The organism is Aliikangiella marina (assembly GCF_007004765.1).
Lineage (GTDB): Bacteria > Pseudomonadota > Gammaproteobacteria > Enterobacterales > Kangiellaceae > Aliikangiella > Aliikangiella marina.
Map to the genome: position 1 here is coordinate 574,571 of NZ_VIKR01000001.1, position 115,343 is coordinate 689,913.

At 42.2% G+C, this 115,343-nt stretch carries 99 protein-coding genes and 3 tRNA genes (2 of these 102 running past the window's edge); 66 read left to right on the plus strand and 36 right to left on the minus strand.

All coding sequences use genetic code 11. The annotated features are described in order from the left end of the window. From purM to FLL45_RS02620, 4 genes are all read right to left on the minus strand, one after another. Positions 1–512, minus strand: partial view of a phosphoribosylformylglycinamidine cyclo-ligase gene (purM, locus tag FLL45_RS02605; protein WP_142888225.1) — the start only. It extends 529 nt beyond the left edge of the window; the window shows 512 of its 1,041 coding nt (coding positions 1–512); its start codon is at positions 510–512; its stop codon lies beyond the left edge, outside the window. A 145-nt stretch (positions 513–657) separates the two neighbouring features. Beyond that, complete coding sequence (locus FLL45_RS02610) at positions 658–948, minus strand: DUF6763 family protein (RefSeq protein WP_142888226.1); 291 nt, start codon at positions 946–948, stop codon at positions 658–660. Positions 949–1,208: 260 nt separating this feature from the next. Continuing rightward, positions 1,209–3,140: a transglycosylase SLT domain-containing protein gene (locus FLL45_RS02615; protein ID WP_185964294.1), complete on the minus strand. Its 1,932-nt coding sequence runs from the start codon at positions 3,138–3,140 to the stop codon at positions 1,209–1,211. Between the two features lie 527 nt (positions 3,141–3,667). Beyond that, positions 3,668–4,363, minus strand: coding sequence for an OmpA family protein (locus FLL45_RS02620; RefSeq protein ID WP_142888228.1), 696 nt, complete (start codon positions 4,361–4,363; stop codon positions 3,668–3,670). Positions 4,364–4,825: 462 nt separating this feature from the next. On the opposite strand from FLL45_RS02620, the gene pdsR reads away from it, so the two are divergent. The 3 genes from pdsR to FLL45_RS02635 all read left to right on the plus strand — a co-directional run bounded on the left by pdsR (position 4,826) and on the right by FLL45_RS02635 (position 8,429). Continuing rightward, on the plus strand, positions 4,826–5,518 hold the full coding sequence (pdsR, locus tag FLL45_RS02625) for a proteobacterial dedicated sortase system response regulator (protein ID WP_142941135.1): 693 nt from the start codon (positions 4,826–4,828) through the stop codon (positions 5,516–5,518). A gap of 127 nt (positions 5,519–5,645) precedes the next feature. Continuing rightward, positions 5,646–7,751, plus strand: coding sequence for an ATP-binding protein (locus FLL45_RS02630; protein WP_142888229.1), 2,106 nt, complete (start codon positions 5,646–5,648; stop codon positions 7,749–7,751). 27 nt (positions 7,752–7,778) lie between these two features. Continuing rightward, positions 7,779–8,429 (plus strand): DUF4386 family protein, encoded by a 651-nt coding sequence (locus FLL45_RS02635; protein ID WP_210247095.1) that lies wholly within the window; start codon positions 7,779–7,781, stop codon positions 8,427–8,429. 59 nt (positions 8,430–8,488) lie between these two features. On the opposite strand, the gene FLL45_RS02640 is transcribed toward FLL45_RS02635, so the two are convergent. Both FLL45_RS02640 and FLL45_RS02645 read right to left on the minus strand, forming a co-directional pair. Further along, positions 8,489–9,028, minus strand: a complete 540-nt coding sequence (locus FLL45_RS02640) for a phage tail protein (RefSeq protein ID WP_142888230.1) — start codon at positions 9,026–9,028, stop codon at positions 8,489–8,491. 209 nt (positions 9,029–9,237) lie between these two features. After that, a complete protein-coding gene (locus FLL45_RS02645; protein ID WP_210247096.1) occupies positions 9,238–10,389 on the minus strand; it encodes an MBL fold metallo-hydrolase in 1,152 nt (383 codons plus the stop codon). Between the two features lie 142 nt (positions 10,390–10,531). Between FLL45_RS02645 and FLL45_RS02650 the strand changes: the two genes are divergently transcribed. Beyond that, positions 10,532–11,128, plus strand: coding sequence for a TetR/AcrR family transcriptional regulator (locus tag FLL45_RS02650; RefSeq protein ID WP_142888231.1), 597 nt, complete (start codon positions 10,532–10,534; stop codon positions 11,126–11,128). Positions 11,129–11,151: 23 nt separating this feature from the next. On the opposite strand, the gene FLL45_RS02655 is transcribed toward FLL45_RS02650, so the two are convergent. From FLL45_RS02655 to FLL45_RS02665, 3 genes are all read right to left on the minus strand, one after another. Next, positions 11,152–11,811 carry an HAD family hydrolase gene (locus tag FLL45_RS02655; protein ID WP_142888232.1) on the minus strand — a complete coding sequence of 220 codons (660 nt, stop codon included), beginning with the start codon at positions 11,809–11,811 and terminating at the stop codon, positions 11,152–11,154. A 42-nt stretch (positions 11,812–11,853) separates the two neighbouring features. Further along, on the minus strand, positions 11,854–12,567 hold the full coding sequence (gene ubiG / locus FLL45_RS02660; protein WP_142888233.1) for a bifunctional 2-polyprenyl-6-hydroxyphenol methylase/3-demethylubiquinol 3-O-methyltransferase UbiG: 714 nt from the start codon (positions 12,565–12,567) through the stop codon (positions 11,854–11,856). A 69-nt stretch (positions 12,568–12,636) separates the two neighbouring features. Continuing rightward, a complete protein-coding gene (locus FLL45_RS02665; RefSeq protein ID WP_142888234.1) occupies positions 12,637–13,977 on the minus strand; it encodes a TRZ/ATZ family hydrolase in 1,341 nt (446 codons plus the stop codon). 199 nt (positions 13,978–14,176) lie between these two features. Here FLL45_RS02665 and FLL45_RS02670 point away from each other — a divergent pair, with 199 nt between their 5' ends. Then, positions 14,177–14,725, plus strand: a complete 549-nt coding sequence (locus FLL45_RS02670) for a GNAT family N-acetyltransferase (protein WP_142888235.1) — start codon at positions 14,177–14,179, stop codon at positions 14,723–14,725. A gap of 43 nt (positions 14,726–14,768) precedes the next feature. On the opposite strand, the gene FLL45_RS02675 is transcribed toward FLL45_RS02670, so the two are convergent. Next, complete coding sequence (locus FLL45_RS02675) at positions 14,769–15,137, minus strand: hypothetical protein (protein ID WP_185964295.1); 369 nt, start codon at positions 15,135–15,137, stop codon at positions 14,769–14,771. Positions 15,138–15,168: 31 nt separating this feature from the next. Next, a complete protein-coding gene (locus tag FLL45_RS02680) occupies positions 15,169–15,966 on the minus strand; it encodes an SAM-dependent methyltransferase (protein ID WP_142888237.1) in 798 nt (265 codons plus the stop codon). A 163-nt stretch (positions 15,967–16,129) separates the two neighbouring features. On the opposite strand from FLL45_RS02680, the gene FLL45_RS02685 reads away from it, so the two are divergent. From FLL45_RS02685 to FLL45_RS02745, 13 genes are all read left to right on the plus strand, one after another. After that, the gene (locus FLL45_RS02685; RefSeq protein WP_142888238.1) at positions 16,130–17,416 is read left to right on the plus strand and encodes a pepsin-like aspartic protease; all 1,287 of its coding nucleotides are present in this window, start codon (positions 16,130–16,132) and stop codon (positions 17,414–17,416) included. 534 nt (positions 17,417–17,950) lie between these two features. Further along, positions 17,951–18,736 carry an SAM-dependent methyltransferase gene (locus FLL45_RS02690; protein WP_210247097.1) on the plus strand — a complete coding sequence of 262 codons (786 nt, stop codon included), beginning with the start codon at positions 17,951–17,953 and terminating at the stop codon, positions 18,734–18,736. 63 nt (positions 18,737–18,799) lie between these two features. Then, on the plus strand, positions 18,800–19,084 hold the full coding sequence (locus FLL45_RS02695) for a hypothetical protein (protein WP_142888239.1): 285 nt from the start codon (positions 18,800–18,802) through the stop codon (positions 19,082–19,084). A gap of 19 nt (positions 19,085–19,103) precedes the next feature. Beyond that, a complete protein-coding gene (locus FLL45_RS02700) occupies positions 19,104–20,858 on the plus strand; it encodes a GGDEF domain-containing protein (RefSeq protein ID WP_142888240.1) in 1,755 nt (584 codons plus the stop codon). Positions 20,859–21,105: 247 nt separating this feature from the next. Continuing rightward, positions 21,106–23,778: a DNA gyrase subunit A gene (gyrA, locus tag FLL45_RS02705; RefSeq protein ID WP_142888241.1), complete on the plus strand. Its 2,673-nt coding sequence runs from the start codon at positions 21,106–21,108 to the stop codon at positions 23,776–23,778. After that, a complete protein-coding gene (gene serC, locus FLL45_RS02710; protein WP_142888242.1) occupies positions 23,771–24,862 on the plus strand; it encodes a 3-phosphoserine/phosphohydroxythreonine transaminase in 1,092 nt (363 codons plus the stop codon). Before gyrA ends, serC begins: the two co-directional genes overlap by 8 nt. 45 nt (positions 24,863–24,907) lie before the next feature. Further along, positions 24,908–25,594, plus strand: coding sequence for a (d)CMP kinase (gene cmk, locus FLL45_RS02715; RefSeq protein WP_281282182.1), 687 nt, complete (start codon positions 24,908–24,910; stop codon positions 25,592–25,594). A gap of 201 nt (positions 25,595–25,795) precedes the next feature. After that, positions 25,796–27,469, plus strand: a complete 1,674-nt coding sequence (rpsA, locus tag FLL45_RS02720; protein WP_142888244.1) for a 30S ribosomal protein S1 — start codon at positions 25,796–25,798, stop codon at positions 27,467–27,469. 132 nt (positions 27,470–27,601) lie between these two features. Beyond that, a complete protein-coding gene (gene ihfB / locus FLL45_RS02725; protein ID WP_142888245.1) occupies positions 27,602–27,895 on the plus strand; it encodes an integration host factor subunit beta in 294 nt (97 codons plus the stop codon). Positions 27,896–28,069: 174 nt separating this feature from the next. Beyond that, complete coding sequence (locus FLL45_RS23200; RefSeq protein ID WP_425456671.1) at positions 28,070–28,324, plus strand: lipopolysaccharide assembly protein LapA domain-containing protein; 255 nt, start codon at positions 28,070–28,072, stop codon at positions 28,322–28,324. Positions 28,325–28,345: 21 nt separating this feature from the next. Further along, entirely contained in the window at positions 28,346–29,521 is a 1,176-nt protein-coding gene (gene lapB / locus FLL45_RS02735) for a lipopolysaccharide assembly protein LapB (RefSeq protein WP_142888247.1), read from the plus strand. Between the two features lie 4 nt (positions 29,522–29,525). Further along, positions 29,526–30,242 carry an orotidine-5'-phosphate decarboxylase gene (pyrF, locus tag FLL45_RS02740; RefSeq protein WP_281282183.1) on the plus strand — a complete coding sequence of 239 codons (717 nt, stop codon included), beginning with the start codon at positions 29,526–29,528 and terminating at the stop codon, positions 30,240–30,242. Between the two features lie 71 nt (positions 30,243–30,313). Next, complete coding sequence (locus tag FLL45_RS02745) at positions 30,314–30,628, plus strand: ComEA family DNA-binding protein (protein ID WP_142888248.1); 315 nt, start codon at positions 30,314–30,316, stop codon at positions 30,626–30,628. A gap of 120 nt (positions 30,629–30,748) precedes the next feature. On the opposite strand, the gene rrtA is transcribed toward FLL45_RS02745, so the two are convergent. After that, the gene (rrtA, locus tag FLL45_RS02750; protein WP_185964296.1) at positions 30,749–31,429 is read right to left on the minus strand and encodes a rhombosortase; all 681 of its coding nucleotides are present in this window, start codon (positions 31,427–31,429) and stop codon (positions 30,749–30,751) included. Positions 31,430–31,579: 150 nt separating this feature from the next. Here rrtA and FLL45_RS02755 point away from each other — a divergent pair, with 150 nt between their 5' ends. Beyond that, positions 31,580–32,383, plus strand: a complete 804-nt coding sequence (locus FLL45_RS02755; protein ID WP_142888250.1) for a hypothetical protein — start codon at positions 31,580–31,582, stop codon at positions 32,381–32,383. Between the two features lie 157 nt (positions 32,384–32,540). Here FLL45_RS02755 and FLL45_RS02760 read toward each other — a convergent pair. Next, positions 32,541–32,617, minus strand: a tRNA-Asn gene (locus tag FLL45_RS02760). A gap of 383 nt (positions 32,618–33,000) precedes the next feature. Here FLL45_RS02760 and uvrB point away from each other — a divergent pair. Beyond that, positions 33,001–35,004 carry an excinuclease ABC subunit UvrB gene (gene uvrB, locus FLL45_RS02765; protein ID WP_142888251.1) on the plus strand — a complete coding sequence of 668 codons (2,004 nt, stop codon included), beginning with the start codon at positions 33,001–33,003 and terminating at the stop codon, positions 35,002–35,004. A gap of 30 nt (positions 35,005–35,034) precedes the next feature. Here uvrB and FLL45_RS02770 read toward each other — a convergent pair whose 3' ends face one another. After that, the gene (locus FLL45_RS02770) at positions 35,035–35,394 is read right to left on the minus strand and encodes a carboxymuconolactone decarboxylase family protein (protein WP_142888252.1); all 360 of its coding nucleotides are present in this window, start codon (positions 35,392–35,394) and stop codon (positions 35,035–35,037) included. 409 nt (positions 35,395–35,803) lie between these two features. On the opposite strand from FLL45_RS02770, the gene FLL45_RS02775 reads away from it, so the two are divergent. From FLL45_RS02775 to FLL45_RS02795, 5 genes are all read left to right on the plus strand, one after another. Next, positions 35,804–37,522 carry a pentapeptide repeat-containing protein gene (locus tag FLL45_RS02775; RefSeq protein WP_185964297.1) on the plus strand — a complete coding sequence of 573 codons (1,719 nt, stop codon included), beginning with the start codon at positions 35,804–35,806 and terminating at the stop codon, positions 37,520–37,522. Then, complete coding sequence (locus FLL45_RS02780) at positions 37,519–38,418, plus strand: TolB-like translocation protein (RefSeq protein WP_142888254.1); 900 nt, start codon at positions 37,519–37,521, stop codon at positions 38,416–38,418. The genes FLL45_RS02775 and FLL45_RS02780 overlap by 4 nt, the downstream gene beginning before the upstream one ends. A gap of 113 nt (positions 38,419–38,531) precedes the next feature. Continuing rightward, the gene (locus tag FLL45_RS02785) at positions 38,532–39,797 is read left to right on the plus strand and encodes a cyclic di-GMP phosphodiesterase (protein ID WP_142888255.1); all 1,266 of its coding nucleotides are present in this window, start codon (positions 38,532–38,534) and stop codon (positions 39,795–39,797) included. A 250-nt stretch (positions 39,798–40,047) separates the two neighbouring features. Continuing rightward, positions 40,048–42,354, plus strand: a complete 2,307-nt coding sequence (locus FLL45_RS02790; protein WP_142888256.1) for a carbohydrate binding family 9 domain-containing protein — start codon at positions 40,048–40,050, stop codon at positions 42,352–42,354. A gap of 131 nt (positions 42,355–42,485) precedes the next feature. Next, the gene (locus FLL45_RS02795) at positions 42,486–43,307 is read left to right on the plus strand and encodes a DUF481 domain-containing protein (protein ID WP_142888257.1); all 822 of its coding nucleotides are present in this window, start codon (positions 42,486–42,488) and stop codon (positions 43,305–43,307) included. A 128-nt stretch (positions 43,308–43,435) separates the two neighbouring features. Here FLL45_RS02795 and FLL45_RS02800 read toward each other — a convergent pair whose 3' ends face one another. From FLL45_RS02800 to FLL45_RS02815, 4 genes are all read right to left on the minus strand, one after another. Continuing rightward, positions 43,436–44,095, minus strand: coding sequence for an MBL fold metallo-hydrolase (locus tag FLL45_RS02800; protein ID WP_142888258.1), 660 nt, complete (start codon positions 44,093–44,095; stop codon positions 43,436–43,438). 11 nt (positions 44,096–44,106) lie between these two features. Continuing rightward, positions 44,107–46,317 carry a tRNA(Met) cytidine acetyltransferase TmcA domain-containing protein gene (locus FLL45_RS02805; protein ID WP_483923582.1) on the minus strand — a complete coding sequence of 737 codons (2,211 nt, stop codon included), beginning with the start codon at positions 46,315–46,317 and terminating at the stop codon, positions 44,107–44,109. Positions 46,318–46,384: 67 nt separating this feature from the next. After that, on the minus strand, positions 46,385–46,798 hold the full coding sequence (locus tag FLL45_RS02810; protein ID WP_142888260.1) for a hypothetical protein: 414 nt from the start codon (positions 46,796–46,798) through the stop codon (positions 46,385–46,387). A 183-nt stretch (positions 46,799–46,981) separates the two neighbouring features. Beyond that, positions 46,982–47,560, minus strand: coding sequence for a superoxide dismutase (locus FLL45_RS02815; protein ID WP_142888261.1), 579 nt, complete (start codon positions 47,558–47,560; stop codon positions 46,982–46,984). 230 nt (positions 47,561–47,790) lie between these two features. On the opposite strand from FLL45_RS02815, the gene grxD reads away from it, so the two are divergent. Then, positions 47,791–48,099, plus strand: coding sequence for a Grx4 family monothiol glutaredoxin (gene grxD / locus FLL45_RS02820; RefSeq protein ID WP_142888262.1), 309 nt, complete (start codon positions 47,791–47,793; stop codon positions 48,097–48,099). A gap of 111 nt (positions 48,100–48,210) precedes the next feature. Here the strand turns inward: grxD and FLL45_RS22705 are convergent, their stop codons facing one another. Together FLL45_RS22705 and FLL45_RS02825 are read right to left on the minus strand one after the other, a co-directional pair. Next, positions 48,211–48,384: a hypothetical protein gene (locus FLL45_RS22705; protein WP_185964298.1), complete on the minus strand. Its 174-nt coding sequence runs from the start codon at positions 48,382–48,384 to the stop codon at positions 48,211–48,213. A 77-nt stretch (positions 48,385–48,461) separates the two neighbouring features. Next, on the minus strand, positions 48,462–48,704 hold the full coding sequence (locus FLL45_RS02825) for a hypothetical protein (protein WP_142888263.1): 243 nt from the start codon (positions 48,702–48,704) through the stop codon (positions 48,462–48,464). A 356-nt stretch (positions 48,705–49,060) separates the two neighbouring features. On the opposite strand from FLL45_RS02825, the gene FLL45_RS02830 reads away from it, so the two are divergent. The 5 genes from FLL45_RS02830 to FLL45_RS02850 all read left to right on the plus strand — a co-directional run bounded on the left by FLL45_RS02830 (position 49,061) and on the right by FLL45_RS02850 (position 53,148). After that, entirely contained in the window at positions 49,061–49,861 is an 801-nt protein-coding gene (locus FLL45_RS02830) for an SDR family oxidoreductase (RefSeq protein ID WP_142888264.1), read from the plus strand. Between the two features lie 60 nt (positions 49,862–49,921). After that, the gene (locus FLL45_RS02835; protein WP_142888265.1) at positions 49,922–51,745 is read left to right on the plus strand and encodes a DUF885 domain-containing protein; all 1,824 of its coding nucleotides are present in this window, start codon (positions 49,922–49,924) and stop codon (positions 51,743–51,745) included. A gap of 165 nt (positions 51,746–51,910) precedes the next feature. Next, positions 51,911–52,270, plus strand: a complete 360-nt coding sequence (locus tag FLL45_RS02840; RefSeq protein ID WP_142888266.1) for a PilZ domain-containing protein — start codon at positions 51,911–51,913, stop codon at positions 52,268–52,270. A gap of 13 nt (positions 52,271–52,283) precedes the next feature. Continuing rightward, positions 52,284–52,649, plus strand: a complete 366-nt coding sequence (locus tag FLL45_RS02845; protein ID WP_142888267.1) for a PilZ domain-containing protein — start codon at positions 52,284–52,286, stop codon at positions 52,647–52,649. A gap of 121 nt (positions 52,650–52,770) precedes the next feature. After that, positions 52,771–53,148, plus strand: coding sequence for a DUF4124 domain-containing protein (locus tag FLL45_RS02850; RefSeq protein ID WP_142888268.1), 378 nt, complete (start codon positions 52,771–52,773; stop codon positions 53,146–53,148). Between the two features lie 96 nt (positions 53,149–53,244). Here the strand turns inward: FLL45_RS02850 and smrA are convergent, their stop codons facing one another. Beyond that, the gene (smrA, locus tag FLL45_RS02855) at positions 53,245–53,814 is read right to left on the minus strand and encodes a DNA endonuclease SmrA (protein WP_142888269.1); all 570 of its coding nucleotides are present in this window, start codon (positions 53,812–53,814) and stop codon (positions 53,245–53,247) included. Positions 53,815–53,952: 138 nt separating this feature from the next. Between smrA and FLL45_RS02860 the strand changes: the two genes are divergently transcribed. Further along, positions 53,953–54,591: a hypothetical protein gene (locus tag FLL45_RS02860; RefSeq protein ID WP_142888270.1), complete on the plus strand. Its 639-nt coding sequence runs from the start codon at positions 53,953–53,955 to the stop codon at positions 54,589–54,591. A gap of 39 nt (positions 54,592–54,630) precedes the next feature. On the opposite strand, the gene cysZ is transcribed toward FLL45_RS02860, so the two are convergent. Further along, positions 54,631–55,371, minus strand: a complete 741-nt coding sequence (gene cysZ, locus FLL45_RS02865; RefSeq protein WP_142888271.1) for a sulfate transporter CysZ — start codon at positions 55,369–55,371, stop codon at positions 54,631–54,633. Between the two features lie 184 nt (positions 55,372–55,555). Here cysZ and smc point away from each other — a divergent pair, with 184 nt between their 5' ends. From smc to FLL45_RS02885, 4 genes are all read left to right on the plus strand, one after another. Continuing rightward, the gene (smc, locus tag FLL45_RS02870) at positions 55,556–59,062 is read left to right on the plus strand and encodes a chromosome segregation protein SMC (RefSeq protein WP_142888272.1); all 3,507 of its coding nucleotides are present in this window, start codon (positions 55,556–55,558) and stop codon (positions 59,060–59,062) included. Between the two features lie 59 nt (positions 59,063–59,121). Beyond that, positions 59,122–59,994, plus strand: a complete 873-nt coding sequence (zipA, locus tag FLL45_RS02875; RefSeq protein ID WP_142888273.1) for a cell division protein ZipA — start codon at positions 59,122–59,124, stop codon at positions 59,992–59,994. A gap of 75 nt (positions 59,995–60,069) precedes the next feature. Further along, on the plus strand, positions 60,070–62,085 hold the full coding sequence (gene ligA / locus FLL45_RS02880; protein WP_142888274.1) for an NAD-dependent DNA ligase LigA: 2,016 nt from the start codon (positions 60,070–60,072) through the stop codon (positions 62,083–62,085). Between the two features lie 198 nt (positions 62,086–62,283). Further along, entirely contained in the window at positions 62,284–62,493 is a 210-nt protein-coding gene (locus FLL45_RS02885; protein ID WP_142888275.1) for a zinc ribbon domain-containing protein, read from the plus strand. 85 nt (positions 62,494–62,578) lie between these two features. Here the strand turns inward: FLL45_RS02885 and FLL45_RS02890 are convergent, their stop codons facing one another. Then, positions 62,579–63,364: a substrate-binding periplasmic protein gene (locus tag FLL45_RS02890; protein WP_142888276.1), complete on the minus strand. Its 786-nt coding sequence runs from the start codon at positions 63,362–63,364 to the stop codon at positions 62,579–62,581. Positions 63,365–63,675: 311 nt separating this feature from the next. Here FLL45_RS02890 and FLL45_RS02895 point away from each other — a divergent pair, with 311 nt between their 5' ends. After that, positions 63,676–63,864 (plus strand): hypothetical protein, encoded by a 189-nt coding sequence (locus tag FLL45_RS02895; protein ID WP_142888277.1) that lies wholly within the window; start codon positions 63,676–63,678, stop codon positions 63,862–63,864. A gap of 284 nt (positions 63,865–64,148) precedes the next feature. On the opposite strand, the gene FLL45_RS02900 is transcribed toward FLL45_RS02895, so the two are convergent. Further along, positions 64,149–66,218, minus strand: coding sequence for a S9 family peptidase (locus tag FLL45_RS02900; RefSeq protein WP_142888278.1), 2,070 nt, complete (start codon positions 66,216–66,218; stop codon positions 64,149–64,151). Between the two features lie 192 nt (positions 66,219–66,410). Between FLL45_RS02900 and FLL45_RS02905 the strand changes: the two genes are divergently transcribed. From FLL45_RS02905 to prpC, 5 genes are all read left to right on the plus strand, one after another. After that, positions 66,411–66,486: transfer RNA gene (locus FLL45_RS02905), tRNA-Ala, on the plus strand. 32 nt (positions 66,487–66,518) lie between these two features. Continuing rightward, positions 66,519–66,594 (plus strand) — tRNA-Glu (locus FLL45_RS02910). Positions 66,595–67,050: 456 nt separating this feature from the next. Beyond that, positions 67,051–68,577 carry a fumarate hydratase gene (locus tag FLL45_RS02915; RefSeq protein WP_142888279.1) on the plus strand — a complete coding sequence of 509 codons (1,527 nt, stop codon included), beginning with the start codon at positions 67,051–67,053 and terminating at the stop codon, positions 68,575–68,577. A gap of 197 nt (positions 68,578–68,774) precedes the next feature. Beyond that, positions 68,775–69,665 (plus strand): methylisocitrate lyase, encoded by an 891-nt coding sequence (gene prpB / locus FLL45_RS02920; protein ID WP_142888280.1) that lies wholly within the window; start codon positions 68,775–68,777, stop codon positions 69,663–69,665. A 3-nt stretch (positions 69,666–69,668) separates the two neighbouring features. Then, entirely contained in the window at positions 69,669–70,829 is a 1,161-nt protein-coding gene (gene prpC / locus FLL45_RS02925; RefSeq protein WP_142888281.1) for a bifunctional 2-methylcitrate synthase/citrate synthase, read from the plus strand. A 75-nt stretch (positions 70,830–70,904) separates the two neighbouring features. Here the strand turns inward: prpC and FLL45_RS02930 are convergent, their stop codons facing one another. The 4 genes from FLL45_RS02930 to FLL45_RS02945 all read right to left on the minus strand — a co-directional run bounded on the left by FLL45_RS02930 (position 70,905) and on the right by FLL45_RS02945 (position 74,336). Then, complete coding sequence (locus FLL45_RS02930; RefSeq protein WP_142888282.1) at positions 70,905–71,819, minus strand: GGDEF domain-containing protein; 915 nt, start codon at positions 71,817–71,819, stop codon at positions 70,905–70,907. 154 nt (positions 71,820–71,973) lie between these two features. Further along, a complete protein-coding gene (gene hflD / locus FLL45_RS02935) occupies positions 71,974–72,627 on the minus strand; it encodes a high frequency lysogenization protein HflD (RefSeq protein ID WP_142888283.1) in 654 nt (217 codons plus the stop codon). A gap of 27 nt (positions 72,628–72,654) precedes the next feature. Further along, positions 72,655–73,770 (minus strand): tRNA 2-thiouridine(34) synthase MnmA, encoded by a 1,116-nt coding sequence (mnmA, locus tag FLL45_RS02940; protein ID WP_142888284.1) that lies wholly within the window; start codon positions 73,768–73,770, stop codon positions 72,655–72,657. 71 nt (positions 73,771–73,841) lie between these two features. Next, on the minus strand, positions 73,842–74,336 hold the full coding sequence (locus tag FLL45_RS02945; protein WP_142888285.1) for an NUDIX hydrolase: 495 nt from the start codon (positions 74,334–74,336) through the stop codon (positions 73,842–73,844). A gap of 33 nt (positions 74,337–74,369) precedes the next feature. On the opposite strand from FLL45_RS02945, the gene moaC reads away from it, so the two are divergent. From moaC to FLL45_RS02985, 8 genes are all read left to right on the plus strand, one after another. Beyond that, positions 74,370–74,843, plus strand: coding sequence for a cyclic pyranopterin monophosphate synthase MoaC (gene moaC / locus FLL45_RS02950; protein WP_142888286.1), 474 nt, complete (start codon positions 74,370–74,372; stop codon positions 74,841–74,843). Positions 74,844–74,920: 77 nt separating this feature from the next. Beyond that, a complete protein-coding gene (locus FLL45_RS02955) occupies positions 74,921–75,178 on the plus strand; it encodes a MoaD/ThiS family protein (protein ID WP_142888287.1) in 258 nt (85 codons plus the stop codon). Between the two features lie 2 nt (positions 75,179–75,180). Then, the gene (locus FLL45_RS02960) at positions 75,181–75,642 is read left to right on the plus strand and encodes a molybdenum cofactor biosynthesis protein MoaE (protein ID WP_142888288.1); all 462 of its coding nucleotides are present in this window, start codon (positions 75,181–75,183) and stop codon (positions 75,640–75,642) included. A 26-nt stretch (positions 75,643–75,668) separates the two neighbouring features. Further along, positions 75,669–76,370 carry a pseudouridine synthase gene (locus FLL45_RS02965; RefSeq protein ID WP_142888289.1) on the plus strand — a complete coding sequence of 234 codons (702 nt, stop codon included), beginning with the start codon at positions 75,669–75,671 and terminating at the stop codon, positions 76,368–76,370. Positions 76,371–76,517: 147 nt separating this feature from the next. Continuing rightward, positions 76,518–77,186 carry a GntR family transcriptional regulator gene (locus FLL45_RS02970; RefSeq protein ID WP_142888290.1) on the plus strand — a complete coding sequence of 223 codons (669 nt, stop codon included), beginning with the start codon at positions 76,518–76,520 and terminating at the stop codon, positions 77,184–77,186. 51 nt (positions 77,187–77,237) lie between these two features. After that, positions 77,238–79,847 carry a Fe/S-dependent 2-methylisocitrate dehydratase AcnD gene (acnD, locus tag FLL45_RS02975; RefSeq protein ID WP_142888291.1) on the plus strand — a complete coding sequence of 870 codons (2,610 nt, stop codon included), beginning with the start codon at positions 77,238–77,240 and terminating at the stop codon, positions 79,845–79,847. Between the two features lie 68 nt (positions 79,848–79,915). After that, positions 79,916–81,094: a 2-methylaconitate cis-trans isomerase PrpF gene (gene prpF / locus FLL45_RS02980; protein ID WP_142888292.1), complete on the plus strand. Its 1,179-nt coding sequence runs from the start codon at positions 79,916–79,918 to the stop codon at positions 81,092–81,094. A 22-nt stretch (positions 81,095–81,116) separates the two neighbouring features. Continuing rightward, positions 81,117–81,509, plus strand: a complete 393-nt coding sequence (locus FLL45_RS02985) for a hypothetical protein (protein ID WP_142888293.1) — start codon at positions 81,117–81,119, stop codon at positions 81,507–81,509. 36 nt (positions 81,510–81,545) lie between these two features. Here FLL45_RS02985 and FLL45_RS02990 read toward each other — a convergent pair whose 3' ends face one another. The 3 genes from FLL45_RS02990 to FLL45_RS03000 form a co-directional block, all read right to left on the minus strand. Next, positions 81,546–82,145, minus strand: coding sequence for an outer membrane beta-barrel domain-containing protein (locus tag FLL45_RS02990; protein ID WP_142888294.1), 600 nt, complete (start codon positions 82,143–82,145; stop codon positions 81,546–81,548). Next, positions 82,115–82,789, minus strand: coding sequence for an SH3 domain-containing protein (locus FLL45_RS02995; protein ID WP_185964299.1), 675 nt, complete (start codon positions 82,787–82,789; stop codon positions 82,115–82,117). The genes FLL45_RS02990 and FLL45_RS02995 overlap by 31 nt, the downstream gene beginning before the upstream one ends. 180 nt (positions 82,790–82,969) lie before the next feature. Further along, positions 82,970–83,626, minus strand: a complete 657-nt coding sequence (locus FLL45_RS03000) for an outer membrane beta-barrel domain-containing protein (RefSeq protein ID WP_142888296.1) — start codon at positions 83,624–83,626, stop codon at positions 82,970–82,972. A gap of 402 nt (positions 83,627–84,028) precedes the next feature. Between FLL45_RS03000 and FLL45_RS03005 the strand changes: the two genes are divergently transcribed. The 11 genes from FLL45_RS03005 (at position 84,029) to FLL45_RS03055 (ending at position 100,030) form a co-directional block, all read left to right on the plus strand. Then, positions 84,029–84,592 (plus strand): AraC family transcriptional regulator, encoded by a 564-nt coding sequence (locus FLL45_RS03005; protein ID WP_142888297.1) that lies wholly within the window; start codon positions 84,029–84,031, stop codon positions 84,590–84,592. A 6-nt stretch (positions 84,593–84,598) separates the two neighbouring features. Next, positions 84,599–86,356 carry a tetratricopeptide repeat protein gene (locus FLL45_RS03010; RefSeq protein ID WP_210247098.1) on the plus strand — a complete coding sequence of 586 codons (1,758 nt, stop codon included), beginning with the start codon at positions 84,599–84,601 and terminating at the stop codon, positions 86,354–86,356. Continuing rightward, positions 86,356–89,196, plus strand: a complete 2,841-nt coding sequence (locus tag FLL45_RS03015; RefSeq protein ID WP_142888298.1) for a tetratricopeptide repeat protein — start codon at positions 86,356–86,358, stop codon at positions 89,194–89,196. Before FLL45_RS03010 ends, FLL45_RS03015 begins: the two co-directional genes overlap by 1 nt. Further along, complete coding sequence (locus FLL45_RS03020) at positions 89,177–89,950, plus strand: tetratricopeptide repeat protein (protein ID WP_142888299.1); 774 nt, start codon at positions 89,177–89,179, stop codon at positions 89,948–89,950. Before FLL45_RS03015 ends, FLL45_RS03020 begins: the two co-directional genes overlap by 20 nt. A gap of 62 nt (positions 89,951–90,012) precedes the next feature. After that, positions 90,013–90,309, plus strand: a complete 297-nt coding sequence (locus FLL45_RS03025; RefSeq protein ID WP_142888300.1) for a hypothetical protein — start codon at positions 90,013–90,015, stop codon at positions 90,307–90,309. Next, entirely contained in the window at positions 90,306–91,040 is a 735-nt protein-coding gene (locus FLL45_RS03030; protein WP_246075738.1) for a MotA/TolQ/ExbB proton channel family protein, read from the plus strand. Before FLL45_RS03025 ends, FLL45_RS03030 begins: the two co-directional genes overlap by 4 nt. Before the next feature lie 22 nt (positions 91,041–91,062). Beyond that, complete coding sequence (locus FLL45_RS03035; protein ID WP_142888301.1) at positions 91,063–91,566, plus strand: ExbD/TolR family protein; 504 nt, start codon at positions 91,063–91,065, stop codon at positions 91,564–91,566. 1 nt (position 91,567) lies between these two features. After that, positions 91,568–92,158, plus strand: coding sequence for an ExbD/TolR family protein (locus FLL45_RS03040; protein WP_142888302.1), 591 nt, complete (start codon positions 91,568–91,570; stop codon positions 92,156–92,158). Then, positions 92,155–93,123 carry an AgmX/PglI C-terminal domain-containing protein gene (locus FLL45_RS23070; RefSeq protein ID WP_142888303.1) on the plus strand — a complete coding sequence of 323 codons (969 nt, stop codon included), beginning with the start codon at positions 92,155–92,157 and terminating at the stop codon, positions 93,121–93,123. The genes FLL45_RS03040 and FLL45_RS23070 overlap by 4 nt, the downstream gene beginning before the upstream one ends. A gap of 322 nt (positions 93,124–93,445) precedes the next feature. Next, positions 93,446–98,503 (plus strand): PKD domain-containing protein, encoded by a 5,058-nt coding sequence (locus tag FLL45_RS03050; RefSeq protein WP_142888304.1) that lies wholly within the window; start codon positions 93,446–93,448, stop codon positions 98,501–98,503. Positions 98,504–98,707: 204 nt separating this feature from the next. Further along, positions 98,708–100,030, plus strand: a complete 1,323-nt coding sequence (locus FLL45_RS03055) for a response regulator (RefSeq protein ID WP_142888305.1) — start codon at positions 98,708–98,710, stop codon at positions 100,028–100,030. Positions 100,031–100,408: 378 nt separating this feature from the next. On the opposite strand, the gene FLL45_RS03060 is transcribed toward FLL45_RS03055, so the two are convergent. Then, positions 100,409–102,496 (minus strand): M13 family metallopeptidase, encoded by a 2,088-nt coding sequence (locus tag FLL45_RS03060; RefSeq protein ID WP_142888306.1) that lies wholly within the window; start codon positions 102,494–102,496, stop codon positions 100,409–100,411. A gap of 375 nt (positions 102,497–102,871) precedes the next feature. On the opposite strand from FLL45_RS03060, the gene FLL45_RS03065 reads away from it, so the two are divergent. Beyond that, a complete protein-coding gene (locus FLL45_RS03065) occupies positions 102,872–103,306 on the plus strand; it encodes a preQ(1) synthase (RefSeq protein ID WP_142888307.1) in 435 nt (144 codons plus the stop codon). Between the two features lie 195 nt (positions 103,307–103,501). Here the strand turns inward: FLL45_RS03065 and FLL45_RS03070 are convergent, their stop codons facing one another. Both FLL45_RS03070 and FLL45_RS03075 read right to left on the minus strand, forming a co-directional pair. Beyond that, complete coding sequence (locus tag FLL45_RS03070; protein WP_246075739.1) at positions 103,502–105,289, minus strand: DUF885 domain-containing protein; 1,788 nt, start codon at positions 105,287–105,289, stop codon at positions 103,502–103,504. Between the two features lie 137 nt (positions 105,290–105,426). Beyond that, positions 105,427–105,924, minus strand: a complete 498-nt coding sequence (locus FLL45_RS03075) for a hypothetical protein (RefSeq protein WP_142888309.1) — start codon at positions 105,922–105,924, stop codon at positions 105,427–105,429. Positions 105,925–106,250: 326 nt separating this feature from the next. Between FLL45_RS03075 and gltB the strand changes: the two genes are divergently transcribed. Both gltB and FLL45_RS03085 read left to right on the plus strand, forming a co-directional pair. Further along, positions 106,251–110,696, plus strand: coding sequence for a glutamate synthase large subunit (gene gltB, locus FLL45_RS03080; RefSeq protein WP_142888310.1), 4,446 nt, complete (start codon positions 106,251–106,253; stop codon positions 110,694–110,696). Continuing rightward, positions 110,693–112,138: an FAD-dependent oxidoreductase gene (locus FLL45_RS03085; protein ID WP_142888311.1), complete on the plus strand. Its 1,446-nt coding sequence runs from the start codon at positions 110,693–110,695 to the stop codon at positions 112,136–112,138. The genes gltB and FLL45_RS03085 overlap by 4 nt, the downstream gene beginning before the upstream one ends. 45 nt (positions 112,139–112,183) lie before the next feature. On the opposite strand, the gene FLL45_RS03090 is transcribed toward FLL45_RS03085, so the two are convergent. Continuing rightward, positions 112,184–112,849, minus strand: coding sequence for a MaoC family dehydratase (locus tag FLL45_RS03090; protein WP_210247099.1), 666 nt, complete (start codon positions 112,847–112,849; stop codon positions 112,184–112,186). A 665-nt stretch (positions 112,850–113,514) separates the two neighbouring features. Between FLL45_RS03090 and FLL45_RS03095 the strand changes: the two genes are divergently transcribed. Further along, positions 113,515–114,207, plus strand: a complete 693-nt coding sequence (locus FLL45_RS03095; protein WP_142888312.1) for a zinc metallopeptidase — start codon at positions 113,515–113,517, stop codon at positions 114,205–114,207. Between the two features lie 75 nt (positions 114,208–114,282). Continuing rightward, positions 114,283–114,846, plus strand: coding sequence for a hypothetical protein (locus FLL45_RS03100; protein ID WP_142888313.1), 564 nt, complete (start codon positions 114,283–114,285; stop codon positions 114,844–114,846). A 44-nt stretch (positions 114,847–114,890) separates the two neighbouring features. On the opposite strand, the gene FLL45_RS03105 is transcribed toward FLL45_RS03100, so the two are convergent. After that, positions 114,891–115,343, minus strand: the end of a protein-coding gene (locus FLL45_RS03105; protein ID WP_142888314.1) for a DUF1631 family protein. Its footprint extends 1,587 nt past the window's final position; 453 of the gene's 2,040 nt are visible here — the last part of the coding sequence; its start codon lies beyond the right edge, outside the window; it ends in the stop codon at positions 114,891–114,893.

Below are 115,343 nucleotides of genomic sequence, written 5' to 3' on the forward strand. Positions count from 1 at the left end.
ACTTGAGACTTCTCAACAATACCTACACAAAAACCAGCAAGGTCATAATCTTCGCCTTCATACATCCCTGGCATTTCGGCAGTTTCACCACCTATCAGTGCACAGTTTGATTGAATACATCCTTCACCAATTCCTTTTACAACATCTGCTGCAGTGTCGATGTCAAGTTTACCTGTTGCATAGTAGTCTAGGAAGAAGAGGGGTTCTGCCCCTTGAACGATGAGATCATTTACGCACATCGCGACAAGATCAATACCCACTTTATCGTGGATACCAGCATCAATTGCTAAACGAAGTTTGGTACCAACACCGTCTGTTCCTGAAACGAGAACTGGTTCTTTGTAGCCAGTGGGCAGTTCAAACATCGCGCCAAAGCCGCCCAGGTTAGATACAACTTCGGGTCGCTTCGTCGCTTTGGCGACACTCTTGATGCGCTCAACCAATTGATTTCCGGCTTCAATATCCACACCGGCATCTTTGTAACTTAGGCCTTTAGAGCTGTTATCTGACATCTTAATAAATCTCTGGCTAGGGTCATAGAATTTGGGCGGTATTCTACCATGCATTGATTTGAGATCGAGTTATTTGCCAGTAAAAAGAACAAAAAATACGGATTTATCGCCGATTAAAAACGATTCTTATTGATGTGGTTGAGTGTCAGCGTGATTTACGTTCGATCGACATTAGTGCTTCGTTTATGGCATAGTCATTAAAGGCCGGATCTTGTCGGTCAATTTCAAACGGGCCCGTCCAATCTTCAGGCGGCGCCGATTCCAGTGGAATTAAGGCTTTCCAGCCGCTGAACTCTAACTCTTCTATTTCGCCGTCGTAATATTGGATTTCGATACTTTGTTCTTCGTAATCAATCGCGACGACTTCGAACAATGCATCATTGTTTACTGGACGGTACCAGTGACCAATTTCTGCGGATATTTGTCCTGACATCATTGCGAGTTACCTCGTGTGGTTAGATGTATTATTGAGTTTATTCGGTGCCAACCATACGACCGTAACAAAGTTTCAAAAGCAACGGGCGCGAATGGTAGATTCGGCAAACCCCTATATTCACAGGGTTTTCACAGTAATAATCGACTATTAACAAGCTTTTTAGAAGGACTGATTTGTTCATACCAGAACCGCTATTAGAAGAATTTCTTATTATTATCGAGACTTGCTTGACAGCAGAGGCCGAACGACTGCCGTTAGCACTACTTGGTGAGAATGGTCGGTGTTGTTATCGGGAAGTTATCTATTTGTGCGATAAAATCTTCGGGTTGGTTGGTCAAGCGTGCATAGATAAGCTGATAAGTCAGAACATTCTTAACGTATTCGCGAGTTTCTTTATAGGGAATTTGTTCAATCCATTGGAGTGGATCTCGTGTATTGTTGTTTTCCAACCATTTTTGTACTTTTGCTTTGCCTGCATTGTAGGCGGCTGTTGCTAAAATTGGGTGGTCATTAAAGGACTCATACATTTTACTCAGGTGTGCAGTACCCAGTTTAATATTCATGTCAGCATTGAGTAATTGTGATGCGCGTTTAAACGATTTACGGTGCTTAACAACCATACGTGCCGTTGACGGTTTTAGTTGCATTAAACCTCTCGCACCAGCGCTTGAGACCGCATCAGTCTTAAATGCCGATTCCTGTCGTGTAATGGCGTAAGCCCAACTGAGTGGTATTTGATTTTCTTTCGCTTGCGCTTCAAATAAAGACAATTGATGCAACGGGAAGCGTTTCTCCACATCATCTATTTGTTTACTGCGTGCGAATGCCAGTATCGCTTGATGTTGCCACTGCCATTGGTGAGCTATCAAAGCTAATTTAGTCTGGTCTTCAAGTGGAGTCTGTTGCACCACATAATTCCATTCACGCCGGGCATCGTTTAGACGACCTAAAGCGAGAAACTCTCGGGCTCTCCGAGCAGAGGGTTTTTGCGTATATTGCGCCAGTTCATGCTGATCGTAGCTGATAGTACGTTGTTTTAGTTCTGCTTGTTTACCGAGCTGTCTCGCCGATAAAAAACCATAGTAGCTGCGCTCTTGTGAGAGGGATTCAAATATGGATTGTGCTTTATTAAGATTTCCGAGTTGGGTTTCTGCAACCGCTTGCCAGTAAAACCATTTATTCGACTCTTGGCTTTGCTGCGACAGGTCTGCTGCTAGCTCCGTGATTAATTGCCAGTTTTGGTCTGCGATTGCGGTGGATAAAAGCCATTGGTTGACTGACTCATCGCCACGCCATTCTATCGATGCAAGCCAATTAGCCGCCTTGGGGTCCTTGTCGATTGCCAAGCTAAGGCTGATTGCTCGTTTCAGTTTTCCAGTGCGATCAGTAAATTGGTGCTTCTTGCCGAGTTTTTTCCACACATCAATCGCTAAGTTAGGATCATCCCAAGCCAGCCGATATAAGGCGAAATCAATGATATCTACCGCTTTGTCGGTTAACGGGTTTCGAAAGTCGACCTTATTGAGTTTTTCAGGACTTTTCGCAACCTTCTGTAACAACTGCGCGGCCTCTTGCTCGGAGGGAGGCAATTTTCTAGCGAGGTATTGCGCTAGCGAGCGCTGTCTCGCTTTTACCGCGAGCACGAACCTTTGCCAGACCATCTCGTCAGTAATTTGCCCAGATTGCTTTAATGTCGATATGAGTTTGTCGCAGGCTTTTGGCAGCGAACGGCCAGTTAACCAAATAGATTTCGCGAGCGGGTAGATATCTTGCGGATTTTCTGAGGTTTTTAATCGAAATTCCAGCTGTTTACAGGAAAGTTGAGTACTGCCAAAGTTCCTGTAATGTCGCAAAAAGAGTGAAGAATGGTTATTTTTAGCGAGCCAGTGTAGCCATTTATAACGGAGCTTTCGTGACACCGGAAGGTCACCGTGCTGATTGAGAAAAGATTCGATTAAACTGCTATTGGCTAAGCTTAGATTGGCTAAAAGTCGATCTCGTTCGAGATAAATTGCCAGTGGATAATCGCCTAAATGGTCGAGCTTTTTATCAAAATCATTCCACTTTGCTTGGCGTAAGAGTTTTTCTGCCGCCAAAAAATCTGTTTGTTGCGCTGTTAGGACCGAAGCAGTGTCGTTCATTTTTGCAAAAGTAAGCGGCGTCGTAAAGGCTACTACAACCAAAATAAACATTAAAATCAAACACTTACTTCTTAACAAAGGTCGCTCTCAATCTGATGAAAAACACTTTCTTGCCCAGCCGCATGTTCTGCCCAGGATGATTGGCTTCGTATTAGCCATTTCTTCTTAACGACTTAGTTTTCTCGCCTAGCATCAACTAATTCCACCGGCGCTGTAAAACTACTATCAATTGTTATCGCTGGATCTCTCAATAAGTTTAGAACTTTATTTAGGACAATATCCAGTGATTTTTGGTTCCCCGTAAGAAAAAATATTATTGAGATCAATTATTAGCCGCATTTCTCTCGAAAATACTTTAACCCTTTATAATGAATATTGGGAATCAAATCAGTTTAACATTGGATAAAAACCTTAAAAATAAGCGAGAGATGTCGCGCTTACGAAAAAAGAGCACACCATCACAGTGTGCCCAAGGCGGAGGTAGAGCAAATCGAAGTCTTTGGCTCTTGAGAGGGGAATTGGGGCCAGTGTCGCGAGAGGTTTGAAAGAAGTGATTCAAGAAGCTCTCGCACAGTGTATTAATTCTGAGCGACTTGCTGACTGCCGCGAGTGACAAAATTTACGCTGACCTTTCTCGCCATAGCGAATACGTCGGGAGACTCATTATTGGTAAAGCCGAGGACTTCGCCGTGAGCGATACCGATCAATCTGTGAGAAGGAACACCTTGTTTTTCAAAAGCGGCAATCACTGAGTCAACACGTTTTTGCGAAAGCGTCATATTGTCTTTTTTGGTACCTCGTGGATCAGTGTATCCATCGAGTCTCAAGCTTAATTCCGGAAACTGTGTCATTACGGTAGAGATTCTTTCAATACTCGCTAAATCTGCGTCAGAGAGTGCTGCAGAATTTGTGGTGAACATAAGATTTAAAGTTAATCCTTCGGTAACCCATTGAGCGCTTGAAGCTTGCGCAGTTTCTACCGCTAAATCTTCCTGAATCATTGTTAACTCCCTTTTAAGTTGTCGCTCTCGCAATTCTGAACTTGCTAGCTCTGCCGAAACTTCATCAAGTTGGTTGGCTTTTTCTACCTGATTTCCAAACAGCGCTCCAATGGCACCACCGATGATGAAGCCTGCCGGTCCACCGATGGCTGCCCCTGCAGCTGCTCCACTGGCAAAACCAATGTTTTCTTCTTTGCTGGCTTCAGCTTTCGCCTGGTTGATGCTGAAAATTGACGTTGCTACTAGTGCTGAAATTACGATTGCCTTTTTCATGTTATTTCCTCTTTTAAAATTGAATTACTGAATAAAATTTTTTGTCTCGTCCTAGCCTTTTAATTGACCGTTGGTTTAAGTTGCCTTCCTTGGACGAGTCCGCGAAGCGGTGTGTCCTTAACTTTGCCTGGTCAGTTTGTCCTCACGGTAGGCTCGCGTTGTTGGCCTCATCTCGTTTGGACGATTCCATTAAAGCGCGATAAAGAGGCACGCAAATAGGCCAAAAAAGGAAGGTCGCAGGCCAAATATGGCGAAAAAGTGGCAATCCGACAGAAACGCTTTTTAACTGACTAAAATCCGGTAATATAAAAACATCAGCAGCAAACAACTATTAAGCGAGTCGACAAAACGTTTTGGTCAGCTCAAAAATTAAACAAAGGTAGTAGTCGGTTGTCGTTTGTTTTTTGACCGGTTAAGGAATAAACGATTCTCACTAAATTAAAATGAATAAGAAGGTAAATGATGGCTAGAAGAATAGCACTGGTGGAAGATGAAAAAGCGATTCGGGAGAATTATGCGGCATCCTTACGGAAACAAGGTTACGATGTGCTGTGCTATGAGTCGAAAGATCAAGCACTCAAGGCGTTTGAAACTCGCTTACCTGATTTAGCTATTTTAGATATCGGATTAGGTGCTGAACCCGAGGGTGGATTTGAACTTTGTCGCTTTTTAAGAGCCCAATCAAGTACCCTGCCGATTATTTTTCTGACAGCGTTAGATAGTGAGTTCGATACCATTTCAGGCTTAAGGTTGGGAGCGGATGATTATTTAACTAAAGACATAAGCTTAGCGCAGGTTTTAGTGAGGGTATCGGCACTGTTCAGGCGAATCGACGCGCTTAAGTCTAATCTCGATCAGGAGCAAGACCTGATTGAGGTGGGAAAGCTACAACTTGATGCGAGTCGGTTTGTAGCAAGTTGGGACGAACACCCCATCGAGATAACTTTAACGGAGTTTTGGATTTTGCATGCGCTTGTTAAAAGGCCGGGGCATGTAAAAAATCGTGATCAACTTATGGAGGCCGCTAAAGCGGTTGTAGATGACAGTACGGTGACTTCACACATAAAACGATTACGAAAAAAGTTTGTTGCTCTAGAACCTGAATTTGATCGCATCGAAACCGTTTATGGCATGGGTTACCGTTGGAAGGCCTAAAAAATACTTTAAAATTGATAAAATTTATTAAGAGTAGAATAATTAAAAACGAGTAAAAGTGGCGGGTAATATTTGTTAGTTAAGATAGCACGATTACATTGTTGGACAAAAAACGGGGGAATTGTTGTTGAACATTAACCCGCTTCGCTGGCAACTTAAGACTAAGTTTATCTCGATACTTTTGGTTGTCCTTTTGATTCCTATTGCTTCGGTGGTTTTACTCAAAGAAGTCGAAAAAACATTAGTCGACAATCTTAAGCAAAACCTGTTGCTAACGAGTAAGCTCTATAGTTTACAACTAGAATCTAATAGTAATTGGTTTTACGACAGCAGATTGCCTGATACCGAATCTGCGATTGCTGACGAGCTTTTTGTTTTTCCGCTTCAACAAGAAATCGTATTGGATGGATTTTTTGATGAGTGGGAGTTTCTCGAGCATTTTCGCGCGAATTTAAAAGTGTTAGATAGAAGTGCCGACCCCGACACCATGGGGTTTCTGATGGGGGCAGTCAAAGAAAATCTATACTTATCTTTTCAAATAACAGATGAACATATTATTTATTGGCAGCCTGTTCAAACGTCGAGCCAAGAAAGTTCTCGAGGCGGAGGGAATGCCACAAATTACCGCTCAGAGTTAATTGTTGTTAGTTTTATTGACAACAATAATATTCCACAAAGAATTTTTATCAAACCGATAGCGCCTGGCAAGATTCCTGTCGAAAAAATCAGCCAAGGTGAACTGAAGGTCGATTGGCGCTATAGTGCTTATTGGGTTGAGACCGCAGATGGTTTTAATGTAGAGGTAAAGTTTCCTAACGGATTGATGCCGACTTATTTGCAAGTTCGTTATTTTGACGTCGACAAACCACAACAAACTATTCATGAGAAAGTCATTGCGTCGAGTCTTTTAGATCTCAACCCAGTTGTTTGGCCTTCGGCGAGTTTGGATAAGTATGTAAAAACGTTAACCGTCAACCCAGGGCAAAGAGTGTGGGTTTTAGATACTAAAGGAAGAGTCATGGCGCGGCATGGCGATTTACGACCACCAATACAAGAGCGAACTTTTTTGAGCGCAATTGCAGATTGGATTTTTGCGCCGCAAATTAGTCCACTCGTGGACCACCGTAGTTCTAAACTAAGGTTGTCTTCACCAGTTATCCAAGACGCGCTAACGCTTGGACCTTCATCGGCTATTGAGAGTGAATTAAAATCCGATTTTTCAGTCGCACTGGCGGCTAGTCCGATCATCGCAGATGGGCAAGTTTTAGGTGCTGTAATGATCGAGGAAAACGTAGCTCGGGTTCAATTTGTACAAAGAAAAACGTTATCGCAAATGCTTTATGTTATGGGGGCAATTATTTTTGGGGTTATTGGCTTACTTGGTTGGTACGTTTCAAAATTAGTAGGAAGAATTTCTAAACTACGAAAACAAGTGACGACGCTAGTTGATGAGCAAGGAAGAATGAGAATTCCTGCTGAGTTGGATGTTTATGAAGGGGATGAAATTGACGAGCTTAATAAAGCATTTGTCAGGATGGGAAATAAGCTCTACGACTATCATGATTATTTAGAGAAATTAGCATCAAGACTCTCACATGAATTGAGAACGCCCATTGCGGTAGTGCGGTCTTCATTAGATAATCTATTGCTAACCCATCGTGAAGAAGCGGATACAGAAACCATAAAACGGGCACTTGTTGGAACTGAGCGACTTGGTGAAATTATCACCCGTATGCGACAGGCGAGTGGTGTAAAAGAAGCGATGCAATCAGCGAATTTCGAGGAAATTGATCTCACTGATTTTCTTACTCATATGGTGGCTGGATTTCAACAAACCTTTAAGTCGACTGAGTTTAAGTTAAAGCATCCTGACAAACCTGTTGTAAGAAGTGTTTCGCCTGATTTACTTGCCGAAATGATGGATAAGTTATTATCAAACGCTATAGATTTTTCGCAGAGTCAACACCCTGTGATTGTTGAATTAGTTCACGATAGAGACTCAACCTTTCTCAACATATCGAATACTGGACCATTAATCGAGAAAAAGAATTTAAGAAAAATTTTTCAATCATTGGTATCCATTCGGGACAAGCGAAATGAGAGTACGCCTAATTTAGGTTTAGGGTTATATGTTGTTCGGTTGATCGCGGAATTTCATGGGGCGAAAGTAAAAGCAGCTAATCGCGAAGATGCTACGGGGGTCGTGTTTTCTGTGATTTGGCGAAATAAATAAACTCAAAAACAGAGGAGATGGAATTTAGTGAGTAGTTCAAAAAGCTTGCAGAAAGCTGGTGGCATTGCGGCAATCGGTGAAGCGTTAATTTATATATCAATGTTTGTTTTTTATGGTGCGATATTCAGCTTTCCACAAGATGCCTCTTCACTAGATAAAGTCGCTTATATGGCAGAAAACCAAGTGACACTGTTTATTATGAACATTATCGGTTATGTGTTGTTTGGTTTTCTTCTAGCGATTCTTGTTTTAGCGATTCATCGAAAGCTAATTGCGACAAACGAAACACTGGTTCAGTTAGCATCCATCTTCGGGTTAATTTGGGTTGGTATAATAATTACTGGTGGAATGATGGCCAATATTGGTCTGCAAACCTTAATTGATTTAGCGAATACTGAGCCAGAGCATGTCCGGGCGGTCTGGCTCGCCAACAACGTAGTAGAAGAGTCGTTAGGTGGCGGAATCGAAATCTTTGGCGGCCTTTGGGTATTACTGATCACCATTGTTTCATTGAAAGGTAAGTTAATGCCTTTCGGGCTAAATATCTTAGGTCTAATTGTTGGAGTCGCTGGGATATTGACGCTTTATCCGCTGGATTTATTTACTGAAATCTTTGGGCTAACCCAAATCGTCTGGTTTATTTGGTTAGGGATTGTATTAATTAGAGATAACAAATAAGTGAAAAAGGCGCGGAGGTTTGTCCGCGCTTTGTCTTGAGGTTTTTTTTTGGTAATTGACTAGCTTCTTGAAGGGTAGACGCCTACAAGTGCAACGCAGGCATTGATGACCTGATAGGGAGGCATATTGCTGTGTGGTTGAGCACCGCCTGAATTTGATGTTTTTATTTTTTTACCTTGCTGACCTTTCTTATTTACTTCGACGCCTCGTTTATTGCCATTTCCAGATACGCGAACTTCATGCGAGTGATTCGGGAGTTGCGCTTGAGTGAGAGTAATAGTCTCGACACCTCCTTTTTGACCGATTCTGTTAGGTGACAGTCCTGGACCAGTGCCCGGGCCTAAAACAAATCTACCGCGCAAGTCAGGCAAACCAAAAGTTGTTCTACCATCACCGCCATACATCGTTCCATACAAGCTAAATAACGCCTGATTTTGGGCGATAGGAAGCAATTGGCCTCCCGCCGAAGTCCAACCTCTCGGGCAAAAATTGAAACCAAAATATCGAATTTCACCGATGAATGGCTCGACAGCATTCACAGATGTGGAACCACCAAATAAAGCGATAAAGCCGATAGCGGCAGGAATAAGTCTTTTCATTATTGTCCCCTTAATTGATTAGAATTAGCTCCTATACTGATTACACTATAGCCCAAAATCTTTAGTACTGAATGGAGAATAATCAGAGGAAAAAATTCATAGCAAGTTGCGAGGACTTTTCGACCGTTGTTGAATATTAGGTTTTCTCCTCTCTTCAGTGAGAGAGGAGTCGATCGGAGAAGATGATAGCTATTTTTTACTTGAGATATTTATCGCCACCAATGCAAGTCACGAGCCTTATCAACTGAGTCATCATCTTCAAGTGTTATCACTTGCCCCATTTTCGGCGTCATCAAATCAATCCATTCTCTGTTTGAAAGGTCGACCATTTGTTCGAAAGGGTCAGTCCATTCATGAAAAGCTAAATCAAAAGTGCCATTGTGGATGGGCAACATTTTTCTGCCGCGCAGATCTTTATGGGCTTGTATTGTTTCTTCAGGTGCCATATGCACATCAGGCCATTGTTCGTCATAAGCCCCAGTCTCCATCATCGTGAGATCAAACGGGCCATATTTTTCACCAATCGTTTTGAATCCATCAAAGTAGCCGGTATCACCGCTAAAAAATAAGTTGGTATTTTCATCACGTATGACCCAAGAACTCCACAAAGCTTTGTCTCTGTCGCCTAAACCACGACCAGAAAAATGTTGTGAAGGTGTTGCGACAATTTGCACGCCGTTAACATTTACTGACTGCCACCAATCAAGTTCAAAAATTTTATCTTGGTTTACCCCCCAACTATTTAGTTGCGCGCCATTGCCGACTGGAACTACAAATTTTGAAACCTTTTCTTTAAGTTTCTTAATCGAAAACTCGTCCATATGATCATAGTGGTTGTGGGATAAAATAACGCCGGTAATTGATGGTAGTTCACTAATCTCTATGGGGGTAGGATGAAAACGTTTAGGTCCCATAAACCGAAATGGTGAGGCTCTTTCTGAAAAGACGGGATCAAGCAGCCAAAGTTGATTATTTATTTTGATTAAAATGGTCGAATGTCCTAATCGTATCACCGAGGTTTTATCTTCAGGAAGTTGATTCACTTGGTGCTGGCTTAACTTTTCAATCGGAATCGTTTTACTCGGGACAGTATTAACTTTTTTCTCAAATAGCGCACGGTTCATAAAACCAAGTATTCGTGACCAACTCAATTCCGCGACAGGTTTTGCATTGGTAAATTTTCCATCAGCGTTTAATTGCGATGTGGGTAAAAAGAACCGGTCTTTTTCAATAGTTACAGCATCAAGTGAAGAAATTGTCATGGCTAACGTGCCTCCAAGCAAGATAGTTATGGTTAATAACTTACGTTTGAGAATAAATAGGGCAGAGCCCCTTAGTTTTCCTATGAGTTGTAAATTCATTAATAACCCTTATAAAGTAAACTATACGGTGTAGTTTACATGGGTTTGCTAAAAAGTAAACTGATTAGTGTAAAAAAATATGTTAGAGTATCAGCGGTTAATCCCAGGTTTTTCAGAAAAACCCGTGAATTCAGTGAGTTAAATGAAGTTAACAGATATTAAAAAACAACAGATCATTCAAGGTGCAGTAGCCGAGTTCCATAAGAATGGCTTCTCAGGAACCAGTATGGATGCAATTGCGCAAACGGCTAACGTATCGAAAAGAACAGTTTACAATCATTTTCCAAGTAAAGATGAGCTGTTTATTGGGATAGTGCAGCATATGTTTGGTCTGGTAGAGGAGACTCACCCGGCACCTTATGATCCCGGTATCGATTTTTATCAGCAGCTTGAGAGGATTGCCCGCCAAAAGATCGAACTATTTTCATCTGAAGAATTTATTTCGTTGTCTCGAGTTGTTATGCCTGAAGCTTTGCACAGCCCTGAGAAAATGGAGGAGGCCTTAGCCCAAATTTCGACGATTGAGTCAAATATGATTAATTGGTTTCAGCAGGCAATTGATGACGAGAAAATCAATTCTCAGGATGCCAATGACGTGTGTTTTACGTTCATGGGTTTAATCAAAATGGACGCCTATTATTCAAGGCTGTATAAGGGGAAAGAAGCACCGGACCAAGTGGCTATCGAGCAAATGGTTAAAAAAGCAGTGGATTTATTTGTAGGCTATTATTGCAACTAATAGTAAATCGCGAATGCCTAATCTCACTCGACTATGCTTTTAAGTTTATCCAGCAGTCTATCGCTTTCCTCAACGTAATAATCAGCCGCCCAGTCCAAAGGGTTTTGGCCTGCAAGATAACCCCATTCAGCACAAATAGAAATCATTTGAGCGCCTTTTGCGGCTTGGATATCTCTTAAGTCATCACCGACGTAAATACACTGTTCAGCATCTACGCCAGCTATTCTTGCCGCTTCGGTTAGTGGAAAGGGATCTGGCTTTTTGACGCTATAGGTATCGCCACAAATAACCGATGAAGCTCGAGTATCTAATTGCATTGCATTTAGTATTGGGGTGGTCAAAAACTCAGGTTTGTTGGTGACGATCCCCCAAGGAATATTATTGTTTTCCAAAAAGGTTAAGCAAGCATCAATACCAGGGAAAAGTTTGGTGTGAACAAGCGAGATTTCTGCATAGATGTTTAAGAACAACTGTTTTAATCGTTCAAATTCATCGCCAAAAGGTTCGAGTCCAAAACCTATCTTAATCAGCGCTGGCGAGCCGCCAGATACAAAAGGTCGTAAAGACTCAAATGGCAAAGGCGCTCTCCCTTCATTGATTAGAAGTTGGTTTGTTGCCGCGGCAAGGTCGGGAGCGGTATCTGCTAGCGTACCGTCAAAATCAAAAAATACACCCTGGATCATGACTAGACTCTTTTATCGTGATTAAAGATTTATTATTAGTTGTTATTCGTCGATAGCTTGGGTGTGCATGACATAGTTAACATCAACACCGGGAGCTAATTTGTAAACTTTAGTCAGCGGGTTGTAGTGCATACCGATTAAATCTTTCAAGTCTAACTTGGCCTCGCGTGCCCAAGTCGCAAGCTCGGATGGTTTTACAAATTTTTCGTACTGATGAGTACCTTTAGGAAGCATTCGTAAAATGTATTCTGCACCGACAATCGCAAATACAAAAGCTTTAGGGGTGCGGTTAATCGTCGAGAAAAAGACATGACCACCTGGCTTAACGAGTTGTGCACAGGCTCGGATGATTGATGACGGGTCGGGGACATGTTCTATCATTTCCATACAAGTGACAACATCAAAAGTAGCAGGATGTTTTTCAGCCATTTCTTCTGCCGTTGAATGAACGTATTCAACACTTTGCCCAGACTCAAGTTGATGTAATTTAGCCACTGAAAGCGGCGCTTCTCCCATATCAATACCGGTAACTTCAGCACCTTTTTCGGCCATCGAGTCTGATAAAATTCCGCCGCCACAGCCAATGTCGATAACCTTCTTACCTTGTAATCCACCGCAGTGTTTATTGATGTAGTCTAGCCGTAAAGGGTTGATGTCATGCAGCGGTTTGAATTCGCTGTTTTTATCCCACCAGCGTGAAGCTAGGTCGGAAAACTTTTTTATCTCTGCGGCATCTACGTTTTGTGTGGTTGTCATATACTTCTCAAAATTAATTTAAAAGTTATTCGGTATTAGTGTTTCACCTGAGCGATATACTACTGATATTTACGCTTCACGGTTGATAATCTTTGTTTGCCAATGTTTAGCGTTTTGAATGACTAGGGCTTCATTCATCGTGGTTAACGCTTTATCTTTGAGTAAACGTTTACCATTCACCCAGACATTGCTCACCTGATTTCTAGCCGCAGCATAAACAATCTGTGAGATAGGATTGTATACGGGTTGAGTCTCGATCTGGTTTAGGTCGATAGCAATGATGTCTGCAGCTTTGCTTAGCTCTATTGAGCCAATTTGGTCTTGTAATCCTAATGCTTTAGCACCGCCCATCGTCGCTGCATGAAGCGACTGATAAGCCGTTAAAGCCGTCGGGTTAAGATAGTCTAATTTGGCGAGTAACGATGCACTTCGCAGCTCATCAATCATATCGAGATCGTTATTACTTGCCGCCCCATCTGTGCCAATAGCTAAGTTAACGTTAGCGTCAAGTAGCTGCATCGTTGGGCAAATGCCGCTTGCTAACTTCATGTTGGATTGTGGACAATGGATGACATGGCATCCTGCTTCCGCCAACCATTCGATTTCGCCTTCATTTAGCTGAGTCATATGAACCGCATTAAGCAAAGGCGATAACAAACCGATCTCCTTAAGGCGTGCTAATGGTCGAATCCCGTTTTCTTCGACAAAGGATTCAACTTCTCCCGCGGTCTCGTGAACATGGATCTGTACAGTCATGTTCAGCTCGTTGGACAACATCCCAATTTTTTCTAAGGTTTCTTTGGCCACGGTGTAAGGCGCGTGCGGAGCAAAGTTAAAGCTGCAAGTCGTGCTATGCTTAAACTGATCAAAAACATCCAAACCTTTATCAATGGCTTCTTGTGCATTAGCAGACCAACTTGTTTCAAACTCGACAACCACTAAACCGATACTGGCACGAATTCCAGATTCTTGAACGGCTTTTGCGGCTTGATTGGGCATGAAATACATGTCTTGAAAACAGGTTGTCCCTGAGCGAATCATTTCCGCTATCGCATGCTGGGTACCTTGATAGACGAATTCATCATCGACAAACTGCGCTTCAACAGGCCAAATGGCATTCTCTAGCCATTCTTTGAGGGGAAGATCATCGGATAAACCTCGCAACAAGTTCATGGCTGCATGACAGTGACTGTTGACCAAGCCAGGCATGAGTGCTTGCCCATCCAAACGAGTAACTGGCGCATCTGGGTATTTTTCAATGAGCTGGTCTTGCGGCAATATATCGATAATTTGGTGGCCCGAAATAACCACAGCGTGATTATTGAGCCAATGATCAGTTTTGGTCATTGGAATAACCCAGTCAGCGGCGATTATTTGAGCAGCATTGGTCGATTGAGTATTCTGATTCATGAGCTTTTTATTATCTCTTGGTTTAAAGATTGCACTTGAATTAAGTGCCTGATATTTTCAAATATTTTAACGTATGGTAAAAACAAAGGTAAGACAGTATAGTAGAGCACGTAACCCGCTTCATATTATAAACGACTATAGGACTTTGTTAAATTAGTCAAATTCAAATACGCGTTCGATTGGAAAAGAGAATAGTACAATGCAACTAGAGATTGAAACTAAAAATTTACTCATTAAGAAAATTCAATCGGATGATTTTGAATTGTATCGAAAACTGTATTCGAGTCCTCAAGTCATGAAGTATATTTCGCCGGTACCACCTGATGAAGTGATAAAAAAAACATTTACGAAATGCCTTGAGCCATGGAGCGTCAACACCAAAAGCAGCCTTGTTTTGACCATTTTTGTTAAAACGTGCAATAGTAAAGTTGGAATCTTAGGAGTTACTACTACGGATCTCAAAAAGATGGTTGCTGAGCCCGGGATTATGTTATTACCCGAACATCAATCCATGGGGGTTGCCTTTGAGGCATTTAAGGAGTGTTTAAAGTACTGCTTTGATTCAATTGGTTATAAGAAGGTCCAGGGTTCTCCGCACAGAGAAAATGTTGCTTCAATTAAAATGATAAGAAAACTAGGGTATCAATTCTACAAAACTGAGACATTACAAATATTCGATAACTGCCCACCTTTGACGGTCGATCGTCACTATCTTACCAAAGAAAATTTTGCATCTTTCACGAAATGAGTCGCCTGCCAGCAATCTAAGCAAGCGACTTTTATACAGGGCTCTATTTAGGCGCGATTATCAAAGCTTTATGTGACGCTTGAGTTTTAGGCGTAATAATCAAAGCTTTGTGTGATGCTTGAGCTTTAGGGGTAATAATTAAAGCTTTGTGCGATGCTTGAGCTTTAGGGGTAATAATTAAAGCTTTGTGTGATGCTTGAGCTTTAGGGGTAATAATTAAAGCTTTGTGTGATGCTTGAGCTTTAGGGGTAATAATTAAAGCTTTGTGAGACGCTAGGGGTTTTGGACCTATGATTAGTGCTTTGTTGGCAGACAATCGAATCTGTTCGCTTTGAGCTGTTTCCTGAATTAGTTCCTCTTTAAGTTTCGAATTAGAAGCAAGTTCTATCAGTTGTTCAACATTATAATTCATGTTTTCCTCGTATTGTTGTTTGATGATGGTTTTAGTTAAATGCCAGTTGCTGTTCACTAACGCCAAATAGTTTGAGCGCTTCTGTATCTATTTCTAAGTCTTTGGCGGGTGGGATCACTAATGTAGAAATCATACTCAATGAAACATTGGAAAGGTCACGTAGAGCTATTTCTTCCTTTCTCGCTGATTCAGTTGGTAAGAATGGAGCTTCGTAGACGACAACTTTGTGGTCTAAAGGGTACCATTGACTCAAGTATTTAATGGTAAGCTCGATATTCGACTTGTTTGGTTCGAAAGTTTTAAGAGTGTGATCGCCCGCAAGTGCAATTTGCCACAAAATTAACAGACACGAAGTATCTACAGCGTGTTTGTAAAATAAGAATTGTGTAGCTTCATACGCTAAACACCCTGTATTACCCGGGTCTACACCTAAATCAGCGTACAGACAATCTTCTGCGGATATTCCTGGTTCCATGTGAGCCGAGTAACCCTCAGATAATGCCTGTCTTACCGCTTCATGAGGTACCCAAGCAAAAACTCCCGGATGACCATAAAAAGCACCAACCACTTTCTTCCCTGCTCGTACTTCATCCATGATTGCTGAAACCATGTCTTGGTAGCATTCAATTCGGATTTTTTCTTCAGAGTAGAAAGGTTGTAAGCTCACATAATTCTTGTTCAAAATGGACATCCACTCATCACATTCACTGTTCGGCATAATCCCAAACACAATATCAGCATTTTCAATATAACTTTTTGATATTACAGAGATTTGTCCGCCTAGTGCTATCCCAGTTCCAACACTAATGTATGACCCGCTTTTTTTCATTATAACTACTTGAGAATCCGAATTTTACAAACGCGTTCGGATTCTAAATCAATTTCTTGATTTACACAATTAATGTTTATGGATTGTGTTTCTTTCGTTAGAATAGCGAGGCATTTTTAGGTAAGTAGATTTAGTGTGAACTTTGCTCAGAGGTCATTTCGCTATGAATACAAAAAAGCGGTCACTTCGTATGCCGACTACCAATGTTCTGGCCAGAGGCGGCCACTCAATTACGATAAGTTTTGGTAGTGAGCTGGATACAGCAGAGTTGATTCTTGATACCGGTAGTTCGACGCTCGTTGTGACTCAAGAGGCTTATGAGTCTAAAGTTGATAAGGAACTCCAAGCGACAACATTTGCGCAGTGTATTCGATATGGTATGGGGGGATGGTATGGACCGGTAGTAAAGACCGGCGTGGACATGATTTGTCATGATGGAAAAATGATTCTTGATGATGCCCACGTAGCAATTGCGACGGAATTTTCAGAAGGTTCGTTTGCGAAAGCGGACGGAATCTTAGGACTTGCGTTTCACTCTTTAAATGATGGCCACTGCTTGCAAGAATATCTGCTGGAGCAAAAAATTGAACCGAGCGTAACTTACCCATGGTCTGCCACACAAATTGAGTCACAACCGATCAAAGAGTTTAAAAGCTTTTTAAAAGGAAAGCCTAAGGAAGATATAAAGCCTTATTTTACCCGACTTGAAGAGATGGGTATTTCACCAAACAAGTTTGCGTTTATGGCGCATCGTTCGAGTATCCACCATGCCGAACCTAACTTACCTGATGAGGTGCTCAAGCAGGACCCACTCAACCAAGGCATGTTCATTTTAGGGGGCGGTGAAGAAGATTATGATTTGTACGAGGGCGAGTTCATCAAGCTTAAAGTCATTGATGATGTCTACTACAACGTTAGGTTAATGAAAGTTAAAGTTGACGGGTTTGAGGCGTTCGACGTGCCCAAACTAAAAGGTAAAGAACTTGAACGTCATCACTCGAACGCGTTTATTGATACCGGGGCGTCTTACATAGTGTTGGATAACGTTGTATTCGAGTACATTATGCAATGTTTGGAAAGTATCAAACCAGCGTTTAAAGCTATTCTAGAGCCCTTTCATACCTTTGAATATAAAGAAGAGGGCGTTCCAATGGAAAAGGTTAACTTGGATGAGTGGCCTGACATTGAGTTTATCTTCCAGGCTTCTGACAGTGTTGATGCAGAAGAGGTTTCACTGATGTGTCATGCGCATGATTATTGGCAAGTTAATTCTCCAACTCACGGTGAAGTGTGCTTTAAATTTGCATCTCAGTTACCCGGGTGGCCCGATCAGTCGATATTGGGATTACCTCTGATGAGTGGTTACTACACCATCTTCGCAAGATTTGTCGGAGAGCTTGGAGAAATAAAAATCGCGAAAGCCAAATCAGCGAATACAAATAAAAGTTAGAAAAACTCTCCACAGAGTAGTTCAAGCTTGTTTCTTTTGAGGAGAGTGTACGGCAGCTGTATGTGAATTTACATTCCTATCCATGTGTCATTAAAGTAATTACCGAACCTTCGAGTCAACCGCAATCAAGTAAATCATTTCATGTTTGTATTGTTGAGAGCAATCCAAGTTACTTCGCCAAGTACTCGTAGATTATATAATGTACAATGAAAAACTAAAGTGGCAGGCATTAGCGTACTAGTGATAGAAGATAAACTTTTAGGCAGTACTTCGTTTGGCTTTTTAATATCCAAGGAGTTTGGAAAATAGCCATAACCTCCTAATCCTGGATGAAATAATACTACATGGAGTATGGCAAGAAATGGCAAAATTTTGTTTTGCTTTTCGAAACTTCAATTACAATCTCATATTGACTTACTATTAGTCGTGTCTTCGATTTTACAAAATAAGAGTCTGATAATACTAGGATTGGCGAGTTCTACTGGTTTAAATAGCTCGTCAACATAAAACATGTTAACTGGAAATAATATTACGATGAACCAAATTGGTAGCTATGCAAGTGTCGGTATTGGGATGATGTTGGGCGCCCACATAACACCTGCAGCGAAAGATCATATCTTAAACGCAGACGTCTGCTTCCTCGCTGCGTCTGATTCTCTCGTAGAGTTGTGGATAAAAGAGTTGCATCCTAATGTCAGAAGTCTACAAAGCTATTATGCTAGTAATAAATCTCGTAAGGACACTTACCGGGAAATGATAGAAGTTGTTTTGAGTGAAGTATTTGCGGGTAAAAGAGTTTGTGGAATCTTCTATGGGCACCCTGGAGTTTTTGCTTATGCCCCCCATGAAATCGTCAAGCGAATTCGAGCGAAAGGGGGCAAAGCAATTATGGAGCCAGGCATATCGGCAGAAGACTGTTTAATAGCTGATCTCGGTCTTGATCCAGGAAAATACGGGTGTCAGCAATTCGAAGCTAGTCAATTCTTATTTTATGATCGAATGATAGATCCTTCAGCTACCTTAATTTTATGGCAAATTGCATTGGTGGGCGATTTGAGTTTTGGTTGCGAAGCCACGAGTTCGCAATGTAGGCAAGTTTTATTGGAAGAACTTTATAAAATATATCCTGAAAATCATAAAGTAACCTTGTATGAAGCCATGACTTTACCAATAGGAGAACCACGAATCGATGTGATACCACTTTCCTCGTTAGTCGATGTCAAGCTAAATGATTATACGACATTGGTCGTTCCTCCATTATCCAAAATGAAAAGGAACATCAAAATAATCGAAAAACTTAAAAGAATTCACTCTAAATGATTGTTTTTACGTAATTATCTAGTATTATTACCGTTCGAGAGAAACTATTTTAGGACGATAAAAATGAATAAAGTAATAAGGTTCCTTGAAGAGCTGGGTGAAAGTTCAGCACTACGACTGGATAAAGTAGACTTTGAATCAATTCTCAACAATGAAGAGTTTGATGAGGAAACCAAAAAAGCAATCCTAAATGAGGATCCTGCGGCGCTAAAAATGTTAATGGATGCTCGACATAAAATTGTATGTATATTGATACCTGCTGAGCCGGACGAAGAAGAAGATGATGATGATTCGGAAGAGGATGACTCTCAAAATGATGAAAAAACCTCTCGTATTGCAATGCTATAGATAGCAAAGAAATTCAGAAGTGAAGGCGAATAAAGGGTACAAAAAACTCATACTTTGTATGAGTTTTTTCTATATTCCTTTTCTAGTGAGTTCTAAACAGCTTGAACTGGAGGCTGTGGACGCTCAGCTCCAACTAGCCGAGAATGTTAAGTCATCGGACAGTGTTCGGTTTGACGAGCTTCTGTACTCAATAAACTCCAAATTTGATCAACTTACGATAGATCAGAAGTACAGATACTTGTTTCTTAGCGCTTACCAATCCTCGTATAAAGGTGATGTAGCGAAAGCGATCGGCTTGTACAAGCACGTTGAACGAAACTCTCAAAATGTTAATTTACGATATAAAGCAAGCGTCTCCTTGGTAAATTTATTTTCGCTCAGAAAAGACTGGCAGAGTGGTTTTGATTATTTGGACACCATAAATAATAATTTCGAATCAATAGAGGATGTATCAACAAGACATCTCGGTCTAATCGGAGCTTCATTTTTCTATAACGAATTAGAACAATATGAGATGACTCAAATCTTTGTAGGAAGGCTAATTGACGAAGAGGTCAGCGGAAGAAATTTATGTATGACATTGGGCCTCAAGCTTCGTGCGGACTTGGTCACTCGGAAGTCAGAGCTCAAAGAATCTGATTTTACTTCGGGCATTCAATCATGTCTTGACGTTAATGAGCCAATCATAGCAAATGTAATGAGAAGTTATTTTGGCGCGTTTTATAATTACAAGAAAGAGTCGGAGACAACTATTAAGCTTCTAGAGAGGCATTACGAAGAGTCGATGGGGTTTAATTACCCCTTTTTAACTTTTGAGATAAACATCGCGTTAGCGAAAGCCTACCAGAATATAGGCGACCTCAAGAAAGCCAAGCAATTTGCACGCGTCGTTGCCGATAGCCCGGTGGCAAATGACTATATTGAACGTTTGGTTGAAGCGTTCGAGATAATTGCACTACATGCAATGGAAAAAAATGAGTTCGAGAAAGCAGTGTATTATCAGGACAAGTACATCAGGGCAAAAGAAAAATTGTTTGAGCAGGCCAAAGCAAAACAAATCGCGATAGAGTTTTCGAAACACCGTGCAGTTGAAAAAGATAATCAAATAAAAATACTTAACAATCAAAACCGAATTCTTCAGTTAGAAAAAGAATTGTCTGAGGAGTCGGCTTTATACAATAGATGGATTATTATTCTGCTCGTTGTCAGTGTATCTATTTTATTTATGTGGGTGTTTTATGTGAAGCGCTCCCAACAGAAATTACGCTATCTGGCTGAATTTGACAGTTTGACTGGAGTTAGTAACCGAGCATATTTTAATCAAAATTCTGAGGCTATTCTTAATTATTATTCGAAAACGAACCGAACAGCGAGTTTGGTCTTATTTGATTTAGATAATTTTAAAAAGATTAACGATACCTATGGTCACCCCATCGGTGATGAGGTGCTTAAACTGGCTGCAGAGGCTTGTAAGGCGTGCGTTAGAAAAGTTGATATCTTTGGTAGGGTAGGCGGAGAAGAGTTCGCTATGTTGCTCCCTGGCTGTGAATTGGAGCAAGCTTTGAAGATAGCGGAAGACTGTCGCGCTAAAATTGAGAGTATCGATACCTCGACACTCGGTATGCAAGGAAAGATTACCGCAAGTTTTGGTGTCGCCGACAGTGCTTCAACAGGTTACTTACTCAAAGACTTAACGGCCAACGCTGACGAAGCCATGTATCTTGCAAAACGGCGGGGCAGAAACCGCGTTGTAAATTATCAATCTAGCGAGTAAATTAACGAGCGAGCGGTCGAAAAATAACCAGTTTTTTGAGTGCGGATTTCCCGGTTTTCGTTTTCTGTCATTTCTTGCATTTATAGCAAATAAACTCACCCCAAATGCGGCTGTTTGTGATAAACTTAGCCGCTAAATTTAACGCCCTGAGTAAAATCGATTTGGGCGTTTTTTGAACAACAATAAAGTCCAAGAACTTTTATAAAAATCCTTTAAATTTCAACAAGATAAAGAATGATGGTCGTTTATGGGTGAGTTTGCAAAAGAAGTCCTTCCAATTAACATCGAAGATGAATTAAAAGTCTCTTATCTCGATTACGCCATGAGTGTTATCGTGGGTCGAGCTTTACCGGACGTAAGGGACGGTTTAAAGCCTGTTCATCGTCGCGTTTTGTATGCGATGAATGAGCTGGGTAATGACTACAACAAACCCTACAAAAAGTCTGCCCGTGTTGTTGGTGATGTTATCGGTAAATATCACCCCCACGGCGACACGGCCGTTTACGACACAATCGTTCGAATGGCGCAACCATTCTCTCTCCGTTATATGCTGGTCGATGGCCAAGGAAACTTTGGTTCGGTTGATGGTGATTCTCCGGCGGCGATGCGATATACCGAAGTCCGCATGGACAAAATGGCTCACCAGTTATTGTCTGATTTAGACAAAGAAACCGTTGATTGGGCTGAGAACTATGACGGCAGCGAGACGGAACCGACAGTTTTGCCGACGCGTATTCCGGCACTTCTAGTCAACGGCTCTGCAGGTATTGCTGTTGGAATGGCAACCAATATTGCGCCACATAACCTCAATGAAGTTATCGATGGCTGTTTGGCAGTTATGGATGAGCCAGATATCGATGTTGCTGGTTTAATGGAGCACATTCCAGGACCTGACTTCCCAACACAAGGGGTAATCAACGGCAGGGCCGGTATCATTCAAGCCTATCAAACAGGCCGAGGCAGAATCTACATTCGTGCACGCCACCACATTGAAACTGATGAAAAGAATGGCAAGGAAAGTATTGTCGTTACCGAACTTCCGTACCAGGTCAATAAAGCCCGCTTAATCGAAAAAATAGCTGAGTTAGTGAAAGAAAAGAAAGTTGAGGGCATTACGGGACTTCGTGACGAATCGGACAAAGACGGCATGCGCATGGTGATAGAACTTCGCCGTGGTGAAAATTCCGATGTGATTATGAATAACCTTTATTCACAATCTCAAATGCAAACGGTGTTCGGCATCAATATGGTTGCGTTGGAGAATGGCCAGCCGAAGCTATTTAATCTGAAGGAAATGCTTGAGGCATTTATTCGCCACCGTCGTGAGGTCGTCACTCGTCGCACCGTTTTCGATTTGAGAAAAGCGCGCGAGAAGGCCCATGTATTGGAAGGTCTATCAATCGCTCTCGCGAATATCGATGAAATCATTGAATTAATCAAAAAGGCGCCAACACCGGCAGAGGCAAAAGTTGCGTTGATGGCCAAAGGCTGGGTTGCTGAGTCGGTACTTGCGATGTTAGAGCGTTCAGGTGCTGATGCATGCCGCCCTGAAGATTTGGAAGCTAAATATGGCCTTGTTGATGGCATATACCATCTGTCACCGGCGCAAGCGCAAGCCATTTTAGATTTGAGACTGCACAAGTTAACGGGTCTAGAGCACGAGAAAATCATTAACGATTACAAAGACCTAATCGCGTTGATTAGTGAATTGTTGGCGATTTTAGGTAGCACTGAACGTTTAATGGAAGTGATTCGTGATGAGTTAATTCAGGTCAAAGAAGAGTTCGGTGATGAGCGTCGCACGGAAATTACCAATAGCTCTGCCGATCTGTTAGTTGAAGATTTAATTCCAGAAGAAGACGTGGTCGTAACACTTTCTCACGAGGGTTATGTGAAGTACCAGCCGCTTTCGCTTTACGAAGCGCAGCGAAGAGGCGGTAAGGGTAAGTCGGCAACCAAGATGAAAGAAGAAGATTTTATCGCCAAGCTATTAGTCGTCTCGACCCACGCGACCATTTTATGTTTCTCTAGCCATGGCAAGGTCTATTGGTTACGGACTTTCGAGTTACCGCTCGCTAGCCGCGGATCACGCGGTAAGCCCATCGTTAATATCTTACCATTAGAAGAAGGCGAGAAAATAACCAGTATTTTACAGGTTAAAGAGTACGCAGAGGACCAATATGTCTTCATGGCGACCGCTAATGGTACGGTTAAAAAGACCTCGCTTGAGCAGTTCTCGCGGCCTCGTTCGTCTGGCATCATTGCCTTGAGATTAGATGAAGGTGATGAATTGATCGGAACGGTTGTCACTAAAGGTGAAGATCATTTAATGCTGTTTAGTGACGGCGGTAAGGTCATTCGATTCCATGAAGAAAATGTGCGTCAAATGGGACGTACCGCTCGTGGCGTACGCGGAATGAGAATTCCTGATGACCAAAAAGTCATTGCACTCGTTAGAGCTGACAATGATAGCCAGATATTGACTGTGACCGAAAATGGTTATGGTAAACGTACCTGTATGACAGAGCATCCAGTGCGAGGACGTGGTGGTCAGGGGGTTATCTCGATTACCCTAAGTGAAAGAAATGGTAAAGCGATAAGCGCGGTTCGAGTCGCTGACGGCGATGAGATCATGCTAATCAGTAAAGGTGGCACCCTCGTTAGAACTCGCGTTGATGAAATTAGAACCATGGGTCGAAACACTCAAGGCGTCCGTTTAATCCGTTTACAGGATGGTGATTGTTTGGTCGGATTGCAACGTATTGACGAGTTGACTAAGGAAGATGACGAGCTTGAAGACGCTGAAAAATCCCGTGTCATTGAAGGGGAGGCTCATGAGGAAAATGCGCAAGCTTCTGCTGAAGTGAGTCCACAAAACACTGACGAATCTGAAGAGAAAGACGACTCTCAAGATGACTAATCCAACTTATAATTTTTGTGCAGGGCCTGCGGCTCTGCCCAAAGCTGTTATGGAAAAAGCTCAGCAGGAGTTGCTAAATTGGCGCAACCTTGGGATTTCTGTGATGGAAATCAGCCATCGTTCAGCCGAGTATCAAGCGTTAGCGACAACTGCTGAAGCCAATTTGAGAAAGCTACTTAACATTAGCGACGATTATGCGATTTTGTTCCTCCATGGCGGAGCAACTCTGCAGTTTTCGAATATTCCGATGAGTTTACTCAACGCAACGAATGAAGCAGAGTACTTATCAAACGGAATGTGGTCCGGCAAGGCCGCTAAAGAAGCACGCAGATACGGTAATGTTAATGAGATCGAGATTGTAGCGACTGACTCTGAAGGCCGCCGGTTTGTGACCGATAGTGGCAGCTGGAGTCGCTCTGATAACCCTGCTTATACACATTATACTCCCAATGAAACGATTGAAGGCATTCGTATTGGTGGTAAATTACCAGCGAACAGTCCGGTTATTGCAGATATGTCTTCTTGTATATTGTCTGAGAATATCGATGTAAATGATTACGCGATGATCTATGCGGGGGCGCAAAAGAATATCGGTCCTGCAGGCATGACAATTGTGATCGTCAAAAAAGCCTTTTTCGAGCAAATGAATTTCAGCCAAGTCCCACGCGTGTTTAATTATCAAGAGCAAGCCAAACAAGGCTCGATGATCAATACGCCTCCAACCTATACTTGGTATTTAGCCAGTTTAGTTTTTGAATGGTTGTTAGAGCAGGGCGGAGTTGCCGAAATGGAGCAGCGGGCAATTGCCAGAGCTGAGAAGCTCTACAGTTATATCGATGCAGATGACTTTTATTCTAATCCCATAGCGATTAAAAACCGCTCGAGAATGAACATACCTTTTATATTAGCTGACAACGGATTGGATGGGCTGTTTTTGGAAAAAGCCCAAGCGGCTAATCTTGTTGGGCTCAAAGGGCATAGAAGTGTCGGCGGCATGAGAGCGAGCTTATACAACTCGATGCCACTCGAGGGTGTGGATGCGTTAATTGAATTTATGGCTGACTTTAAGCGCAAATACGCTTAACCAGTCTGTCAGGTACGATAAGTTCTCAATCATAAGGAAATTCTTTTGACCAAAAACTTGATTACTATCGATGGCCCTTCCGGATCGGGGAAAGGCACTATTACGTTGATGGTTGCTGAAAAACTCGGCTGGCATATTCTCGATAGCGGCGCTTTGTATCGAGTGCTGGGAATTGCCGCTCAGAGACACGGCATACCGCTAGACCAGCAAGAACAAATCACTCAGCTCGCAAGAAATATGGATATTCAATTTGTGTTGAATGAAAAGAGCGGCGAAATTGAGCCAGTGTTTGAGGGAGAGAATGTCGGATTAGATATTCGAACCGATGAAGCCGGTCAAGCTGCTTCGCAAGTCGCGATAATTCCCTCGGTCCGAGATGCGCTGTTAGCGCGCCAAAGAGATTTTTATCGTGAACCTGGACTGGTCGCCGATGGACGGGATATGGGGACAATTGTTTTTCCTGAAGCGCCGGCAAAAATCTTCCTTACTGCGAGCGCCGAATGTCGTGCCGAAAGACGCTATAATCAGTTGAAAAGTAAGGGGGTTAGTGCTAATATGCGCGCGCTTTTAGACAGCATCAAAGCACGCGATGAGCGTGACCGAACGCGTTCCGTGGCACCGTTGGTTCCTGCGGAGGGCGCTTTTGTCGTTGATAGCTCAAATTTGACTATTGACCAGGTCATGGCCCAAGTGATTGATTTTGTTGTAGAAAAGCTGCCGCAATTGCGCTAGGTCCGACACTGTAAACTGTCCTTCCTCGCCAATCTCGGTGAGGGAATCCAAATCATATTTTGCTTCCCATTGATGACTTTAAATCTGGATTGCTAACGGATTGGCGACCCATTGACTAATAATCCCGTGTTAACTGGAGTGTTAAGCGGAGTTTTAAACCCAGGCGTAATCTTTTCGATTACGTAATTTTAGGTAAACAAGATGAGCGAAAATTTCGCAGAATTATTTGAACAAAGTTTAAATGAACTAGAAATGCGCCCTGGTGCCATTGTTAAAGGTACTGTGGTTGCAATTGATAGCGAGACTGTCACTGTAAATGCCGGTCTTAAGTCTGAAGGCGTTATTCCTGTGTCTCAATTTTTGAATGAGCACGGTGAAGTAGAAGTTAATATCGGTGATGAAATCGATGTCGCCCTAGACGCAATTGAAGATGGTTACGGTGCAACTCAGTTGTCTCGTGAAAAAGCCAAGCGTTTTGAGACTTGGTTGGAGCTTGAGAAAGCTTGTGAAGCGAATGAAACAGTTATCGGAATTATTACCGGTAAAGTTAAAGGTGGTTTCACTGTTGAAGTTAAAAATGTTCGTGCGTTCTTACCAGGTTCTTTGGTTGACGTGCGTCCTGTCCGCGATACGACTCATCTTGAAGGTAAAGACCTTGAGTTTAAAGTTATCAAATTAGACCAGAAGCGCAACAATGTCGTTGTTTCTCGTCGCAGCGTAATCGAAGCTGAAAGTTCAGCGGAAAGAGATGAGTTGCTAGCTCGTCTTGAAGAAGGTGCTCAAGTTAAAGGTATCGTTAAGAACCTTACAGACTACGGTGCATTCGTTGATTTGGGCGGTGTAGACGGTCTTCTTCACATCACTGATATGGCTTGGAAGCGTGTTAAGCATCCTTCAGAAGTCGTTCAAGTTGGTGACGAAATCGATGTTAAAGTACTTAAGTATGACCGTGAGCGCTCACGTGTTTCATTAGGTATGAAGCAATTAGGTGAAGATCCATGGGCAGAATTAAACCGTCGCTACCCAGAAGGTGCGCGTTTATTCGGTCGTGTAACGAACTTAACCGACTACGGTTGTTTCGTTGAAATTGAAGAAGGCGTTGAAGGTCTTGTTCACGTTTCTGAAATGGATTGGACAAACAAAAACATCCACCCAAGTAAAGTCGTTAATTTGGGTGACGAAGTTGAAGTTATGGTACTTGATATTGACGAAGAACGCCGACGTATTTCTCTTGGTCTTAAGCAATGTGTGCCAAACCCATGGACTGAGTTCGCGAGCAAGTTCAACAAGAATGATCGTGTTACTGGTAAGATCAAGTCAATCACTGACTTTGGTATCTTCATCGGTCTTGACGGTGGTATCGACGGTCTTGTTCACTTGTCTGATATTTCATGGACTGCAACTGGTGAAGAAGCAGTACGCGAATTCAACAAAGGTGATGAAGTTGAAGCGGTTGTTCTTTCTGTTGATGCGGAAAGAGAGCGTATCTCTCTTGGTATCAAGCAGATCGACTCAGATCCGTTTGCGCAGTACTTAGCTGATCATGCAAAAGGGACTATTGTTAATGGTACCGTTATCGAAGTTGATGCTCGTGGCGTTAAAGTTAACCTAGCTGAAAATGTTGAAGGTTACTTGCGTGCTTCTGAAATCAGCGATGAGCGAGTTGATGATGCTGCCAAGCACTTTAAAGAAGGCGATGCTGTTGAAGCTAAGTTTACTGCGGTTGACAAGAAGAATCGTGTGATTACATTGTCTATCAAAGCTAAGCATAAGCAAGAAGAAGCTGAAGCAATTGCTGAATTCAGTAAAGATGGCGATGAGTCAGCGCCGGCTACATTAGGTGATCTATTGAAAGAGCAAATGGATCGCGACTAATTAGTCACAAAACTTCTTTAAAAAATGCCCTTAATCCATTGATTTTGGGCATTTTTTTTTGCTTTTTACATAATAATTGTCTATTGTATTAGTTATAGAACAACGGTCTTAAATAACTAAAGGAAAGGATTGATGACAAAATCCGAACTTATCGAACGATTAGCTGCTCGTCAAACTCAACTCTCACTAAAAGACGTGGAACTTGTTGTTAAAAGTATTATCGAGCACATGGCTCAATCACTAGCAAAAGGCGAAAGGATAGAAATTCGTGGTTTTGGTAGTTTCTCCTTGCACTACCGAGCGCCTCGAGTTGGTCGCAATCCTAAGACTGGTCAATCAGTACAACTTGAAGGGAAATATGTACCCCATTTCAAGCCAGGTAAAGAGTTGCGAGAGCGAGTCAATGAGAGCGTTAATCCTGAATAACTGACCCTTTCAAAAGCAATTGTAAAAAGCATATCAACGATATGCTTTTTTTGTATCTGCAGAAAACCCAATTGAGTATCGACCATCAACATTGTACTGGGATACAATAGAGCCCCTTAAAAAAGAGGAACGGATTTGAGAAATTTTCTAATAATAATAGTCTCTCTGTCGGTCGTGATTGGCTCGGCGTGGTTTTTTTCACAAAACGACGGTCCAGTGGAAATTAATTACTTTAGTGGACAGGTTGAGTGGAGACTGCACTGGGTAATGATATTTTGTTTCGTGTGTGGCTTTGGAATAGGTATAGCCTCAGTGATTGGAAGTTTGCTCAAAGCAAAACTTCAACTTCGCAATATAAGAAGTAAATTAGACCGGCAAGAGAAAGAGTTGAATAGCTTAAGATCTTTGCCGATTAAGGACGACTATTAATCTCAGGGCCAGAGTCTTTCTATGTATGAATTACTCACAATTTTCGCTTTTTTACTCCCATTAGCTTGGTACTTCGGCTATCGAAAAGGAAGTCAGCGCTCAAACAGTAATGCGGCATCAAGTCATGTCGGATTGTCTAAAAAGTATTTCACCGGAATTAACTATTTATTAAACGAAGAAGACGATAAGGCAATAGACACATTTGTTGGCCTTTTAGAAGACGATCCAGAGGCTGTTGAGTTGTTTATGGCTGTAAGTAAACTCTATCGCCGGCGAGGCGAAGTTGATAGAGCAATTGGCTGCCATCAAAATATTATAGCGAGAACGTCGCTTTCGACCGTTTATCGAAAAATGGCATTGCTCGAACTTGGCTACGACTATATGGCCGCTGGTTTGCTCGATAGAGCTGAAAACATTTTTAAAGAGCTAGTCAACGATCAAAACCACAAGCAAGCGAGCCTTAAGCAGCTGTTGCTCATTTACCAACAGACTAAAGATTGGGAAAAAGCCATCAAGGTTTCCGAAAAGCTCCAAGTCAATGCATCTTCCAGCCTTAAAACTGAGATTGCGCATTTTTATTGTGAGCTTGCAGAAAATAAGCTTTACATGCAGCTTCCAAAAGACGCTTTAGGATTTGTTAAAAAAGCGCTTCAAGTCGACCCAAACTGTTCCAGAGCCACACTCATTAACGGAGACATTGAGTATGCTCTCGGTCGTTACAAACAAGCGATTAAGGCCTATCGCGGATTAATCAAACAAGATGTTGAAATTTTACCCGAGGCGATTAACAAAATTACCAGTAGCTTTCTGCAGCTCAATGACAGGAAAGGCCTAATCCAGTTTTTGGAACAAGCGATTTCTCAAGGCGGTGGCGTTTCAATCATTTTGACTTATGCCGAAGAGATAAAGAAGCAGCATGGTGACCGAGCTGCAGGTGAATATATCGCAGAACAACTAGCCGTCCACCCATCAATAAAAGGCTTGTTAAAGCTTATTGAATTGCATATAAAGCATGCTAATGAGACGGCACGTCCTAGCCTATTAATGTTGCAAGAAGTCGTTTCAAAATTACTCAAAAACAAGCCGGTCTATCACTGCAACTTATGTGGTTTCGACTCGAAAACATTATTTTGGCAATGTCCTAGCTGTAAGAACTGGGGAAGTGTTAAACCGATTCAAGGTATAGAAGGAGAGTAAACTCTTGGCCAGTTTGCAACCAAAAAGTGACAGTAAAATCATCGTCGCGTTAGATTTTAATGATCTTCAAGATGCAAAAGCGCTCGTCGAGCAACTTGATCCTGAGCTGTGCAAATTAAAAGTAGGCAAGGAAATGTTCACATTGTTTGGCCCTGAGTGGGTCAAATATCTCGTCGAGAAAGGTTTTAAAGTCTTTTTAGACCTAAAGTTTCATGATATCCCGACAACCGTCGCAAAAGCCGTTGCCGCCGCCGCAGAGCTTGGCGTATGGATGGTTAATGTCCATGCGTCGGGTGGCGATAAAATGATGCAAGCTGCGCGAGAGGCTTTGCAACCATATGGTGAAAACCGGCCTTTACTCATTGGGGTAACGGTACTAACCAGTATGGACGAAGCACAATTCTCCAAGCTAGGCTTTCAACGTGACATTGACTCGCAAGTTTATGCGTTAGCGAAGCTCGCTCATTCAGCCGGTTTAGATGGTGTCGTTTGTTCGGCACAAGAAGCGACAAAGTTATCAGGCATAGATGACAAGTTTCTGCTGGTCACACCGGGAATCAGACCCATTGGCGCTGATGTGGGCGATCAATCAAGGGTTATGACGCCAAAAAGAGCACTAGAAGCTGGGGCTTCTTACTTAGTTATCGGTCGTCCGATTACTCAAGCCGCCAATCCGCTCAAAACTTTGTGCGATATTTCTGAAAGTATTGCAATCGACTAGTTTCTATCATGCGTTTGGGTTAAAGTGCACCCACTCGAATCACTCAGGGAAATTTACTCAAGGAGAGACAAATGAAGAACATGATTCTGGTGGTGACTTTAATACTTGGATTGGTCGGCTTTAGCCAATCAACTATAGCAAAATCTGCGAGTTCCAAGCCGATCCAAAAGTCATCGATGATCGCTAAGCATTTGAAAGTAAATTTGAACACAGCGGGTGCAAAAGAACTGGCTGAAGCCCTTACCGGTGTGGGAATCAAAAAAGCGAATGCGATTGTTGAATATCGAAAAGCTAACGGCAAATTTAAATCAATTGAAGAGCTAGCCAATGTCAAAGGCATTGGTGTTAATACGATTGCGAAAAACCATGGTCGCATGGCAATTTAAGTCATTTTCTTAATCGCTAAATGAAAGGGCTCGTCAGGCCCTTTTTTTTGGTTGGGTTAGTTTCAATTTGCTTTAACGGTTGCAGCACTCTTGTTGATTAGTCTTCGACGCTGAATGAGCTTACGAATGCGGCCCTGGTTTTTCTTCGATATCTGAGTGATAGGCGTTTGGATTTGCAGGGGGGGAATCTGGCGAATACGAGATTGGATGTCCAGAAAAATACTGATAACCCCGAAATAAACCATAAAAGAACACGGCACTTAACGCGCCAAACAAGTGTGACTCTTCGACCACATTCGCTTCAATCAACTCACTTGCAGTAAAGTTAATATCCCAAACCATTTCCAAAAACAACTTCCCGGTAACTATCACGATAATTAACGAATTGATGATTTTGTATTGAAAATAGGTAATTAGTGCGCCACCTATCAAGTAACCGTGTAATGCGCCAGACATACCAACATACCAGCTGAGATCAACTAACCAGTGAAGCAGGATTACGTTGAGGAGTAAGCAAAACCACATGAGCCAAAAACGCCACCGGTGGTTAATCACTGGCTGATAAAAGTAATCAATCATTACTAATCCGAGCATATTTAAGCCAAAGTGATACCAGTTGCTATGACAAAAATTTGCCGTTATCAGTCTCCACCACTGGCCTTGAGTAACCTCTAGCTGCTGGTATCTGAGCCACTCATGCCAGTCACCTGCAAATATTTGGATGACTAAGCTTGGTAAAAGTAACCATATAGTAAGCCGAAATTCGCGATAAAAATTAGCGACTTTCTTCGTGTTAAACATAGGCATAAGCGCGTATTCGCTGCGGTTAATGTCATATCAAATACCCGTTCTGAGAGCTAGGTAACGATTCTGCGCACAAAATTGATATGACAAACAAGTCATTTGGCAATAGAATAGAATAAATTTACTAACAAAAGCAAAAGGATAAGCGTGAAAATTAAATTAATTTCTACATTAGTATTGGCCAGCTTGCTTTTATCTCCCGTCGCTTCATCTCAAGAAGAAGAGAAGCAAGATGCCGCTGAGCGTTTTAAATTAGGGTTCAAGCAGAAATTGCGCTTCTTTTTCGAGGTTGGTGCCCAGGGTGGTGGCGATTCCACGGCACCGCTACCACTATTTGTGCGCCAAACTAACGGATATGTCCAAGGCATTGATTTATCGGTTGTGGGAGCCTGGCAAGGCCTTCCATCAAATCTTGATCCTGTGTTTAGCGATTCGGTCGAAGCCGGTGGGCTATATAAACTAGCGTTTGGTGCTGAAATACCATTGTCCGGAGACTTTACACTAATGACCTCATTGGGAACTCAGTTCGATGAGGTTTATGGTGATCTACTTGACGGTAGCGGGGGAGAGGGTAGTTTTTCCTACTCGAGAACGACGGTTGAGTTGATACCTTTCTACAACATGGGTCGACACAGAGTAGGACTGGGCGCTGAATTACACCTTTCCCCGAAAGGTCGGTTTAAGGAGTCTGCGGTTAATCAATTTCGCCACGTTTCCACTTATACCTTTGATGACGCAGAAGGAATCGTTCTTCGATATGATTACTTAATCAATAAAAACTTGTCGATGGGGGTTAAGTTGACTCAAATGACTTATGATTTTGAGAGCGTCTCTACCTACTATGCCGTTGGCGGTAACGCAGTTGTTGATCAAACCTTACCGTGTATATCAAATTGTGAAGAAATCGTTACTGCTGATAGTTTCGGGATCCATCTAAGCTATCGATTTTAATCGTGGTAATCAAGCCCTGTTTACTTGAAATAAAGCTCGTTTGCAGGGTGAGGCGGTTTAAGTAGGAATAGGAATTACTGATAGAGTCGTCATTTTGCTCCGTCAACGCGAAAACAGTAAAAACAAAAAAGGCCGCTATCAGCGGCCTTTCTTAATTTGGCTCCCCCTCCCCGACTCGAACGGGGGACCTGCGGATTAACAGTCCGTCGCTCTAACCAACTGAGCTAAGGGGGAACAGTGCTCTCCTTGAGAGCGAGCGCAATAATAAAGAAGAATTCATAGCCGGTCAACTGTGAATTTTAAAAAAATTGAAATCTTTTAATTTGGAGTCAAAATTCGTTTAAATAATGCGCGAATCATGACAAATATGGTGCTTTTTTAGCCGTTAAACCGATTATCTATCGTATTGAATCGATCTGCGCCCGTTGCAAAATCAAACCTCAAAAAGTAGCAATGTCATCTTATCAAGGTTTAGCGAGGGTCGTAGGTGCCGGTAAGTGTAATAATTTGACTAACTTAACGAGACGATCGCTTCATTCATTTGCGGTAAACTCTGGCGTTCATCCTCAGCATAAAATAAGATATTGTCCCTCCACTGGTTAACGGGTTAGCTTTTTATGAGCGACATGTTTGATATTCAATCAAAATTTAAACCTGCGGGTGATCAACCTAACGCGATTGCTAAATTGATTGAAGGTCTTGAAGATGGTTTAAGTCATCAAACTCTTTTAGGGGTTACTGGCTCAGGTAAAACTTTTACTGTTGCTAATGTTATTCAACAAATTCAAAGGCCAACGATTATTTTGGCGCCTAATAAGACCCTGGCTGCGCAGTTATATGGTGAAATGAAAGCTTTTTTCCCCAATAACGCTGTTGAGTATTTCGTTTCCTATTACGACTATTATCAACCAGAAGCTTATGTACCGAGTAGTGATACATTTATTGAAAAAGATGCTTCAATTAATGATCACATCGAGCAAATGCGTCTTTCTGCAACGAGGGCCCTACTAGAAAGGCGCGACAGTATAATTGTTGCATCAGTGTCAGCAATATATGGTCTCGGCGATCCCAAACAATTCCATAGTATGGTGATGCACCTAAAACCAGGTGATGAGACAAATCAAAGGCAAATTTTAAGCAAACTCGCGGAACTGCAATTCACCCGAAATGATACTGAATTGCAACGAGCGACTTACCGAGTCCGCGGCGATGTCATCGATATATTTCCTGCAGAATCTGAGCGTCATGCAATACGAATCGAACTCTTTGACGATGAAGTGGATAGTTTAGCGAGCTTCGACCCTTTAACCGGAGAGGTTCTAAAAAAACTTTCGCGAGTAACCATTTATCCAAAAAGTCATTATGTAACTGCTCGTCAAACGCTTTTGGATGCCATTGAGGAAATCAAAATAGAGTTTGCTGAACGTCTCGAACAACTGCAAAAAGCGAATAAACTCGTTGAATACCAGCGACTTGATCAACGAGTTAAGTTTGATTTAGAGATGATGCGAGAGCTTGGGTATTGTTCAGGAATTGAAAACTATTCGCGATTTTTATCTGGTCGTAAACCGGGTGAGCATCCACCGACGTTATTCGATTATTTACCAAGCGATGCGCTGCTGGTCATTGATGAGTCGCACGTTATGGTTTCTCAAATTGGCGCGATGTACAAAGGCGATCGCTCACGGAAAGAAACGTTAGTGGAGTATGGTTTTCGTTTGCCTTCTGCTTTAGATAACCGGCCACTAAAATTTGATGAATTCGAGCGCTTAGCGCCGCAAACGATTTTCGTGTCAGCGACGCCTGCAGACTATGAAAAAGAGCACTCTGGTGAAATTGTCGAGCAAGTGGTTAGACCGACTGGGTTACTTGATCCTGAAGTCGAAGTTCGGCCAGTCGCTACTCAAGTTGACGATCTGTTATCGGAAGTCACTCAACGAGCGAAAATTGATGAACGAGTTTTGGTTACAACCCTGACAAAGCGAATGGCTGAAGATCTTACTGAATATTTAAATGAACACGGAGCCAGGGTGCGGTATTTGCATTCTGATATCGACACCGTGGAACGTATGGAAATTATTCAAGATCTCCGCAAAGGGGCATTTGACGTTTTAGTCGGAATTAATTTGTTGAGAGAGGGGCTCGATATGCCTGAAGTCTCACTCGTTGCGATACTAGATGCGGACAAGGAGGGCTTTTTAAGGTCGGAAAGGTCACTCATTCAAACTATCGGTCGAGCAGCTAGGAACTTGCGGGGGAAAGCGATTTTATATGCCGACAGGATGACGGGTTCAATGGAGCGTGCGATTGGCGAGACTAACAGGCGACGTGAGATTCAACATGCTTTTAATGTCGAGCATGGTATTAAACCGAAAGGTGTAGTGAAAGAAATCGCTGATGTCATGCAAACTGGCACCACCGATAGCAAGCAAACTAAAGCTAAGCGTAAAAGAGTTGCCGAAGAAACCAAAGAATATCTCGTCGATACGGCTTCTCATGCGGGCGAGTCAATTGCAAAATTAGAAAAGCTCATGCTAGAAGCCGCTAAGAATCTAGAGTTTGAAAAAGCCGCTCAGTATCGAGATCAAATTGCTGAGTTGAGGGAGACCATTTTTAAATAAATAGTCTCGATCAATGCCAACCCAGCGGATTTAAAGCGATGATTTTGCCTCTTCAAATAGGAATTCTAAACTTTCTGCCGCATGTCTCGCATGAGGGATAACAATCGATCCGCCAACTAACATCGCAATACCAATTGCTTCGTCGATCTGTTCTTTATTGAAACCCATCTTGACGCTGGTCTCTAAGTGATAGTCAATACAGTCATTGCAGCGTAGTACCATCGAAGCGACTAATCCAAGAAGCTCTTTGGTATCTGCAGGAAGCGCACCGTCTTTATAGGCTTGTTTATCGAGAGAGACGAAACGCTTGGTCAGTAAGTTGTCGGTCTCAAGCAGCTTGGCGTTGCCTTTGAGGCGCTTTTCTCTGAATTTCTCAAATTCATGGGACATAGTTGTAATCTCCTATTCAATATTGGTGCGAATAATAGCTAGGATATTATTTAAAAGGAAGACCGCCAGGTGTTTAATTCCTGTCATCGAATTGTGTTGAATATTCACCTCTATTTTGACTGGCTTGGCCTTGCGGGATAGAATAGGGGGTTGCTTCAGCGGCCGAAATCACTATAGCAAGGTCGACACAAGTGCTGTAGCAAGCTAGCCAAACTGAGAATAACGCTGAATCAAACCCTAATTTGTTTGGTTTAAATGATAAATATTAAACAAGTGTTAAACCGTGTCAGCGGCATCAATTAGGCTGCCAACGGTTAGACCAGTTAACAACTAAGATTATAAAAAACAAAGTAGCTAGAGTAATAATGGGTCAACCCAGTAAGGGCGACCTATTCTCATGGAAATACTTATGAATGAAGTGTTAAGCGATCCTAATTTTTTTATCAAACCAGAAAATTGGCAACGCTGGAAAGATTCCCACGGAAACAATGAAATCATCATCGAATCGATGGAGTTTCGTGATCTTGATTTCTCGCAATTAGACTTTTCTAATGTTCACTTTATTGGTTGTTACTTTGATTGTTGCTATTTTAAATCAGCCAATCTTATATCGACCAATTTTGGTCACTCGAGTTTTCATGCATGTGATTTTGCTGATGCAAAAATGATAGCGGCTAACCTGTCTCACGCCGAGTTTAAAAAGTGTAACTTCGATCGAGTCAACCTTTTGACTGCAGTGCTCAATGATACCTCTGTCATTAACTGCGACTTGAAAGATTTAGATTTACAGAGTTTTAATTTGATTGGCATAACGCTCGATTTGTGCGATCTTAGGAAACAAAATTTATCTGGAAAAAATTTATCTCGAGCCAGCTTGAAAAGGGTCGACTTGCGCGGGGCAAACTTAGAAGACACCATTTTTAACGGTGCGAATTTATCAGAATCTTTGATTCAAGGTGCAACTCTCACAGGCGCTCAATTTAAATCGGCTAATTTAAGTGGTGTCGATTTATCGGGCATGAATTTGTCTCGTCTCAATTTAGAACAGGCTATCTTACGAGGTTGTGATTTAAGAGACACTGATTTAACGGGCACCTATCTCGCCAAATCAGATATCAGTAATGCGAGTTTATTCAATGCTGAAACAATAGGTTGGGATATTCGAGGTATCAAATGTGATCTCGCCTTTTGGGACCGAGACTCGACTGTTAAGACCGAATATAAACCGCATGAATTTGAGCGAATTTATGCGGAGTCACTGGTTATTGAGCTAAAGTACGACTTCCGTTTGACAGCCAATGAAATTACAACTTTACCGATTCTAATTGACCATCTGCAAGCCTGTCACTGGGGAGTTGCTTTAAGATTAAAGAGTGTTAAAGATATTGCGGGCGGAGCGCTGGTGCAGCTCGTTGTTGATGAAGCCGGTAGCTATGCGTTAGATGATCTTGAAAACTCATTAAAAGAAGAAGCGAATCGTATCCAAAATGCGCAACTTGCGCTGCGTTCGGATCGTCACTTACAAAAAAGGTTTAAGGAAGCCATTGCTGGTATTAAGGATCAGTTTTGGCCTCGACTTCTCGAGCTTGCTGCCGAACATGAAATGGATCAGGTCAGGAATTTTTGTGTCTTGTTTATCGACTTGAAAGGTTTTACCCAGTGGAATGAGGGGGTAGTTTCAGAGAAACTTTCTTTGTTCCGTGGTCTCTTAAAGCCAGTGTTAGAACGATGGAAAGCAAGCTACCCCAATATGGAAGGTGATTCTTTACGAGCAACTTTCAGGAGCGCAAGAACCGCCGTCGAATGCGCTTGCATGATAAGAGAAGTGCTAATGGCTGCTGAATTTGAGTTGAGAATTGGTATTGATTTAGGTCAGGTATCGGTCGTTCACAATGAGGTTACTGATCAATCTGATTTAGAGGGTAGTGCAGTTAGTATGGCAGCAAGATTGGAATCGATGGCTGATGGTGGCGAAATAATTGTTTCCGAAAAAGTAAAGCATTATGCCGAGCAAGAGTCGAGCGAGTTTGTATTCTATCCTCGCAAGAGTCGCTTAACCAAAGGTATCGGCAGTAAAAAGGCCGGTGACTGGATTAATATCTATCATGTACAAAGGAAATTAGTTTGAATCTTAAAAAACGCCCTTATTGCCAATCCGCACGAGACCTATCTACTTTCATTTACGCTTTGTTTTTCTCCTTATCGCTGACTGCTGCCGAGCAACCGAACCATGACATCGTCCTTTTTGAGCTGAGCAAAAATGAGCAAGGTTTTTCGGTTGATAGTTTTCAGCAAGTTGCTTCCAGTCCGCACTATGATAACCAGCCGTTTTTTGCAGCCAATGGAAAAGATCTTTTTTTTACCCATATTCAAGGAACTAACGCTGACATTTGGAAGTGGGATGCAAAATCCGGAAAGACTTCAGTTTATGCTAAAACCGAATTAAGTGAATATTCTCCGACAGTTATCCCTTTTGAACAAACAAGCTTGTCCACCGTAAGAGTTGAAGCAGATGGAACCCAACGATTATGGAAGTTGGATAAAACTGGCGAGTTTTCAATGGTATTCGGAGCCATCAAGCCCGTAGGCTATCACGCCTGGAGTGAACAAAATATAGCGATGTTTGTTCTGGGTGAGCCTCACGAGTTACATATCAGTCATTTTGGTTCGCAATCTTCAACTATCATCGATAAAGACATTGGTCGAAGCATGCATAAAGTACCGGGTAAAAATGCCATTAGTTATACGGTAGCTAAAAACAATAGGCAGATGCTCAAAGTCTATGATTTCGATGATAAAAGCATGACTGAGTACTTGTTATTGCCGGAAGACACTCAAGATTATGTTTGGTACGATGAAAGTACCATCATTTCGAGCAAAGATGGACAACTGTTTTATTCATCTATCCACCAACCCAGTTGGAAAAATATAGAAAACTTGTCTAAATTAGGATTAAGCCAAATCTCCAGATTGGCTATTTCACCTGATTTGAAAAAACTAGCAGTCGTTTATGTAAAGCCTTAGCAGTTGTGCGCTGTACCCATTTTGCAGCGCATTCGAGTATTTAAGTTGGTCTTACAGTGAAGATAGCTCAAATTCAGGTATCCGAAAAATTTTAGGGTTTCTGAATTGAAACAATGATAGTTGAAAAAGATATCTCCCAGTTAGTCGTCGGTTCGTTTGTTGTTAAAATCATCAAACAAAAGGGAAATTACAAACTCAAAAGTGCGGGTTTTGTGCGCGACTTTCATGCAATTGAAGAGCTGATTCATCAAGGCGTTAAGCGGGTCGCCATTGACACTTCTCGTCAGTTTTCCGAAGAAAAAAATAACCGTGAGAAACAAGCGAAAGAAGAATCTCTCGCAGACAATCAACCGGAAACTCATCCAGAATCTAACGTTTCGCAACAACAGAATAAATCGGCTAAATCTAATCAGACGGCGTTCCAACGTGAGGTACTCGTAGAGAATTTTTTTCAGGCCAAAGAACTATTCAGTGAAGCCAAATCCGTACAAGCGAAAGTGCTTGATGATATAAAGCAGGGAAGGCCAATCGATGCGGCTAGTGTCGTTGAGATGACCGACAAAACAATAGAAAGTATCTTTGAGAACTCCGATGCGTTAAGTTGCGTGATCAATATTCGTCACAAGGATGAGTACCTATTAGAACATTCGATTTCTGTTTCGGTCATCATGACGATTTTTGCAAAGTATCTCGGGTTTGACGTGCAGACGATAAGTGATTTAGCGGTGGGGGCCTTTCTGCATGATGTGGGTAAGATTAATGTCCCCATGCCGATCTTGAATAAACCTGGAAAATTAACGGAAGCCGAGTTTGAAATTATTAAATCCCATGTGGTTCATTCCGCAAACATTGTCAATGAGACACAGGGACTGAGCGAACTGAGCCGAGAGGTGGTGGCAAATCATCATGAGAAACTCAATGGTAATGGCTATCCAAAGGGAAAACGAGCTGAGCAGTTATCAAAGTACTCGAGAATGATTGCAATTTGTGACATTTACGATGCGCTAAGCGCCGAACGGGTCTATAAAAAAGGAATCCCACAGATAAGAGCATTCAAAGTGTTAAGGGAAATCGCGACTCGCGGTGAGCTGGATGCTGAGTTAGTCGACCAGTTTATAAAATGCATGGGTGTTTACCCGGTTGGTTCTTTGGTCAGGTTGACGTCAAATAAATTAGCAATAGTTGAAAAGGTCAATCAAGAAAATCCCGTCAAGCCGCTTGTAAGAGCATTTTTTAGTTTACAGCAAAATACATTCATTGAAGCGAAAGATATTGATTTGGCTGAAGATAAAAACCAACAAATCGCTCAGGGGGTTAGAGCGGATGAGTTTGATTTAGATATGAATAAAATAACTGAGTTTTTAATGATGCAAGGATGATTTTGATTGAGTCTCTCAGTTTTGCTGGTTTAATTAATCAAACAATCGGTGTTGAAATCATAAAATTAACTTCCCGTTTCAAATGGGCGATTTTGAACTTTAAATCTCCATATGAGGTTAACGCGTAACTAGTTAGCAATTAATAATTATTCGCTCAATAATGGGTTGATTATTTTTAGGGATTTGCTAACTTGAGCTAACTTTCCTGCGTCTGTCTTGATGAGACTCTTCAGAGAACAATAACTAAAAGATGACACTAGCTACTGGTAATCGAACTGGCGAAAGCGAGCCATCTAATATTATTTGCGGAAAACGATTTGTCCGGTTTTTTAGCTGTTTTATGGTTTGTCTATTGCTATGTCGACCACACGTTATTGAGGCTGCCGAAGACAAGTCTGAGATCACCGAAGTAAAAATTCCGAAGTTAACTGCCGAACTGTCCCTAGATGGCGAATTAACCGATAGTGTCTGGAAAAGCGCAAGGCAGTTTGATTTGAAGTTTGAAGTTGAACCAGCAGAAAATATTGTTGCGCCGCAAAAAACTGTTGCTTATTTGTTCGAAGATGGCCAAAACCTCTATATTGGAATCGAAGCTTACGATACCCGAGCCGATCAAATCAGAGCCTATTTGTCAGATAGAGACTCAATTCAAGCGTCAGATCACATTATCATTAAATTGGATACATTTAATGATTCGAGAAGGGCCTTCGAGTTTGCGATTAATCCTCTCGGTATCCAAGCCGATAGTATTATCGATGAAAAATCAGGCAATTCCGATGATAGTTGGGATGCAATTTGGTATAGCGCGGGCCGAGTAACTGATTCAGGTTACGTCATTGAAATCCAAATTCCGTTTAAGGCGTTGCGGTTTGAGGAATCAGACACTCTCAAGCGTTGGGGGATTTCTTTTTCAAGAATTTGGCCGAGAAATGTCATTCATGAGTTTTCTAACGCGCCAAGAGATCGAAATATTTCGTGTGAAATTTGTCAATACGACAAAATTGTTGGCTTCGAGAATGCGCAAGCGCCTACTAATATCACATTAATACCTTCGCTCACATTAGTAGAAAGTGAAGCTCGCGACGTTCAAGCCGCGGTGCCAGTTTGGACCGAGGTAGCCACAGAGGATAAGGCAAGCTTAGACTTCCGGTGGGGCATTAGTCAGGAAGCTTATCTTAATGCGACAATTAACCCCGACTTCTCCCAGGTTGAAGCCGATGCGCTGCAATTGGATGTTAATAATTTGTCGGCGTTGTTTTTAACTGAAAAGCGGCCATTTTTCCAGGATGGTGCCGATTTTTTTAGGAGTTGGAGTCGATTAGTATACACTCGAATTTTTGAAGAACCTGAATATGGTGTGAAGCTGACTGGAAAATCCGATCGTCACAGTTATGCCTTTATGGCACTTGAAGACAAACATACCAATCTTCTCATCCCTTACGAGTATGGTGCTGATTTAGTCAGGTTAGAAAACTATCAAAGTTCGAGTCAGATATTTCGATATTCCTATGATATTGGCGATAGAGGAAATTTAGGAACAACCTTTACCAACAGAGAGGCGGATGGTTTTCATAGTTGGATGTTAGGCATTGATGGAAAATACTGGTTTTCTGACAGCGATTTTATTCGTTTTCAAGTAATGAATTCTGAAACCGATTATCCGCAAGAGGTTCTCGCTTTAATGCCTTCACAAGCAGCAAGTATCTCTGGAAACGCCTATTCAGTTAACTACACTCATCAGCAAAGAGACTGGTCTTGGGATATTACTCATCATTACTTTGACGAAGATTTTCGAGCGGATGCTGGTTTTATCAGCTTCGGTAACTGGACGAGAAACGGCCTGAAAGTTAATCGCTTTTTTTATCCTGAGGACGAAAGTAGCTGGTGGAAAAAGTTTAGAATTACCGGTGGAGTTATTCAATCAGAAGAAATTGATGGGACACCAATCGAAGATTTTAATGAGCTAATTATTGAAACGAGTGCAATTTATCAATCACTGTTTGGTTTTCAAATAGTGCAAAATGATCTGACATACATTGATGAAAGTCTTTTGAATCAGGCTCAGACCTCGTTTGATTTGCGGCGCTATGACGCATGGCTTGAGTTCCAACCGGTCGCAGGCTTAGATCTGCTTTTTGAGCGTATTTGGGGAGACACGGTAGATTATTCGAATGCTAATCCTGCTGAAGAAGATACCGTTATTGTCAGTGCCGATTATCAAATATCGGCTGCGGTTAACTCAGAGTTAGAGTTCATTACGCAAACTTTAGAGAGTCTCGGGACTGAGCTGTATACCGTAGATATTACGAATTTAAAGGTGGCCTACCAAATTAACGAAAATAGTTTTGTGCGTCTAACGCTGCAACACCAGGATTTAAAGTCTTCTGCCAATCGTGAGCGTCTTGCTTCTCAATTGATATATTCTTATAAAGTTAATCCTTTTACCTTGTTTTACCTTGGTTATTCGGATCGTTATCGAACTCAGATAGCCAGTAACGATCTTCTGAGAGACAGTAAAACGCTTTTTATGAAGTTTTCATATGCCTGGCAGCTATAAGAAAGCCATAGCAATTGGGTAAAGAGATGTTTTGCTCAGTCAAGATTACTGGTATCATGCGCGCTGTAGAGCTGTAGTATGAAGTTTATCTACTACAAAGAACTGTTTTAAGACAAAAAAGGAACTGTCATATGCCAATATCTTTACGTCCTTTAGTACCAATTTCATTAGCATTATTTGCGAGTCATCCTGTACTGGCTGATGACTATTTTATGTATTCTCCTGCAGAATCTGACAGTACTCAAGTCGATTGTGAAAAAACTGAAGAAGGTTGCAAAGGTAAGTGGGAAGCATCAGTTGAATTTGGTTATGTCGCGATCACTGGTAACCAAGACAGTAACTCATTAAATGCACGATTCGCTGTGTCTTACGAGGTCGAAAAGTGGCGCCATGAGGGAAATATCGCGATTGTTGAGAGTTCAACTGAAGAAAATATCTCAGGAACGGTGGTCGAAACTAAGGCAGAGCGGTTAACCGCACAAGCAAAATCTGATTATAAATTTAGTAAAAAAGGGTATGCATTTGGTATCTTAGACTATGATGACACCAAAGATTCAGGTTTTGAGTACCAAGCGTCTTTCGCTGCTGGTATGGGTTATAGTTTTATCAAAGATGATGAACATTCTTTGGATGGAGAGCTGGGTTTCGGTTCTCGTACAAGTAAAACCGAAGCAACAGATCTTTTACCATCGGATTCAAATAGTGAAACGATTACTCGTATTGCCGGTAAATACGTTTGGAAAATCAGTGAGCATTCACAATTTGAACAGAAACTATCAACAGAAATCGGTGAAGATAACACCATTACTAAGTCTTATTCAGGCTTATCTGCGAACGTGATGGAAAATTTAGCACTCAAGCTTTCTTACTCAATAAAAGATCAAACCGATGTGCCTGTAGGCAACGAAGAAACGGAGACTACAACTGCTTTTACAGTGGTTTATACCTTTTAAGGTTAATACCGCTTAATGGTGTTTAACAATAAGACTAGGATTTATATATCAGAAAGGGATTTTATTGTAAAACTGGTCTCGATTGACTGAAGTTTGTCGAATAAAAAATGGCGCGTTAGCGCCATTTTTTATGAGCTAATACCAAGCTTAGCGTCACTAACGTAGGGATTAGACAAGCGCTCGCTTGCAAAGTCTGAAATTCCACCATGACCAGAAACAAACCGAGTTTCTTTACCGAGTGGCCAAAGTTGAGTGGTGATCGAGTTGATAAGGGTATCAAAATCTCCTCTAGGAAAATCGGTCCTTCCGATTGATCCCTTAAAAAGCACGTCGCCGACAAATGCAAGTTTTGAGGCCGCGTGATAAAAAACAACGTGTCCAGGTGTATGACCGGGGCAAAATAGAACAGTTAGTTTTTCATCGCCGACACTGACTTCTTCACCACCCTCCAACCATTCGTCCGGATAGCAAACTTTAGCGCCACTAAATCCATAACTCTGTCCTTGTTTCTCGATACCCTCTAGCCAAAATAAATCCTCTTTATGAGGTCCGATTATTTTTACCTTCAGAGCCTCTGCTAAATCATGTGCACCACCTGCATGATCGAGATGACCATGAGTGAGCAAAATTTTACTAACTTGCACTTTAAAGTGGTCGATTGCTTGGATAATCTTATCGATATCGCCGCCCGGATCAACGACTGCGCCAATCTGTGTTTTGTCACACCAGATAAGTGAACAGTTTTGTTGGAAAGGGGTCACGGTAATGATCTCAACTCTTAGTGCCATTGATATAAAACCTATTCATTTAATTTTGTGAGCATTATTTTTAGTTCGTCTCTGATTGTAGAGATGATTTGTTTTTTACCGGTCAAAGATTGACTTAATCGAATATCATGCCAATCAAGTCCCTTGAATATGAGTTCGATAATTAAGCCATCTCTATCCTTTTTAAAGGTTAACTGATGATTTTCTATAAGCCAAGACAAATACCATCGAGCAATCTGAAAGTCGACATTAGATAGGTGTGACTGTTTATTAATGAATCGTTTAATCTCTGATAAATCAAATGATTCACTTATGGCTTTATTCTTTCCGAGGGATAACGCAATGGTTTTTAGTGTTAAGTAAACCACTTTTGTTTCAAGTGATTTTAATTGACGCGAAACCTTAAACAAGAAAGAATCTACAAATTTTGACTGTAGCGACTCAAAATCAGTTACCAATTTTGTTTCTCGGCCTGTTTGCAAAGGCTTCAATACTTCACTGGTAAAACTTCCCGATGACGACTCTTTAGCATTTCCAAACCTAAATAGCGCATAGTGATTTTTTATCCAAAAACCGAGGACCTTATCATCGACAGCAAAACTAGCGCCGATAAGTTCAAATTGATCAGCCGATAAACAAGTTTCCAATTTTTCTAAAAAGAGGCTACCGAACCCTTGGTTTTGCATTTCAGGGATAATCGCTATCCGCATAACCCGAGCAATTTTTCGCCTTGCCAAGGAAGTAACACCATAGTTCAAAACGATAGATTGCGGTAGGAGCTCTCCCTTACTCTCGCGTTTACCTTGGTAGAGTTTATCGATCGACTCATCACTAAGTTCACCTTCCGTTCTGACGAGACAAACGCCAATAATATGACTGCTGTTAGAATCGTTATTCGCTGTTTTCTGGTCTGCGCCATTATCAGAGGAGCAAAGACCATAAACCGCTAACCGAGGATCGGATAATAATCGCTCAAGATCATTGGGTCTAGTTTGGTAATGTGCGTTGACCAACAATGAAAATACTTGAGCTAAAGTGTAGTCATCTTCATTTAAAAGTTTTTTAGTAAGTTCTTTGATGTGAGTTTGCGAATAGCTTGCATTAAAACGACAAGCCTTAACAGGATAAGCCAGTAAAAATGTTGAATAGATTATTTTTTCGAGTTGATCTTCGCTGGACCAACGGATGGGAAGGTTTAACGCGGCAAATCGAGTTTGGGGCATGATTTTGAGTAGCTTTTCTTTAAATCTGACTTCAAAGCCTTTTCCATTGCCCTCATAACCCTCAGAAGTGGTCGAAAAAATAATTCGATTATACTGTCTGGCGAGTAAATCCAATTGTTGAACGGGTATCGCTGCCGCTTCATCAACAATTAACAAGTTCGCTTGAGGGGGTTGTTGAATAATTTGGTCAACGGGCATAAAAACGACGGAGCTACCATTGGAACAGACGACGTTATTTTTGGTCGTGTGGCTTACATGGGTATTAGCCGGCATTTTTAAATGTTGGTAGAAGCTATTTAAATTCGACAAACTTGGCGCTGTAATGAGAATCGTTTTATTTGGCTCTGCAATCAGTCTAGTGGCGGCTAATCCAAGCGCCGATGATTTTCCTCGACCTCTTGGCGCAGTCAACACGAGAGGGCGCTTAGCATGACCCATCGCAACACGACACATTTGTCCAACTATTGCTTGCTGCTCTTTGATGGCAAGATCAACAGAAGGAGTTTGTTGGCTTAACGGTGGAAAAAAATAGGTCTTGTCATCAACTATTATTGCGGCTGATTTGCGCGTAGTCGCAAATTTTAAGAATCGTTTTAAAAGCGCTTCAATTGGCAGAGATTGAATAAGAGCCGCTGAATTTTTTTCCAAATTCATTTCGGTGGAAGAGTGTAATTGAGCGGGTAGAAGGCTTTTTAAAAAGTGCATTGTTATTGGTGGTAGGTCGATGATCATTATTCCACCGCCGACTAATGAACCATTTAATCCAGTAAACAAATTACTATCGAACGAATCACGCGCATCAAATATTATCCCTTGCGTTTCTTGGCCCAGTAACTTTTGGAATTGTGTTTTTGAAAACTGTTGTGGAAGCTCCCTGGTATCGATTAGAGACTGTTCATTGGATAAAAGGGTGTGACGAATAGATTCGATCTTGCTCGGTGACACACAGGCTAATATTAACCCGCGCACTTGATTCCGACTTAATTGCGAATGCCATTTTTTTAATGATTCAGAAAACAACTACAAGTCACACTGCGATAATTAAAAAATCGAGTATAGCGGAATAATGGATAAGGCAAAATCCAAGTTAGGCACATTTTTTTCGATATCGCCACCTCAAATCGGCGAGTTTGGTTTTTAATAGATCGAACTCTTCTGGTTTTTGTCTTTTTGATAAGGCATTTTCAGTTTTTTGCAGGTCTTGTTTGATTTTTGTACAGATTGACTTTGCGCTTTTAGGAGCGGGTTTAGTCGCTTTCTTTCGTTGTTTTTGGGTAATTTGATTAATCGTAATATCAGAACGAATCCAGGTAACGGTTTTAAGCGGTTGTATCATTTGCTCGACATAGTCATCTTTTTGAGGTTGTCTATCAGAGAACACAGTGAGGCCTTCGGAGTCGGTATAGATATAAATCCTTTCAATTTTAGCGAACACTGACTCAGACGTTAAACTCACAATTAACGCAACGAGTAAAAAGTTAAATTTGATGATGGTTTTCATTGAGACTTCCTGTCTTAATTGTTTTGTTGATTAACAGCTTAGTGACTAATGCGAACAATTAATACGGGGAATGTCTTGTCTATCTGTAAGCGAATGCTGGATGAAGAAAGCGGAACGTCACTATGGTTTACCTCAGCGATTGACTGGTAATGGTAAACCACAGTGGCTCAATTGGGCAAAACTTTAAGCGGCAAAGTTATTTGAAACGAAATCCCAATTGATGATGTTCCAGATAGCGTCTAAGTAGCTTGGTCGAGCATTACGATAGTCAACGTAGTAAGCGTGTTCCCAAACGTCAATGGTGAGTAATGGTGTGTAGTCTTCAGTCAGCGGACAGCCGGCATTGCTCGTATTGACGATTTCAAGCTCGCCTGCTGAGTTTTTGACTAGCCACGTCCAACCAGAGCCAAAATTAGTGGTCGCTGAGTTGATGAATTTAGCTTTAAATTCGTCCATTGAGCCAAATGCAGCGTTGATAGCACCAACTAAGTCGTCACTCGCAGTTGTCGCTTGCGGGCTTAGGCAATTCCAGTAAAAAGTGTGGTTCCACACTTGAGCAGCATTATTGAAGATGCCGCCGTCAGATTTCTTGATGATTTCTTCAAGGCTTAAACCGGCGAAGTCAGTGCCCTCGACAAGCTTGTTTAAGTTAACCACGTAGGTATTGTGGTGTTTACCGTAGTGAAAATCGATTGTCTCTTCAGAAATAGTCGGTGCCAATGCATCCTTGGCGTAGGGCAGAGGGGGTAGTTCAAAAGACATTGAATGACTCCTTATCAGTCAGGATTATTAGAATTTCGCCGTTATTGTAGTCTGATTTTGTGACAGGTAACAGACAGTAGTGTGTAACAATATGAGATGTATAGAGAAATGCTATCAAATCTTTTTTTAATTCAATAATTAATCTCAAAGAGCGGCTTTTGATAGCGTGCGGATTTTAAAACATTTAAAATGCCCCAATAAACCTTATTTTCCAGTTTCAGAGGCTAGCCATGGATACGATTGATAAAATTAAGCAGCAAATTGAAGAAAACAAAATTATCTTGTACATGAAGGGGTCACCCGAAGCGCCGATGTGCGGATTTTCTGCACAGGCTTCGCAGGCAGTTATGGCGTGTGGTAAAGAGTTTGCTTATGTTGATATTTTGCAAAATCCAGACATTCGTGCAGAGTTACCTAAATATGCTAACTGGCCGACCTTTCCGCAATTGTGGGTCAACGGTGAGTTGATAGGTGGCTGCGACATCATGTTAGAAATGCATCAAAATGGTGAATTATCAGAAGTGATTGCTTCTGCTTAACGCAATCACGTTTAGGTTCTATTGACTGAGCAGTAAAAAAAGGCTTCCTATGGAAGCCTTTTTTGATGGAGATTCATATCAAAGACGAAGCGTTACCGTTTTCAGTAATCCTCAATCTAACCAGTGAGATACCTGGGTCAAGCCTGCCTTGTGGTAGTGGGTTGCTTGCTCTTCTATCGCTTTTATCGCCGATTCAATATCGTTGAAGTGGGTCGTTTCTGACTTTTTGCCATCTGCAATCTTTGATTCTTTTTTATTATTAGTTAATTGCTCGTTAGTGAACATGTAAGTCTCCTAAACCTTAATGGTTGTCCCCAAATGACTGCAGGTCGTGGTAGTTAAACGTTATTAGTGCAATAAAATTATGCGAAAGCTGTTTGAGAAAGCCCGAAAAAGTGTTTCGCTGTGTTGTTGATCTTGTTTTCGATTGTGTCGTCGCTATACCAGTCTTCTGGATAGGAGCCAATCAATTCAACATGTTCTTCGAGTAGCGGTAGAGATAAGTTCGCTTCGAGTGTTACGTCGGTTGCGATATGAAAGTTTGCGAGCCGGTTCTTGTCAGTGCCGAGACAAAGTCGGCCATTCTCAAGTGTGTACCATTTCATTGTTTTATACTCCAAATTGCATAGCGCCCTCGTTCGCTACTCAGCAAAGATACGGGGTACCGCCGAAGATTTCAATCACGATCGTTCAATTTGTGAACAAAGTCACACATCGTTAAGATTGCTATTTATCTAATGAAAACAGTGGGTTAGCTGTTGTTGTGACAATATTGATGTGAATAGTACCGAGGATAATCGACTCGCTAAATCGAAGAAAAACCTTGTACTGTGTCTTGCTCCGACTTGGTATCGTCATTTCTTGTTACAAGTAGAGGTGTTTTTCGGTATTCTCTTCCGATAGAGCGTTTTATACTTGAGCAAAAGAATAAAAAACAAACAACCGATAATGGGGCAGCAAATTGGATTTACGCAATCAAGTGGTTTGGATCACTGGTGCATCGTCAGGCATTGGTGCTGAATTGGCAAACCAGCTCGATAAAATCGGAGCAAAGTTGATTCTTTCGGCCAGAAACGAAGCAGCCTTGATTGAGTGGGTGAAATCATCACATCACCCGGACAATCATAAAGTGATTTCGTTTGATTTAATGAATATCGAGAGCTTTCCTTCGGTAGTGGCCTCGGCACAACAAGCGTTTGGACAAATCGATGTTCTCATTAACAACGGTGGTATTAGCCAACGTTCGCTGGCCTTAGATACAGAATTAGCGGTTGATCGGCAGGTAATGGAAGTCGATTATTTTGCGCCAGTTGCATTAACCAAGGCGGTGGTTCCGCTCATGATAACCCGCGGATCGGGGTTAGTCGTTAATATTGCTAGCGTAGCCGGGAAAATCGGTTCTCCGCTGCGAAGTGCATATGCCGGAGCAAAACATGCACTTATCGGGTTTATGGACTGTTTGCGGGCTGAGATTGCGAGTGCGGGCGTTCGTGTAGTGAATATCTGTCCAGGGTTCGTGCGGACTAACATCAGTTTTAACGCCTTAACCGCAAATAACAGCCAATACGGCCTGTTAGATGAAGAAATTGCAAGCGGTATGCCGGTCGATGAATTTGTCACCCTAATGCTGCGCAAACTGTCTTCGAATCAATCGGAGATTATTATTGCTTCAGGGAAGCCAAAACTTGGTTATCAGCTGCGGCGTTTTTTACCCAATCTCTACCATCGTCTGCTACCTAAGTTATATCAAAGACGAGGTTGATTTAACTAACATTCAAGCTAAACAATAAGAAAAATATCGACAACGAGGAGTTACCCAACCGTGAAAAAAATCTTTAAATGGATACTGATTATCTTACTGAGTGTATTGCTTTTAGGTGGCTCATTTGCAGCCCACGAATGGTACAGCAAGCCAGTATTTATTAATAATTTCTTTAACCGCTTTGCACTGAAAATGGTGTTGGACAATCCTGAAACGCTGACCTCATTGCGTTTTCTAGATGCTATGGGTATACGCGGTCACAATGATGACTTAGCCGATTCGAGTCCTGAATCAACGGAAAAGATGTTTGATTATATCGCCGAGGAATATGAAGTTCTCAAGCGCTACAACAATGAAGATTTAACTGAATCGGAAAGAATGTCGAAACGGATAGCGGAGTATCTTTTTTCTTTTGCTGAAGAAGCACGACCGTTTGTTAATCACAATTATCCGGTCAATCAATTATTCGGGATCCAGAACGGTTTTCCGACCTTTATGGAAGCCCAGCATCAAGTGAATGATTTGCGGGATGCAGAGGATTATGTCGCTCGGTTAACCAAGCTGCCGTTGAAGTTCTCACAGTCGCTTGAAGGCATTAAAAACAGAACAGAGCAAGGGATTATTCCACCGAAATTTGTCATCGCCAGGGTTGTTGAAGAAATGACTAATTTCGTCAATACCCCGATAGAAGACAATATCTTGTATGAGTCGTTAAAAGAGAAAATGGATAAGCTTGAAGATTTAACTGCCGAAGAAAAGTCCCAAGTACTCAGTCAGGCTAAGCTTGCCATCCAAAACGATGTGTATCCAGCCTACGAAGAAATGACGCGTTATTTTAGTGGCTTGTCCGATAAAGCGGATGATCGTGATGGGTTTTGGAAGTTACCCAAAGGAGATGAGGCATATCGGTTAGCCTTAAAGCTTTTTACAAGCACCGACTACACACCGGACTACATTCACAACGTTGGTTTACAAGAAGTAGAGCGTATTCAACAAGAAATATTAGCTATTCTCGCACAAGAAGGGTTTGAAGTTGCTGATGGCTTTCAACCAAGTATCAAAAGACTCTCAGAGCAGGAGCGGTTCTACTATCCTGATACCGAGGAAGGGCGCGAGCAAATTCTTGCCGACTATCAAAAAATTATCGACGAAATCGATGCCAACCTTGGAGATACATTCAACATTAGACCGACTGCGAAAGTTAAAGTTGAGCGGATACCACTATTCAAGGAAAAAACCAGTCCTGGGGCTTACTATAACGGTCCTGCCCTTGATGGTTCGCGGCCAGGGATTTTTTACGCGAACCTCTACGACATTAAAGCGACACCCAAATATAGCATGCGTACACTTGCCTATCATGAGGCCATTCCAGGACATCATTTCCAAATCGCGATTGCACAAGAACTGAAAGATATGCCGCTGTTCAGACGGTTTGCGCCCTTTACGGCTTACATTGAAGGATGGGCACTATATGCCGAAAGAGTTGCGTTTGAAAGTGGCTTCTTGGAAGACCCGTATGACAATATTGGACGTCTTCAAGCTGAGCTTTTCAGAGCCGTGAGACTCGTCGTAGATACTGGAATCCATGCTAAACGCTGGTCACGGGAAGAAGCTATCGAGTATATGATTGCCAACACTGGTATGGCCGAGTCGGATGTTATTGCGGAAATTGAAAGGTACATCGTAATGCCAGGGCAGGCTTGTGCTTACAAAGTCGGTATGATGAAAATTTTGGAGCTGAGAGCGAAGGCAAAGGAATCACTGGGTGACAAATTTGATATTGCTGAGTTTCATGATGTCATGCTCAAAAACGGCGCTGTTCCTTTAGATATATTAGAAGAGCTCGTGGAAACATACATCCAAGAGAAGCAAGCGGCCAGTTAAGGGTTTTAGCTTTCGAGATTTAAAAGGAAATATAGAACCGGATTTCTTAGTCGTAATCGTTCAAGTTAGGCGCGTTAATCTCATTAAGCAAATTTTGGCGCGCTCAACTATACTGTGTTTACAGTGAAATGACAGCGGTGTACATATCGTGAGGTATGCTGAATAATGGAAATCGGAGTCGATGACCTAAGAAGTCAGAAAAGATTAAAAGGCAGTCATGGGATTTTGATCAGCTATCCCAGCCAAGATGGCAGTGAAAAATTGGTGCAACATACCTGTAGCACCCAGGATATATCCGAAAGCGGTCTCAAGATTGTGGTGCGAAGACCTTTACCACTCGGAAAAGAGCTTCCAATTGAAGTCACAATTGGCGACGAGGAGGCCGTGTTTAAGTTTTATGGAGAAGTAAAATGGTGTTTGGAAGTTGATCCGACACCAACGTATTATGCAGGGATAAAGCTAACCCGAATAGTTGAAAATCAATATGAAAACTGGTTAGCTATTGTTGCTCGTGCAGAGAGCTAAAAGGGACACGAAGATGGCGGTAGAGTATCGTAGAGACGAAAGGATGAGCCGAGAAGAGAAGATCTTTATTGAGATTCTCTCTGCATCCAGTGGTGGTGAAAGCGACAGTGTGTTGCTCGAGTGCACGACCAAAGATATTTCCAAGAGTGGCCTTAAGGTCGAGTCTGAGTATCCATTTATACTCGGTGCGATCCTCGAACTGCTGATCTCATTTGAATCTGGCGGTTACAAATTCCTCCTTACGGGCGAAGTGAAATGGTTTGAAGAAGTCGCTAAAGGCCGTTATCTAGCTGGCTTTGAGCTACTTGAGGCTGAACACTCAGACATTATGCTATGGCAAAATATGTTTGAAGACTCAGTTGAAGTGGTGACCAAATAAGCGAGCTATTCAACTAGCTTTTCTAAATTTTGTGGGTTGTTTCCAAGTTGATGAATCGGAGTTTGCTATTCAAGTCGCGATTTAATAAGCTAACGCTTTCGCACAACAAATTGGTTTACTCATGTTTCGTAAGTTCCTCTTAGCATTAGTGTTATTCGCGTTGATAGTCGCAGGATTGCAAATTTTTGGCGGTCGCGACTTTGGGCAAATGAGTCTCGCCATGGATAAATACCAAAGTGGCGGCTCTTTTGGTGATTTTTTCGCAGATGTCGTCACGATATTTAAAGGGGACAAAGTCAAAGAGTCTATTTTTCCTCATTCAAGATACCGAGAAATGGTCATGTATCGCTGGAAAGACGAGTTCGGCGAAGTTCATGTCAGCGAACGACAACCCAATGTTGAAAACTACGAAGTTATTCGACTGGGCGATATGGATATTCAGATCCAAGAAAGTATGAGTGAAGAGGAAATCAAACAAATCCTCAAGAAAAACGATTAGGTTCCGTAAAAAGCAATTAACCCCGTTTAAATTAGTTGAAAAACTCACTCGCAACCGATTAGTCATCATTCCGTAGATGACTGATTTTTATGGTTTCTAGTCGTATTTCGCTTGGTTTATTCGGCGTGGTGCACTCGGTTTCTTAAGTAATACATAAACCGAACCAGCACCGCCATGTTGGGGTTGTGCTGAGTGGAATGCGGTGACCACATCGACTTGTTTTAACCAGTGATTCACATAACTCTTTAAGCGAGCTGGAGGGTTGCTCATGGCGCCCTTACCATGGGTGATCAGCAAAGTTCGATAACTATTATGATCGGCATTTTTGAGCAACTGGTAAACTTCGTTTCGCGATTCAGCAACGGTCTTTCTGTGTAAATCCAAATGGTAATCAACGGCATACTTCCCTTGACGTAACTTCTTAAAAACGCCCGGCTGAACGCCATCAAGTTTGAATGACAGGATCGCTTCTGGTTCGACGGGTTCAACCTCGCCATCGGTAAGGAAGTTCCGGTCTCTTTTACCGAACGATTGAGCGACTTTTTGTCGATAGTCAGTATTGAGCCCGTTAGATTGGGATTTATTGACAACTATTTTGTCTTGATTGAGTGGCTTAACGTCGGACATTTCATTCAGAAAGTCGTCGGTCTCGAAATCATTGTTCATTAAAATTCACTTACTGCTCAGTACGATTTGTGATTCGATATACAGTGTAAAAAATTAATCCACTTTGAGGAAGGTGCAAATTGTTAGGAATTTTTCTATAATCAACGCAAGCAAACCAGAAATTGCCGGAATTTCAATATGATAGATGGTAAATTTGATGTTGTATTTCGTGGTCAAATAGTCAAAAGTTTCGATATTGATACAGTTAAAGCGAATCTCGTCAAACTGTTTAAATCGTCACCCGAAGCGATTGAGCGCCTTTTTAGTGGTGCTGAAACCCCGATTAGGAAGGGGTTAGACTATTCGGCCGCAATGAAATACCAGTCAGCCTTAAAAAACGCGGGTGCGTTGGCCCTCATTAAGGAAGTCGAAGCAGAGCAGCCCAAATTACAGTCGGCAAACACTGGAAAAGCCTCTTTCGGCGCGCGAGATGAAGCGTCCGTACCTCAAGCTGAAAGTCAACAAGCACCGCAACAGCCGGCTGTTGCGGCTCAGACCGAAAGGTCTGCTCCAGCGACCGAACCAGCGGCAAAACCGCCTCAACAACCAAGCGCAGACTCTATTGATGGTGAACTATCAATGGCCGAAGTCGGTGCTCAAATTCTGCCGGACAAAGTTTATGAAAAGCGTGATGTCGACACCAGCAGTCTCTCGTTAGCGGCAGCGGGTGAGCGAATATTGCCTGAGAAGGCGCCTGAACATCACGATGCACCAAACATTGACCATTTGAAGATAACCGATGACACTACGCCAATTAGTGGAGAGCGTGAGCGTTAACCAATAATTGCTTAACGCTTCACCCGTCGAATCCAAAGCCTAGTCTCGATATTGCTCAAACCACATTGCAGTTGCCCCTGCTACCGCAACCGGCATGATAAGGATATTGACCACTGGGATCATCGTGATAAACATAATTATCGCGCCAAAACCAAAAGACCCCGCTTTTTTGCAGCGGACAATATCGAGTGCTCTCGCAAACGGAATTCGGTGATTATCCAAAGGGTAATCGATGTACTGAATAGCGGTCATCCAAGCATTGAAGATAAACCAAATGATGGGCGCAATTGGTCCAATGATAAAAAATAGCAGTAAACAGCCGATTGCGCGCGGTAAGTAGTAAGCGAGTTTCTTCCATTCTCGCCCCATCAGCCGGGGAATGTCTTTGAAGAAGCCCCCCCAAGAAAACGCTTCTTCACGATAAGTCTCTCCTGACAAATGGCGTTCTACCGCTTCCGACAAAAGCCCATTAAATGGTGCAGCTATCCAGTTGGCTAAAAATGCAAAAAGAAAGAAAACCATCACGAAAACACCGATAACAATGAGTGGCCAAAACAACCATCCAAGGTTTTCGACAAACCATTGCACGACGGCATACTCGCTTTGTTGAAGACTATCGTACCAACTTGCGAGATAGTCCATCGCAAAAAATGTCGCGACTGATAACAGTATCAGGTTGATTATTAAGGGAATAAAGACAAATCGGCGGATCCCTTTTTGCCAAATTAGTGAAAAGCCTCTGCTCAAATATTGAGCGCCACTAAAGCTAGATGTCTGCATAATTAAAAATTACTCGGAATTATGATTTTTTTTGATGTGTTTTAATTGAGAAATAATTTAAACTACTGCGTTCGATAAAACTAGCCGAAATTTGTAAGAGATTCGTTCGTCGGGGAATTCGTTAACGATGCGGTCACTTAATACGGCATAAGAAAGCAACAATTTAAATAGAATTACATAAAGAATGCGTTTAAAACAAATAAAACTAGCTGGTTTTAAGTCTTTTGTTGACCCAACCAGCGTGCCATTTCCAGAGAATTTGACCGCGATTGTTGGTCCAAACGGATGTGGTAAATCAAATCTTATTGATGCTGTAAGATGGGTAATGGGAGAGTCCTCGGCTAAAAACCTCCGCGGCGATTCCATGACCGACGTTATTTTTAATGGTTCAACAGCAAGAAAGCCGGTTGGTCAGGCGAGTATCGAACTTGTCTTTGACAATTCAGACGGAACCGTTCAAGGCGAATACGCCAATTATGCAGAAATTTCTATCCGGCGTACGGTCACCAGAGATTCGCAAAACAGCTATTTTTTGAATGGCAGTAAGTGCCGCAGAAAGGATATCACCGATATCTTTCTGGGAACGGGTTTGGGCCCGCGTAGTTATGCGATTATCGAACAAGGAATGATTTCTCGCTTAATCGAGTCAAAACCACAAGAGCTTAGAATTTTCCTAGAAGAAGCCGCCGGTATTTCGAAATATAAAGAGCGTCGCAGAGAGACTGAAAACCGCATTCGACACACGCGCGAAAATATGGAGCGTTTGTCTGATATACGTGAAGAGCTGGGTAAACAATTAGCCCATTTACAACGTCAAGCAAATGCTGCTAACAAATATAAAGAATTTAAGCAGCAAGAGCGAACATTGAAAAGCGAATTAGCGGCACTTCGCTGGCAAAAATTCCATGGTCAGGTTGAAAGCTTACAGTCAGAAATCGCAAAGTTAGAGACGGAACTTGAGGCGAGGGTCGCAGAACAAAGACATGCGGACTTGCAGATAGAGCAAACTCGAGAGAGGCACATCGAACTGACTGATGGCTTTAATGCTGCGCAGGGCCGATTTTATGGGGTCGGGGCCGATATTGCTCGGTTAGAACAAGGTATTGCTCACCGAAAAGAACGTCGGGTGCAACTTAACGATGATTTGAACCAGGTCACTTCCTCTTTGAAGCATTTGAATGAGCAAATGGAGCAGGATGAGGTTCAAATCGAAGAGCTTAAAGGTAAATTGTTGGAAGTTGAGCCAGAACAAGAAATCCAGGCTCAAGCGCTCGAACAGGCCCAAGAAGCGCTTGCAGACATTGAAGGCTCCTTGTTGGATTGGGAGCAGGAATGGGATGAGTTCAATCGACAAAGCTCCGAAAACAGCCAGAAAATGGAAGTTGAACGTACGCGGATCCAGCATTTTGAGAAAGTCATTGAACGTTTAGCCAAGCGAATTGAAGCAAACCAAGAAGAGCTCGATAAGCTGCAAGCGGAACCGGTTGAAGAGAGTATGTTAGAAGCTTCGGTCGAGCTCAATAAGGCCGAAGAAGAAACGCATACGCTATCAGAAACTGTTGAAGATATGATGGAACAGATTTCCGAGATGCGCGAAGTTCGCAGAACCCGTCAATCTGAAATTGATAAAACCCGTAGTGAATTACAAAAAGTCCAAAGCAGGCATATTTCACTGTCAGCCCTCCAAAAAGCGGCGCTAGGCTCAGACAACAAGCATGTCGAAAATTGGCTTGAGCAAAATAATATCAATAACAATAAAAGACTCGCTCAAGAAATTAAAGTTGATTCTGGCTGGGAAAAAGCTGTTGAAATCGTTCTTGGCGATTATCTAGACGCCGTTTCGCTTGATCGCCTGGATGATATGCTCGACGGTCTAGACCAATTGGAGAGTGGCTCGATCGCCATTATTGATGCTTCGATTGCCAATTCAGGCCATTTGGCCGAGGGTTCTACGTTACTCAATAAGGTTGCCAACGCGGATAGTGTTGCCCATTTACTCGGCAACGTGTTTACCTGTGATTCACTTCAAGAGGCGCTAGCGAAAAGAGCGCAAATGAATGCTGAGCAATCCGCTGTTACACCCGAGGGATTATGGATCGGCCCTAATTGGGCAAGAGTGTCTCGCAGTGATGCCGATGAATCCAGCGTACTAGAGAGAGAGAAAGAACTCGAGACATTAGCCATCGAATTAGAATCGCTCGAAGCTAAAATGGAAGCACTCACCGAAAAGGCCGACGAAGAGCGAGAGAGCCTCAGTGACCTAGAGAAAAGCTGGGAAGATAAACAACGTCAACTTGGGGTTGCCAACAAGCGTTACAGCGAATTGCGTGCCCAAGTTGGCTCGCAACAAGCTAAGTTAGAACAAGTCTCGCGCCGTAAAGAGAGCTTAAGCAAAGAATTAGTCGACCTTCAACAGCAGGTACAAGCGGATGAGCAAGTTTTATCGCAGAGCCGTTCCAGTCTCGAAAAGCTGGTGGATGCGATGGCTGAAGACATGGAGAAGAAAGAGTCGCTGGCTAGACTGAGAGAAGAAAAGCGACATGGCGTTGAACAAGCGAGAGGGCAGGTTCAATCCGCAAAAGATCATAGCCATCGAATTGAGCTTCAAGTAGCTAACATCAAGTCTGAAATTAATTCAGTCCAGTCGACTAACCAGCGCATGCATACCCAAATTAATGAGTTGCAAACGCGCAAGATTAGTCTTGAAGAGTCGCTCAATACGGTTAACTCTCCGGATGATGAACTGCAGCTAGAGCTTGAAGCCGCTTTGGAAAAGCGCCTTGAGTCAGAGCAAGAGCTATCAGTCGCCAGAGATGCGTTGGAAGAAGTCGATAAACAAATACGCGGCTACGAAAAACAACGTCACGATGCTGAGCAATCCTCACAGGCGGTCAGAAGTCGCTTAGAGCGACTTAAAATGCAGTGGTCTGAAAATACGACTATGCAGAAAAATCAGGCGGAGAGTTTGTCCGGAGAGGAACATGACATCGAGCAGATTCTCGCGCAAATTGAGGAAGGGGCGAACGAAGAAGAATGGCAATCACGTCTCGAAAAAGTCGCAGCCAAAATTCAAAGGCTGGGCGCCATTAATCTTGCCGCAATCGAAGAGCACGAGCAGCAATCTGAGCGCAAAGTGTATTTAGATGCCCAATTTGAAGATCTTGAAGAGTCCCTCGAGACGCTAGAAGGTGTCATTCGTAAGATTGACAAGGAAACTCGAACTCGTTTTAAAGAAACCTTTGATAAAGTTAATGCCGGAATGAAAGAGCTATTTCCAAAGGTGTTTGGTGGCGGTCATGCTTATCTTGAATTAACGGGAGAGGACTTACTCGATACAGGCGTAACCGTGATGGCGCGTCCACCGGGTAAACGCAACAGTACAATCCACTTGTTATCGGGTGGTGAAAAAGCATTGACAGCACTCTCTCTGGTATTTTCGATATTCCGACTGAACCCCGCGCCTTTCTGTATGCTAGACGAGGTTGATGCACCCCTTGACGACGCAAATGTGGGTCGCTACTGTAAGCTAGTAAAAGAAATGTCAGAATCAGTACAGTTTATTTACATCACACATAATAAGGTATCGATGGAAATGGCCAGTGCGTTAGCAGGGGTAACCATGCAAGAACCTGGCGCATCACGATTAGTTGCGGTTGATGTTGATGAAGCTGCTCAGTTGATTGCACAATAATAGAGTCAGTGTGTTCATCAACAGCATATTTTAGGGTAAGGTAAGACCGAGCAAATAATATGGATTGGCAAATACGGATAGCACTTCTGGTCACCGGTATTTTCGTTATCGGGTTTATTGTTTATGATTTTAACCGCCGGAAAAAAGCTCAGGCGGAAAAAGAAAGATTGATCGATCAAATGCGTCGTTCCGCTGAGCATGTCGATGCTGCTGGTTTCGACTTTACGGGAGTTGGCAGTGCTCGGCCAGTTTCAGCCGATGATGTCGATACAGAATCTCTCGAGACTGCGGTCGTTCAGGCCGATGAATCTAGCGAACCTGCGATGAGTGAGACCAGCAAATCGTCAGTCGTAGTGAGCCAGAGTGTTCCAAAAAAAATAAGTCAAAACGATTCAAACAGTCGGGCAGAGGATTCGGATGCAAAGATCGTAAAGCCTCAGCAGAAAGCGTCGCCCACAGAGCAGCTCACTCTCGACGATAACCCGCCTCAACAAGCGCCTGAAATGGTGATTTCATTAATACTCCAAGCTGAGGAAGGTAAGACCTACCACGGAAAAGATTTTATGCCACTGGTTTTATCTCAAGGGCTACGTCATGGCGAAATGGGAATATTCCATCGTCATATGGGCAGTGGCGGAAAACCCGGCGCAGTCATGTATAGCGTTGCAAATGCGATAAAACCAGGAACATTTGAGCTGGCAAATATTGAAAGATTTGAAACACCTGCTTTTGCCTTCTTTATGACCTTGCCCGGGCCGACAGAGCCCGTTGCTGCTCTCGAGGGAATGGTGAAAACAATCAAACTTTTTCAGGCAGAGCTAGGCGGTCAAATTCTTGATGACAGTAAGAGTGTTTATACTGAACAACGCTACCAACATCAGCTCGATACTGTTAAAGAATATGTCACCAAAGCTGGTATCTACAATCGCTAAATCGGCTATCCGGGGTGCTGCAACTTCTTTACCCAAAAAGCACGCAAGTTATCGTCAATCTAAAGCGGACCTTTTATGACTTCTGAAGTACAACATAAAATCGATCAATTGAGACAAACAATTGAGGATTACAACTATCAATATTATGTACTTGATCAGCCAACGGTACCGGATGCGGAGTATGATCGGCTCATGCGCGAGCTCTCGGCCCTGGAAACTCAGAACCCGGAGCTGATAACGGCCAGTTCACCGACACAAAAAGTTTCGGGCAAAATGGATTCAGCTTTCCAAGCAGTCACCCATCTGACCCCCATGTTATCGCTGGATAATGTTTTTAGTGAAGAAGAGTTTTCCGCCTTTGAACAGCGGCTGTATAACCGGCTAGACGATAATACCCCTTTAGCATTTACATGCGAGCCGAAATTAGATGGACTCGCGATTAGTATTGTTTATCGCAATGGCGAACTTGAGGTAGCAGCGACTCGAGGTGATGGTAAAACGGGAGAGGATGTTACCCAAAACATCAGAACCATTGCCAGCATACCGTTAAAATTACGGGGTGATTTTCCACCGCTATTGGATGTCCGTGGAGAGGTATTTATGCCCAAGCAGGCATTTGAAAAGCTCAATCAAACCGCGATAGCCGAAGGAACCAAAACATTCGCCAATCCGCGTAATGCGGCGGCGGGTAGTCTAAGACAATTAGATCCAACCATTACCGCAAAACGAGCGTTAGCGGTGTACTTTTACTCAATCGGATCGGCGGAAACCGATTTAGCGGATTCCCATTATGAGCGATTGTTGCAGCTTAAATCGTGGGGGTTACCCATTTGTCCTGAGGTCGAAAAAGTTTCCAATGCGGCTGAATGCTTAAGTTTTTACAGTAAAATTCTAAAAAGTCGGGATTCGTTGCCTTACGAGATTGATGGCGTTGTTTACAAAGTTAATCAAATCGAAAAACAGGAAGACCTAGGATTTGTTGCCAAAGCGCCGCGCTGGGCTATTGCCCACAAATTTCCGGCACAAGAGGAGATGACTCAATTACTGGACGTCGATTTTCAGGTGGGAAGGACAGGCGCGATTACTCCAGTGGCGAGATTAGCCCCCGTTTTTGTTGGCGGTGTGACTGTTTCAAATGCAACCTTACACAATATGGACGAAATCAATCGTCTTGGTGTTCAAGTCGGTGACACCGTCGTTATTCGAAGAGCTGGCGATGTTATTCCGCAAGTGGTGTCTGTCGTAATCGAAAAGCGACCGGAAAACTCGCAACCCATTGCTATCCCTGAGCAATGTCCGGTATGTGATTCGTTGGTGGAAAAAGAAGCTGAGCAAGCCATCTATCGTTGCACTGGCGGCTTGATTTGTGATGCACAAAAGAAGCAATCAATAAAGCATTTTGCTTCTCGTAAAGCGATGGATATTGATGGGTTAGGAGATAAACTGGTTGATCTGTTGTGTGATCAAGGATTACTTCATTCGGTTGCTGATATATTTCAGTTGCCTCGAGATGCGTTAATTAACCTAGAGAGAATGGCAGAAAAATCAGCAGATAACTTGTTGCAGGCGATAGAAAAAAGTAAATCAACGACCTTGGCGAAATTTATTTATTCACTCGGTATTCGTGAGGTCGGTGAAGTCACGGCAATGAATCTGGCTAATGAACTGCGGACACTCGAGGCGATAGGAAAAGCGACTCAAGAAGAATTAGAATCAATTAAAGATATTGGTGAAATCGTTGCACAACATATCGTGACATTTTTTAGCAATCAAGAAAATCGTGATGTCATCGCGCGTTTAGTTCAATTAGGCGTTCACTGGCCCGCGATAGAAGTTAAAAGTGAAGTTGAGCTTCCTCTACTTGGGGAGACGTGGGTGTTGACGGGGACCTTGACAGAAATGAAGCGAAATGATGCCAAACAACGCTTAATCGAGTTGGGCGCGAAGGTTAGTGGCAGTGTCTCCAAGAATACGACCACCGTGGTTGCCGGTGAGTCTGCTGGGTCAAAGTTGACTAAAGCAAACGACTTGGGTATCCCGGTTATGGATGAGGCTGCCTTTATCGAGCGGTTAGCTGAGTTGGAAAGCTAAACAAGCGAAATTAAGTCCGTCTCCATAACACGTGAGGAGAGAGGGTAAGAAAAAAGCCCGAGTTCTATGTATAGAATCGCCGCAGTCGGCATTGTGAGTTGAACGGAACCCCGCGAAAGCCAATTCAAAACTGGAATAAAAAAACCAGGCATTCGTTTTAACCATTATCTGTTTCACATCGATTCGAGGAGAATAACGATGCGTCATCATAAATGGTCTTGCCCTAAATGCGCCCATAAAGATTTTTCAACTGGTGAAATGCGGGTTTCTGGCGGCTTTTGGTCGCGAATATTCGATGTACAAAACAAACGTTATTTTGCGGTAACCTGCGATAACTGCAGTTACACGGAGTTTTATAAAGGTAAGGCATCGACGCTGGGCAACGTTTTTGATTTCTTTACCGGCTAGTGATTAGGCGAAAGACGATGGCTACCCAACACGGGTTGACCTGAGGCTGTATACTGCCAAAACTATAGAAAACTAATCGCAGGAATTACCATGCCCAGTTTTTAATATATTCTGGAGTTTGTTTTACTCTTGCGATTGCACTATTAAACCTTTCCACTGTCGCTTGCGTTACCGTCTTTTTGCTAAACATCAAAGAAACGGGGGATGAACTAACGGCAATTTTACAAACTTTTAGTGGCCCCGTTTTAGGGTTATTGCGGATCATAAATGCCATTACTGCAGGATCGTCCACAAAGGCATCGAGCTGATTTTCTGCAAACAATTTGTAATGCTCGGTATTGTCGTCTCTGTAAATAAGTTTTGAATTAAGTTCCGGCGTCGACTGAATACTTCTGATTGTCTCTCCATAGATATTACCGCGTGTGATCCCCAGTCTCATTCCTGATTCTATTAGTGCAGCAACTGGCTGTGATTTACAAGCTTCCATATACTTAGGCCGTACGTAAAGTGCGAGTACTTCATTGCGATAGGGAGATGAAAATAGTGCAAATTTCTCTCGCTCTTCGGTAACTGAGGTATCAAAGGTCATATCGATAGTACCATCTCTAATACCTTGCTGGTTGTCTGGAAAGTTTTGCGATATGAAACTGAGCTTGCAATTTGCCGCTTCGCCAATTTGTTTGATTAGATCGATTTGAATGCCTTTGGGCTCGCCGTTCTCAGTAAATTGGTAGGGTGGCCAATCACCCCAGCCAATTTTGATATGGCAATCTTCTTGTGGTTGAGACTGAGCATTTGCGTCTTTTTCACCAATAGATAGCCAAGCAATCATTGTTATTGTTAACAGTAAGCACTGCTTAGAGGTTGTCACTTAAAGCACATTCCAATTTATTGATGTCATTTGAGTTTAGTGGATTGGTATCTCAAAGGCCAACTTTTCGACCGTAACCTATGTAAGTAAAAATTGTTATTGTGTTTTATATCAAAAAACATGATAGCAATTAGTTTTTAGAACATATTAGAATTTCGAGATGTTTTTGGGTGGATTTTGAGACATTTCTCACAAGACGATCATCAAATCGGCCACAGTAATATCAGTTTTAGCTTCTGTGTATATATTTAAAGCTCAGTCATAATTAAGTCCGTTGGATACCGACGGAGCATTAACAAGAGGATTGATTTATGTTGAAGACGAAGCATCAATGGGTAACATTCACTAAGGGTCGAGTTAAAGTTAAAGCATGCGCCATTTGTGGTGAACTTCAGTTACCGAGCAATGCGGATGACCATTGTGAAAATGCCGATGTTTATCAAAGCCAAATTGTTAAAGCAGGTTACCGTGTTTATGACGGATATGCTGCAGCCCGGTAAGTAACAACGCGTACTCAATAGTTGTAAATTAGCTGAATCGCTGGTGATTAATTCAGCTCAAGTCTGCAGGTAGTATTGTACAAAGTAAAAATTGTACTTTTAAAAATGTAGTAAGTAGTTGTCCAAAGTAATCGGGAAGCAACGCTAGTTTCGGTTAATAAAACCTTAGAGAAGCGTCTCAATTATTTTGAGAGAAGTGTGTTAGTTAGGAAGTAGTTGGAAAGGCCAAACAGTGTTTGGCCTTTTTTTTGCGCACTAACCAATCGTTCTAACCAATTGTTTAATTATTCAACGAGGAATTCTTTTAACCATTTTTTCACTTCATGATGCCACTGGATACTATTGTGTGGTTTCAACACCCAATGGTTTTCGTCAGGAAAATAGAGTAATTTACTGCGGATGCCTTTGCGCTGCAGCGCTGTAAAAGTCGCTAAAGATTGAGTGACGGGAATACGATAATCTAGTTCGCCTTGAATAACGAGCATTGGCGTTTTCCAGTTCTTAACATAATTAACTGGATTGTATCGCTCATGATTTTCTGGTTTATCAAAATAGGTTCCGCCATTTTCCCATTCGACGAACCATAACTCTTCAGTGGCATAATACATCATTCGGTTGTCAAATACGCCATCATGATTAACTAAACACTTAAATTGCTCGGGCCAATTTCCAGCTATCCAATTGATCATATATCCGCCATACGATGCGCCTAAAGCACACATATTATTTTCGTCGATAAAGTCATATTTTTCTAAGGCGAACTTTAAACCTTTTTGTAAATCGACTAACGGTTTACTTCCCCAGTTTTGAGAGATTGAATCAGTAAAGTCTTGCCCATATCCCGTTGAACCGTGAAAGTCAATCATGACAGAAACGAAACCTTGTCCTGCATAAGTCTGTGGATTCCAACGATAGTGAAAGTGATCACCAAAGCTTCCTTGTGGGCCGCCATGAATAAGAAATGCAAGCGGATACTTTTTATCAGATTCGAAATTTGCCGGTTTGACGATGTAGCCATAAACAGTTTCATCATTCCAACCATTAAACTTAAATTGCTCGTAGTCACCAAAAGCGATTTGATTTAATTTTTCTTGATTATTTATAGTAATTTGTTGAATGTTTTTTCCATTCAAATCACTCGTATAAATTTGACTTGGGCTTTTTAAACTATCTTTAATAAAAACTAACTTTTCATCACCCACGCTAACCGCCGAAACAAACCCGTCGGAATTTAAGAGCGTCTCCTTTTGCGAGCGAATATCAAACTTCCATAAGGCTCGTGTACCTAAGTTATTGCCAATTAAATATAGCGAGTTATCGTCTTTAGAAAAGTGAAAGCTACCAAATGAGCGATCGAAATTTTCGGTGAGGTTAGTGAGTTTCCCGGTACGAATATTTTTTATCATTACGTCAAATTTATCGGCTTCGAATCCCGGACGTTTCATCGCTAAATAAGCCAATTTTTGCCCATCATGGCTGACAACTGGTTGGGTGTCCCAAGCAAGATTGTCGGCTGTCATATTGAAAGCTTTTTGAGGTTTGTCAATTGAGACTCGGTAGATATCAAAGTTAGTTGATGTTGGTTCTTGCGCATTTTGAATTCGAGCAGAAAAATAAACGGCAGAGCCATTACCTGCAAAATTATATTCTTCGTCACCACCGAAAGGATCAGACGGTACATTGGCATTGACTGATTTAGAAATTGGAATAATCGTTTTACTTTTAACAATCCCTTTACTGTTCAGTTCCGCAATGAATAGTTGTGACTGTTTTTGATCAACCCAATGATCCCAATGGCGAACAAACATCTTATCGTACACCATGCCACTGGTTTTCTTTGTTTTTTCCGCTGCATCGCGCGATACGGTACAGGAAAAGTCTTCACAATCGGGATAAACACGAGACGAGAAGAGCAGTTTGTCGTTTTGTGGAGAGAGTTTAAAGGTTGTCACGTCGACGGGGTAATCTGTAACTTGCGTCAACTTGAGGTTGTTGATATTAACTTTCCAAACCTGTGAAGAACCAGAGCGAGATGAGAGAAAATAAACAGTTCGGCCAGTTTTAGACCATTTAGGTGAATGATCTGAAGCATTGTGGCTTGTTAGCTGAGTTGTTTGATTATCGCTGAGACGAGCCAACCATACGTCGGTCCGGCCGCGGTTGGCTTCCATATCGGTGGTTCTGACGACATAAGACACATGCTTACCATCAGGTGAGATTACAGCACTACTTACCCGCTCAAAAGTGACTAAATCCTCTGCGCTAAACGGTTTTTTGTTGGCTGATACCAAACCGCTATGAATTAACAGGTTTGTTGTAAGTAACAAACCCAAGATAACACGACTTATTTTCATTATGAGTGTCCCGAGATTAAAAGTGAGGATATTTTGGGATGTTCGCTTGCTAAATTCAAGTTTACGCTCTCTGACGGATGAATGTACTGCACAGCTCGGTTACCTTTTAACCACTTTATTAAGCATATGAATTTATTGTGACAAAGCGGTTGACACGTGACAGGTTAGCCCTTAGAATGCCCGCCGAATTCAGGGGCTATAGCTCAGCTGGGAGAGCGCTACACTGGCAGTGTAGAGGTCAGCGGTTCGATCCCGCTTAGCTCCACCATCTTTTCTTGATGAAACGAATTTAAGTTCTTAGTCCCCTTCGTCTAGAGGCCTAGGACACCGCCCTTTCACGGCGGTAACAGGGGTTCGAATCCCCTAGGGGACGCCATATTAGAAAAGCCAGTCAAAAAGACTGGTTTTTTTTTGCCCTTCGTTCGACGACCTTGGAAACAAGTTCTTGAAGATTCAAGTAGTTACAACGGATTAACTATACGGTACATAGGAATTTACGATAGCTATGCGGGCTGATTATTCAGCGCAACTGAGCTATACTGTGGCCACCAATGTAGGGCACATTGAACGATTAGTTTAGCCTCCAGACGGTTGATTGAGCGCGGTTATCAAGAGATTCTCAGACTCTTATTCCAAGTCGCTTCAAAAAACGATTATTAAGGCCAAAGGAGTGAGTCATTGATCAATTCAATTTCGGGCAGTTTTCATTGTTGTTAGGGAAACCGACCAAAACTCGCGGATTCTATTAATTTAAATTGAGCGAATTACAGAGAGTTACTCGCAATGTGTCATTGTTTACCGACTATCAAAGATTGTAGATGGGAGATCTTAGATGACAGCTATTCAAAAAGCTGATTTTATCGACAGTGTCGAGGCAGCACTTCAGTATATTTCTTATTATCATCCGAAAGATTTTATTGATTCGCTCCATGCGGCTTACCAAAGAGAACAGAATCCTGCGGCAAAAGACGCGATGGCACAAATGCTGATTAATTCTCGGATGTGTGCTGAGGGAAAACGACCTATTTGCCAAGATACTGGGATTGTTACTGCATTTGTCAAAATCGGTATGGAAGTTCAATGGGATACTGATTTAACAATCCAGGAAATGGTCGATGAAGGGGTAAGAAGAGCTTATCAAAGCGAAGATAACCCATTGCGCGCATCAATTGTAAAAAATCCCATTGGGCCGCGAGTCAACACTAAGGACAATACGCCTGCAGTAGTCCATGTTGAAATGGTTCCGGGAAATACTGTCGATGTTACCGTAGCCGCTAAAGGTGGTGGGTCAGAGAACAAATCTAAGTTTGTGATGCTAAATCCTAACGACTCTATCGTCGATTGGGTACTCAAGACGGTGCCAACGATGGGCGCAGGTTGGTGTCCGCCAGGCATGCTTGGACTTGGAATTGGCGGCACTGCAGAAAAAGCGATGGTGATGGCGAAAGAGTCTCTCATGGACCCCATTGACATGCATGAGTTATTGGAGAAGGGGGCTGAAACACCCGTCGAAAAACTCAGGGTTGAACTGTTTGAAAAAGTCAACGAACTGGGGATAGGTGCTCAGGGGCTTGGAGGATTAACGACAGTTCTTGATATTAAGATCAATGACTGCCCCACGCATGCGGCTTCTTTGCCTGTCGCAATGATTCCTAATTGTGCTGCGACACGTCACGCGCATTTTGTATTGGATGGTTCGGGACCATCATTTGTCGAACCACCGAGCCTAGATGACTGGCCTGTAGTGACTCAAGAAGCGTCTGAGTCTGTTAAAAAAGTAAATTTAGATGGAATCACACAAGCGGAAATTGAATCATGGAATCCTGGCGATACATTGTTATTGTCTGGAAAAATTCTGACTGGTCGAGACGCCGCCCATAAGAAGATTAAAGATCTTATTGAGTCAGGTGAAGGCCTCCCAGAAGGCGTGGATTTTGAAAACCGGTTCATTTATTACGTCGGACCGGTTGATCCGGTAAGAGATGAAGTTGTCGGTCCCGCAGGGCCCACCACATCGACGCGAATGGATAAATATTCCGATATGATGCTCAATTCCAAAGATACCGGCGGTATGGGGCTAATGGGAATGATCGGTAAAGCTGAGCGAGGAGATGTTGCGCTGGCAGCGATAAAACGCAATAAATCAGTCTATCTTATGGCCGTGGGGGGCGCAGCCTACCTTGTATCTAAAGCGATTAAGCAATCTAAAGTTGTGGCGTTTGAAGAGCTTGGGATGGAAGCCATTTACGAGTTTGAAGTTAAAGACATGCCGGTCACTGTGGCGGTAGATTCCATGGGCGAATCAGTCCACAAAACGGGGCCTGCTTTGTGGAAGGTTAAAATTCAAGAAGCGAAGTAGTTAGCGAGAGGATTAAGCCGTCAGAACCAGTGTGATGATTCGTGATTGTTGCAATGATGGCGATAGAGCGACAAGTTTTTGGACTTTGGTCTAGTAGAAACATAAGCTGAACATTTTTACAATGAGACAGTCGATCGACCACAACGCTGTGCAAACTATCACTGTCACAAAACGACAAAAAAGCGAGACTAATATTTATGAGCGACAATTTAACTCCCGGTGCAAAGTTTCGGAAAGCCGTAGCGGATAATAAGCCGCTTCAGCTGGTTGGCACCATTAACGCATTTACTGCACATATGGCGAAACGTTCTGGCCACCACGCGATTTATTTATCAGGTGGTGGCGTAGCCGCCAACTCTCTCGGTATGCCTGATCTAGGGATCAGTACCATCGATGATGTTTTGACCGATGTTCGTCGTATTACTGATGTGTGTGATTTACCGTTAATGGTCGATGCTGATACCGGATTTGGTGGTGCATTCAACATCGCTAGGACGATTCGCTCGCTTACCAAGTTTGGCGCGGCGGGTTGTCACATTGAAGATCAGGTTGCGGCGAAACGATGCGGTCATAGACCGAATAAAGAAATCGTTTCTCTGAACGAAATGGTTGATCGAATTAAAGTCGCAGTTGATGCGAGAACCGACGACAGTTTTGTCATCATGGCTCGTACTGATGCGCTTGCTGTAGATGGTATGCAGGCTGCAATCGATCGAGCGAACGCTTGCCTCGAAGCTGGTGCCGATATGATTTTTCCGGAAGCCATTAGCAGCTTAGAGCAGTATCAAGAATTTAATGCAGCAGTTGACGCGCCGACGCTTGCCAACATTACAGAGTTTGGCCAAACGCCATTATTTTCGACACCTGAGCTAGCAGAAGTTGGTGTCGATATCGTACTTTATTGCTGCGGTGCTTACCGCGCGATGAATAAAGGTGCAGAGAGTTTTTACCAAGCGTTGATTAACGATGGGCACCAAAGAAACGTAGTCGATATTATGCAGACACGAGAAGAACTATACGACTACCTCAATTATCATCAATATGAAGAAAAGCTGGACGAGCTTTTTGCTAAAAATAAGGAGAAGTAAGCAATGTCAGATTCGACTAATACTGAATCGGTCTTACCAAAACCCAAAAAATCAGTCGCGCTTTCGGGAGTACCTGCCGGTAATACTGCACTTTGTACTGTTGGCCGCACCGGTAATGATCTTGCCTATTTGGGATACGATATTTTGGACTTCGCGGAGACTGCCGAGTTTGAAGAAATTGCTCATTTGTTAATTCATGGTCGTTTACCAAACAAGGCTGAGTTAGCGAACTACAAGCGTAAATTGAAAGCGATGCGTGGTTTACCGACTGTTGTTCAAGAGGTACTTGAGGCGATTCCTGCCGCGGCTCACCCGATGGATGTACTTAGAACCGGCTGCTCTGTGCTTGGCACAGTATTACCTGAAAAAGACGAGCAAGCACCAGCAGATGCAAGAGACATTGCTGATCGTTTATTAGCTTCGTTTGGCTCGATGTTACTTTATTGGTATCACTACAGCCATAATGGCAAATGTATTGACGTTGAAACTGATGATGATTCAATCGGCGCGCACTTCTTAAATCTACTGCATGGTGAAAAACCAAGCGAGCAGTGGGAACGTGCAATGCATACTTCTCTAATCTTGTACGCTGAGCATGAGTTTAATGCATCGACATTTACGAGTCGTGTAATCGCTGGCACAGGCTCTGATATGTATTCTGCTGTTAGTGGCGCTATAGGTGCATTACGTGGCCCGAAACACGGTGGCGCGAACGAAGTTGCGCTAGAAATTCAAAAACGCTACGCGAGCCCTGATGAAGCTGAAGCGGATATTAAAGAGCGTATAGCGCGCAAAGAAATCGTGATTGGTTTTGGCCACCCAGTTTACACGGTAAGTGACCCTCGAAACCAGGTTATCAAGAAAGTTGCAAAAGAGCTCTCTGAAGCGCAAGGTGATATGAACCTATATAATATCGCAGAGCGTCTAGAGTCAGTGATGTGGGACGAGAAGAAGATGTTCCCGAATCTCGATTGGTTCTCTGCGGTTTCCTATCATGTTATGGGGATTCCAACGGCAATGTTTACGCCGATTTTCGTAATGTCTCGGATTACTGGCTGGGCTGCTCACATTATGGAGCAACGTGTTGATGGAAAAATTATCCGTCCAAGCGCAAATTACACGGGCCCAGAGCAACAAGAGTGGATTCCTATCGATAAGCGCTAGATAGCGATTCCAGGTAGAATTACACTGAATAAAAAAGGAGCCTTGTGGCTCCTTTTTTGATGTTTGTAGTCAATTTTAGTCTCGATTGACACAGTTTCTACCCAAATCGATAGAGCGGTTGAGAGCCACTTTGGCTTTTTCTAATCCTTGAGCAATTGAAATACCGGGCTTAATTTCGGTTACACCAAGCGAAACGGTTACTTTAGCGACGGTCAATCCTGTTTTCTTTTTCAAGGAAACACCTGCCACTTTTTTACGGATCTCATCGGCGACTTTAACCCCTTGTTCGACAGAGGCTTTTGGTAAAGCAATACAAAACTTGTCTTCCTCAAAGCGTGAAATAATATCTCCACCTTTAAGATAATTGGCGAGGAGCTTAGCGATATGTTTCAGCATCGCATCGCCCATCACTTTGCCATTGGTTTGAATGAACATAGCAAACTTATCGACATCCATAAATATTAACGAGAAGGGATGATTCTCTTCCGCGAGCAGCGCTTCTTTCAAAGTCACCAGAAAACCTTGTTCATCAAGTAGCTCAGTGAGCTCATCTCGAGTCGCGTACTCTTTGGTTTTTAAATAAGATTCTTGTTCATCGAATTCAAACTCTTCATCGTTATCGGCGAGATATTTTTTGGCGCCATCGATAACTTCAGTGAGATCTTCGTTGTTATCAAAGTTTTTAATCAGAAGTTTCAGAAGTTCATTGACATATTGGCTGGTACGGCCGCTCTGCATTGCGAGATCTTTATAATGCTTACTGGCAACATGATCTTTAAATACTTTATCAAGCTCTTCTGAAATCGTTTCACTGGTTGTATCGAGTTTGTCAACATCGTCTTTCAGCGCTTGATTGTCTGTGTGTAAATATTCATAGGCAATTGTGTAGCAAATGGGCTCTGCAGGAAGTTGATTATCTCTGAGCCACATCATCGCCGAACGAGACTTTAATCCGGCTGCTTTGATATCTTCTAATCGCTGCTGGTCCATAATTGCCTTGGATGAATATTAATTCAGTTGATAAGTATTCCACCGAAGTGAAGGCTTATACAAAGTATAGGCAATTTTTTTAGATTCTTCTTAAAGATTAAAACGAGTGCGACTTAGCCACTGATCAGTGTGACGCGCTGGCTAAAAAAACTGATCACTCACGAATAGGATTATTTAACAAATACTTTGCAGTATTTAGTAAATCTTTTTTCTTGAAGAGAAAGTGCCAGCGACTACCGCCCGATTGACGCCATAAAAAACACGCACGGATTGCGGCTAGTAGTGCGGCTCTAACTTGTGCTTGAATGTGCGGTTGCTTCAGATATTTAGGATCGCCCTTGACTTGAATTCGATTAGACAGTTTCGACAAAGTGAGCTTGTAGGCGCTGGAGCAATGTTCGAGTAGCTTCTCGAATTTGCTATCGTCGTTGTAAAACTCAAAATCACCGTACTCCAACGATAGCTCACTAATCTGAGAAGTGAGAATGTCCATGAGCCGTTTGTTTTTATTGAACTGCTGTTGCAAGGCCATGACATGGATAACCATGTTGACAAACTCAGGATCTTTGTCTTGATGGTTTGGATCAATTTGATGGCTAATAATTCTCAACCCGCTGCTCACTTCAAAGCTCCCATCGTAGACTGCAGCGGCACTTGAAGCTTCGATTCTGAGTAAGCTGGAAACAACTGCTTTAAAGTCAGTGGGGTTGGTTTGGCCTTTCCAAGCTAAATGTTGGACGACTCTGACTGCCTGTGCGAGACCCGCGAGTGCAATAACTTGATCAACTACCTGAGATTTTATTTCCATATTGAATTTGTTTTGTCGCTCTTTAATTTAGAAGGTTTCGTCAATAATTGCGCCGCCGAGACAGTTGTCTCCACGGTAAAATACAACCGATTGGCCCGGCGTGACCGCGCGCTGTTTTTCATCGAAGGTCACTTTCAACTTATCATCGTCCATTTTTATCACTCGACAAGCAAAATCTTGCTGGCGATATCGACTCTTTGCAGTACAAGAGAATTCATTGTCCATTTCTTGAGGTTGAACCCAGTGTACTTGAGAAGCTATCAATCCGTCGCTCATTAGCAGCGGATGGTCGTGACCTTGTCCGATAATTAGTACATTACGTTGCATATCTTTTTTTAGTGCATACCACGGCTCTTCACTGGCATTTGCCATACCGCCGATACCAATCCCCTTACGTTGACCCAAGGTGTGATACATCAGCCCTGAATGTTCACCCACTAAGTTGCCTTGGTCGTCTTCAATTTTTCCAGGTTGTGCAGGAAGGTATTGTTGTAAAAAGTCTTTAAATTTCCGCTCACCGATGAAACAAATGCCAGTACTGTCTTTTTTGTTCGCTGTCACAAAGCCCTGTTCTTCAGCGATTTTTCTTACTTCAGACTTTTCAAGTTCGCCAACAGGGAAGAGGGTTTTGTTGAGTTGGGCTTGTTGCAATGTGTATAGAAAGTAAGTTTGGTCTTTATTGCTATCATTGCCGCGCAACATTAAAGTCGCATCTCCGACACGCTCGACGCGTGCATAATGCCCCGTCGCAATATAATCGGCGCCAAGAATTTTCGCGTAATCCAAAAACGCTTTAAATTTTATTTCTTTGTTGCACATAATATCCGGGTTCGGTGTTCTTCCCGAGCGATATTCTTCTAAGAAATATTCAAACACTCGGTCCCAATATTCCGCTGCAAAATTGATTGATTTGAAAGGAATCTCGAGTTTGTCAGCGATTGATTTTGCGTCAGCCATGTCTTCGGCTGCGGCGCAATACTCATCGGTATCATCTTCTTCCCAGTTTTTCATAAAAACGCCAATCACATCATAGCCTTGCTGTTTTAGAAGGTAGGCTGCTACTGATGAGTCGACGCCACCTGACATGCCGACGACGACTTTGATGTTAGTGTTGTCTGGGTTAAATTGAGTATGAGCGGTCATTTATTGAACTCGGATAACAGAAGCCTGATTAATCAAGGCAGAATATTGGGATGTTAATTGGGATTTCAATACTAAGAGCCCAGGACATCGCGTGATTGGTAATACATGCCCAACTCGTCGCCGCCAAAAGTCAACGACTCAAGTGGTAGACGAATGCCTTTCTTGAAGTCTTCGATACACTTTAAAACAAGGGCACTACGGATAGATTTCTCTGGTAAAGCGAGTATTTCGTCAACCGTAAACCAACAGTTATCGATGATATCCGGGTCGTTTGGACTGGCTTCCTGATCTACTGGGACATCTCCCACAAAACAGAACCTAAGATAGGTTTTACCGTTGATTGCAGGACTGAGTAAATAAGTGCCTAAGAGTGCAGTCGGCCTGAAATCTAGTCCAGTTTCCTCGTGAACTTCACGAATCACCGCATCAATCAAAGATTCTTTCAGCTCTACATGTCCTGCAGGTTGATTGTAAACAATTTGCCCCGAGCTAGCGGTTTCTTTCACTAACAAATATTTGTCATTTCGCCTTATAATGGCGGCTACTGTGACGTGGATATAATCCATGGACGAATAATTCCTAAGATTGGTAGTTAATTTATGACGCATTTTACCCATTTGAATGACAAAGGCGAAGCCCAAATGGTCGATGTGACGGAAAAAGCGCAAACATTTCGGGTTGCGACAGCTTCAGGTCATGTGAAAATGAGTGCAGAAGCTATTGCGCTTATTGTTAACGGTGAACACAAAAAAGGGGACGTTCTCGCGGCTGCTCGGATTGCCGGCATTCAGGCAGCAAAAAAAACTTCGGAATTAATTCCGCTGTGTCACCCACTGTTGCTGACTTCAATCAAAGTTAGACTTGAGCCGGATATTGAAAACAATCAAATTAATATTTCGGCGACCTGCAAGTTAACTGGACAAACCGGTGTAGAAATGGAAGCGTTGACCGCAGTAACTGTCGCTGGATTAACGATATACGATATGTGTAAAGCCGTTGATAAAAGTATGGTTATTTCGACGATTCAACTCGAAGAAAAAACGGGTGGTAAATCTGGTACTTGGACGCGCTGATTTTCTGGTAAATATATTAAATTCAAGCGTTTAGCAGTTTTATTGTTTTGCAGTGGTGAGGATAGAGATACTCAAATATGAAAATTACGGTTCTGTTTTTTGCCAGCTTTAAAGAACGTCTCGGCGTGAGCGATATAGAGATAATTATCGATGAGGGGAGTTCGTTAAGCGACTTGTGTGAGCAATTGGCTGCAAGAGGCGAACAATGGCAAACGTTATTTGCGGAGGCTGAGAAACTCATCAAAGCATCGATAAATCATGAGATGGCTGATCTGAGCGATTGTCTCGCTGACGGTGATGAGGTTGCGTTTTTCCCACCGGTGACAGGGGGATAGCCTTGGCTAATACAGCAGAAGTTATTATTTCTCCTCAGCCTTTCGATTTAGCCCGAATGAACCAGGCCATTCAAGAGAGCCAGGGTGAGAGCGGCGCAAGCGTCATATTTACGGGAGCAGTAAGAGTATCTGACGCTGAGGCAGGGCTCACAGGAATGACGCTCGAGCATTATCCAGGTATGACTGAGAAACAATTAGCTCAGATCATCGGAGAAGCGAAAAAGCGTTGGCGATTAAATAAAATTTATGTCGCACATCGGGTAGGGTATCTAAAGCCCGGCGAACCGATTGTATTTGTCGGTGTTTCTGGTTTGCATCGAGCGGAATCGTTTTCGGCAGCGCAATTTATCATGGATTACCTCAAACAAAAGGCCACCTTTTGGAAAAAAGAACACTATGGGGATAAAGAAGTTTGGGTCGAAGCGAAGGCTAGTGACGAAAAAGCCGCGGAGCGCTGGATATAGCAGTTTGCGGAGTGATCGATAAAATCATGAGATTGGATAAATATCTTTGCCAAGCGACCAGTTTAACGCGTTCCCAGGCCAAAAAGATAATCGTTTCGAGTCGAGTTAAAATTGGCACAAAAGAAGCGACAAGTGTTGTCGTAAACCCCGCATTTAAAGTCTCGGAAACTCACCAAGTCCTATTGGATGGAGAAGTGATTTCCGCGCTTGGTAACCGCTATATCGTTTTAAATAAACCTGCTGGTTATATTTGTTCAACAATAGATGAACTGTATCCCAGTGCGCTCCGTTTAGTGTCTGCCGCAGGAAAAAGTAACCTCCACTTTGCTGGAAGGCTCGACCAAGACACCACAGGATTGGTTCTCATTTCTGATGACGGTGACTGGACGCATCGAGTTACCTCACCTAAAAGTCTGTGTGCAAAAACTTATCGAGTTTGGTTGGCGGAAGCGTTATCAGCACAAGCTCAGGATTCGCTCGAGCAGGGGGTGCTGCTGAAGAACGAATCAAAGATTACGCGACCGGCGCATATTCAAGTGGTAACCCCTCAACAAGTCTTGCTCACGATTAGAGAGGGTAAGTATCATCAGGTAAAGCGAATGTTTGCTGCTGTAGGTAACAAAGTTGAAAAATTACACCGAGAGTCCATTGGTGAAATCACCTTGGAAAACCTCCAAGAGTCGCAATGGCGAGAGTTGAATCCGACTGAAATTGTGAGTTTTAAGTGATTCGACAACTCAGGCCAGTCCTCCCATCCAACGGTTAATCGATATTTTGTCGACAATATTCGCATTATTCGTTGTTATTTTTTAGCCAAGACGATATATTGTCGACAATATGCTGATGTTTCCTCTTATTCGTAATAATAGCCTGAAATGAACTTAGCCACTGAAACCCCGATTACCGCGGCAGATAAGACCTTTTTAGAGTTGCGAACTGCGATTGTCGAGGGAGATGTCACCGCGGGTTCAAAACTCAGCGAAACTGAATTGTCGACAAAATATGCGGTTAGCCGCGCGGTAGTCCGTGAAGCGATTAACCGCTTAGAAGCTTGCAATTTGATCGAGCGCAAACCCAACGTTGGTGCTCGCGTTGTAGACTTGAATACCGAAGGGTTACTTGAGTTATACCAAGTTCGCGAGTCGTTGGAGGGTATGGCGGCCAGATTAGCGGCATCCAATATGACTGACCAAGAGGTCCAAGCGCTCCAATCGTTGCTAGAGAAACATTATAAGACCGTTCAATCCGGTGACAATTATTATCAAGAAGCCGGCGATGTGGACTTTCATTATCGAATTATTCAGGGCAGTAAAAATAGCCAGCTAATTACCCTGTTAGTCGATGGGATTTACCATTTGATTCGTATGTATCGAGTGCAGCTGGGGATGTCCGGGCCGCGAGTAACGACTGCGTTTGAAGAGCACCGAAATATTGTTAACGCTATTGCTAATCGGGATCCAGAATTGGCGGAAATGCTAATGCGACGACACATTGCCTACACCCGAAAAAGTTTACAGAACAAGCTCTCACAAGAGCAGGCTTAAGATCAACCAGAATTAATCAATCTCAACTTAAAATTTACCACGGAAAAAATCATGAATACTGATTACAGAAAACGACTTGAAGGCACTCAGCTTGATTTCTTTGATACCAAAGAAGCGGTTGAGGCAATTGAGCCTGGGGCTTATGCCAAGCTTCCTTACACATCGCGAGTTCTCGCCGAGAACTTAGTGAGACGTTGTGAACCTAGTTCACTAACTGATTCATTAAAGCAAATCATTGGTCGTAAGCGCGAGTTAGATTTTCCTTGGTTTCCGGCTCGTGTCGTCTGCCATGATATTTTAGGGCAGACAGCGCTGGTTGATTTGGCCGGTTTAAGAGACGCAATTGCCGACAAAGGCGGTGACCCATCGCAAATCAATCCGGTTGTACCAACCCAGCTTATCGTTGATCATTCTCTCGCAGTTGAACATGCCGGTTTTGAAGAAGATGCATTTGAAAAAAATCGTGCTATTGAAGATCGGAGAAACGAAGATCGTTTTCATTTTATTAACTGGACAAAAACAGCGTTTAAAAATGTTGATGTGATACCACCAGGTAATGGCATCATGCATCAAATTAACTTAGAAAAAATGTCGCCAGTTGTTCACGCTAGAGATGGTGTTGCTTTCCCAGATACATTAGTCGGTACTGATAGCCATACACCCCATGTTGATGCACTTGGCGTTATTGCTGTTGGTGTTGGCGGTTTAGAAGCAGAAAGTGTCATGCTAGGTCGCGCTTCTTATATGCGCCTACCGGATATTGTTGGTGTTGAACTCAAAGGCAAACGTAAACCTGGCATTACTGCGACTGACATTGTTTTAGCGATAACAGAGTTTTTACGTGAAGAAAAAGTGGTCGGTGCTTATCTCGAGTTCTACGGCGAAGGTGCCCGCGATTTAACTTTAGGCGATCGAGCGACAATTTCTAATATGACACCGGAGTTTGGTGCGACCGCTGCAATGTTTTCTATCGATGAGAAAACGATTGATTATTTAAAACTCACTGGACGAGATGACGACCAAGTCAAATTAGTAGAGAGCTACGCTAAGACCGCGGGTTTATGGGCTGACGATTTAGACAACGCTGAATACGAACGGGTATTAACTTTCGACCTATCTGCTGTAGGCCGCAATTTGGCAGGTCCGTCGAATCCGCATCGCCGGGTTTCAACCAGCGATTTAGCGTCAAAAGGTATTGCAGGCTCTGTTGAAATGCCCAGCGATGAAAATTGGAAAGGTAATATGCCCGACGGTGCCTGTATTATTGCGGCAATCACCAGTTGCACAAATACCAGTAACCCTCGAAATGTTATCGCAGCTGGTTTACTCGCCAGGAATGCTAAAAAGAAAGGTTTGACGCGCAAACCATGGGTGAAAACTTCGCTTGCTCCTGGCTCCAAAGCAGTTCAACTTTATCTTGAAGAGTCAAACTTGATTGATGATTTAGAAAGTCTTGGCTTTGGCATTGTGGGTTTTGCTTGTACGACTTGTAACGGTATGAGCGGAGCGCTTAATCCTGACATTCAACAAGAAGTCATTGATCGAGATTTGTATGCAACAGCGGTGTTATCAGGTAACCGTAATTTTGACGGTCGAATTCACCCTTATGCAAAACAAGCTTTCCTCGCTTCGCCACCGCTTGTTGTGGCTTATGCGATTGCCGGTACCATTCGATTTGATATTGAAAAAGATGTTTTAGGCCGTGATCAGGACGGTAATCCCGTTACTCTGCAAGATATCTGGCCAACTGATGAAGAAATAGACGCGATTGTTTCTGAGTTTGTTAAACCGGAGCAATTCCGTAAAGTTTACGAACCAATGTTTGATCTAAAAGTTGATTATGGTGCTAACAATAATCCGCTTTACGATTGGCGCCCGCAAAGTACTTATATTCGTAGACCGCCTTATTGGGAAGGTGCACTAGCGGGTGAGAGAACCATGAAAGGTATGCGTCCATTGGCGGTTTTAGGCGACAACATTACAACGGATCATTTGTCACCTTCTAATGCGATTTTAGCATCGAGTGCTGCTGGTGAATACTTAGCGAAAATGGGTTTGCCGGAGGAAGACTTTAATTCTTATGCGACTCACCGGGGCGATCATTTAACGGCGCAAAGAGCAACATTTGCCAACCCAAAACTATTAAATGAAATGGTCAAAGAAAATGGCGAAATCAAACAAGGTTCGCTCGCGCGAATTGAGCCAGAAGGCAAAGTCACTCGTATGTGGGAAGCGATAGAAACTTATATGGATCGTCGCCAGCCCTTAATCATTATTGCTGGTGCAGATTATGGACAAGGTTCGTCGCGCGATTGGGCGGCAAAAGGTGTCCGACTCGCTGGTGTTGAAGTTATTGTTGCAGAGGGTTTTGAGCGTATTCATCGTACTAACTTAATAGGTATGGGGGTGTTGCCACTTGAATTTACTAATGGTGAAACACGACATACTTACCATATTGATGGCACCGAAACATATGATGTAATTGGTGATCCTGCGCCGGGAGCGGAACTCATCGTAATCGTCAACCGTGCAAATGGAGAAACAGTAGAAATTCCCGTTAAGTGTCGATTGGACACCGCAGAAGAGGTTTCAATTTATGCAGCGGGTGGTGTACTACAGCGTTTTGCTCAGGATTTTCTAGAGTCGTCGAAAGCGAGTTAACTATCAATTGATATGTCGAGTACTCTCTCTCGCTTTGAGAGAGGGTTTGAATCGATAAAGGAATTCTAATGACCCACGTACCTCAAATTAAAATACCAGCCACCTACATGCGAGGTGGCACGAGTAAAGGTGTATTCTTCAACTTGACTGACTTGCCAAAGTCTGCCCAAGTTGCGGGAGAAGCTCGAGATAATTTATTACTTAGAGTAATTGGTAGTCCGGACCCTTACGGCAAGCAAACCGACGGTATGGGAGGAGCTACTTCTAGCACCAGTAAAACTGTTATTTTGTCTAAGAGTGAACAGCCGGACCACGATGTTGATTATTTGTTTGGTCAAGTCGCGATAGATAGAGCGTTTGTTGATTGGAGTGGTAACTGTGGCAACTTAACTGCTGCGGTAGGTTCCTTTGCGATTAGTAGTGGACTGGTGAGCGCTGAGCGAATACCTGACAACGGCATTGCGACAGTTCGAATTTGGCAAGCAAATATTAAGAAAACGATCATTGCAAAGGTGCCGATCATGAATGGTGAAGTACAAGAAACCGGTGACTTTGAATTAGATGGTGTCACCTTTCCTGCCGCAGAAGTTGAAGTACAATTTATAGACCCTTCAGCAGGCGGTGGCTCGATGTTTCCGACTGGAAATATTGTTGATGAACTAGAAGTCCCAGGTATCGGAATTTTTAAAGCGACAATGATCAATGCTGGTATTCCCACTATTTTTTTAAATGCCGCAGACATTGGTTATACTGGGAGCGAATTGCAAGGTGACATAAATGGTGATCCGAATGCTTTGCAACGCTTTGAAACGATTCGCGCTTATGGTGCGATTAAAATGGGACTTATCGAAACCATTGAAGAAGCTGTCGGACGACAACATACACCAAAAGTGGCATTTGTTGCTCCACCTAAAAGCTATACTGCTTCAAGTGGAAAATCGATTTCTGCAGATGACATTGATTTAAACGTTCGCGCATTATCAATGGGCTTGTTGCATCATGCCATGATGGGGACGGCTGCCGTCGCTATCGCTACAGCAGCAGCAATTCCAGGAACGTTAGTTAATCTAGCTGCAGGTGGTGGCGAGAGAGACGCTGTGCGATTTGGTCATCCATCTGGAACTTTAAAAGTAGGCGCAGTGGCGAGCTGTATTGATGGCGAATGGCGTGTTGATAAAGCGATAATGAGTCGTAGCGCAAGAGTTTTAATGGAAGGGTGGGTTAGAGTACCCGGCGATGCCTTTTAAAGATGCTTTAACAGAATGACAAATGCGCCAGCAATATCATTTTAGAAATTCTTCAAAAGGACTCTTGGCTTGGGATGTTTCTCGCTTAATTCGCCTAAGCCAAGATTTTCAGGTTTTCCAATTGCCCTTAAATTCTATTCGAGAAATCGATGAGTCATATTGGTATGACTTGGGTGGTCAAGCGCCTAGTTGTCGAAACATCACTGAACATTCTCAGCTGATAAACCAAGCCGATCTTTCCTTTCCGATTATTCTTTGTCATCAAGGGCGAGTAATGGATGGAATGCATCGAGTATGTAAAGCGCTTATGTTAGAGTGCGAGTCAATCGACGCAGTAAAGTTTGAGCACTTTATTGAACCTGACTTTACAGGTGTCGCACCGGATAAATTACCTTACTCTGGTGATTGCTGTTAGATCATTACCGTTTTCAATTGATTGAGCAATAGAGACTTAAAATGAGTAACTTAACGCGATAGAGAGTTGTGTATTATGTGCGGATTTATTTTCGCCAATAATATTAGTTTTGTAAATGTAATCTCTAAAGTCGAACTTAAGCAATAAGTCGCGTTGTACAGCAATTTGATAACCAACTCCAAGTGTGTAAGTGAAACTATCTTCTCCACCGAATTCTGTATCACCGACCCCTGATACTAAATACAAAGACGATAACTTAGCTTCATTTCCGCTCAGAAAATGTTCACCTTGAAAAAGGTTATAACCAACTAAGAAATCGAAGTGAGTAAAGGTTCGATCACTTCCAGAAAACAACGCGCCTTGGCTTTCTTCGAATGAAGACAATGACGCGTCAGTTTGTAAGTAGTTAAACTGTACAAAATAATTTTCGTTTGCGTTGAATGTTGCATTGATACCGGTTATGAATTCACTGTTAAAATCTTCAATATTTAAAATACCGGTAAAAAGACCTACATCAAAGTATTCAGAATCTATTTTATCTGATTCCTGCGCTTGGGCTGTATAGAATAAGCCAGACAAGCATAATAAGGTTAATTGCTTAGTAACTAAAAGAATGCGTTGAAACCAATATTCCATCGTTTAACTCTCTCGTCATTATTGTCTGTAGAAATTGTAAAGTCTTGAACGCCAGCCTGAAGCACAAAGTTTCGTCCAATGTAATAATTAATACCGAGTCCTACACGGCTAAAGCTATCTTTTTCGAAGCTAAGTGGCGTTAGCTCAGGTTGCGATTCAATTTTAATTGAACCTTGACCGATTAAAAGTAGTGGCGAGACCACCCACTCAGTATAAGGCTCTAAAATGATATTAAAGCTTTGATAGCTGCCTGATATTTCGGTTTCGTAAAAGTTCCCTTGTTCGACTTCTAACCCAAGAAAGCTAAAGGGGCGATAACCTACGCTATAGCCAAAGACATCGGTACCTTCAAGTTCGCCGCTGGTAAATTGACCAACATTAAAGCCTACGCGCCAGTTATTCTTTAAGTAGTCACCATAACTAACCGTTGGAAGGTCAACTGGTTCGCCTGTTGGCAACAAAGTCCGCGCTACTTGCGATGCTTTTGCCCAGCCGATTTTACCGTTGGATGAGCGTATTTCGTACCAGCCAGTTCGCCGGGTGATTACCGTAATAGTTTCACCTTGTTCGATGGTGTAGAAAATAGGGTAACCTTTGCCCGGGCCAGTATGTAATTCGATATACGGGTCGATTACTTCAAGCATAAGTGACTCTTCTTGAGTCTCAGCAAAAATTTCCGCCGAGCATAAAATTAATCCTAATCCTACAATTTTAAAGAATAGAGTTGTTATTCGGTTCTCCATGATAGTCTCATTTTTTATCTATAAGCTTAATGAATCACGACTCAGAACTATACTGATTGATTGGTTGTTCTCTGAGTAAAGTTAAAACAGAGCGTTGAATCCAATATTAAACTCAATATTGTTAGTCATTTTTTTATTTGACAAAAAGTCCCGCTCAATTAAGTGGTTTTTCAACTCGAAATTCCAAGTTAACCAGTCCGTCGTGACCACTTTATAAGTGCTTCCAAACACAAAGCCAGTATTACTTTCTCCCGCAAACTCAACGTTCTCTAAGCCGGCAACGAGATAAATATGCGAGTTGAATTTACTCTTTTCTCCCATGAACGACCGACCATGAAAAATTTGATAAGCGAATGCTAATTGAGTGTAATTGAATTTCTCATCTTCATCGCTTAGAAAATCCTGTTCTACCACGTCTTCAAAAGTGGCGCGACCAACATCCGAACGCCCGAGACTAAGTTGAGCAAAGTAGTCGGGTGTCAGGTGATATACCGCAGTAATTCCTTGAGTTTGGTTAGTGCCGAAATCTTCAACTGAGAGAGTGCCTATAAAAAAGCCGATTTCGAGATTTTCAGTATCAATTTTTGCCGACTCAGCTTTACTGATTTTCTTTTGCGGTGAAATAACAGAAATAGATGATGTTTGTTGCTCTGCGTCCATTGCGTGTGCTGCGCTAATGTTGCCGCATAATTGAACGACAAAAATCATGCTTAAGAATAGCTGTGAAAATCTTAACATAATTCTTTTTATCCCATAAAAAATTAAGTTAGAAACGTGAACGCAAAAATAAATACAAGTCGATTAAGGTTTCAACGTTTGTTGTTGCTATGAGTTTGCTTCGTGAGGAATATAAGCATTAATCAAGGTAAATATTACCAAGAAAATTTCGCGCGATATCCCTGTCGAGGCGAGAGCAATGCTATAGCAATTAGTGCTGTGTCCCTATTAAAATCACATTTTCTTGTGACTTAGTTCTAATTTCTCCCGTTTGCTTTCACCGTAATGTGACCTAGTTTGTTTTTTGGTCGGTAACAAGTTTGGTGATATAGGGTTCTGTAATATTATTTTGGTCTACTTTTACATTTCAGCAGTCGGAATTGTTTAAAGGACTACAGCATCTTATATATGGATTATTAAGTTATGCGAAAAAAATACTTCATTTATTGGCCTGCATTAGTGTTAATGCTTATAACATTTTCGGTGCTATCTGAAAATAAAGCTGATAAAAATCAAATAGTACAACAAGAAGCTCTGGAAACATTGAGAGGAATTTCAATGGGAATTCAGTCGCTTAAAGATGATGTTGTCACTTTAAACAAAGATTTGCGACTGATGGAAGAAAAGCTTTTGTTTCCATCGAGTACTAAGTATTCGGTCTTTGTCTCTATGAACAGTGGTCTTTTTTTTACCTTAGAAAGTGTTAAGTTAAAAATAGACGGCCGTTTAGTCGCTACTCATATTTATTCTGACAAGCAGCGAGAAGCGCTAGCCCGTGGTGGTATTCATAAACTTTACATTACCAACTTAAATCAAGGTAAACATACCGCAACCGCGTTTTTTACAGGGCTAGGGCCGAATGGCCGTGCATACAAATTAGCGAAGTCTTTAGACTTTGAAAAAACTGATTCTGGCGAATACCTGGAGCTAGCCGTTAGAGATGATGGTCAAGCTCAAGAACCGGTTGTATTCATTAAGCAGTGGTGATTTTTGATGAATCACATTTCTCGCCATGGGTTAAACCTGCCGACGTCAATAATTAAACTGGCATTATTGTTTGTTGTTTGTTTCCAATTAAAAAATGTCGAAGCAGATGAAAACGTTAGCTCTCGAGAGGATTTAGAGTGGGGAGCTGTACTATTTGACTACTATCAAAAAGATTATCTTAATGCTTTAGTTGAGTATCGATATGCTGTTGAAATCGATAATCCACAAGCTATAGCTAATCACGGTCAGTTACTCAAAGGTGGTATGTTGCTATCTTACGGAATGGCTGAACCCGCAAAAGATATATTTGATTCTTTACTGAATGAGAATACCGAGCCAGCAACAAAAAATGGCGCATGGTATTATCTAGCTAATCTGCTTTATCACAAATCAGAGCCAGAAAAAGCTTACCAGGCGCTTGCTAACATTAAAGGTGAACTGTCGCCAGATATTCATACAGAGTATCACTATCTCGCGACCTTAATTCAAAATGAAGGCCAACACCTTGTCGCCACTGAGCCGCTTTTACAATCGCTGCCTAAAAACAATCCCTTTTACGCCTATATGTTGTTCAATACCGCCATCAAGTTACTTAGCGCGGGCAAAATTGAAGAGTCGATTAAATATTTACAACGTGTTTCGTTGTTGGGGTCACAAAATAGCGAACTAGCGACGCTTGCCGATCGCGCTCGCCACGGTATCGCTCAGATCAATATTCAGCGTGGAGACTCTACCGCTGCATGGGAGGCGTTGCGTGCCATACGAACAGAAGGGTTGTATTCAAACAGGGCGTTACTGACCTACGCTTGGACAGCTATTAAATTGAATCAATTTCAAGAAGCAATTCCCGCATTGGCTATTTTAAATGAACGTTCTATTGCTATTCCGGAAGTCCAGGAAGCCAAAGTCTTGTTAGCGCATTTATACGAACAAGAGGGGGCACCCCGGAAGGCATTAAAAAGTAATTTGTTAGCTATTGATGCTTTTGATGAAGGCATCAAGGCGATTAACGAAGCCAGAGCGGTGATTGCTAAACAAGATGTTCCAAAAGAGTTTATCGTTAATTTTGAGGCTATTGTTGGTCAATCAGATTGGTATGCAATGGAGCCTACCGTTGACTACGATAAACTAACGCCATTTGTTCTCGATTTAATCTCAAGTAATGCGTTCAATGAAACATTAAGGGAATTGTCGGACTTGTACACGATTCAAAATAATCTCAATTTTTGGTCGAGGCAAGCCAACGAGCATCTGTTAATTTTAAGTAATTCCGATCGCATAACCTTGCAAGGGAAACAAAAACAGTTGCTTAAGAAAAGTGAAACGATCAAGAAGCAGTTAGATAAAAAGAAAGCAGAGCTTAAGCTTTATACCCTAACTTTAGAGAAAAAAGAAAGAGAAAAGCTGGCTTCGCTTATTGAGTCTACTGACAGGCAAATTGAGTCATTAAATAGTCGTATTCAACAGTTGAAACAAGTTGATAAGCCCTATCAACCGCCTAAAAGTTATGCCAAGGTGGTTTCCAATAAGCACGCAGAAATTCACAAAAAACTAAAGTTGACGGAAAAGTACATTGCTAAATTAGAGCCGGTATTGAGAAAGCTCATCAATGCCGAGCTAGATAAACACGAAGATCGGATGCGTTATTATTCTGCTCAATCACGATTAGCAAAAGCTCGTCTTTATGATGCCACCTTAATGGATATTAAAAAGGCCAACAACAGCAGTAAAAATCAAGTGGGCAATGGAGGTGAGAGTAAGTGATGATGAGAATGACTATTGCTTTTGTAACCATGTTTTTGATAGCCAGCTGTGGGTCCGGCGGTCATCGAACCTTGGGTGATTTAAACTATAAGCCCAAGAAAGAAAAAGAAATCGAATTTGAAAAAATGGATTACCAACAAGTTCGTGAAGAATACCAAGAGTTACTCACGTTATTTAAAGACGACGTTTTAAAAGAACAAATTGAACGTCGTATTGCCGATGTGTTCATGCTAGAGGGTGGAGAAAATCAGCTCAAAGAGACCGAAATTAAAAGCTACTATGCTGAAGCGATAAAAAGTTATAAAGAGATTCTAAAAAAATATCCCAACTCGCCTGACAACGCCGATGTTCTCTATCAGTTGGCGAGAGCCTATGAAATGGATGGCTATATACAAAAAGAATTAGCCATGTTAGAGCAGTTAACCAATCGCCATCCTCAGTATAAGAATAACGATGAGGCTCGTTTTCGAATGGGGGAGATTTATTATAGCAATGGCGACTATAGAAAAGCGCAAAAAGAGTACGAGCAGGTAACGACCTCGAAAAATGAATCGTTACTCAAGTACTCTTACTACATGCTAGGGTGGGCTCATTATAAACAGTCACGATACGAATCGAGTATTAGTGCTTTTGCGGAGGTTCTCGAGCTATTACTTAACAATCTTGATGAGGTCGAGAAAGCGAAAAAAACCGAGCAATCTTTAATTACTGATACTATTAACTCGATGAGTTTAGCGCTCGCCAGAAGTGGTGGCGCACAAGTTTTAGAACAGAATAACCTATTACAAGGAAAAGCTTACTTATGGTTAGTTTATAATAGCCTAGGCGACTATTTTCTCAAAAAAGAGCGCTATGAAGACTCTGCGGATACATTCAGACGTTTTGTACAAAAATATAATTACTCGCCTCGCGCGCCGATACTCCACAGTAAGCTGATCTCGGCTTACATTAAAGGGGCATTTCCATTACAAGCGCTTAACGAAAAAGAAGCGTATGTAGAGTTTTATGGGTTAAAGTCACAATATGCTAAGAATAACGGTGTTAATGATAACGTTAAATCTCAGTTAAAATCCTATTACGACGAACTCGCCAGTCACTATCATAGCCAAGCACAAGCCGCGGAAAAGCAAAGTAGTGAGCTAGCCAAAAGTAAGCCAAACATAAAGCGCACTAAAAAACGACAAGACCTTCAGGTTAAAATGCTGGCTTCCTTTGAAAAAGCTGCTCGTTTTTATCAGCTATATATCGAGACCTTTCCAGCGGATGACAAAGTCCCAGAGTTCACCTACTTACAAGCTGAGGCATACTACTCGGCTGGTGAATTTCCTGCTGCGATAAGGCTATATGAAATTGCCGCTTATCAGTTAAATCACTTTAAGCAAGATAAGTACCGGGTTAAAGCAGGCTATGCCGCTATTATTTCTTATCAGAAACTGATTGGAAGTCTCGAAACTCAAAAACAGGACACAAAAGTTTGGCAGGCTCAGGCCGTAGAGTCGATGCTTAAGTTTGCACAGATTTTCCATCAAGATGATCGTTCGCCATCTGTTTTAACTAATGCGGCAGAATATTTATTTAGTCTTGAGGACTATCCCAGAGCACGAGAAGTTGCTGAAAATTTACTTCAAACTAATACTCAATTGGCTAAGCCGCTTAAGAAAACTGCATATGGTATTTCTGCCCATTCAAGTTTCAAATTAGGCAACCTGGAGCTAGCGGAGGAGAGTTATTTCAAGCAGCGTAGCCTCACCAATAAGAAATCAAAAGAATACCAACAAATAACAGAACGTATGACATCGACTATGTTTAGGCGGTCCGAAGCGTTAATCGATTCTGGCGATAAACAGTCAGCGATAACCAAGCTACTTAAGATTAAATCTGTTGCACCAAATTCAAAATTAGTTGTATCTGCGCAATATAATGCTGCTTCATTATTAATCGAAACGGCACAATGGGCGAGAGCAATCAAAGAGCTTAAAGCGCTTAAACGCGAACAACCGAAACATAAATTAGCGCAAGAGTTTGATCGCAAATTGGCTTTTGCTTATGAAAAAAACAAGTCGTATAAACTTGCCGCTGATGCATATTTAAAATTAAGCAAGCAGGATACGGACCTCAAAAAGCGACAAGATGCACTTTTTATTGCTGCCGACCTTTATGAGAAAAATAAAGATTTTGATACGGCAATTCAACTATTCAAACAGTATGCAAGAACTTATGAGCAACCCTTCGAAGTTAGAATGGAAGCACGCTATCGGCTCGCCGGACTTTATGAAACAACTCAGCAAACGTCTAAAAAGCTATTTTGGTTGAGACGAATCATTGATGGCGACCAAAAGGCGGGTGACCAGCGCAACGACCGCAGCCGTTGGCTGGCTGCCTGGGCTAACTCACAGTATGGTGATTCGTTTGCCGATGAGTTCAATAAGCTAAAGCTTACTAGCAATCTTGAAAAGAGTTTGCCGAAGAAAAATAAAGCTTTGTCGAGTGCGATTAAGCGCTATGAAATGGCGGCGGACTACGGGGTATTGGAGTTTGTCACTATGTCAAGTCACAAAATGGCCGGTTTATACGAGCGCTTTGCTAAAGAGTTACGTCAAGTAAAATTGCCGAAAAACCTCAGTCAAGACGAAGTAGGCCTGTATCGAAAAGTTCTCGAAGAGCAAGCTACCCCGTTTATAGAGCTAGCAGTAGAGCTGCATATGGGCAACTTAGAAAGGGCTTGGGATGGGGACTACAATCAGTGGATTGAAAAAAGCTTTCTCGCTATGAAAGCTCTAGTGCCCGAACGATTTAACAAGCGAGAAATGGAGGTGGCCTATGGCGATGAAATTCGATAGTTTCCTAAAAGCCTTTGGGTTAATTTTAGGCTGCTTCATTTTATCGAGTTGCGGTACCAATCCGGCTAAAAAAACGATTGGTCTACTACATACTGATAATAAACCCGCGGAATTGCGTTCTACAGTGCAATTCATTCCACAGCGCACAAAAGATGCTGAAACGGGTCTATTAGTGCCTTATGTGGCTGAACTAAATCCTTATACAACACAATCGAGTCGAATAGATGTTGATTCGGTAAAAAATTTTATTGCTGCTAAAAACGCCGTGCAAAATGGAAACTTAAAACAAGCAAAATTGTTACTGAATAAAATTACTCTGAATGATGCTGAATTATCAGGGCCTTGGGTGGTTTTAGGCGATATTGCTAGACAGCAAAACGACTCGGAAACCGCGATAGCGAGTTATAAGAAGGCAATCGAGATCAATTTGGATAATGTCAATGCCTATATCAGATTAGCGATACTACAACGCGAATTAGGCCAATTTATCGATTCACAAAATACTTATTCATGGGCTTTGTCTCGGTGGAAGGATTTTCCCGAGGCGCACCTTAATTTGGCTGTATTGTATGATATTTATCTTAATAAACCTTTGAAAGCACAACGTCATATGGAAGCTTACTTATTTTTAACCGAGGGTAAGAATAAGCGACATACTAAGTGGCTGGAGGAGATTCAGTCTCGTACAGGCGAAGCAATTAATTTACCTGTAGAAAAGCGACAAGCGTCAACTTTAGCGGCGTCTAATCCTTAAAAAGTTGAAAATTGTGACAGCAATCAGGATTTTAAGTACTTTTTTTGGTTTGATCGAAAAATATGAATAAATTAAAACTAACACTTACGGCTTTAGCAGTTTTTTCAACGATTAGTTTCGCAGAAGAACAGCCGATTGAAATTCAGTCGAACATTATCGGTGATAAAGAACAGCCACTTGTTAGTTATTTTATTCCTTGGCAAGAAATTGGCACACCCGATAAGTTGCAATGGAATATCGATTCGAAGTTCGATAAGACTTTGGATTTAGTTGATCGAAAAGTTCTCTTACGTTCATCGAATATGTATGAGCATATGAAGTTAGAAAATAAAGCTCCAAAAACAAATGAGGCACCATGATGGAAGCGCTATACAGTACCATTATTAGATTTTTTCAAGAGGGTGGTTTTTTCATTTATCCTATTGCCACGGTATTAGCATTAGGCATAGTAATTGTTGTTGAACGCTGGTTTTTTCTTGCGCGCGAGAGTGCAAGAAATATTAAAGCTTTCGAAGAATTCTTACCATTACTAAGAACAACCGATCTTGAAAAAATGCAACTTTTTTCAAGAGAGAATACTGCACCTGTAATACGCGTCATCGGCTGCGGCTTAGATATGATGAAAGTGACTAAGCATCGTGCGGACATTGAACATGCGATGAACGAAGGAATGCTTGAGGCGATGCCGCGTCTCGAAACTCGAACGGGATACTTATCGATGTTAGCTAACATTGCTACCTTACTCGGGCTACTTGGCACCATCATAGGTTTAATCTCAGCGTTTACAGCGGTTGCTAGTGCTGACCCTGCGCAAAAATCAGCGCTATTGTCATTGGCTATTTCGGTTGCGATGAATACAACCGCTTTTGGTCTCATTACAGCTATTCCCTTATTGATTTGCTATTCAGTGTTGCAAAATAAAACAGCGAAAATTGTCACAAGTATCGAGATGGCGGCAGTAAAATTTTTAAACATTATGACGTATAACCGGTTGATTCATGCTGGCGCTCAATCAATCACTGTAGCCCCTGCGGATAGCCCAGTGGAAGAAAATTTACCGGCAGAAGCAGTACCAGCGCCTGCCGCATAAGACCGCATTGGGTGGATAGACAATGGCTCTAAACATAAAGAAAAAAGATCAGGAAGAGGCGGAACTAGATGTTACTTCGTTTATGAATCTTATGATTGTTCTCGTCCCTGTTATGCTGTTGAGCCTTACTTTCACCCAAATAACGGTTCACGAAATAAAGTTACCAGATTTAAGCCAGAGTTTCGAAAGTTCACAAGAGACGCCGCCAAAGCTTGAGGTGTTGTTAAGCGATGCAGGGATTAAAGTATTTTATCCGAGTAACGTTTTAATTAAAGATATTCCATTAGTCGAGGCTGGCAATAAAAAGACACATGACTTTAATCAGTTGTCACTGGTAATGAAGGAAGTTAAGAAACAGCTAGTAGACAAGCGAGACGTGTTACTTTTGTCGAGTCCTAGCGTTGATTATCAGAGTTTGGTTTCAACCATGGATGCGGTTAAGTCATACAAAACGGTGGTCGCAGCTAGTTTGGTTGAGGTAGAGTTATTTCCAGAAATATCTTTAGCGGATGCGAGTATTAAATAGCATGATCAAGACCAGCTTAAATACTTCTCACTTAGAACAATCAAACTTGAATTTTTCAAGTGTGAAAAAACCAGCATTTGCGACTAAATTAAACTTAGTCGCATTAATGGATATTTTTACTATTTTAGTATTTTTTCTGTTGTTAAATAGTGGTGATGCGAATCAACTAGAAAACGCTAAATTTGTAAAATTACCGGATTCTAGTGCAAAATCAGCACCGCATGTTGAAGCGTCTATCATTATTGGTGAAGATGAAATTTGGCTCAATAATGAATCTATTATCTTGATTGAAGAGGTCGCTCAATCAAAAGAAAAAATTATTGGACCTTTAGCCGAAGCGTTACAGGCATATACTGAAAAAAAAGAAACGTTCACAAGTTATGAAAAAGCAAATGGGCTTGCGGTTACGATAATGGGTGACAAAAGTGTTTCATACAGTTTGCTGGAGAGAGTAATGGCAACCTGTAGTGCAGAAAACTTTCGCGATATTTCTCTAGCAGTCAATCGAATAGCATCGTCGTCAATTCTAGTTGCACAACCGAATGGCTCGGGTACAGAGCAATCTGCTAATGTACAAGGAGGTGCGAAATGACAACTGCGGTTATACAACCTCTGTCGCCTGACTTGAAACTGCCTTGGTCGCCCAATGCGCAACAAGAAGAAAAGTTTTTTAAGTGGACGCGAAATACGTTTGTAGTCCTTGCGATTTTCTTTGTGATTATTCCGTGGTTACCAGTTTTTGAACAAGCGTACCAAGCGCCTGAAAAAGAGATCGTAAAAACTAAAGTTGTGTTAGAAGCGGCTAAAATCGATCCGCCAAAACCTAAACCGGTTAAACCAAAACCAATCGTTAAGCCGAAACCGAAGGCAACCCCTAAAGCACAAGCGCCTAAAGATAAAGTTGTAAAAGATAAGCGTTCATCGACTGCTGCGTCAAAAAAGCAGTCTCAAAAAACGGTCATTAATAAAACCCAAGGACTTGATAATATTTCGAGTCAGCTCAATGCGCTTCGCGGAACGCTTAACGTCGCAGGAATGAAGAAGAAGAAAATTTCGACCAATAAGAAAGGCGTTGTGGCGACCGTTAATCGCAATATCACAGGAGAAAATAGGGCAACCACAGAAAGTCTGGGTCTTGATGCTGATGATAATATTATGAAGTCCACTAGCGTTAAGCTAGCGGCTCATGAAACTGCAAGTGTTGAAGGTGTCGTTTCTAGTGAAGGTGTCAATGGTGGTAATTCTACTCATGGCAGCTTCATATCTGGACAAAGAGACAGTGAGAGCATTCGAAGGACCATGGATAGAAACAAAGGCCTTTTGAATGCACTATACCAACGACGACTGAATGAGTCGCCCGATATGCATGGAAAATTTCGGTTTGAATTGGTCATTGAACCGAATGGCGATATTTCAAATATTCGCCTCATTTCAAGTGAACTTAAAATGGCAGATCTAGAGACTGCCTTACTTAGCAAGATTAGAGTTATTAACTTTGGTGTCGCTGACGTGACGACGACTAAAGTTATTTACACCTATAATTTCCTTCCAAGTTAACGGCCGCTTGTCGCTTTATTGTCCCGATTAATGTGGTCAAATTAAATGTTGTTTTAGTGTTATAAAAAATAATTAAATGTGATTTCAAGACTTAGTGATTGAAAGTATTTTAACTTTTTACCTTATCATTTTAATAATACGTAAAGATAATTATTTATTTCACCTCATCTCAGCCTGAGTAGGTTTTAGTTCAAATAGAGACGTCTTTCACATTTCCATTCAAATTCTTAAGTTTGGTGATAAATTCGACGATTTTTGTGAGGCTTTTCCGTTATCGTCCACCGCTTTAATGACAGGATCTTAGCATTAGGAATTAGAGTATATGGAACAGCTTATGTGCTCAATTAAAAGTAAAATAAGAATCACTTTAATCTATGCATTGAGTTCACTAACTTTGTTAGGCTGCTCGGAGAGTTCGGCTCCAGATGCTGAAGAAGAGCAAGTAATTAAAAACAAAACTCACTTTGCTTATGTAAAACGAAGTATTGTTACTCAAAGCGAATATACCAATCAGTTGTTTGAAGAAAAGCTGACTGATAATCGGCAATCACCGTTGGAAGTTGTTACGCCCTATGAGTTTAATCCGGGAGCGGAGCTGTTAGTAAGAATTGGTTTGGATGTTAATGCTGAAGACGAAAATATTTTACAAGGTTATTTTGGCTCTGCGGCTTATGATGTTAAAGATTTAAATGTCTCACAGGACGGCCAGCGATTAATTTTTGCCGCTCGCGGCGACAATGACCATCCAACTGATTCGAGTTGGAATATTTTTGTCTACGAATTCGAAACTAAAAACCTTCGTCGTATTATCGAGGACGACGCAATCGCAAACAGCGGACAGGACACGAATCCGACTTTTACTCAAGATAATAAAATTATTTTTTCATCGGATCGTGACGCTGGAAACCCTTTATATCCAAGAGAGAATATTGAATTAGTTGGCGAGTTTTGCCGCAAAGTAGATCCAGCTGAAAACCCTTCTTTACTTCATTCTATGGGAGTAAATGGAGAGAATATTGTTCAGCTTACTTATGGTCGGTATAACCATGACGTTAACCCCACGACACTCAAAGATGGCCGTATCGCATTTGTGAGGTGGGAGCGAAGTTTTACGCCTATGGCGAACTGTAGCCTAGGCCAGTTGGGGCAGCAAAAACTTAATGAGCCTGTGGAAGGGTATCCAGAAGGTTTAAGCCTTCCTGCAACTTGGAACGAAGAGACAAAATGTCAGTTTTCTAAGCTGTCAACCAACGGCGCAGTTTATACAACGAACCATCACAAAATTTTAACCATATCGTCGGATGGCGAGTCGATGGAACAGCTATACAATACTGCGACGACGGACTCCTCAGCTGAATCTTTTCTCGCGATCGATCAACTATTTCAAGCAGAATCTGGCAATTTATTCGGTTTGATTCGTCATCAGTATAACCCTGTGCTTGGCGGTGAAATCGTTGAGCTGCAGCCTTTACAACAAGTCTCTAACGATACGGTATTAGGCGAATTAGCACCGCGTTCATTAACACAAGAGACCATAAATTTGTATCCTGGACAGCTATCTAATAATGGTTGGTTTAGTTCGTTTTGGCCTTATCGCGATGGTTCTCAACGACTACTTGTCAGTTGGGCGCAATGCACGGTGGTTAATAATGGTATTAGTTCATTTTGTGATTCTCCTGATGTTCAAGGTGAACAAAAAGTGCAGTATGGTATTTGGGTGTTCGATCCCGAAACTCGCTCGCGGTCGCCGATTGTTCGAGCGCAAGAGGACACGGTGTATAGTGAAATTGCTATGGCGCAACCTCATGTTGGCGACGACCTCAGTTTAGTACCTTACGATTCCAGTTTTGAAGATAATACTGACGCGACTGAAATCGTGTGTGATTTTCCAAATAACGCACCGTTGGCTGTGGCAGGCGCCGATCAAAATGGATATTTAGGGGATACGTTCAACTTTGACGGTAGCGCTTGTAGTGACCCTGATGGAGATCCACTTACTTATCAATGGACTGTTAAATCCAGCCCTAATAACAGTGAAGCATCTATCGAACATGACACTCGCGTCAATCCGAGTTTTGTACCGGATAAACTGGGTACGTATGTCATCGAGCTGATAGTAAGTGATGGTGAGCTCTACAGCGAACCTGATACTTTAGTCGTAGAAGTTGTATTAGATAATGAACGCCCCACGGCTAATGCAGGTGAAGATCAATCGGTAATGCTAAGTCAGGAGGTCACATTAGATGGCTCGAATAGTTCAGACCCGGATAACGATACGATCACTTATCGCTGGCTATTTGTGAATCAACCCGACAATAGTGCAGTGACTCTTAGCAATAGCACCAGTGTAAACCCGACGTTTACCCCTGATTTACCGGGTAACTATGTAATTCAACTAATCGTTAATGATGGCGTTTTTGATAGCGCGCCAGATACGGTTAATGTTTTAGCGGACGCACCTGAAAATAACAAACCTATAGCGAATGCAGGACCTAACCAAAGTATTGAAACCAATAATTTAGTCACTTTAGATGGTTCTGGTAGTAACGATGCTGACGGTGATAGCCTTACGTATCGTTGGAGTTTTGCTTCAGTACCAAATGGAAGTAGCATTGCACTGTTTAATGCGACCACCGTCAACCCAACCTTCACCCCAGATAGAGCGGGTAGCTACGTAGTTCAACTGATTGTCAATGATGGTCAAGTTGATAGTGACGCCGCTATTGTAGTGGTTGATGCCATTGAACCGAACAACGCACCAGTTGCCAATGCAGGTAGCGATCAATTAGCCACTGTGAATGAATTGGTAACATTAGATGGCACTGCGAGTGGCGATCCTGATGGCGACACTTTGAGTTATAGCTGGACTTTAGTTTCTCAGCCTGGAAGTACCACGCTTAATAATGCCAATAGCGATCGTCCAACGTTTACGCCAACCCAGACAGGCCAATACGTGGCTCAATTGACGGTTAGTGACGGTGAGCTTTCTAGTTCGGATACGGTAACGATTACTGTTGAAGAGCCAAACTCGCCACCAATTGCTGATGCAGGAGTCGACCAAGAAGCGGAAGTTGGCGACATGGTATCGTTAGACGGATCGAGAAGCTCTGATCCTGATGGCGACCCGTTAACTTATTTATGGTCAATTACTTCTCAGCCTCTGGGAAGTGGTGTGATTTTATCTGACCCCAATAATGTTAACCCAAGTTTTGTGGGCGACAAAATTGGCGATTATGTATTCCAGTTAGTGGTCAACGATGGCACCGATGAAAGTGAAAAAGATAGCGTCACCGTTTCAATCAACAAACTCAATGGCCAGCCAATCGCTGATGCAGGTATCGACCTATCAGGTGCGCCTGGCGATAGCTTTACCTTAGATGGCTCAATGAGTAGTGACCCTGACGGTGACGACTTAACCTATCAATGGCAAATCGATGAGCAGCCTGCCGATAGTCAAGCGAGCTTGGCTAATGCCGAAAGCGTTTCGGCGTCGTTGCAAGCTGACGTTGATGGTGTCTATGTCATTAATTTAGTTGTCAATGATGGTGAATTGGATAGTGAAGTGGATTCAGCGACTATTACGGTTGTTAAACCTAATTCTCCTCCAGTGGCCAATGCCGGGCCTGACCAGTTATTTACGATTGAACAAACTATTGTCTTAGATGGCTCTGCCAGCAGTGATGTCGATGGAGATAGCTTAACTTATCAATGGACGATCATTTCGCCTGATAACACCTCGGTGACATTGAGTGACCCAACTGCAGTCGCGCCGAGCTTAACGCCCGATGAAGACACAACTTATGTGATTCAATTGGTCGTCAATGACGGCACTGTGTCGAGTGCTCCCGACACCGTTTCACTCAATTTCGATAATACTAAACCCGTTGCGAACGCCGGCGATGATCAAAGTGCAAATACTAACGATACGGTTCAGCTCGATGGTTCCGCGAGTAGTGATGTTAATGGCGATCCTTTGACTTATGCTTGGACGATCATTAGCCGTCCTGCAACTAGCACTACTGAATTCGATGACGCAACGTTAGTTTCACCTCAATTGGTATTGGATGCAGAAGGCATTTATGAGCTACAACTTATTGTCAATGATGGTTTTGAAGACAGCTGGCCTGACACCGTATTAATAAACTCGATTGAAAATACTGCGCCAGTAGCAAAAGCGGGTGACGATCAAACTGCGCTATTAGGTGAAATATTGACACTCGATGGCAGCGCAAGTTTTGATGCCGATGGCGATATACTTGAGTATCAATGGGCGTTAATTCATAAACCAGCATCGAGTCAATCAACATTAACGGATTCAACCAGTGTCACACCGTCTATTGAGATAGATGTGTACGGTGAGTACGTTATTCAGTTGATAGTGAATGATGGTCAACTCGATAGCTTGCCAGATACCGTTTTACTAACGAGCGAAAATTTAAGACCAGTGGCTAACGCGGGCGAAGATAGCCAATCATTAACCGGTGAGATGGTTAACCTCGACGGTTCTCAGAGTTTTGACCCTAATGGTGACGATATCACCTTCCAATGGAATCTTATCCATCAACCCGCAGGCAGCAATGTTACTCTAGAGAACACTCAAAATGAGTTACCAAGCTTTGTTCCTGAGTTGGCCGGCACTTATGTTGTTCAGTTGATTGTCAACGATGGCGAGCTCGACAGTTTACCCGATACGGTCAGTGTTGAGGTCGAGTACGATGAAGGTAGTTGTGAAATTGTTAATGAAACTACGAGAGTACTGCCGGTGATTATCCGAGACTTTGAGCACACGCACCCTGACTTTGAATATCGAGTTGGCAGTGATGAAGGTATTGTCGCGAGCCAACTAGGTGATGATAATTTACCGGTTTACGCTCACCCTGGAAGCTCAACGCCTACAACGACGGGAGAGGATAACTTCAACCAATGGTATCGCGATGTTCCTGGTGTTAACTTGCGTATTCTTAAAAATATCACGATAAGTCGCGAACAGGACTCGACAATATGGGAATATAAAAACTCAAGTTTCTTCCCAATTGATAATGAGGGTTTTGGTAATACCAATGAGCATATCAACTCACCTGATCATAACTATCATTTCACTTTGGAGACTCATCTTTTCTTCGACTATAACGGAGGAGAAACGTTTACCTTCAAAGGTGATGATGATGTTTGGGTATTTATTGATGGTAAATTAGTCATTGATATCGGTGGTGTTCATCCGGTTAAACAAAAATCAGTTAACATCGATGAGGTTGCTAACGAGTTAGGACTAATACCAGGGAATCGATATAGCTTCGCTCTATTTTTTGCGGAGCGACATACTACTCAATCTAACTTTATGTTCCAAACCAATATGGAGTTGGATTGTGTTTCAGAGTAATCAATTAACAGAATATGCATTGTAATCCACTAACAATTTAGTCATGTTAGTAATGATTGCTAGAGTACACTTTGTACTCTAGCGTTTTTTATTTGGTGAATAATAATTATTGGTTAAATTAGTATTTTTAAATTTAAAACTCACTTGGATTGAGTTAGTAAGGGAGTTTAGCGTTAAAGCAATAGGAATGTTTGGAGCATAATAATGATTAAAAGCGCTTTAATAGTCGATGATTCACGTTTAGCCTGCCGCGTTATGGCTAATATGTTAGAGCCTTTAAATATTCGAAGTTTCTCGGTCTATTCAGCAGAAGAAGCGATAGATTATCTACAAAATAACAAACCAGATATCATTTTTCTTGATCATACGATGCCAGGTATGGACGGTCTTGAAACGATAAAGGTCATCAAGAACAATCCATTGACAGCGACTATCCCTGTAATGATGTACACAGCCAAACATGGAGAGGTTTATGTCAGTCAAGCGAGGGCGCTTGGCGCGGTAGATGTACTACCCAAGGGGTTAGAGAAAGAGTTGCTAATCAATGCTTTAGAAAAACTAGGTATGGTAAACGGTGAAAAAGAGCAACTGGCCAAAACTGAGAATCCGGCGAAACCGAAACCAATAGTTAACGAAGAACTGCCGGCTACTGAACCAGGACTAAAATCTGAAAAACGACCATCTTGGCAAATATTTTGGCGACAACGCCTCGAACCCTATTTAAAAAAGCAACGAGTTAAACAATCAGAAGAACTTTATCAGCTTACTCGTCAGCAAACACGACTCATTCATCGAGAAATTCATCAAACGCTGGAAAATTTTGAGCATGCACTAGCGCATAGAATGGAGTCACATAATGATTTTGTCGCATCATTGGATCAACTAGCTGGGCAAAAGAAACGTGGTTGGCTGATAGGAGTCGTTGGCGTAATTTTTGCCGTTCAAGCTATCTTATTTTGGCAGCTATCTTCAATTAATGAAACTAATCAAGCATTAGTCGCAGCTCAAGCTAAAATCGTCGAGAGGCAAGAGCAGTCGAACGACTTATTTAATCAACTCAATCTAAAATTGGCTGCGCTCAATATGAATCAAGATGCTGCAGAAGAGGGCGTACCCTCGCTGGTATTGGTAGACTTTGATGGCAGATACATTGCCGACGTCTACCCAATGAATCTTGACAAGGGAGAGTTTCAAGGCGTCACCGAAACCGGTTATCAGTTTGTCGTGAACTCAAAGAGTCAAGTCGGCGAACCGCTTTCTGAGCGTTTCTACTTAACTGAAAATTGCTTAGGCGATAAGTTTGTTAATTATACTAGCTCGCAAATTCTAAGAGATGTTGATGGCAGCCTTTGGTACATCGATAAACATTCACAACCTTCACAAATTAATATTAATTCAAAAATGACTTCGCAAGGCGATTGCGTATCAATGAATGATGAAGTGATGGAGCTTAGTTTATTGAAGCAAAATGTTGCCGTAGAAACAGCTATTGATGATCAAAAACCGTTAAAGTTAGTGTTCCGCTAAGAACTGACTTCATTCAAAATAATTATTTAGGGTTATCGACCGACAAAAGAGGGGTACTACCCTCTAGTTATTCGGTTTTATATCTAGAGATATTCGATTCTAGTTAGCCGTATCTCTTTATCTCTCTTTGAATTTTCCGCACTCTGAAGGCGTTCATCGTTTTTTAAGAGTATCAATTGGCTTCTTTAACGCTGCTATTATTTATTAATTTTAGTAGTTGTGTCGTTTTGAGAGATCTTTATTAATGATGAGATGATAAGATGATGGGCACCACTTTAAGTGAGTTATCCACGATAGCATGCGCCTTGTTGGGGACAAAGTTTATTGCCAAAAAAAATCCCTGCATAAGCAGGGATTTTTAATCTTAGCTAATAGCGCTTACCAGATCTTAACACGTTCTTCTGGTGCTCTATACATGCCATCGCCAGGCTTTACATCCAAGGCTTTCATAAATTCAGGCATGTTCATCAAAGGACCATTTCCACGGAAAGTAGCAGGAGAATGTGGACCACGAATCAATTGCTGTGTCATTGCTTGGTCTCTGTACTTAGAAGCCCAAACTTGTGCCCAGCCCATAAAGAAACGTTCTTCACCGCTAAAGCCATCAATTACAGGTGCTTCTTTACCATCTAACGACAACATGTAAGCTCTATGCGCGATTGTTAGACCGCCTAAGTCACCGATGTTCTCACCCAATGTGAGTTCACCATCAATGTGCTCTCCTGGTAGCGGTTCAAACTGGCTGTATTGTGAAGCGAGTTTACCAGTGCGCTTTTTAAACTCAGCTAAATCTTGCTCGGTCCACCAGTTACGCAGGACACCGTCACCATCTGATTTTGAACCTTGGTCATCAAAACCATGACCCATTTCGTGGCCGATTACACCACCGATACCACCATAGTTAACAGCATCATCAGCTTCCATGTTGAAGAAAGGCGGTTGTAGAATCGCTGCAGGGAAAACAATTTCATTCATTACTGGGTTGTAATAAGCGTTAACGCGCTGCGGTGACATGAACCACTCAGTCTTATCAATCGGTTTACCAAGTTTGTTGACCTGGCGGTTATAGTTAAACTCAGCTGAGCGCATGAAGTTACCAAATAGGTCATCTGCAGAAATTTCTAACGCAGAGTAATCGCGCCATTTGTCTGGATAACCGATTTTTGGTGTGAACTTGGCGAGTTTATCGAGGGCTTGTTTTTTAGTCTCTTCACCCATCCATTCCAGATCGATAATGGCTAAACGGTAAGCTTCTCTCAAGTTTTCAACCAACTCGACCATACGAGCTTTTGCCTCAGGCTTGAAATGTTTCTCAACGTAGATTTTACCAACAACTTCGCCAAGAAGGCGGTTGACGGTAGAAACACCGCGCTTCCAACGTTCTTCCTGCGCTTCTGTACCACGCAGCGTTTTGCTGTAGAAATCAAAGTTAGCTTGGTCGAATTCGCTGCTTAAAATGCTCGCCGCACCATTGATGATGTTCCACTTGAGATACTTTTGCCAATCTTCAACTGATGTCTCTTTCAATAAACCACTAAGCTTCTCTAGGTAGCTGGGCTGGCGAACGATAATGTTTTCTTCATTGATACCTGCAGTCGAAAAGTAGAGCTGCCAGTTGATCTCTGGAGCCATCTCGGCAAGTTTTGCCATATCTAACTTGTTGTAAGTCTTATTACGGTCACGGCTTTCTTTACGTGTCCATTGAATATCAGCTAGCGCAGTTTCCAGCGCCATAATTTTTGCTGCATCCTCTTTGGCTGTTTTAATTTCAGCCATGTTAAGCATTCTTTCAACGTGTGCTAAATAGTCTTCTCTTAACTTGACTGACTTTTCATCAGTTTTAGAGTAATGCTCTTTAGTTGGTAAACCCAGTCCAGACTGACCCATGTAAACGATGTACTTGGTTGGATCTTTTGAGTCATTATTAATAAAGAAACCAAAAGGTGAGTCAGCGTTAAATTTTTGCGATGCTGCAAAGTAGGCGACAACATCATCATGAGTTTTCAGGGCATCGATTTTAGCGAGCATCGGCTTGATTGGCTCAAATCCTAGTTGGTCGAGCTTCTCGGTATTCATATAGCTGCGGAAAAGATCACCGACTTTTTGTGCATCAGAACCTTTTTCAACACTTTCTAAACTTGAAGTTTCTTCGATAATCGCTTTAACGTCCTCGCGGGCTTTGTCCGCAAGTAGCGCGAAAGTACCGTAAACTGATTTATCGGCAGGAATTTCAGTGTTTTTCAACCAAGTACCATTAACGTACTTATAAAAGTCATCCTGAGGTCGGACGCTTTTATCCATGTTTTCTATGTTGATACCTGATTTAAGTATTTTGGTTTCAGCTTTAGCCTCAACTTTACTTTCTGCTTTAGCGTCAGCAGCGACTTCGGCTTGTTTTGAGTCTTGTTGTCCACATGCTGTGACTAACGCGAAACAAACAGCGCTTGCGAGTAGTTTTCTCTTCATTGAAATTTACCTTAAGAAATGTAATGAAAGTTAGTGCTTATTTGTTATTTATTGTTGTTTAAATAATGCCCTTCAAACCAATAAGGTGCCGGTTTTTAGGGATATCCGGTAATAGAAACATACAAGAGCAGCCACTTTCAAGCGGTGAGATATCCAATTTCGTTACTAGATGTTTAATTATCCAGTCTATTCTTCATTTTAACCTTTACAAAGAGCTATAACTTGTTGATATACTTGAAATATCAGTAATTTGTTATGTTTAAAGTTATACCATTAAGGCGATTAAGTGTGAATATTCACGTTTAACGGCTAAAGCCACGTCAAGATAGCACTTGGCGCTCGCGATTTTAGAGACCAGAAAACATTGGAGGAATAATGGGCTCGAACATAAAGACCTACGAGGCAATTGACAGCAGTTTACTTATCGCGCTACCCAACCCTTCTAATCAAGCTTATGAAATCAATATTAAGATTCCTGAGTTCACTTTTTTGGGTGTTCAAGAGCAACCGGACTTTGCGACTTTTTATTTAACCTTTTACCCAAAAGACAAAATTATCGAACTCAAAGCACTCAAACATTATGTTTACCAGCTGAGAGACATAGTTGTTTCTTATGAGAGATTAATCAATATCTTTTACGATCACCTAATTGAAGTGTACAAACCTGAACGGCTGCGAGTGGTTATGAATTGCAATCCCAGAGGGGGTATTAGCTCTAAACTGACCATCGACTCAGATTGGAAGAGCCGCGGCGGTGAGGAGAAGTATCGCGATTGGCAGGATGTCAATGAGTGGCATCGATTGGACTAATTATTAAGAACTGTCGAGATTAGTTTCTATTTCGCTTCATTTTTAACGTTACTATCTTAATTCTTTTTATTCGCGTTGTTTTTGGTATTAAGTTTGAGAGAGGCGCTGAACAAGCGCCTAAGATTTTAATTTATCAGGTATTCTTGTTGCCTGAATCGCTCAATCCTTAACCCCTGGATCCACTTCTTTTTGCTTTTATCCTTTTTGTGATGCGACCCAATTTTTAATTTTTTCTTCTAGGACCGGCATTGGCATGCTACCATCGATTAGCACTTGAGTATGAAACTTTTTAATATCGAAGTTATCGCCTAGTTCAAGTTTGGCATATTCTCGGAGCTGGCGAATTTTTCTTTCGCCGGTTTTATAGGCGACTGCTTGGCCTGGAATAACGATATATCGTTCAACTTCAGCTTCTACATCTGACCTTGCCATCGATGAATTGGCTAGCATGAAATCAATAGCTTGCTCTCTGGTCCAGCCTTTAGCATGTAGTCCAGTATCAACCACCAGACGCATAGCACGAAGTTGCTCATCAACCAGTCGACCGTACCACATGTATGGATCGGTAAAGAGTCCTAATTGTTTACCCAAGCTCTCAGCATAAAGCGCCCAACCTTCTGCAAAAACAGTGTAACCACCAAACTTTCGGTAAGAGGGGAGGTCTTCAAGTTCTTGTTGAATGGCGATTTGGAAGTGATGTCCTGGTGCCGCCTCGTGAATAGAGAGCGTTTCCATTAAAAATTTTGGTTGCGATTTTAAGTTGTAAGTATTGATAAAAAATATGCCAGGTCGCGAACCATCGGGCGCTGGACTTTGGTAGGAGGCACCCGCGGCAGAAGCGGCCCGAAATGCAGGTATGGCTCTTACTTCATAGTCAGCCTTCGGGAAGACCTCGAACAACTGTGGTACTAAACGATCGATTTTAGTTTTAATATTGGTATAAGCGTTGATCAAGTCTTCTTCTTTATCAAAATAAAATTGATCGTCTGTCCTCAAAAATTCAAAGAAAGCAGGGAGATCACCTTTAAAGCCAACAGTTTGTTTGACCGATTTCATTTCCGCTAAAATTCGCGCTACTTCTTGTTGACCAAATTCGTGTATTTCTTCCGCCGTTAGATCAAGCGTAGTGTGCGTTTTGATCATGAATTCGTACCAAGCCTTACCGTCGGGTAATGCCGAAAGTCCGACTGTTTCGCGTCCCGCACTCATATACTCATTTTTCATGAAGTTATACATACGAGAGTAGGCGGGGATTATCGTATTGGTGATACTCTGAGTAAAATCGTCGATAAGCTTTTTGTTGTCTGCAAGTTCGCTTGGTAGGTTGATTAACGGTTGATAAAAAATGCTTTCGCGAACATCTTCTACGAGGTGAGTTTCAAGTTGTGGGAGGACTTTAGCAATAATCGGCTTTGGTTGAACGACACCTTTTTCAATCCCTTGTTTCATTGAAGCAATTGCACTATCCATCCAAGCAGCGAACCCTTCAGAACGCTTAATAAAGTCTCGATAGTCTTTTTCAGTCTTGAATGGTTGTACACTGTTTCCCGAACCCAACTGAGCGAAAAAGTTATGGACCCCTGCCATTTGGTTGATCGGAATATATTGGAAAGGAAATCGACTTCCTTGCAATGCCATTTCTCTGTCTCGGACAAATATTTTGTAAGTGAGCCGTGATTGACCGCTCAGTCGATTGATATCAATTGACTTTGCACGCTCTAAGAACGCTTGATGAAATGCGAGGTTTTTCTGGCGGTTTTCTTCGCTGATAATCGGCGAGAATTTATCGTTGTATCCTTCTATGCCAATAAATGTCGCTCTGATCGGATTAAATTGTAAGCTTTGTTCGCTGTAATCATTAACCAGTTTGGTTACTTGCTCGTTAGCTGACATTTTGGGGGCTTGACCGGGTTGTTGTACCGATTGGCAACCAAGTACTAGCACTAAAAAAGAAAGGTAAGTAAGCGATTTTGTTATAGTCATTTTAACGCGCATCCAACTAAAAGAATAATCGACGAGTTTACAAGGCTCAGCAGTTCATCACAAACTTAACTTGTTACTAAACTTTATCAATTTGCCAAATTAAACTTTTATCAAAAAGCGGGGCAGCAAATGAGCCCTTAGTGGTGCGTTATCTTGTCAGTTGTTTGCGCATTAGTATCAAGCTTTTCACTACTGGGATTCGCGGGCTTTCGCTTGAATATCGTGCGAACCGATGGCGGCGCAGAGATTTCGATTTCGATTGCATGTAAACCGAGATCGGTATTTCCTAGCAATGCTTCCATGCGACTTGATTTAAACAATGACTGGAGAACAAATTGAAGCAGTTTCCTGTCGCTTAGTTGTTGAAGAACTGCTTCTTCATCTTCCTTGGCAACCTTTTTTATTTGATGGAATTGCGGAACAATTTTCGGTAGTAGGCCCACTTCAACCTCGAGTTGCTCCATAATAAATCCGGCTTCCTCAAAAATAGGCCCTGCATTAGTTAAATCTGCAACAATCGCTTTTAATTTGTCTGTTGTGAGTTTTGTAATAGGAGAGTTTGTGTCCTCTGTGGACAGCGGGTCTGAACTAATGTCTACCTTTTTCTTAAGCTGTTCAAAAAGGTCTTTAATCATCGGGAATGCCTTATAATTAGTTGATTGAAGCGACTGATTACTATTTTTTGAGTGTAACACATTGATTTTTAAGCGCAACAGAGCCAGTTACCAGAACCGAACAACTGTCTAAGGTGCTGATATAACTGCAAAATATAGTCATCGATTTGATTTTCTAACAACAGTAGGTAGGATCTTTTAAGGTAATTCATACCGCCCGATCAGTTAATTCTAATAATAATTCAAACCGAACAAGAAATAGCTGAAGCTATAATTAATAAGCTCTCATCTGCGAGTTTAGGATGAAACACAAAGGGCGATTATTATATTTCTGTGAGAGGTAATTTATGACTTTATATCAGTCCAACCAGGCTAAAGATAATTGTGGTTTTGGTCTTATTGCTCAGCTTGATGGACATCAAAGTCACCAATTAATCAAGACGGCAATTACTGCGCTGAAAAGAATGACTCATCGAGGAGCTGTTCATGCCGATGGTAAGACCGGCGACGGCTGTGGTTTATCAATCCAATTGAATCACTCGTTCTTTAAAAAGATTGCACAACAAGAAGGTTTCTCTCTCGCTGAGAACTTTGCTGTTGGTCAAGTTTTTTTGAGTCAAGATGAAAGCGATGCTGATGAATGTCGTCGCATTCTTGAAGAAGAGTTAACCAAAGAAACTTTGTTAATTGCGGGTTGGAGAAAAGTTCCAATCGATACTGCAGTGTGTGGTGATAATGCTTTATCCACGTTACCGCAAATCGAACAAGTTTTTGTCAACGCGCCGGCTGGTTGGGGACAATATGATCTCGAGCGGCGGTTATTTATGGCGAGGAGAAGAGCTGCCGACCGTATTCAGTCACAAGATTATTATGTCGTTTCTTTGTCAACTTTGATGATAGTTTATAAAGGTTTAGTTATTCCCAAGTACCTGGATCAGTTTTATACCGATCTTGCCGACGAAGATATGGCCAGTGCAATTTGCTTATTCCATCAACGTTTTTCAACAAACACTGCACCGCTTTGGAAGTTTGCCCAGCCGTTTCGGTTTCTTGCTCATAATGGCGAAATAAATACGATTTCAGGTAATCGAAAATGGGCAGTCGCCAGGCAGAAAAAACTATACACGCCACTGCTACCTGACTTAGCCAGTTTAGAACACCTCGTTAATCAATCGGGTTCAGACTCATCATCACTTGATAATATGCTTGAAGTGATGCTCGCTGGTGGAATGGATATTTTCAGAGCGCTACGATTGTTAGTTCCGCCTGCTTGGGCTAACCGGAGCAATATGGATCCCGATCTAAAAGCGTTTTATGAATTTAATTCGATGCACACTGAACCGTGGGATGGACCGGCTGGAATTGTGATGTCGAATGGCCAGCAAATCGCATGTACTTTAGATCGTAATGGTTTACGACCTGCAAGGTACGTTATTACCCGAGATAGAATTTTAACAGTTGCTTCGGAAGTTGGCGTTTGGGATTATGATGAAGCTGATGTCATTGAAAAGGATCGTGTTGGTCCCGGCGAAATGCTCGCTGCGGATATATCAACGGGACAAATTTGGCGCACCAATAAGATCGACGATATGTTAAAGAGTCGGCATCCTTACCTCGAATGGTTACGAGAAAATACTATTCGATTGCGTTCCAACCCCTACCTAGAAAAACAAGGCGCTAAAACTTACATTGAAGAAAACCTTGACACGATTCATCGATTTGAAAAATATTTTGGGGTTTCCGCAGAAGAAAAAGATCAAATCATTAAGGTGATGGCGAATCAAAGTCAAGAGCCAACTGGTTCAATGGGAGATGACACACCGGTTGCTGTTTTATCAAGAAAATCGCGAAGCGTTTATGATTATTTTCGCCAGCAATTTGCCCAGGTAACCAATCCGCCCATCGACCCGCTCAGGGAAAAATCGGTGATGTCATTGGAAACTTGCTTTGGTCGAGAACATAACGTATTTCAGGAAACCAATGGCTTGGCGTCGCGAGCCATTATTAGCAAACCTATTTTGAATTATGCCAAGTTAGAGCAACTATCCAAACTCGATCAAAATCATTATCAGCAACAAACATTATCACTCAACTATGATGAAAATATTTCATTGAAGTCGGCGATTGAAAAACTTTGTAACGATGCGATTAATTTAGTTAAACGAGGCTGTGTGATTTTAAGGTTATCTGATCGTGATATTGTTCCTGGTAAGCTTGCCATTCATGCCGCTTTGGCAACTGGTGCTGTGCATAATCGTTTAATTGAAGAAGGCTTACGTTGTGACACCAATATTATTGTAGAAACTGCGACAACCCGTGACCCACACCACTTTGCGGTATTGATAGGCGTCGGGGCAACCGCGATATATCCCTATCTTGCATTGCAATTAATTAACAAGTTACACATCGATGGTTTGCTTGAACATGATCTGATTACGGCGCGTCGTAATTACTTTATGGGAATAAACAAAGGCTTATTAAAAATCATGTCGAAAATGGGAATTTCGACGATTGCTAGTTATCGTGGCGCTCAGTTATTTGAAGCGGTTGGTTTGTCTGACGAAATTATCAATCTTTGTTTTCCTGGAATGTGGTCAAGAATTCAAGGGGCAACATTTGAGGATTTGCAAAATGACAGTCGTATTCCGGCCAAAAGAGCTTGGTCGCCAAGTCAGTTAACAGAGCGAAGTGGTCAGCTCAAATTTGTTCATGGTGGCGAGTATCATTGTTATAACCCGGATGTAATTCAGACTTTACAACAAGCCGTGAACTCAGGTGATTTCGCGCAATATCAGGAATATGCTAACGCGGTTAATAACCGGCCGATTGCGACTATAAGAGATTTGTTTGAATTGAAACTTCAAGAACAGCCACTACCGCTTGATAAGGTAGAAGCTAAGTCCGCGATTATGAAACGTTTTGATTCAGCCGGAATGTCGATAGGCGCGCTCAGCCCAGAAGCTCACGAATCTCTCGCAATAGCGATGAACACTATTGGCGGTCGTTCGAATAGCGGTGAAGGTGGCGAAGATCCCGCTCGATATGGAACGATTCGAACGTCAAAAATAAAACAGGTTGCTTCTGGACGCTTTGGGGTTACAGCGAAATATTTGGTGAATGCTGAGGTGTTACAGATCAAAATTGCCCAAGGCGCAAAGCCCGGTGAGGGAGGTCAGTTACCCGGCGCAAAAGTAACCGTTGAAATTGCTAAGTTACGTAATTCGACGCCCGGCGTCACTTTGATTTCCCCGCCGCCTCACCATGATATTTACTCGATCGAAGATATCGCACAGCTTATATTCGATTTAAAACAAGTCAGTCCAAACGCATTAATTTCGGTGAAATTAGTTTCCGGGCCAGGAGTTGGTACCATTGCAGCCGGTGTGGCGAAAGCCTATGCAGACATGATCACCATCGCGGGTCATGACGGTGGAACAGGAGCGTCGCCATTGACATCCGTTAAGTATGCGGGGACACCTTGGGAGTTGGGCCTTAGTGAAGCCCACCAAGCGCTGATTGAAAATGGCTTGAGAGACAGGATTTGTCTCCAAGTTGATGGTGGATTAAAGACTGGCTTGGATGTGATCAAAGGTGCGATTTTAGGGGCCGATAGTTTTGGTTTTGGTACTGGACCAATGGTTGCACTTGGTTGTAAGTTTTTACGTATTTGTCATCTTAATAACTGCGCAACGGGTGTAGCGACACAAAACCGAGTGTTGCGTAGTCAGCACTATAACGGCTTACCGGAAAAAGTGATTAATTATTTTGAGTTTATCACGCAAGAGACTCGAGAGTGGTTGGCAAAGTTAGGCGTTAGCTCGTTGAACGAGTTAATTGGCCGCACTGATTTACTAACAATTATTGAAGGTAAAACGGACAAACAAAATCATCTTGACCTGCGGGTTATTTTAGATTCAGCTAAACGGCCTAATTCCGGCCCCGCGCATTATGAAGGAAAGCGTAACCTTCCGTTTGATAAAGGATTGCTTAATCAAAAAATCGTTGCCGATTTTAAGGAAGCTAAAGCGAGTAACGCAGAGCTTAGTTTTAACTATGCCATTAAAAATTATGATAGAAGCGTTGGCGCGGCTTTGTCTGGTTTGTTAGCGAGTGAAGAGACTAGCCAACCGTTTTCTCCACAAGTTAAAGTTAGCTTCACTGGTGTCGCTGGTCAAAGTTTTGGTGTTTGGAATGGGCCAAATATACAGCTTAGTTTAACTGGTGATGCCAACGATTACGTTGGCAAAGGAATGTCAGGTGGCAGCATCAGTATTTTCCCGCAAAAAAATATTCAATACGTTGCTAGCCGCGGTGCAATCATTGGAAACACCTGCTTATATGGTGCTAGTGGCGGAGAGCTTTTTGCCGCGGGCCAGGCTGGTGAACGATTCGCGGTACGAAATTCCGGTGCTAACGCCGTGGTTGAAGGGGTCGGTGACCATGGGTGTGAATACATGACTGGTGGTACTGTTGTTGTATTAGGTCCGGTCGGTGAAAATTTTGCGGCCGGCATGACAGGAGGAACAGCCATCGTCCTCGATTTACGAGAGACGCTCGCTAAAAGGACTAATTTCGAACATGTTGAATTAATGCCTTTAGTCGAACCAGAGTGCGATAGTTTTCAGGCAATACTTGAAGAGTTGCTCGATAAACATATCGAAAATACTAGTAGTCCTTGGGCAACCAAAATTAAAAACAATTTACGTCAATATCTCGATTATTTTACGGTGGTGGTACCCAAAACTACCGGCCAAGCCGCCGTAGAAGTATCTAAATTGAGGATTGTTAAATGAGCCAAAACAAAGTTAACAAAATCGATCCATTATCGTTTATCAATCAACAACGAAGTATCAGCAAAAAGCGTAGCGTACAAAATCGGTTGATCGATTTTAAAGAAATTTATGTTCCCAAAGATGAACCTGAACTTAAGGCGCAGGCTGATAGGTGTCTTGATTGCGGAAATCCCTATTGTGAGTGGAAATGCCCACTACATAACTATATTCCCAATTGGTTAGATTTGGTTCAGAAAGAAAAATATGATCTTGCTGCTGAACTAATGCACGAAACCAATCCATTGCCTGAAATTTGCGGACGAGTCTGTCCTCAAGATAGATTATGTGAGCAAGCATGCACCCTCAACACTGGGTTTGGCGCCGTTACTATCGGTGCGATTGAAAAAAATGTTACTGATAGAGCACTTGCTAAAAACTGGCGCCCTGATTTGTCACTGGTATCAAACTCAGGTAAATCGGTGGCGATTGTTGGGGCTGGTCCAGCAGGGCTGGGATGTGCAGAGTTACTGGCACGCAACGGTGTCAAAGCGGTTGTTTATGACAAGTATCCAGAAATCGGCGGGTTGCTAACCTTTGGTATTCCCGGTTTTAAACTGGAAAAAGACGTGGTTAAAAAGCGCCGCGAGTTTTTAGAGGATATTGGTGTTGAATTTAGACTAAATACTGAAATCGGAAAACAGGTTTCTATAGAGGAGCTTCAGCAAGATTTTGATTCCATTTTCCTTGGAATGGGCTGTTACACGCCAGTGACCGGTAATTTACCGGGGAGTCAAACTGCCGGGGTAGTTAAAGCTTTAGACTTTTTGATTGGCAATGTTAATCAACAACAACAGTTTAACATGCAAGGTTATCCAGCGATTGACGTCAGTGGTAAAAAGGTTGTAGTGCTTGGCGGTGGTGATACCGCGATGGATTGCGTTCGCTCTGCCATTAGACTAAAAGCGGCATCAGTGGACTGTGTTTATCGACGAGACGAAGCGTCTATGCCAGGCTCGCCGCAAGAAGTTAAAAACGCCAAGGAAGAAGGGATTAACTTTATTTATAACAAACAGCCAATAGAAATTTGTGTCGACGGTGAAAAACTTGTCGGTGTTAAAGTTGCCGAGACGGTACTTGAAGAAGAGGCTACTTCCAACCGAAAGAATTTTGTCGTGGATGACAATCAAACCTCGCTGTTAGAGGCCGATATCGTTATTTTAGCGTTTGGTTTTAAAGCCAGTCCTGCTGATTGGTTTGAAAAGCTCGGGGTCAAGACTCATGCTAATGGTCTTGTCGTGACTAAGCCAACAGAAGAGTACGATTTACCTTATCAACAGCAAACCGATGCTAACGCAGTTTTTGCCGGAGGTGATATGGTGAGAGGCGCTGATTTAGTCGTCACTGCGATAGCCGAAGGGCGACAAGCTGCGAGAGAAATACTCGCGTTCTTGAATGTAGCTTAGCGGGACTTAGTTGGCTGTTATAGTAGCCAACTAGTGGGTTGCGCGCTAAAAGTAGAGCCGTAAAACGGTCTCAGCGACGCAGCCCAATCGCTTGCTATTTTCTACTTCAAGGCTTACTTCATGAACCAGTTCGATGCTTTTTCTCATCGGTGAAAGGCCTACCAGTTTACAACGCGCTCGAACTCGCGATCCAGACTTGACCGGATAAGGGAAGCGGACTTGGTTTAGGCCGTAATTAACCGCCATTTTTGCTTCTGGGTAGCGGTTGACGTCGTCTACGGAGCCGGTCAGTTTAGGTAGTAACGCCAAGGTCAAAAAACCGTGGGCGATAGTCGCTTTAAAAGGTGACTCTTTTGCTGCCCGTTCCGGATCCGTATGAATCCACTGATGATCGCCGGTTACATCCGCAAATTGACTGATACAGGCTTGATCAACTGTGAACCATTCGCCAAGATAGGTCTCTTCGCCCAATTGCTCTTGGAGCTTTTGATACATTTCGGCAGCGGCTGGGACTAGTACCAACGGTTTTTGTTCGTTATTATCTTCTGAGTGAGCGACTTTGGAAAACCACGGGTTATTTAATGTATTCTCAATTTTTTTAGACAACATCTGGGAAAGGTTTTTAAACTGAGGTTCGATCCTCGCGCGAAATTCCGCATTATTTTTGTGAAACTGTTGTTTTTTGTCTTTAATAAACTCGACTACATTCACTAGTTGGCTCCATTCGTAAAATTCCTTGGTTCAAAACGAATCCGTTTCGTGGTTATTCCTTGGCCATAGTTTGTCCATAACAAGCAAACTCATTCTATCGACGGTTAATATTTAACCCGCATACAACATTGTCGAATAAGCTTGCTAATATTTCTGACGACTGCGGCTCGAATTTGTTCTATCGCCATCGGTTAACGCTTGCTCAGAACTCTTTTTGCAGGTTAAGCTTATACCGAGTGAGCAAGCGTTCAAACGCGCAATGCTATCTTGTATCAAGGCGCTTAAGTTATAACGTGCTTACGTAATAACGTACTTTAGTAATAGCGTACTTAAGAAATAACGTACTTAAGTAATAACGTGCAATAGTTGCTACCTTATCGAGTTGCGAGACTCTGAAATAGTAACTCAATTTCATGGTTGCACGGGTATATCGATAACAATTTTTAGAGCAATGACCATTTTTGACTTTTTTAGCTTCGCGATAACTCTTCGCTTTAATTGTCAACCTTAGGTGGTTCTGTCGCACAAAGTACAGTGACAGATGGCATTGCACTGAAGATTGTAACTCTTAAGAAGTAATTATATCGCGGCGACAGGTCTCAGTTCTACCAATTTGAATGGATTTTCGCTGTTATTGCGGGATATTTGAATCACTAAACAGGCTTATGATTTTTGCATTAATCGGATTATTTTTGATAGCACTAATATTTGGACCTCAAATATGGGTTAAGTATGTGCTTAACAAGCATAACAAATCTTTACCAGATATGCCTGGTACCGGCGGTGAGCTTGCGAATCACTTGTTGCGCCAGTTTGGCCTTGCAAACGTTAAGCTAGAAGAAACCAAGCCAGGGACCGATCATTATGACCCACAAGATAATGCGGTGCGCTTGAGTCCCGAATATTTTCAAGGAAAATCACTGACGGCTGTTGCGGTTGCGGCGCATGAAGTCGGTCATGCCATTCAGTTTAATCGAAATGAGCCCGTCAGTTTTCTGCGTAAACGTTTTTTAGGAAAAGCACACTTAATGCAAAAAATTGGTGTTTATTTGCTTATGGGCATACCATTGATTGCAGGCATAATTCGGATCCCCCATGTCGCCGGTTTAATGTTGTTCATCGGATTGTTAACGCTGCTTTCTTCGGTATTTATCTACATGGCGATTTTACCGGAAGAGTGGGATGCTAGCTTTAATAAAGCGTTACCGATTTTAGAAAAGGGTGGCTATGTACCTGCGACCTATATGCCGGCGATTCGTCAGATTTTAAAAGCTTGTGCGTTAACATACGTCGCTGCGGCGCTTGCTGATGTTTTGAGTTTATGGCGTTGGTTGGCGTTATTGCGTTATGTTAGATAAATTACAATTTATATGCGAAATGTTTATAGCGATTGAGCCAAACTCACCAGTAACAAAAGGCAATCAGATTAATCAATGATATTAGTTAATTTAGCGTCTTCCAAGCTTGCGCGAATTAGCATGATTGCGATTCTGATTACTATTTTAGCATCTTGTAGCTCTGTGCCATTAAGTGCTATGTATAAAATGGCTTCGATGGATAAGGATGACATCCGCACGATAAATCCACGCGAAATACTCACCAGAATTACAGTTGATGAGCCAACTGAGTTACAGACTAGAAACGTAAAGCTGGTATTGAAGTTTGAGTATACCGGCAGCGAAGCGTCTGAGTACCAATTTCTACTTGAGTTTTTATCAAATAATACATTTCAAGAGCGACAAGGATGGTTTGGCCCACTAATCAATAAGAGTCAATATGAATTTAAATTGGCTGAGCGTTCAGTTAGTGTGTTTAAAAAATATCAGCGAGAATTTATCAAGTATGGTAAGCCAAACAAATACTACTGGACAGTATACTACTACCTCGAAAAGCGTCCACCTAAAACGCAGAAAGCCCATCTCGATTTAGAGCTCAAAATGGCGAGTGAAGATGACTACTTTTATTTGCTGAAAGATGCTGAGCTAACGGTAGAGTGATAGTGAGTTGAGCGTTTTGTTTCGTATTGATAGGTCAAAGTTGTTTAGCGATTCGCTTTGTCCGCTTTAAGATCACGCATATTCGAAATAACCGACGAGAAAGCTTTATCAAATAAAGTGTGTTCCTCATCAATTTTTAAGTCTCCGCTTTCATAGAGCTTGACTAATTCGCTATCCAGACACTCTTTTACTTTAATACCGCTGCGGTCGGTGAAAATCAGCTTGCCAGTTGATGCTATTCTCGCTGCTAATCGACATTTTTTCATTTTATAACCGACGCGAATTTCGACCCAACTGCCGACGGACATCTTGGCCAGTTGAGATGTATCAAAACCAGTCTCGGAAGATGACGCATGGATTTCAGCCTGTTGGGAACTTGTGACTTTTTGTTCAACTTCCTTATCCGTGTGAGATTTATTTTGCGGTTTGGTTTTGGACACTTTATTTTTCGACACTTTATTTTTCGACACTTTGGGCTGACTACCCAAAGTTTGCTT

Excerpts from the sequence above, each read along its gene's own strand:
- cysZ (WP_142888271.1), bottom strand. The coding sequence starts at position 55,371 with ATGCAGACATCTAGCTTTAGTGGCGCTCAATATTTGAGCAGAGGCTTT.
- FLL45_RS02670 (WP_142888235.1), top strand. The coding sequence starts at position 14,177 with ATGCAACTAGAGATTGAAACTAAAAATTTACTCATTAAGAAAATTCAA.
- FLL45_RS02640 (WP_142888230.1), bottom strand. The coding sequence starts at position 9,028 with ATGAAAAGACTTATTCCTGCCGCTATCGGCTTTATCGCTTTATTTGGT.
- FLL45_RS02985 (WP_142888293.1), top strand. The coding sequence starts at position 81,117 with ATGCGCCAGCAATATCATTTTAGAAATTCTTCAAAAGGACTCTTGGCT.
- FLL45_RS02945 (WP_142888285.1), bottom strand. The coding sequence starts at position 74,336 with ATGGATTATATCCACGTCACAGTAGCCGCCATTATAAGGCGAAATGAC.
- FLL45_RS03040 (WP_142888302.1), top strand. The coding sequence starts at position 91,568 with ATGATCAAGACCAGCTTAAATACTTCTCACTTAGAACAATCAAACTTG.
- FLL45_RS03070 (WP_246075739.1), bottom strand. The coding sequence starts at position 105,289 with ATGACTATAACAAAATCGCTTACTTACCTTTCTTTTTTAGTGCTAGTA.
- gyrA (WP_142888241.1), top strand. The coding sequence starts at position 21,106 with ATGGGTGAGTTTGCAAAAGAAGTCCTTCCAATTAACATCGAAGATGAA.
- FLL45_RS03010 (WP_210247098.1), top strand. The coding sequence starts at position 84,599 with ATGAATCACATTTCTCGCCATGGGTTAAACCTGCCGACGTCAATAATT.
- FLL45_RS03015 (WP_142888298.1), top strand. The coding sequence starts at position 86,356 with ATGATGAGAATGACTATTGCTTTTGTAACCATGTTTTTGATAGCCAGC.
- FLL45_RS03075 (WP_142888309.1), bottom strand. The coding sequence starts at position 105,924 with ATGATTAAAGACCTTTTTGAACAGCTTAAGAAAAAGGTAGACATTAGT.
- hflD (WP_142888283.1), bottom strand. The coding sequence starts at position 72,627 with ATGGAAATAAAATCTCAGGTAGTTGATCAAGTTATTGCACTCGCGGGT.
- FLL45_RS03005 (WP_142888297.1), top strand. The coding sequence starts at position 84,029 with ATGCGAAAAAAATACTTCATTTATTGGCCTGCATTAGTGTTAATGCTT.
- prpB (WP_142888280.1), top strand. The coding sequence starts at position 68,775 with ATGAGCGACAATTTAACTCCCGGTGCAAAGTTTCGGAAAGCCGTAGCG.
- FLL45_RS03065 (WP_142888307.1), top strand. The coding sequence starts at position 102,872 with ATGGGCTCGAACATAAAGACCTACGAGGCAATTGACAGCAGTTTACTT.
- gltB (WP_142888310.1), top strand. The coding sequence starts at position 106,251 with ATGACTTTATATCAGTCCAACCAGGCTAAAGATAATTGTGGTTTTGGT.
- FLL45_RS02970 (WP_142888290.1), top strand. The coding sequence starts at position 76,518 with ATGAACTTAGCCACTGAAACCCCGATTACCGCGGCAGATAAGACCTTT.
- FLL45_RS02615 (WP_185964294.1), bottom strand. The coding sequence starts at position 3,140 with ATGTTTATTTTGGTTGTAGTAGCCTTTACGACGCCGCTTACTTTTGCA.
- FLL45_RS03000 (WP_142888296.1), bottom strand. The coding sequence starts at position 83,626 with ATGTTAAGATTTTCACAGCTATTCTTAAGCATGATTTTTGTCGTTCAA.
- smrA (WP_142888269.1), bottom strand. The coding sequence starts at position 53,814 with ATGAACAATGATTTCGAGACCGACGACTTTCTGAATGAAATGTCCGAC.
- uvrB (WP_142888251.1), top strand. The coding sequence starts at position 33,001 with ATGAGCGACATGTTTGATATTCAATCAAAATTTAAACCTGCGGGTGAT.
- zipA (WP_142888273.1), top strand. The coding sequence starts at position 59,122 with ATGGATTGGCAAATACGGATAGCACTTCTGGTCACCGGTATTTTCGTT.
- pdsR (WP_142941135.1), top strand. The coding sequence starts at position 4,826 with ATGGCTAGAAGAATAGCACTGGTGGAAGATGAAAAAGCGATTCGGGAG.
- FLL45_RS02885 (WP_142888275.1), top strand. The coding sequence starts at position 62,284 with ATGCGTCATCATAAATGGTCTTGCCCTAAATGCGCCCATAAAGATTTT.
- serC (WP_142888242.1), top strand. The coding sequence starts at position 23,771 with ATGACTAATCCAACTTATAATTTTTGTGCAGGGCCTGCGGCTCTGCCC.
- FLL45_RS02655 (WP_142888232.1), bottom strand. The coding sequence starts at position 11,811 with ATGATCCAGGGTGTATTTTTTGATTTTGACGGTACGCTAGCAGATACC.
- rpsA (WP_142888244.1), top strand. The coding sequence starts at position 25,796 with ATGAGCGAAAATTTCGCAGAATTATTTGAACAAAGTTTAAATGAACTA.
- FLL45_RS02685 (WP_142888238.1), top strand. The coding sequence starts at position 16,130 with ATGAATACAAAAAAGCGGTCACTTCGTATGCCGACTACCAATGTTCTG.
- mnmA (WP_142888284.1), bottom strand. The coding sequence starts at position 73,770 with ATGACCGCTCATACTCAATTTAACCCAGACAACACTAACATCAAAGTC.
- FLL45_RS02845 (WP_142888267.1), top strand. The coding sequence starts at position 52,284 with ATGGCGGTAGAGTATCGTAGAGACGAAAGGATGAGCCGAGAAGAGAAG.
- FLL45_RS02790 (WP_142888256.1), top strand. The coding sequence starts at position 40,048 with ATGACACTAGCTACTGGTAATCGAACTGGCGAAAGCGAGCCATCTAAT.
- FLL45_RS02810 (WP_142888260.1), bottom strand. The coding sequence starts at position 46,798 with ATGAAAACCATCATCAAATTTAACTTTTTACTCGTTGCGTTAATTGTG.
- smc (WP_142888272.1), top strand. The coding sequence starts at position 55,556 with ATGCGTTTAAAACAAATAAAACTAGCTGGTTTTAAGTCTTTTGTTGAC.
- rrtA (WP_185964296.1), bottom strand. The coding sequence starts at position 31,429 with ATGTTTAACACGAAGAAAGTCGCTAATTTTTATCGCGAATTTCGGCTT.
- FLL45_RS02695 (WP_142888239.1), top strand. The coding sequence starts at position 18,800 with ATGAATAAAGTAATAAGGTTCCTTGAAGAGCTGGGTGAAAGTTCAGCA.
- FLL45_RS03030 (WP_246075738.1), top strand. The coding sequence starts at position 90,306 with ATGATGGAAGCGCTATACAGTACCATTATTAGATTTTTTCAAGAGGGT.
- acnD (WP_142888291.1), top strand. The coding sequence starts at position 77,238 with ATGAATACTGATTACAGAAAACGACTTGAAGGCACTCAGCTTGATTTC.
- FLL45_RS03025 (WP_142888300.1), top strand. The coding sequence starts at position 90,013 with ATGAATAAATTAAAACTAACACTTACGGCTTTAGCAGTTTTTTCAACG.
- FLL45_RS02680 (WP_142888237.1), bottom strand. The coding sequence starts at position 15,966 with ATGAAAAAAAGCGGGTCATACATTAGTGTTGGAACTGGGATAGCACTA.
- FLL45_RS02675 (WP_185964295.1), bottom strand. The coding sequence starts at position 15,137 with ATGAATTATAATGTTGAACAACTGATAGAACTTGCTTCTAATTCGAAA.
- FLL45_RS02955 (WP_142888287.1), top strand. The coding sequence starts at position 74,921 with ATGAAAATTACGGTTCTGTTTTTTGCCAGCTTTAAAGAACGTCTCGGC.
- FLL45_RS03050 (WP_142888304.1), top strand. The coding sequence starts at position 93,446 with ATGGAACAGCTTATGTGCTCAATTAAAAGTAAAATAAGAATCACTTTA.
- FLL45_RS03100 (WP_142888313.1), top strand. The coding sequence starts at position 114,283 with ATGATATTAGTTAATTTAGCGTCTTCCAAGCTTGCGCGAATTAGCATG.
- FLL45_RS02840 (WP_142888266.1), top strand. The coding sequence starts at position 51,911 with ATGGAAATCGGAGTCGATGACCTAAGAAGTCAGAAAAGATTAAAAGGC.
- FLL45_RS03095 (WP_142888312.1), top strand. The coding sequence starts at position 113,515 with ATGATTTTTGCATTAATCGGATTATTTTTGATAGCACTAATATTTGGA.
- ubiG (WP_142888233.1), bottom strand. The coding sequence starts at position 12,567 with ATGACAACCACACAAAACGTAGATGCCGCAGAGATAAAAAAGTTTTCC.
- FLL45_RS03055 (WP_142888305.1), top strand. The coding sequence starts at position 98,708 with ATGATTAAAAGCGCTTTAATAGTCGATGATTCACGTTTAGCCTGCCGC.
- FLL45_RS02800 (WP_142888258.1), bottom strand. The coding sequence starts at position 44,095 with ATGGCACTAAGAGTTGAGATCATTACCGTGACCCCTTTCCAACAAAAC.
- ihfB (WP_142888245.1), top strand. The coding sequence starts at position 27,602 with ATGACAAAATCCGAACTTATCGAACGATTAGCTGCTCGTCAAACTCAA.
- ligA (WP_142888274.1), top strand. The coding sequence starts at position 60,070 with ATGACTTCTGAAGTACAACATAAAATCGATCAATTGAGACAAACAATT.
- FLL45_RS02895 (WP_142888277.1), top strand. The coding sequence starts at position 63,676 with ATGTTGAAGACGAAGCATCAATGGGTAACATTCACTAAGGGTCGAGTT.
- lapB (WP_142888247.1), top strand. The coding sequence starts at position 28,346 with ATGTATGAATTACTCACAATTTTCGCTTTTTTACTCCCATTAGCTTGG.
- FLL45_RS02690 (WP_210247097.1), top strand. The coding sequence starts at position 17,951 with ATGAACCAAATTGGTAGCTATGCAAGTGTCGGTATTGGGATGATGTTG.
- prpF (WP_142888292.1), top strand. The coding sequence starts at position 79,916 with ATGACCCACGTACCTCAAATTAAAATACCAGCCACCTACATGCGAGGT.
- FLL45_RS03035 (WP_142888301.1), top strand. The coding sequence starts at position 91,063 with ATGGCTCTAAACATAAAGAAAAAAGATCAGGAAGAGGCGGAACTAGAT.
- FLL45_RS03060 (WP_142888306.1), bottom strand. The coding sequence starts at position 102,496 with ATGAAGAGAAAACTACTCGCAAGCGCTGTTTGTTTCGCGTTAGTCACA.
- FLL45_RS02990 (WP_142888294.1), bottom strand. The coding sequence starts at position 82,145 with ATGGAATATTGGTTTCAACGCATTCTTTTAGTTACTAAGCAATTAACC.
- prpC (WP_142888281.1), top strand. The coding sequence starts at position 69,669 with ATGTCAGATTCGACTAATACTGAATCGGTCTTACCAAAACCCAAAAAA.
- FLL45_RS02965 (WP_142888289.1), top strand. The coding sequence starts at position 75,669 with ATGAGATTGGATAAATATCTTTGCCAAGCGACCAGTTTAACGCGTTCC.
- FLL45_RS02795 (WP_142888257.1), top strand. The coding sequence starts at position 42,486 with ATGCCAATATCTTTACGTCCTTTAGTACCAATTTCATTAGCATTATTT.
- FLL45_RS03020 (WP_142888299.1), top strand. The coding sequence starts at position 89,177 with ATGGCGATGAAATTCGATAGTTTCCTAAAAGCCTTTGGGTTAATTTTA.
- FLL45_RS02785 (WP_142888255.1), top strand. The coding sequence starts at position 38,532 with ATGATAGTTGAAAAAGATATCTCCCAGTTAGTCGTCGGTTCGTTTGTT.
- FLL45_RS02930 (WP_142888282.1), bottom strand. The coding sequence starts at position 71,819 with ATGGACCAGCAGCGATTAGAAGATATCAAAGCAGCCGGATTAAAGTCT.
- FLL45_RS02745 (WP_142888248.1), top strand. The coding sequence starts at position 30,314 with ATGAAGAACATGATTCTGGTGGTGACTTTAATACTTGGATTGGTCGGC.
- FLL45_RS02770 (WP_142888252.1), bottom strand. The coding sequence starts at position 35,394 with ATGTCCCATGAATTTGAGAAATTCAGAGAAAAGCGCCTCAAAGGCAAC.
- FLL45_RS02610 (WP_142888226.1), bottom strand. The coding sequence starts at position 948 with ATGATGTCAGGACAAATATCCGCAGAAATTGGTCACTGGTACCGTCCA.
- FLL45_RS02665 (WP_142888234.1), bottom strand. The coding sequence starts at position 13,977 with ATGAATCAGAATACTCAATCGACCAATGCTGCTCAAATAATCGCCGCT.
- FLL45_RS02815 (WP_142888261.1), bottom strand. The coding sequence starts at position 47,560 with ATGTCTTTTGAACTACCCCCTCTGCCCTACGCCAAGGATGCATTGGCA.
- moaC (WP_142888286.1), top strand. The coding sequence starts at position 74,370 with ATGACGCATTTTACCCATTTGAATGACAAAGGCGAAGCCCAAATGGTC.
- FLL45_RS02650 (WP_142888231.1), top strand. The coding sequence starts at position 10,532 with ATGAAGTTAACAGATATTAAAAAACAACAGATCATTCAAGGTGCAGTA.
- FLL45_RS02620 (WP_142888228.1), bottom strand. The coding sequence starts at position 4,363 with ATGAAAAAGGCAATCGTAATTTCAGCACTAGTAGCAACGTCAATTTTC.
- FLL45_RS02775 (WP_185964297.1), top strand. The coding sequence starts at position 35,804 with ATGAATGAAGTGTTAAGCGATCCTAATTTTTTTATCAAACCAGAAAAT.
- FLL45_RS23070 (WP_142888303.1), top strand. The coding sequence starts at position 92,155 with ATGACAACTGCGGTTATACAACCTCTGTCGCCTGACTTGAAACTGCCT.
- FLL45_RS22705 (WP_185964298.1), bottom strand. The coding sequence starts at position 48,384 with ATGTTCACTAACGAGCAATTAACTAATAATAAAAAAGAATCAAAGATT.
- FLL45_RS03085 (WP_142888311.1), top strand. The coding sequence starts at position 110,693 with ATGAGCCAAAACAAAGTTAACAAAATCGATCCATTATCGTTTATCAAT.
- FLL45_RS02900 (WP_142888278.1), bottom strand. The coding sequence starts at position 66,218 with ATGAAAATAAGTCGTGTTATCTTGGGTTTGTTACTTACAACAAACCTG.
- FLL45_RS02860 (WP_142888270.1), top strand. The coding sequence starts at position 53,953 with ATGATAGATGGTAAATTTGATGTTGTATTTCGTGGTCAAATAGTCAAA.
- FLL45_RS02850 (WP_142888268.1), top strand. The coding sequence starts at position 52,771 with ATGTTTCGTAAGTTCCTCTTAGCATTAGTGTTATTCGCGTTGATAGTC.
- FLL45_RS02915 (WP_142888279.1), top strand. The coding sequence starts at position 67,051 with ATGACAGCTATTCAAAAAGCTGATTTTATCGACAGTGTCGAGGCAGCA.
- FLL45_RS02825 (WP_142888263.1), bottom strand. The coding sequence starts at position 48,704 with ATGAAATGGTACACACTTGAGAATGGCCGACTTTGTCTCGGCACTGAC.
- FLL45_RS02645 (WP_210247096.1), bottom strand. The coding sequence starts at position 10,389 with ATGAATTTACAACTCATAGGAAAACTAAGGGGCTCTGCCCTATTTATT.
- grxD (WP_142888262.1), top strand. The coding sequence starts at position 47,791 with ATGGATACGATTGATAAAATTAAGCAGCAAATTGAAGAAAACAAAATT.
- FLL45_RS02995 (WP_185964299.1), bottom strand. The coding sequence starts at position 82,789 with ATGCTTGAAGTAATCGACCCGTATATCGAATTACATACTGGCCCGGGC.